Source organism: Pseudohaliea sp., from assembly GCF_040217025.1.
GTDB lineage: Bacteria > Pseudomonadota > Gammaproteobacteria > Pseudomonadales > Halieaceae > Pseudohaliea.
Genome location: NZ_JAVJOA010000010.1, coordinates 167,227 through 279,931, shown reverse-complemented (window position 1 = coordinate 279,931; position 112,705 = coordinate 167,227). Strand labels below are relative to the sequence as shown.

The 112,705-nt window shown below is 68.3% G+C and carries 108 protein-coding genes, 1 other RNA gene, 1 pseudogene and 1 riboswitch (2 of these 111 running past the window's edge); of the genes and pseudogenes, 66 read left to right on the top strand and 44 right to left on the bottom strand.

All coding sequences use genetic code 11. The annotated features are described in order from the left end of the window. Positions 1-163: the start of a tetratricopeptide repeat protein gene (locus RKE50_RS12690; RefSeq protein ID WP_350036832.1), read on the bottom strand. Its footprint begins 1,580 nt before the window's first position; the window shows 163 of its 1,743 coding nt (coding positions 1-163); the start codon lies at positions 161-163; the stop codon falls past the left edge of the window. Between the two features lie 171 nt (positions 164-334). On the opposite strand from RKE50_RS12690, the gene hemA reads away from it, so the two are divergent. From hemA to add, 7 genes are all read left to right on the top strand, one after another. Further along, positions 335-1,690, top strand: a complete 1,356-nt coding sequence (gene hemA, locus RKE50_RS12685; RefSeq protein ID WP_350036830.1) for a glutamyl-tRNA reductase — start codon at positions 335-337, stop codon at positions 1,688-1,690. Continuing rightward, entirely contained in the window at positions 1,687-2,772 is a 1,086-nt protein-coding gene (gene prfA / locus RKE50_RS12680) for a peptide chain release factor 1 (RefSeq protein WP_350036828.1), read from the top strand. The genes hemA and prfA overlap by 4 nt, the downstream gene beginning before the upstream one ends. Beyond that, positions 2,769-3,638 carry a peptide chain release factor N(5)-glutamine methyltransferase gene (gene prmC / locus RKE50_RS12675; RefSeq protein ID WP_350036826.1) on the top strand — a complete coding sequence of 290 codons (870 nt, stop codon included), beginning with the start codon at positions 2,769-2,771 and terminating at the stop codon, positions 3,636-3,638. Before prfA ends, prmC begins: the two co-directional genes overlap by 4 nt. Further along, positions 3,628-4,374: a HesA/MoeB/ThiF family protein gene (locus RKE50_RS12670; protein ID WP_350036824.1), complete on the top strand. Its 747-nt coding sequence runs from the start codon at positions 3,628-3,630 to the stop codon at positions 4,372-4,374. The genes prmC and RKE50_RS12670 overlap by 11 nt, the downstream gene beginning before the upstream one ends. 92 nt (positions 4,375-4,466) lie before the next feature. Continuing rightward, positions 4,467-5,057 (top strand): HvfX family Cu-binding RiPP maturation protein, encoded by a 591-nt coding sequence (locus RKE50_RS12665; RefSeq protein ID WP_350036822.1) that lies wholly within the window; start codon positions 4,467-4,469, stop codon positions 5,055-5,057. Between the two features lie 79 nt (positions 5,058-5,136). After that, complete coding sequence (gene rhlB / locus RKE50_RS12660; RefSeq protein ID WP_350036820.1) at positions 5,137-6,387, top strand: ATP-dependent RNA helicase RhlB; 1,251 nt, start codon at positions 5,137-5,139, stop codon at positions 6,385-6,387. 209 nt (positions 6,388-6,596) lie between these two features. Then, on the top strand, positions 6,597-7,736 hold the full coding sequence (gene add / locus RKE50_RS12655) for an adenosine deaminase (protein ID WP_350036818.1): 1,140 nt from the start codon (positions 6,597-6,599) through the stop codon (positions 7,734-7,736). A gap of 54 nt (positions 7,737-7,790) precedes the next feature. Here the strand turns inward: add and cysZ are convergent, their stop codons facing one another. Next, positions 7,791-8,567: a sulfate transporter CysZ gene (cysZ, locus tag RKE50_RS12650; protein ID WP_350036815.1), complete on the bottom strand. Its 777-nt coding sequence runs from the start codon at positions 8,565-8,567 to the stop codon at positions 7,791-7,793. A gap of 121 nt (positions 8,568-8,688) precedes the next feature. Between cysZ and smrA the strand changes: the two genes are divergently transcribed. Further along, the gene (smrA, locus tag RKE50_RS12645; RefSeq protein ID WP_350036813.1) at positions 8,689-9,300 is read left to right on the top strand and encodes a DNA endonuclease SmrA; all 612 of its coding nucleotides are present in this window, start codon (positions 8,689-8,691) and stop codon (positions 9,298-9,300) included. Positions 9,301-9,313: 13 nt separating this feature from the next. Here the strand turns inward: smrA and RKE50_RS12640 are convergent, their stop codons facing one another. The 4 genes from RKE50_RS12640 to gatC are packed head-to-tail and all read right to left on the bottom strand — an operon-like array spanning position 9,314 to position 12,872. Next, entirely contained in the window at positions 9,314-9,625 is a 312-nt protein-coding gene (locus RKE50_RS12640; RefSeq protein ID WP_350036811.1) for a PA4642 family protein, read from the bottom strand. A 35-nt stretch (positions 9,626-9,660) separates the two neighbouring features. Next, positions 9,661-11,112 (bottom strand): Asp-tRNA(Asn)/Glu-tRNA(Gln) amidotransferase subunit GatB, encoded by a 1,452-nt coding sequence (gatB, locus tag RKE50_RS12635; RefSeq protein WP_350036809.1) that lies wholly within the window; start codon positions 11,110-11,112, stop codon positions 9,661-9,663. Next, positions 11,109-12,581, bottom strand: a complete 1,473-nt coding sequence (gene gatA / locus RKE50_RS12630; protein ID WP_350036807.1) for an Asp-tRNA(Asn)/Glu-tRNA(Gln) amidotransferase subunit GatA — start codon at positions 12,579-12,581, stop codon at positions 11,109-11,111. The genes gatB and gatA overlap by 4 nt, the downstream gene beginning before the upstream one ends. A gap of 3 nt (positions 12,582-12,584) precedes the next feature. Continuing rightward, positions 12,585-12,872, bottom strand: a complete 288-nt coding sequence (gene gatC / locus RKE50_RS12625) for an Asp-tRNA(Asn)/Glu-tRNA(Gln) amidotransferase subunit GatC (RefSeq protein WP_350036806.1) — start codon at positions 12,870-12,872, stop codon at positions 12,585-12,587. A gap of 288 nt (positions 12,873-13,160) precedes the next feature. Between gatC and RKE50_RS12620 the strand changes: the two genes are divergently transcribed. Genes RKE50_RS12620 through RKE50_RS12595 form a run of 6 tightly spaced genes read left to right on the top strand, consistent with a single transcriptional unit; the run spans position 13,161 to position 21,491 of the window. Beyond that, positions 13,161-14,198: a rod shape-determining protein gene (locus tag RKE50_RS12620; protein WP_350036804.1), complete on the top strand. Its 1,038-nt coding sequence runs from the start codon at positions 13,161-13,163 to the stop codon at positions 14,196-14,198. A 41-nt stretch (positions 14,199-14,239) separates the two neighbouring features. Next, a complete protein-coding gene (gene mreC / locus RKE50_RS12615; protein ID WP_350037859.1) occupies positions 14,240-15,079 on the top strand; it encodes a rod shape-determining protein MreC in 840 nt (279 codons plus the stop codon). Continuing rightward, positions 15,079-15,570: a rod shape-determining protein MreD gene (gene mreD, locus RKE50_RS12610; RefSeq protein ID WP_350036802.1), complete on the top strand. Its 492-nt coding sequence runs from the start codon at positions 15,079-15,081 to the stop codon at positions 15,568-15,570. Before mreC ends, mreD begins: the two co-directional genes overlap by 1 nt. Before the next feature lie 15 nt (positions 15,571-15,585). Beyond that, positions 15,586-16,170, top strand: a complete 585-nt coding sequence (locus tag RKE50_RS12605; protein WP_350036799.1) for a Maf family protein — start codon at positions 15,586-15,588, stop codon at positions 16,168-16,170. Then, positions 16,167-17,621, top strand: coding sequence for a ribonuclease G (gene rng, locus RKE50_RS12600; protein WP_350036797.1), 1,455 nt, complete (start codon positions 16,167-16,169; stop codon positions 17,619-17,621). Before RKE50_RS12605 ends, rng begins: the two co-directional genes overlap by 4 nt. A gap of 21 nt (positions 17,622-17,642) precedes the next feature. Next, positions 17,643-21,491, top strand: coding sequence for a YhdP family phospholipid transporter (locus RKE50_RS12595; RefSeq protein WP_350036795.1), 3,849 nt, complete (start codon positions 17,643-17,645; stop codon positions 21,489-21,491). Here the strand turns inward: RKE50_RS12595 and yjgA are convergent. The 12 genes from yjgA to RKE50_RS12535 all read right to left on the bottom strand — a co-directional run bounded on the left by yjgA (position 21,477) and on the right by RKE50_RS12535 (position 30,956). Further along, entirely contained in the window at positions 21,477-21,986 is a 510-nt protein-coding gene (yjgA, locus tag RKE50_RS12590; RefSeq protein WP_350036793.1) for a ribosome biogenesis factor YjgA, read from the bottom strand. The genes RKE50_RS12595 and yjgA overlap by 15 nt on opposite strands. 7 nt (positions 21,987-21,993) lie before the next feature. Further along, positions 21,994-23,346 (bottom strand): magnesium transporter, encoded by a 1,353-nt coding sequence (gene mgtE / locus RKE50_RS12585; protein WP_350036791.1) that lies wholly within the window; start codon positions 23,344-23,346, stop codon positions 21,994-21,996. A 101-nt stretch (positions 23,347-23,447) separates the two neighbouring features. After that, on the bottom strand, positions 23,448-23,732 hold the full coding sequence (locus RKE50_RS12580; RefSeq protein ID WP_350036789.1) for an HPr family phosphocarrier protein: 285 nt from the start codon (positions 23,730-23,732) through the stop codon (positions 23,448-23,450). 4 nt (positions 23,733-23,736) lie between these two features. Continuing rightward, positions 23,737-24,588, bottom strand: a complete 852-nt coding sequence (gene rapZ / locus RKE50_RS12575; RefSeq protein WP_350036787.1) for an RNase adapter RapZ — start codon at positions 24,586-24,588, stop codon at positions 23,737-23,739. Between the two features lie 7 nt (positions 24,589-24,595). Further along, the gene (gene ptsN, locus RKE50_RS12570) at positions 24,596-25,054 is read right to left on the bottom strand and encodes a PTS IIA-like nitrogen regulatory protein PtsN (protein ID WP_350036785.1); all 459 of its coding nucleotides are present in this window, start codon (positions 25,052-25,054) and stop codon (positions 24,596-24,598) included. 1 nt (position 25,055) lies between these two features. After that, the gene (gene hpf / locus RKE50_RS12565; RefSeq protein ID WP_350036783.1) at positions 25,056-25,343 is read right to left on the bottom strand and encodes a ribosome hibernation-promoting factor, HPF/YfiA family; all 288 of its coding nucleotides are present in this window, start codon (positions 25,341-25,343) and stop codon (positions 25,056-25,058) included. A gap of 60 nt (positions 25,344-25,403) precedes the next feature. Further along, entirely contained in the window at positions 25,404-26,909 is a 1,506-nt protein-coding gene (locus RKE50_RS12560; RefSeq protein ID WP_350036781.1) for an RNA polymerase factor sigma-54, read from the bottom strand. A gap of 210 nt (positions 26,910-27,119) precedes the next feature. After that, positions 27,120-27,845: an LPS export ABC transporter ATP-binding protein gene (gene lptB, locus RKE50_RS12555; protein WP_350036779.1), complete on the bottom strand. Its 726-nt coding sequence runs from the start codon at positions 27,843-27,845 to the stop codon at positions 27,120-27,122. After that, positions 27,823-28,464 (bottom strand): lipopolysaccharide transport periplasmic protein LptA, encoded by a 642-nt coding sequence (lptA, locus tag RKE50_RS12550; RefSeq protein WP_350036777.1) that lies wholly within the window; start codon positions 28,462-28,464, stop codon positions 27,823-27,825. Before lptA ends, lptB begins: the two co-directional genes overlap by 23 nt. Continuing rightward, entirely contained in the window at positions 28,461-28,979 is a 519-nt protein-coding gene (locus tag RKE50_RS12545; RefSeq protein WP_350036775.1) for a KdsC family phosphatase, read from the bottom strand. Before RKE50_RS12545 ends, lptA begins: the two co-directional genes overlap by 4 nt. A gap of 8 nt (positions 28,980-28,987) precedes the next feature. Further along, a complete protein-coding gene (locus RKE50_RS12540; protein ID WP_350036773.1) occupies positions 28,988-29,965 on the bottom strand; it encodes a KpsF/GutQ family sugar-phosphate isomerase in 978 nt (325 codons plus the stop codon). Between the two features lie 16 nt (positions 29,966-29,981). After that, complete coding sequence (locus tag RKE50_RS12535; RefSeq protein ID WP_350036772.1) at positions 29,982-30,956, bottom strand: calcium/sodium antiporter; 975 nt, start codon at positions 30,954-30,956, stop codon at positions 29,982-29,984. 260 nt (positions 30,957-31,216) lie between these two features. On the opposite strand from RKE50_RS12535, the gene RKE50_RS12530 reads away from it, so the two are divergent. From RKE50_RS12530 to hisD, 4 genes are read left to right on the top strand one after another with little or no spacing between them, the layout of a single operon-like run. Next, a complete protein-coding gene (locus tag RKE50_RS12530) occupies positions 31,217-31,852 on the top strand; it encodes an MlaC/ttg2D family ABC transporter substrate-binding protein (protein WP_350036771.1) in 636 nt (211 codons plus the stop codon). A 57-nt stretch (positions 31,853-31,909) separates the two neighbouring features. Further along, positions 31,910-32,155: a BolA family protein gene (locus RKE50_RS12525; protein WP_350036770.1), complete on the top strand. Its 246-nt coding sequence runs from the start codon at positions 31,910-31,912 to the stop codon at positions 32,153-32,155. Positions 32,156-32,159: 4 nt separating this feature from the next. Then, complete coding sequence (gene hisG / locus RKE50_RS12520) at positions 32,160-32,807, top strand: ATP phosphoribosyltransferase (RefSeq protein WP_350036769.1); 648 nt, start codon at positions 32,160-32,162, stop codon at positions 32,805-32,807. Beyond that, complete coding sequence (gene hisD, locus RKE50_RS12515; protein WP_350036768.1) at positions 32,804-34,123, top strand: histidinol dehydrogenase; 1,320 nt, start codon at positions 32,804-32,806, stop codon at positions 34,121-34,123. Before hisG ends, hisD begins: the two co-directional genes overlap by 4 nt. Before the next feature lie 38 nt (positions 34,124-34,161). Here the strand turns inward: hisD and RKE50_RS12510 are convergent, their stop codons facing one another. Continuing rightward, a complete protein-coding gene (locus tag RKE50_RS12510; RefSeq protein WP_350036767.1) occupies positions 34,162-35,289 on the bottom strand; it encodes a S1C family serine protease in 1,128 nt (375 codons plus the stop codon). Between the two features lie 174 nt (positions 35,290-35,463). Between RKE50_RS12510 and RKE50_RS12505 the strand changes: the two genes are divergently transcribed. Further along, positions 35,464-36,225 (top strand): Nif3-like dinuclear metal center hexameric protein, encoded by a 762-nt coding sequence (locus tag RKE50_RS12505; RefSeq protein WP_350036766.1) that lies wholly within the window; start codon positions 35,464-35,466, stop codon positions 36,223-36,225. Positions 36,226-36,318: 93 nt separating this feature from the next. Here the strand turns inward: RKE50_RS12505 and RKE50_RS12500 are convergent, their stop codons facing one another. Further along, positions 36,319-36,915, bottom strand: a complete 597-nt coding sequence (locus tag RKE50_RS12500; protein WP_350036765.1) for a Z-ring associated ZapG family protein — start codon at positions 36,913-36,915, stop codon at positions 36,319-36,321. 184 nt (positions 36,916-37,099) lie between these two features. Here RKE50_RS12500 and zapE point away from each other — a divergent pair, with 184 nt between their 5' ends. From zapE to RKE50_RS12465, 7 genes are all read left to right on the top strand, one after another. Next, complete coding sequence (gene zapE, locus RKE50_RS12495) at positions 37,100-38,197, top strand: cell division protein ZapE (protein WP_350036764.1); 1,098 nt, start codon at positions 37,100-37,102, stop codon at positions 38,195-38,197. Between the two features lie 167 nt (positions 38,198-38,364). Then, the gene (rplM, locus tag RKE50_RS12490; RefSeq protein WP_350036763.1) at positions 38,365-38,793 is read left to right on the top strand and encodes a 50S ribosomal protein L13; all 429 of its coding nucleotides are present in this window, start codon (positions 38,365-38,367) and stop codon (positions 38,791-38,793) included. A gap of 9 nt (positions 38,794-38,802) precedes the next feature. Beyond that, complete coding sequence (gene rpsI / locus RKE50_RS12485; protein ID WP_350036762.1) at positions 38,803-39,195, top strand: 30S ribosomal protein S9; 393 nt, start codon at positions 38,803-38,805, stop codon at positions 39,193-39,195. Between the two features lie 244 nt (positions 39,196-39,439). Further along, a complete protein-coding gene (petA, locus tag RKE50_RS12480) occupies positions 39,440-40,033 on the top strand; it encodes a ubiquinol-cytochrome c reductase iron-sulfur subunit (RefSeq protein WP_350036761.1) in 594 nt (197 codons plus the stop codon). Then, positions 40,033-42,057, top strand: coding sequence for a ubiquinol-cytochrome c reductase (locus RKE50_RS12475; RefSeq protein WP_350036760.1), 2,025 nt, complete (start codon positions 40,033-40,035; stop codon positions 42,055-42,057). The genes petA and RKE50_RS12475 overlap by 1 nt, the downstream gene beginning before the upstream one ends. Positions 42,058-42,141: 84 nt before the next feature. Beyond that, complete coding sequence (locus tag RKE50_RS12470) at positions 42,142-42,774, top strand: glutathione S-transferase N-terminal domain-containing protein (protein ID WP_350036759.1); 633 nt, start codon at positions 42,142-42,144, stop codon at positions 42,772-42,774. 11 nt (positions 42,775-42,785) lie between these two features. Beyond that, positions 42,786-43,193 (top strand): ClpXP protease specificity-enhancing factor, encoded by a 408-nt coding sequence (locus RKE50_RS12465; RefSeq protein WP_350036758.1) that lies wholly within the window; start codon positions 42,786-42,788, stop codon positions 43,191-43,193. A 26-nt stretch (positions 43,194-43,219) separates the two neighbouring features. Here the strand turns inward: RKE50_RS12465 and RKE50_RS12460 are convergent, their stop codons facing one another. From RKE50_RS12460 to RKE50_RS12445, 4 genes are all read right to left on the bottom strand, one after another. Then, on the bottom strand, positions 43,220-43,822 hold the full coding sequence (locus RKE50_RS12460; protein ID WP_350036757.1) for a BON domain-containing protein: 603 nt from the start codon (positions 43,820-43,822) through the stop codon (positions 43,220-43,222). Next, complete coding sequence (locus tag RKE50_RS12455; RefSeq protein ID WP_350036756.1) at positions 43,819-44,304, bottom strand: SIS domain-containing protein; 486 nt, start codon at positions 44,302-44,304, stop codon at positions 43,819-43,821. Before RKE50_RS12455 ends, RKE50_RS12460 begins: the two co-directional genes overlap by 4 nt. 138 nt (positions 44,305-44,442) lie before the next feature. Beyond that, positions 44,443-44,793, bottom strand: coding sequence for a YraN family protein (locus RKE50_RS12450; RefSeq protein WP_350036755.1), 351 nt, complete (start codon positions 44,791-44,793; stop codon positions 44,443-44,445). Between the two features lie 35 nt (positions 44,794-44,828). Beyond that, a complete protein-coding gene (locus RKE50_RS12445) occupies positions 44,829-46,598 on the bottom strand; it encodes a penicillin-binding protein activator (RefSeq protein WP_350036754.1) in 1,770 nt (589 codons plus the stop codon). 94 nt (positions 46,599-46,692) lie between these two features. Between RKE50_RS12445 and rsmI the strand changes: the two genes are divergently transcribed. The 21 genes from rsmI to mutT all read left to right on the top strand — a co-directional run bounded on the left by rsmI (position 46,693) and on the right by mutT (position 70,400). Then, a complete protein-coding gene (gene rsmI, locus RKE50_RS12440; RefSeq protein WP_350036753.1) occupies positions 46,693-47,526 on the top strand; it encodes a 16S rRNA (cytidine(1402)-2'-O)-methyltransferase in 834 nt (277 codons plus the stop codon). 73 nt (positions 47,527-47,599) lie between these two features. Continuing rightward, an RNA gene (gene rnpB, locus RKE50_RS12435) (RNase P RNA component class A) lies at positions 47,600-47,962 on the top strand. Positions 47,963-48,309: 347 nt separating this feature from the next. Beyond that, positions 48,310-48,765: a division/cell wall cluster transcriptional repressor MraZ gene (mraZ, locus tag RKE50_RS12430; RefSeq protein ID WP_350036752.1), complete on the top strand. Its 456-nt coding sequence runs from the start codon at positions 48,310-48,312 to the stop codon at positions 48,763-48,765. A gap of 9 nt (positions 48,766-48,774) precedes the next feature. After that, complete coding sequence (gene rsmH, locus RKE50_RS12425) at positions 48,775-49,692, top strand: 16S rRNA (cytosine(1402)-N(4))-methyltransferase RsmH (RefSeq protein ID WP_350036751.1); 918 nt, start codon at positions 48,775-48,777, stop codon at positions 49,690-49,692. Continuing rightward, positions 49,692-50,012 carry a cell division protein FtsL gene (ftsL, locus tag RKE50_RS12420; protein ID WP_350036750.1) on the top strand — a complete coding sequence of 107 codons (321 nt, stop codon included), beginning with the start codon at positions 49,692-49,694 and terminating at the stop codon, positions 50,010-50,012. Before rsmH ends, ftsL begins: the two co-directional genes overlap by 1 nt. After that, a complete protein-coding gene (locus RKE50_RS12415) occupies positions 50,009-51,739 on the top strand; it encodes a peptidoglycan D,D-transpeptidase FtsI family protein (protein WP_350036749.1) in 1,731 nt (576 codons plus the stop codon). Before ftsL ends, RKE50_RS12415 begins: the two co-directional genes overlap by 4 nt. Further along, a complete protein-coding gene (locus RKE50_RS12410) occupies positions 51,736-53,208 on the top strand; it encodes a UDP-N-acetylmuramoyl-L-alanyl-D-glutamate--2,6-diaminopimelate ligase (RefSeq protein WP_350036748.1) in 1,473 nt (490 codons plus the stop codon). The genes RKE50_RS12415 and RKE50_RS12410 overlap by 4 nt, the downstream gene beginning before the upstream one ends. Beyond that, entirely contained in the window at positions 53,205-54,581 is a 1,377-nt protein-coding gene (locus tag RKE50_RS12405; protein WP_350036747.1) for a UDP-N-acetylmuramoyl-tripeptide--D-alanyl-D-alanine ligase, read from the top strand. Before RKE50_RS12410 ends, RKE50_RS12405 begins: the two co-directional genes overlap by 4 nt. Further along, positions 54,572-55,654 carry a phospho-N-acetylmuramoyl-pentapeptide-transferase gene (mraY, locus tag RKE50_RS12400; protein ID WP_350036746.1) on the top strand — a complete coding sequence of 361 codons (1,083 nt, stop codon included), beginning with the start codon at positions 54,572-54,574 and terminating at the stop codon, positions 55,652-55,654. The genes RKE50_RS12405 and mraY overlap by 10 nt, the downstream gene beginning before the upstream one ends. Positions 55,655-55,665: 11 nt before the next feature. After that, on the top strand, positions 55,666-57,033 hold the full coding sequence (gene murD, locus RKE50_RS12395; RefSeq protein ID WP_350036745.1) for a UDP-N-acetylmuramoyl-L-alanine--D-glutamate ligase: 1,368 nt from the start codon (positions 55,666-55,668) through the stop codon (positions 57,031-57,033). Then, on the top strand, positions 57,030-58,175 hold the full coding sequence (ftsW, locus tag RKE50_RS12390) for a putative lipid II flippase FtsW (protein WP_350036744.1): 1,146 nt from the start codon (positions 57,030-57,032) through the stop codon (positions 58,173-58,175). The genes murD and ftsW overlap by 4 nt, the downstream gene beginning before the upstream one ends. Beyond that, on the top strand, positions 58,172-59,257 hold the full coding sequence (gene murG / locus RKE50_RS12385; protein ID WP_350036743.1) for an undecaprenyldiphospho-muramoylpentapeptide beta-N-acetylglucosaminyltransferase: 1,086 nt from the start codon (positions 58,172-58,174) through the stop codon (positions 59,255-59,257). The genes ftsW and murG overlap by 4 nt, the downstream gene beginning before the upstream one ends. Positions 59,258-59,289: 32 nt before the next feature. Beyond that, positions 59,290-60,690: a UDP-N-acetylmuramate--L-alanine ligase gene (gene murC, locus RKE50_RS12380; RefSeq protein WP_350037857.1), complete on the top strand. Its 1,401-nt coding sequence runs from the start codon at positions 59,290-59,292 to the stop codon at positions 60,688-60,690. Continuing rightward, positions 60,687-61,616: a D-alanine--D-alanine ligase gene (locus RKE50_RS12375; RefSeq protein WP_350036742.1), complete on the top strand. Its 930-nt coding sequence runs from the start codon at positions 60,687-60,689 to the stop codon at positions 61,614-61,616. The genes murC and RKE50_RS12375 overlap by 4 nt, the downstream gene beginning before the upstream one ends. Continuing rightward, on the top strand, positions 61,616-62,425 hold the full coding sequence (locus RKE50_RS12370) for a cell division protein FtsQ/DivIB (RefSeq protein ID WP_350036741.1): 810 nt from the start codon (positions 61,616-61,618) through the stop codon (positions 62,423-62,425). Before RKE50_RS12375 ends, RKE50_RS12370 begins: the two co-directional genes overlap by 1 nt. 52 nt (positions 62,426-62,477) lie before the next feature. Continuing rightward, positions 62,478-63,692, top strand: a complete 1,215-nt coding sequence (gene ftsA / locus RKE50_RS12365; RefSeq protein ID WP_350036740.1) for a cell division protein FtsA — start codon at positions 62,478-62,480, stop codon at positions 63,690-63,692. A gap of 69 nt (positions 63,693-63,761) precedes the next feature. Continuing rightward, the gene (gene ftsZ, locus RKE50_RS12360) at positions 63,762-64,958 is read left to right on the top strand and encodes a cell division protein FtsZ (RefSeq protein ID WP_350036739.1); all 1,197 of its coding nucleotides are present in this window, start codon (positions 63,762-63,764) and stop codon (positions 64,956-64,958) included. Between the two features lie 293 nt (positions 64,959-65,251). Next, positions 65,252-68,011, top strand: coding sequence for a preprotein translocase subunit SecA (gene secA / locus RKE50_RS12355; RefSeq protein WP_350036738.1), 2,760 nt, complete (start codon positions 65,252-65,254; stop codon positions 68,009-68,011). 23 nt (positions 68,012-68,034) lie between these two features. Next, positions 68,035-68,754: a methyltransferase domain-containing protein gene (locus RKE50_RS12350; RefSeq protein ID WP_350036737.1), complete on the top strand. Its 720-nt coding sequence runs from the start codon at positions 68,035-68,037 to the stop codon at positions 68,752-68,754. Between the two features lie 37 nt (positions 68,755-68,791). Then, positions 68,792-70,003 carry a bifunctional glutamate N-acetyltransferase/amino-acid acetyltransferase ArgJ gene (gene argJ / locus RKE50_RS12345; RefSeq protein ID WP_350036736.1) on the top strand — a complete coding sequence of 404 codons (1,212 nt, stop codon included), beginning with the start codon at positions 68,792-68,794 and terminating at the stop codon, positions 70,001-70,003. A gap of 1 nt (position 70,004) precedes the next feature. Continuing rightward, positions 70,005-70,400, top strand: a complete 396-nt coding sequence (mutT, locus tag RKE50_RS12340; protein ID WP_350036735.1) for an 8-oxo-dGTP diphosphatase MutT — start codon at positions 70,005-70,007, stop codon at positions 70,398-70,400. On the opposite strand, the gene coaE is transcribed toward mutT, so the two are convergent. The 4 genes from coaE to pilB are packed head-to-tail and all read right to left on the bottom strand — an operon-like array spanning position 70,397 to position 74,880. Further along, positions 70,397-71,014 carry a dephospho-CoA kinase gene (coaE, locus tag RKE50_RS12335; protein ID WP_350036734.1) on the bottom strand — a complete coding sequence of 206 codons (618 nt, stop codon included), beginning with the start codon at positions 71,012-71,014 and terminating at the stop codon, positions 70,397-70,399. The two genes, mutT and coaE, sit on opposite strands and share 4 nt — an antisense overlap. Next, the gene (locus RKE50_RS12330) at positions 71,011-71,880 is read right to left on the bottom strand and encodes a prepilin peptidase (RefSeq protein ID WP_350037855.1); all 870 of its coding nucleotides are present in this window, start codon (positions 71,878-71,880) and stop codon (positions 71,011-71,013) included. The genes coaE and RKE50_RS12330 overlap by 4 nt, the downstream gene beginning before the upstream one ends. A 12-nt stretch (positions 71,881-71,892) precedes the next feature. Continuing rightward, a complete protein-coding gene (locus tag RKE50_RS12325) occupies positions 71,893-73,107 on the bottom strand; it encodes a type II secretion system F family protein (protein ID WP_350036733.1) in 1,215 nt (404 codons plus the stop codon). Between the two features lie 48 nt (positions 73,108-73,155). Then, positions 73,156-74,880 carry a type IV-A pilus assembly ATPase PilB gene (gene pilB / locus RKE50_RS12320; RefSeq protein WP_350036732.1) on the bottom strand — a complete coding sequence of 575 codons (1,725 nt, stop codon included), beginning with the start codon at positions 74,878-74,880 and terminating at the stop codon, positions 73,156-73,158. A gap of 500 nt (positions 74,881-75,380) precedes the next feature. Between pilB and RKE50_RS12315 the strand changes: the two genes are divergently transcribed. From RKE50_RS12315 to RKE50_RS12305, 3 genes are all read left to right on the top strand, one after another. Next, positions 75,381-75,863, top strand: a complete 483-nt coding sequence (locus RKE50_RS12315) for a pilin (protein ID WP_350036731.1) — start codon at positions 75,381-75,383, stop codon at positions 75,861-75,863. 115 nt (positions 75,864-75,978) lie between these two features. Then, positions 75,979-77,928, top strand: coding sequence for a hypothetical protein (locus RKE50_RS12310; RefSeq protein ID WP_350036730.1), 1,950 nt, complete (start codon positions 75,979-75,981; stop codon positions 77,926-77,928). 53 nt (positions 77,929-77,981) lie between these two features. Continuing rightward, a complete protein-coding gene (locus tag RKE50_RS12305; RefSeq protein WP_350036729.1) occupies positions 77,982-78,923 on the top strand; it encodes a glycosyltransferase family 2 protein in 942 nt (313 codons plus the stop codon). On the opposite strand, the gene RKE50_RS12300 is transcribed toward RKE50_RS12305, so the two are convergent. Next, positions 78,917-79,396, bottom strand: a complete 480-nt coding sequence (locus RKE50_RS12300; protein ID WP_350036728.1) for an Lrp/AsnC ligand binding domain-containing protein — start codon at positions 79,394-79,396, stop codon at positions 78,917-78,919. The genes RKE50_RS12305 and RKE50_RS12300 overlap by 7 nt on opposite strands. 200 nt (positions 79,397-79,596) lie before the next feature. Here RKE50_RS12300 and ald point away from each other — a divergent pair, with 200 nt between their 5' ends. Continuing rightward, on the top strand, positions 79,597-80,724 hold the full coding sequence (gene ald, locus RKE50_RS12295; protein ID WP_350036727.1) for an alanine dehydrogenase: 1,128 nt from the start codon (positions 79,597-79,599) through the stop codon (positions 80,722-80,724). Between the two features lie 52 nt (positions 80,725-80,776). Here the strand turns inward: ald and RKE50_RS12290 are convergent, their stop codons facing one another. Continuing rightward, complete coding sequence (locus RKE50_RS12290) at positions 80,777-82,105, bottom strand: MOP flippase family protein (protein WP_350036726.1); 1,329 nt, start codon at positions 82,103-82,105, stop codon at positions 80,777-80,779. A gap of 39 nt (positions 82,106-82,144) precedes the next feature. On the opposite strand from RKE50_RS12290, the gene RKE50_RS12285 reads away from it, so the two are divergent. Together RKE50_RS12285 and RKE50_RS12280 are read left to right on the top strand one after the other, a co-directional pair. Further along, complete coding sequence (locus RKE50_RS12285) at positions 82,145-82,873, top strand: class I SAM-dependent methyltransferase (RefSeq protein ID WP_350036725.1); 729 nt, start codon at positions 82,145-82,147, stop codon at positions 82,871-82,873. Positions 82,874-83,042: 169 nt separating this feature from the next. Further along, positions 83,043-83,747, top strand: a complete 705-nt coding sequence (locus RKE50_RS12280) for a class I SAM-dependent methyltransferase (protein WP_350036724.1) — start codon at positions 83,043-83,045, stop codon at positions 83,745-83,747. Here the strand turns inward: RKE50_RS12280 and RKE50_RS12275 are convergent. Next, positions 83,710-84,822 carry a TDP-N-acetylfucosamine:lipid II N-acetylfucosaminyltransferase family protein gene (locus RKE50_RS12275; protein WP_350036723.1) on the bottom strand — a complete coding sequence of 371 codons (1,113 nt, stop codon included), beginning with the start codon at positions 84,820-84,822 and terminating at the stop codon, positions 83,710-83,712. The two genes, RKE50_RS12280 and RKE50_RS12275, sit on opposite strands and share 38 nt — an antisense overlap. A 30-nt stretch (positions 84,823-84,852) precedes the next feature. After that, positions 84,853-86,052 (bottom strand): dTDP-4-amino-4,6-dideoxygalactose transaminase, encoded by a 1,200-nt coding sequence (rffA, locus tag RKE50_RS12270; RefSeq protein ID WP_350036722.1) that lies wholly within the window; start codon positions 86,050-86,052, stop codon positions 84,853-84,855. A 370-nt stretch (positions 86,053-86,422) separates the two neighbouring features. On the opposite strand from rffA, the gene RKE50_RS12265 reads away from it, so the two are divergent. The 4 genes from RKE50_RS12265 to RKE50_RS12250 are packed head-to-tail and all read left to right on the top strand — an operon-like array spanning position 86,423 to position 89,313. Next, positions 86,423-86,671: a hypothetical protein gene (locus tag RKE50_RS12265; RefSeq protein WP_350036721.1), complete on the top strand. Its 249-nt coding sequence runs from the start codon at positions 86,423-86,425 to the stop codon at positions 86,669-86,671. A 3-nt stretch (positions 86,672-86,674) separates the two neighbouring features. Further along, entirely contained in the window at positions 86,675-87,352 is a 678-nt protein-coding gene (locus RKE50_RS12260; RefSeq protein ID WP_350036720.1) for an SDR family NAD(P)-dependent oxidoreductase, read from the top strand. After that, complete coding sequence (locus RKE50_RS12255; protein ID WP_350036719.1) at positions 87,352-88,647, top strand: ANL family adenylate-forming protein; 1,296 nt, start codon at positions 87,352-87,354, stop codon at positions 88,645-88,647. The genes RKE50_RS12260 and RKE50_RS12255 overlap by 1 nt, the downstream gene beginning before the upstream one ends. 3 nt (positions 88,648-88,650) lie before the next feature. Next, positions 88,651-89,313, top strand: a complete 663-nt coding sequence (locus RKE50_RS12250) for a GNAT family N-acetyltransferase (RefSeq protein WP_350036718.1) — start codon at positions 88,651-88,653, stop codon at positions 89,311-89,313. Positions 89,314-89,333: 20 nt separating this feature from the next. On the opposite strand, the gene RKE50_RS12245 is transcribed toward RKE50_RS12250, so the two are convergent. The 5 genes from RKE50_RS12245 to RKE50_RS12225 all read right to left on the bottom strand — a co-directional run bounded on the left by RKE50_RS12245 (position 89,334) and on the right by RKE50_RS12225 (position 96,175). Beyond that, positions 89,334-90,194, bottom strand: a complete 861-nt coding sequence (locus RKE50_RS12245) for a glycosyltransferase family 2 protein (protein ID WP_350036717.1) — start codon at positions 90,192-90,194, stop codon at positions 89,334-89,336. A gap of 179 nt (positions 90,195-90,373) precedes the next feature. Next, positions 90,374-91,408, bottom strand: coding sequence for a glycosyltransferase family 2 protein (locus RKE50_RS12240; RefSeq protein ID WP_350036716.1), 1,035 nt, complete (start codon positions 91,406-91,408; stop codon positions 90,374-90,376). 5 nt (positions 91,409-91,413) lie between these two features. Further along, positions 91,414-92,589 (bottom strand): glycosyltransferase family 4 protein, encoded by a 1,176-nt coding sequence (locus RKE50_RS12235; RefSeq protein WP_350036715.1) that lies wholly within the window; start codon positions 92,587-92,589, stop codon positions 91,414-91,416. A gap of 308 nt (positions 92,590-92,897) precedes the next feature. After that, positions 92,898-95,084, bottom strand: coding sequence for a malate synthase G (locus tag RKE50_RS12230; protein WP_350036714.1), 2,187 nt, complete (start codon positions 95,082-95,084; stop codon positions 92,898-92,900). Between the two features lie 134 nt (positions 95,085-95,218). Then, a complete protein-coding gene (locus RKE50_RS12225) occupies positions 95,219-96,175 on the bottom strand; it encodes a LysR family transcriptional regulator (RefSeq protein WP_350036713.1) in 957 nt (318 codons plus the stop codon). Positions 96,176-96,337: 162 nt separating this feature from the next. Between RKE50_RS12225 and RKE50_RS12220 the strand changes: the two genes are divergently transcribed. Next, positions 96,338-98,104, top strand: coding sequence for an acyl-CoA dehydrogenase (locus tag RKE50_RS12220; RefSeq protein WP_350036712.1), 1,767 nt, complete (start codon positions 96,338-96,340; stop codon positions 98,102-98,104). Next, complete coding sequence (gene rraA / locus RKE50_RS12215) at positions 98,101-98,586, top strand: ribonuclease E activity regulator RraA (protein WP_350036711.1); 486 nt, start codon at positions 98,101-98,103, stop codon at positions 98,584-98,586. The genes RKE50_RS12220 and rraA overlap by 4 nt, the downstream gene beginning before the upstream one ends. 44 nt (positions 98,587-98,630) lie before the next feature. Here rraA and nadC read toward each other — a convergent pair whose 3' ends face one another. After that, positions 98,631-99,473 carry a carboxylating nicotinate-nucleotide diphosphorylase gene (gene nadC, locus RKE50_RS12210; RefSeq protein ID WP_350036710.1) on the bottom strand — a complete coding sequence of 281 codons (843 nt, stop codon included), beginning with the start codon at positions 99,471-99,473 and terminating at the stop codon, positions 98,631-98,633. 147 nt (positions 99,474-99,620) lie between these two features. On the opposite strand from nadC, the gene ampD reads away from it, so the two are divergent. From ampD to RKE50_RS12180, 6 genes and pseudogenes are all read left to right on the top strand, one after another. Beyond that, positions 99,621-100,181, top strand: a complete 561-nt coding sequence (gene ampD / locus RKE50_RS12205; RefSeq protein WP_350036709.1) for a 1,6-anhydro-N-acetylmuramyl-L-alanine amidase AmpD — start codon at positions 99,621-99,623, stop codon at positions 100,179-100,181. Continuing rightward, positions 100,178-100,996, top strand: a complete 819-nt coding sequence (ampE, locus tag RKE50_RS12200; RefSeq protein ID WP_350036708.1) for a regulatory signaling modulator protein AmpE — start codon at positions 100,178-100,180, stop codon at positions 100,994-100,996. The genes ampD and ampE overlap by 4 nt, the downstream gene beginning before the upstream one ends. 252 nt (positions 100,997-101,248) lie before the next feature. Then, the gene (locus tag RKE50_RS12195; protein ID WP_350036707.1) at positions 101,249-101,596 is read left to right on the top strand and encodes a hypothetical protein; all 348 of its coding nucleotides are present in this window, start codon (positions 101,249-101,251) and stop codon (positions 101,594-101,596) included. After that, positions 101,593-101,925: a helix-turn-helix domain-containing protein gene (locus tag RKE50_RS12190; protein WP_350036706.1), complete on the top strand. Its 333-nt coding sequence runs from the start codon at positions 101,593-101,595 to the stop codon at positions 101,923-101,925. Before RKE50_RS12195 ends, RKE50_RS12190 begins: the two co-directional genes overlap by 4 nt. A 291-nt stretch (positions 101,926-102,216) precedes the next feature. After that, positions 102,217-103,443: pseudogene (locus tag RKE50_RS12185) on the top strand (sigma-54-dependent transcriptional regulator); the annotation flags it as partial. A gap of 397 nt (positions 103,444-103,840) precedes the next feature. Further along, positions 103,841-105,127: a protein kinase domain-containing protein gene (locus tag RKE50_RS12180; protein ID WP_350036705.1), complete on the top strand. Its 1,287-nt coding sequence runs from the start codon at positions 103,841-103,843 to the stop codon at positions 105,125-105,127. 6 nt (positions 105,128-105,133) lie between these two features. Here the strand turns inward: RKE50_RS12180 and RKE50_RS12175 are convergent, their stop codons facing one another. The 6 genes from RKE50_RS12175 to RKE50_RS12145 all read right to left on the bottom strand — a co-directional run bounded on the left by RKE50_RS12175 (position 105,134) and on the right by RKE50_RS12145 (position 111,534). Next, the gene (locus RKE50_RS12175) at positions 105,134-106,000 is read right to left on the bottom strand and encodes a transglutaminase family protein (RefSeq protein ID WP_350036704.1); all 867 of its coding nucleotides are present in this window, start codon (positions 105,998-106,000) and stop codon (positions 105,134-105,136) included. Between the two features lie 56 nt (positions 106,001-106,056). Beyond that, a complete protein-coding gene (locus RKE50_RS12170; RefSeq protein ID WP_350036703.1) occupies positions 106,057-106,869 on the bottom strand; it encodes a hypothetical protein in 813 nt (270 codons plus the stop codon). Positions 106,870-106,875: 6 nt separating this feature from the next. Further along, positions 106,876-107,061: a hypothetical protein gene (locus RKE50_RS12165; protein WP_350036702.1), complete on the bottom strand. Its 186-nt coding sequence runs from the start codon at positions 107,059-107,061 to the stop codon at positions 106,876-106,878. Positions 107,062-107,401: 340 nt separating this feature from the next. Then, on the bottom strand, positions 107,402-108,343 hold the full coding sequence (locus tag RKE50_RS12155; protein WP_350036700.1) for a ketopantoate reductase family protein: 942 nt from the start codon (positions 108,341-108,343) through the stop codon (positions 107,402-107,404). Next, the gene (locus tag RKE50_RS12150) at positions 108,336-109,154 is read right to left on the bottom strand and encodes a phosphotransferase (protein WP_350036699.1); all 819 of its coding nucleotides are present in this window, start codon (positions 109,152-109,154) and stop codon (positions 108,336-108,338) included. The genes RKE50_RS12155 and RKE50_RS12150 overlap by 8 nt, the downstream gene beginning before the upstream one ends. Positions 109,155-109,419: 265 nt before the next feature. Continuing rightward, entirely contained in the window at positions 109,420-111,534 is a 2,115-nt protein-coding gene (locus RKE50_RS12145) for a TonB-dependent receptor (protein ID WP_350036698.1), read from the bottom strand. Positions 111,535-111,572: 38 nt separating this feature from the next. Then, positions 111,573-111,673: riboswitch (TPP riboswitch) on the bottom strand. A 62-nt stretch (positions 111,674-111,735) separates the two neighbouring features. On the opposite strand from RKE50_RS12145, the gene RKE50_RS12140 reads away from it, so the two are divergent. Then, on the top strand, positions 111,736-112,705 hold the 5' portion of the coding sequence (locus RKE50_RS12140; RefSeq protein ID WP_350036697.1) for a GGDEF domain-containing protein. 128 nt of this gene lie beyond the right edge of the window; only the first 970 of its 1,098 coding nucleotides appear in the window; the start codon lies at positions 111,736-111,738; the stop codon falls past the right edge of the window.

The window sequence follows — 112,705 nt, the reverse complement described above, 5'->3', positions numbered from 1 at the left end:
GGATCGGCCGCTCGGGCACCGGTGGCGCCGGCGCCTCTTCCTGCGGCGCGTCCGCGACCGCCGCGGTGTCCTCAGCGGGCGCTTCCGGGCGGGTGGCCACGGTGCTGGAACAGCCGCCCAGCAGCGACAGCAGGAGGGCGAGGGCGGTCAGGCGGATCGACATGAATATAGAGCAAGATCAATGTTTGGGGCGCCGCAATGATGACACACTCCCCCCCTGAAACCCACAGAGGGCCTGCAGCGCTGCGCTGCCCGCCCCAACTTGGTAGAATGTGGGCATTCGGAGCCCCGGGTGGGGCACCGGTCGGTGCGCAACGACAGGGAACGCGGGTTCATGAACCTCATCGCTCTGGGAATCAATCACAATTCGGCGACCGTCGAGGTGCGCGAGCGCGTGGCCTTCGCGCCGGAACAGGTCGGTGACGCCCTCGGCGATCTCTGCGCCGCGCTGGAGCTGGAGGAAGCGGTGATCCTGTCCACCTGCAACCGCACGGAGCTCTACGCCATGGTGCCGGCGGGCGACTGCCCGGTAATGAAGGCAGGCGCCGTGGTCGACTGGCTGGCCGGCTACCACCACCTCCAGCCCGAGGACCTGCGCGAGGCGGCTTACCACCACGTGGCCGAGCGCGCCCTGCAGCACCTGGTGCAGGTGGCGGCAGGTCTGGATTCCATGGTGCTCGGCGAGCCGCAGATCTTCGGCCAGCTCAAGTCCGCCTACGCCGTCGCCAGCGAGGCGGGCACCGTGGGCGGCGAGTTCGGCCGGCTGTTCCCGCGGGTGTTCTCCATCGCCAAGAAGGTGCGCACGGACACGGCCATCGGCGAGAATCCCGTTTCCGTGGCCTACGCGGCCGTGGACCTCGCCGGGCACATCTTCGCGGACCTGTCCGACTGCAATGCACTGCTTATCGGCGCCGGGGAAACCATCGAACTGGTCACGCGACACCTCATCGAGGCGGGCGTCAACAATATCATCATTGCCAACCGGACCCTGGACCGGGCCCGGGAACTGGCCCGCAAGTTCGGTGCCGAGGCCATCCTCCTGTCTGACATCCCGGCGCAGCTGCCGAAGGCCGATATCGTCATCTCCTCCACCGCGAGCCAGCTGCCGATCCTGGGCAAGGGCGCCGTCGAGGGCGCGATCCGTGCCCGCAAGCACCGGCCCGTGCTCATGGTCGATATCGCCGTGCCGAGGGACATCGAGCCGCAGGTCGGCGACCTGCGCGACATCTACCTCTACACGGTCGACGACCTCCGGCAGATCGTCGACGAGAACCTGCGCAATCGCCAGGACGAGGCGCGCAAGGCCGACGGCATCATCATGGAGGGCGTGCGCGCCTTCTACGAGGAGCGCCGTTCCCTCGCCGCCGTCGACCTGGTCAAGGAGTTCCGCAAGGCCGCCGAGCAGACCCGGCAGCAGGAACTCGACCGGGCCCTCGCCGCCCTCGAGCGCGGCGACGACGCCCAGGCGGTGCTCGCCCAGCTTGCGCGCGGTCTCACCAACAAGCTCATCCATGCCCCCACCGCCGGCCTCAAGCGGGCCAGCGCCGAGGGGCGCGAAGACGTGCTCGCCCACGCCCGCAAGCTGCTCGGCCTGCGCGGTGACGAGGTCCTGGAGGAGGCGCCGCGGCAGGCGGCCTCCGTCACCCCCATCGGCAAGGCGGCGGAATCGCGCGGACTCAAGCGGCAGTGAAACCCTCACTGCTGGCCAAGCTCGATGCGCTCACCGAGCGCCACGAGGAGGTCGCTGCGCTGCTCGGTGACCCGGAGACCATCGCCGACCAGGACCGCTTCCGCACCCTGTCCCGCGAGTACGCGGAACTCGAGGACGTCGTCAGGAGCTACGCTGCCTTCCGAACGGCCACCGCGGACCGCGACGAGGCGCAGGCCATGCTCGGCGACAGCGACCCGGAGATGCGCGCCCTGGCGGAAGAGGAGGCCGCCGATGCCGACGGCCGCCTCGAGGCCCTGGAGCGCGAACTGCAGGTGCTGCTCCTGCCGCGCGACCCGCGCGACGGCCGCAACGTGTTTCTCGAGATCCGCGCCGGCACCGGTGGTGACGAGGCGGCGATCTTCGCCGGCGACCTGTTCCGCATGTACGGCCGCTACGCCGAGCGCCGCGGATGGCGCGTCGAGGTGCTCTCCGAGCGCCCGGGGGAGCACGGCGGCTACAAGGAGCTGATCAGCCGGGTCGAGGGCAGCGACGTTTACGCCCACCTCAAGTTCGAGTCCGGTGCGCATCGTGTCCAGCGCGTCCCGGAGACGGAATCCCAGGGCCGCATCCATACCTCGGCCTGCACCGTTGCCATTCTCCCGGAGGCGGACGAGCTCGGCGAGGTCACCGTGAACAAGGCCGACCTGCGCGTCGATACCTTCCGCGCCTCCGGCGCCGGCGGCCAGCACGTGAACAAGACGGATTCGGCGGTGCGCCTGACCCACCTGCCCACGGGGATCGTGGTGGAATGCCAGGACGAGCGCTCGCAGCACAAGAACCGTGCCCGGGCCCTGTCGCTGCTGGAGGCAAAGCTGGCCAACGCCCAGGCCGACCAGCAGGCCGCCGAGCAGGCCGAGGAGCGGCGCAACCTCGTCGGCAGCGGTGACCGCTCGGATCGCATCCGCACCTACAACTTTCCCCAGGGCCGGCTCACGGACCACCGCATCAACCTCACGCTCTATCGCCTCGACGAGATCATGGCGGGGGATCTCGACGCGGTGATCGGGCCCCTGCGCCAGGAGCACCAGGCGGACCAGCTCGCCGCCCTCGCCGGGTCGTGACCACCACGGTACAGGCGCTCCTCGCCGAGGCCGCTGCCGGCGGCTGCAGCCGCGGAGAAGCGGATCGTGAAAGCAGGGGTGACGGCGAGGTCCGCCGCGACGCCGAGGTCCTTCTCGGCTACTGCCTGGGCCGCCCGCGGAGCTGGCTGTTCACCTGGCCCGAAGCTGAGGTGCCGGCGGAACCGGCGGCGCGCTACCGCGACCTCCTCGCCCGCCGCCGCGCCGGCGAACCCGTGGCCTACCTCGTCGGCGAACGCGACTTCTGGTCCCTCGCGCTGCGCGTCACCGGCGCCACCCTCGTACCCCGGCCGGATACCGAGACCCTCGTCAGCTGGGCGCTGGAGCTCGTGCTGCCCGAGGATGCGCGGGTCCTCGACGCCGGCACCGGCAGCGGTGCCATCGCCCTCGCCCTGGCGACGGAGCGTCCGCGCTGGCGGGTCACCGCCGTGGACCGGGACCCGGCGGCCCTCGCCGTCGCCACCGATAATGCACAGCGCCTCGGCCTCGGGCGGGTGCGCTTTCTCGTTTCGGACTGGTTCGCCGCCCTGGACGGCGAGCGCTTCGACCTCGTCGTCGCCAACCCCCCGTACCTGGCCGCGGACGACCCGCACCTCGCCGGGCCGGCACTGGCCCACGAGCCGCTGCAGGCGCTGGTCGCCGGACCGACCGGTCTCGAGGACCTGGCCGCCCTCGCTGCGACGGCGCCGGGGCACCTCGCCGACGGCGGCTGGCTGCTCCTGGAGCACGGCTGTGAGCAGGCCGCGGCCGTGCGCCGGATGCTTGCCGGCGCGGGCTTCGACACGGTTGCGACGCGCCGGGACCTGGCCGGCCTGGAACGCGCGAGCGGGGGGCGCCATGCTGGGTGACGACGACCTCGAGCGCTACAGCCGCCAGCTGCTGCTCCCGGCTTTCGATATTGCCGGCCAGGAAGCGCTGGGCCGCGCCCGGGTCCTCGTGCTGGGCCTCGGCGGCCTCGGCTCGCCGGCGGCGCTTTACCTCGCCGCCGCAGGGGTCGGCAGCCTGGTCCTCGTGGACGGTGACGACGTCGAGCCCAGCAACCTGCAGCGCCAGCTCGCCCACGGCGAGGCGGACCTCGGCCGCAACAAGGCCCGCTCGGCGGCCGACGCGGTGGCCGCCCTCAACGCGGGCACCCGGGTCGAGGTCGTCGCCGAGCGCGCCGACGGGGCCCGCCTCCGGCGTCTCGCCGGGCGGGTGGACCTCGCGCTGGACGGCAGCGACAACTACCCCGCGCGCTTCGCCCTCAACCGCGCCTGCATCGCCGCCGGTATTCCCCTGGTCTCCGCCGCCGCGGTGCGCACCGAGGGGCAGCTGGCCACCTTTCACCCGGCCTCCGGCGGCCCCTGCTACCGCTGCCTGGTCCCGGAAGAGGGCGCCACGGGCGCCCTGTCCTGCAGCGAGAGCGGCGTGCTCGGCCCGGTCGTCGGCGCGATCGGCAGCCTTGCCGCCCTCGAGGCCATCAAGGTACTCACCGGCTACGGCGGCGACCTCCGCGGCGCGGTGCTGACCCTGGACCTCTTCGATTACCAGGTCCGGCGCCTGGCGCTGGCGCCGCGGCCCGGCTGTCCGGACTGCCGTCGGTAGAACCCGCCCTCACCCCGGGTGTGGGCGAGGCGCCAAAACTTTTCGCCACGGGGACTGTCATAGCTGGCAACGCCAGGGACGGACGACTAGCCATGCAGCGCCTTGCCAACCGCTACTACCGGCTCCGGGACGCCCTCGCCGGCCCCCTGGGCTATCTCGACGGGCTGCCGCCGCTGGCCTTGCGCCTGTACCTGGCGCCGGTGCTGTGGATGGCCGGGACGCAGAAGCTGGCGGCCATGGACAGCACCATCGAGTGGTTCGGCAACAGCGAGTGGGGCCTGGGGCTGCCCTGGCCGGCGCTGCTGGCGCCGCTGGCCGCTTGGACCGAGGCCATCGGCGCGCTGCTCCTGCTGCTCGGCCTCGCCACCCGCTGGGTGGCGGTGCCGCTGTGCGTGACCATGATCGTCGCCGCGCTCACGGTGCACTGGGAGAATGGCTGGGCGGCGATTGCCGACAGCGGCGACCCGGCCATCGCCCAGCGCCTGGGCGTGGCGCGGGAACTGCTGGTGGAGCACGGCAATTACGCCTGGCTCAGCGAGCACGGCCCGCTGGTCATCCTCAACAACGGCATCGAGTTCGCGGTCACCTACGCGCTCATGCTGCTGGTGCTCATGGTGACCGGCGGCGGCCGCTTCACCAGCGTCGATTATTACCTCGCCCGGCTCTATCCCCGCGGGGCTTGAGCGGGCGCGCCGGCGGGGCAGCAGCGCGGGCGCCGAAGTGCTACACTTCGCGCCGATTTTTCAGCATTGCAGGTGAATCTTGAGCAAGCATTCCGCCGGCCGGCGCGAGACCAACACGGCGCCGGCCACCCACGAGTGGTCCATCGACGACTTCCCGGTACCGCCCGAGGACGGCAAGACCCGCTTCCATGACCTCGGCCTGCGTGAGGAAATCATGCACGGCATCGCGGACCTCGGCTTCCGCTACTGCTCGCCGATCCAGGCCCAGGTGCTGCCCTTCACGCTGCGCGGCCACGACGCCATCGGCAAGGCCCAGACCGGCACGGGCAAGACCGCCGCCTTCCTGATCACCATCTTCAACGACCTGCTCAACAACCCGGTGGAGGACGAGCGCTTCCTCGGCGAGCCTAGGGCCGTGGTGATTGCGCCGACCCGGGAGCTGGTCATGCAGATCGCCGCCGACGCCGAGGAACTCGGCCGGCACACGGGTCTCAACACCGTGACGCTGATCGGCGGCATGGACTACCAGAAGCAGCTCAACCAGGTGAACCGCCGTATCGTCGACCTCGTGGTTGCAACGCCCGGCCGCCTCATCGACTTCATGACCCGCCGCGACCTGTTCCTCGACCACGTCGAGGTGCTGGTGCTCGACGAGGCGGACCGGATGCTCGACATGGGCTTCATTCCGCAGGTGAAGCGCATCGTGCGCGCCACGCCACAGAAGGAGTACCGGCAGACGCTGCTGTTCTCCGCGACCTTCACCCAGGACATCATCAACCTCGCCGCCCAGTGGACGCGCGACCCGGTGAAGGTCGAGATCGAGCCCGAGAGCGTGGCCACGGACAGCGTCGACCAGAAGGTCTACCTCGCGAGCAGCGAGGAGCGCTTCCGCATCCTTCTCAACCTGCTGCGCGGCCCGGACGCCGACAGCGTCATCGTCTTTGCCAACCGCCGCGACCAGGTCCGGCGGCTGCACGAGCGACTGCGCAAGGCCGGCATCCGCGCCGGCATCCTCTCCGGGGAGATCTCGCAGGACAAGCGCACCAAGACCCTCGAGCGCTTCAAGAGCGGCGACCTGTCGGTCCTGGTGGCGACGGACGTTGCCGGCCGGGGTATCCACGTCGAGGGCGTGAGCCACGTGGTGAACTACAACCTGCCGGAGGATCCGGAGGACTACGTGCACCGCATCGGCCGCACCGGCCGCGCCGGCGCGACGGGCATCTCGATCAGCTTCGCCAGCGAGGACGATGCCTTCCTGCTGCCCGATCTCGAGGCTCTTCTCGGCGAGCCCCTGTCCTGCACCCACCCGCCGCAGGAACTGCTGGCCTGAGGCCCGACATCCGCTCGCTGGCTGCTCGCAGCTTCTCAAACGCCTCCAGTACCCCGGCAAGCCTGCCCGCAGGGACGCGCGCAGAGGTGTATGCTCCCAAGGGGCAATCGTGAGGTTCATCAATGAAAAAGCCTACCGTAGTGAAGCCGGGGGTCGGGCGCCGACGCTTCCTTGAAGGCATGCTCTGCAGCCTTGCGGGACTGGGGACAATGGCCCCGTTCTTTCCCCGGGCGGGCGCGGGGGACCTAGAGGCAGAGGGCGCTGCCGCGGGCTACCCGGCCGGGCCCGGCGACCCCGCGTTGGCCTCCTTCATCCTGGGCATGCCGAAGGCAGAACTGCACGTACACGTCGAAGGGATGGTCGATCCGACGCTGGCCTTCGAACTCGCGGAACGGAACAAGTTGCAGCTTCCCTTTGCAAGCCCGGAGCAGTTTGAAAGGTCGCTGCACTTCACGTCCCTGGAATCCTTTCTCGCGGGCTTTGACCAGATGCTCCGGGTGCTGGTGACGGCAGAGGACTTCCGGGATACCGCGCTGCACTACTTCGAGAAGGCGGCGGCACAGAACATCGTCTATGCGGAACTTCACTTCGAGACGCAGCCGCACCTTGCGCGGGGCCTTGCGCTCGAGTCGGTGCTGGAGGGCATTGTCGATGCTCAGCAGGAGGCGCTGGCGCGCTTCGGGATCCGGTCGCGGCTGATCATGGCGCTGCAGCGCGAGGCGACGCTCGAGCAGGCCGGCGCTGCCTGCGCGTTCGCCCTTCAGCACCGGGACGCGATTACCGGGATCGGGCTGGACTCCTTCGAGGTTCCCGGTTTTCCCGCGAAGTTTGCAGAGCTCTATGCACGGGCGGCAGACGCGGGCTTCCGGCTGACGTCCCACTGTGACCTGGAGGTGGAGGAGTCACTGGTCCATGTCCGCGACTGTATCGAGGACCTCGGGGTGGAACGGATCGATCACGGCTACAGTGTGCTCGAGGACGATACCCTCAGCGCGCTGTGCCGGGAGCGGGGCATCGGCTTTACGGCCTGTCCGACAACGGACTGGACTCTTCCCGACACGCGGGAGGACTTCTATGCCGCCGCGGTAACCGCCGCGATCGGAGCGATGCTCGACGCGGGTCTGCAGGTCAGCGTGAACTCCGACGACCCGGGGCTCATGGGCGGACGCTACGTCGGTGACCTGCTGATCGACGTGCAGCGGGATCTGGATCTGTCCCCGGAGCAGGTGGCGACGCTCGCCGGCAATGCTTTCCGCTCCAGCTGGGGCACTGCTGAGGAAAAGCGCGGCTACCTCGGGCAGCTGGGCGACTACATCGCCACGCACGGGGCAGGGGTAGCGCAGGCCTGAGCGGACCGGGCTCAGGTCCGTATCCCCCGGAGTCGCGTGCTCAGGGAGCGCCGGTCAGGGTAGCGGTTCCTGGTGCGTGTGGTCCCGTGAGGCCGCCGTGGCAGCCGCCACCTCCTCGACCCAGAACAGGGTGCCGCCGGCGACCGCCGCCGGCACCACCACGAAGTTCACCAGCGGAATCCCCGTGCACAGGGCGACCAGCCCGCCGAAGCCGAGGCTCGATAGGCGCCGCTCCCGGCACGCATCGCGGACGGCGGCGAAAGACAGGTTGTGGTTGTCCATGGGGTAGTCGAGGAACTCCAGGCTGAACATCCAGGCGCCAAAGACGAACCAGAGCACCGGCGAAAGGGCGTTCAGCCCGGGGATGAAGGTGAGCAGCAGCACCAGCGCGCCCATGGGCACGAAGTAGAGCAGCTTGGCGAGCTCGCGGAAGATGCCCCGCGGCACGCCGGCCAGCGCCGCGCCCAGGCCCTCGAGGCCGGCCACCTCGCGCCCGGTCAGCATTTCCTCGACCTTTTCGGCCAGCAGGTTGTTGAACGGCGAGGCGATCACGATCGCTACCGCGGTGAACAGGTAGCCCGTGGTGAGCGTCACCAGCAGCCCGACCAGCGGCCAGAGCAGCCACTCGAGGAACCCCAGCCAGTCGGGGATGCCGGCCATGATCGAGTCTAGCCACCCCGCGAGGAAGCTGACACCCCACCAGATGACCGCCGAGAAGATCAGGATGTTCACCGCCAGCGGCACGATCACGAACAGCCGCAGCGTTGGTTGGGTCAGCAGGCTGGCGCCGCGCACGAGGTACCCGGCGCCTGCCAGGGCATTGCCGCGCATGCGAATGCTCCGTTGCCAGGGAGGCGCCATGGTAGCAGAGGGGGCCCGCCGCCGGGCACCTTGGGCGGGTGTGTCCGCAGGTTATAATGGCCCCCTGTTCCCAGCAACGCCGGAGGCCGCTATGCACAACGATGACGTGCACGACGACGACGAGCTTTTCTGGCAGGAAATGGCAGACGTGGCGCCGCTGCGCCGGGAGCGGCGCGTGCGCCGCGGCGGCGCCGGCGCCGATGACGCGGCGCTTGCCGCGCGGCGCAATGCGGCGGTCACCCAGCCCGGGAAAGACCGGAACCCCCTGCGCGAGGACGGCATCGAACCCCTGGACCCCTGGCACGTGCTCGCCTTCAAGCGCCCGGGCATCCAGAACGGTGTCTACCGCAAGCTCAAGCAGGGGCGCTACCCGGCCGACGCGCGCCTCGACCTGCACCGCATGACCGTGCGCCAGGCCCGCGGGGAACTCTTCGGCTTCGTGGAGGACTGCCTGGAACTCGGCCTGCGCAGTGTCCTGCTGGTGCACGGCAAGGGCGAGCGAAAGCCGAAGGACGAGCGCCTGTCGGTGCTGAAGGGCGCCGTGGACCGGTGGCTGCGCGAGCTCGAGCCTGTGCAGGCCTTCCACAGCGCGCAGCCCCAGCACGGCGGCACCGGCGCGGTCTACGTGCTGCTGCGCAAGAGCGAGGCGAAGAAGCAGGAGAACCGGGAGCGCTTCCTGCGCGGTCGCGTTCCCGTCGATTGAGTGGGCTGAGGGTTCAGGCGGTGGCGGTGCCGCCGCTGCCGGCACCGGCGGCGCGCAGGGCCTCGGCGTAGGGGCCGCCGAGGCGGTGGCCCTCGACGATGTCCAGCACCGTTTCACCGGCCCCGTTGCGGGCATCCAGGTCGCGGCCCTCCGCGGCGAAGAAGGTGAGGAAGCGCGCGAAATCCCCGGCGCGCATGCCCTGGTAGGCGCGCAGCAGGATGTGGAAATCGTCGGGCGTGCCGTCGTGGGCGCGGTAGGCGAGGAAGCTCTTCACCCGCGCGTCGTCCCACTGCTCGTCGATGACCTTGCTCTTGTCCTTGCGCATGGTTTTCCCAGTCAGGTTGGCTAGCTCAGGCGGATTCAGTCGGGCAGTTTGTCGGCGAGCAGCTGGTTCACCAGGGCCGGGTTGGCCTGGCCCCGGGAGGCCTTCATCACCTGGCCGACGAAGTAGCCGATCAGCTTCTTGCGCTTCTTCTCGTCGGCGGCGGCGTACTGCGCCACCTGCTCCGGGCTGTCGGCGATCACCGCATCGACCATGGCGCCGATGGCGCCGCTGTCGGAGACCTGCTTCAGGCCCTTCGCCTCGATCACCGCGTCGGCATCGCCCTCGCCCTCGCCGTTCCACATGGCCTCGAAGACCTGCTTGGCGATCTTGCCGGAGATGGTGTCGTCGAGGATGCGGGCGAGGAGACCGCCGAGGGCCGCCGGGGCCACCGGGCAGGCGTCCAGGGCGAGCCCGTCGCGATTGAGCTGGCCGAGGAGTTCCACCTGCACCCAGTTCGCCGCCAGCTTGGCATCGCCGCAGGTGGCGGCCACCGCCTCGAAATAATCGGCCAGCGCCCGGCTGTCTGCCAGCACGCCGGCGTCGTAGGCCGAGAGGCCGTACTGGTCCCGGAAGCGCTGCCGCTTGGCCGCCGGCAGTTCCGGCAGGGCGGTGCGCAGTTCCTCGATGAAGGATTCCTCCAGCACCACGGGCAGCAGGTCCGGCTCCGGGAAGTAGCGGTAGTCGGTAGCGACCTCCTTGCTGCGCATGGGCCGCGTCTCGTCGCGCTCGGCGTCGTAGAGGCGGGTCTCCTGCACCACGCTGCCGCCGCTCTCGAGGACCTCGGCCTGGCGCTCGATCTCGTGCGCGATGGCTTTCTCCACGAAGCGGAAGGAGTTGACGTTCTTGATCTCCGCGCGGGTGCCGAGGGTGTCGCTGCCGGCGGGCCGCAGCGAGATGTTGATGTCGCAGCGCATGGAGCCCTCGGCCATGTTGCCATCGGAGATACCGAGGTAGACCACCAGGCTGTGCAGCGCTTTCAGGTAGGCCACGGCCTCCTCGGCGCTGGTGAGCTCCGGCTCGGTGACGATTTCCAGGAGCGGCGTGCCGGCGCGGTTCAGGTCGATGCCGGTCTGGCCGTGGTAGTCCTCGTGCAGGGACTTGCCGGCGTCCTCCTCGAGGTGCGCCCGGGTGATGCCAATGCGCTTGCTGGTACCGTCGCCGAGGACGATCTCGAATTCGCCGCGGCCGACGATGGGCTCGGCGAACTGGCTGATCTGGTAACCCTTGGGCAGGTCCGGGTAGAAGTAGTTCTTGCGATCGAAGACGGAGCGGCGGCCGATCTCGGCGTCGATGCCGAGGCCGAAGAGCACGGCGTAGCGCACCGCCTGTTCGTTCAGCACCGGCAGCATGCCGGGCATGGCGAGGTCCACGGCGCTGGCCTGGGTGTTCGGCTCGGCGCCGAAGGCGGTGGCGCTGCCGGAAAAGATCTTCGAGCGGGTCGCGAGCTGCAGGTGCACCTCCAGGCCGATGACCGGTTCCCAGCTCATGCCGCGCCCCCCGCTGCCGGTGGCTCACGCAGGTGCCAGTCCGTCAGCTGCTGGTAGCGGTGCGCGACGGCGAGCAGGCGCGCCTCCTCGAAGTGGCGGCCGATGAGCTGCAGCCCCACGGGGAGCCCGTCCAGGGGTTCCACGGGCACGCTCAGGGCCGGCAGGCCGGCGAGGTTCACGCCGAGGGTGTAGCTGTCTTCCTGGTACATGGTGACCGGATCGTCCACCTTCTCGCCGAGGCGGAAGGCGGTGCCGGGCGCGGTCGGGCCGGCGATGACATCGACGCTTTCGAAGGCATCGAGGTAGTCCTGCCGGATCAGGCGGCGGGTCTGCTGGGCCTTCTTGTAGTAGGCGTCGTAGTAGCCCGCGGAAAGGGCGTAGGTGCCGATCAGGATGCGCCGCTGCACCTCTGCGCCGAAGCCTTCCTCGCGGCTGCGCGTGTACAGGTCCTCGAGGTCCGCCGGGTCTGCGCAGCGGTGGCCGTAGCGCACGCCGTCGTAGCGGGCGAGGTTGGTCGAGGCCTCCGCCGGGGCGAGGATGTAGTAGGCGGGGATGCTCAGGTGGTTGTTGGGCAGGTCGACGTCGACCAGGCGGGCACCGCGGGCCTCGAGTTCGCCCAGGGCGGCGTGCAGCCGCTCGCCGATGGCGCTGTCGAGGGTCGCGTCGAACCAGTGCCGGGGCAGGCCGATGCGCAGGCCGCCTAAGTCCATGGCCAGGGCCGCGCGGTAGTCGGGCACCGGTTCGCGGGCGCAGGTGGAATCGGCCGGGTCGTGCCCGGCCATGGCGCCGAGGAGCAGGGCGCAGTCCTCGGCGGAGCGGGCCATGATGCCGCCCTGGTCGAGGCTGGAGGCAAAGGCGATCATGCCCAGCCGTGACACGCGGCCATAGGTCGGCTTGATCCCGGTAATGCCGCAGAGCGCCGCCGGCTGGCGGATGGAACCGCCCGTGTCCGTGCCGGTGGCGGCGGGGACCAGGCCCGCCGCGACGGCGGCGGCCGAGCCCCCGGAGGAGCCGCCCGGTACCCGCTCGAGGTCCCAGGGGTTGCGGCAGGGCCCGTAGTAGCTGGTCTCGTTCGACGAGCCCATGGCGAACTCGTCCATGTTGGTCTTGCCGACGGTGACGGCGCCCGCGGCGGCCAGGCGCTCGACGGCGGTGGCGCTGTAGGGCGGCACGAAGTTGTCGAGCATGCGCGAGGCGCAGCTCGTGCGCAGGCCGTCGGTGCAGAAGATATCCTTGTGCGCGATCGGCAGCCCCGCCAGGGGGCCGGCGCGGCCGGCGGCACGCTCGGCGTCGGCGGCGCGGGCCGCGGTCAGGGCGCCCACGGCATCGACGGTGATGAAGCTGTTGACGGCACCGTCCTCCGCCTCGATGCGCGCCAGGCAGTCACGGACCAGCTCTTCCGCCGAGCAGCGGCCCCGCTCTAGGGCCTCGAGCAGCTGGCTGACGGTGCTGGGGGTCTCGCCGGCCACCGCCTACTCCACCACCCGGGGTACCAGGTACAGCCCGTCCTCCACGGCCGGGGCGATGGCCTGAAACGCCTCGCGGCGGTTGCCCTCGGTGACCTCGTCCGCGCGCAGCGGCTGTACCGCGTCCAGGGGATTGGCCAGGGGCTCGACACCGGTCGTGTCCACCGCGGACAGCTCCTCGACCAGGGCAAGGATGCGGCCGAGGCTGTCCTCCAGCGCCGGCGCTTCCCCGGGTTCGATGCGCAGGCGGGCCAGGGCGGCCAGCCGCTCGAGTTGATCGGCGCCTAGGGTCATGGGCAGGGGATTCCGCGTTGCTTTTCAGTGGCTTTTCTGCTGCTTTTCAAAGGCTGCGCCCGGGGCTGCCCCCGGGGCCGCGAGCGCGAAAGCTACCACAGTTTCGCCTTGCCCAACATCCCCGCCGTTGGTAGAGTTGCTCGCAGTCCGGCGCCCCAAAACCGCACGAGAACGCGGCTATCCCAGCCCGTTTCCTATCGTCCGTGACCCGCGTCGTTTGCGCCCGCGCCCTCTGCGAAGGCGTCGTGCGCGATCGCGATGGCCAGGGCCCTTCAAGGTACACGCTGAATGCTGAAGAAACTCCGCGGTATGTTCTCCAACGATCTGTCGATCGACCTGGGGACCGCCAACACCCTTATCTACGTCCGCGGCCAGGGTATCATCCTCGACGAGCCCTCCGTGGTCGCCATCCGTATCCACAACGGCCAGAAGACCATCGAGGCCGTGGGTACGGAGGCCAAGCGCATGCTCGGCCGTACGCCGGGCAACATCACCGCCATCCGGCCGTTGAAGGACGGCGTAATCGCCGACTTCCAGGTCACCGAGAAAATGCTCCAGCACTTCATCGCCAAGGTGCACGAGACGCGTTACATCCGCCCGAGCCCGCGGGTCCTCATCTGCGTGCCCTGCATGTCGACGCAGGTCGAACGCCGGGCCATCCGCGAGTCCGCGCTCAGCGCCGGGGCCCGGGAAGTCCGCCTCATCGAGGAGCCCATGGCCGCCGCCATCGGCGCCGGCCTCGACGTCGACGAAGCCACCGGCTGCATGGTGGTGGACGTCGGTGGCGGCACCACGGAGATCGCCATCATCTCCCTGAACGGCGTCGTCTACCGCGACTCCGTACGCCTCGGCGGCGACCGCTTCGACGAGGCCATCGTCGCCTACGTGCGCCGCCGCTACGGCACGCTCATCGGCGATGCCACGGCGGAGAAGATCAAGGAGGAGATCGGCTGCGCCTACAAGGGCAGCGAGGTGCGCGAGATCGACGTGCGCGGCCGCAACCTGGCCGAGGGCGTGCCGCGGAGCTTCACCCTGAACAGCGACGAGATCCTCGAGGCACTGCAGGATCCCCTCACCTCCATCGTGCAATCCGTGAAGTCGGCGCTGGAGCAGTCGCCGCCGGAGCTGGCGGCCGACATCGCCGAGAGCGGCATCGTACTCACCGGCGGCGGCGCCCTGCTGCGCGACCTCGACCGCCTCATCGCCGAGGAAACGGGGCTGCCGGTGGTGGTTGCCGAGGACCCGCTGACCTGCGTCGCCCGTGGCGGCGGCATGGCTATGGAACGCATGGATCGGCATACGATAGACTTGCTCTCTACTGAGTAAGGCGCCGGCGCCCCGATGGCCGTCGGCCACCGGGAACTGACATCAGGCCGCTATTCGTCAAGGAGTCGCACCTCGGATTGAAGGTGACGCTGGTCGCCCTCGCCGTGGCTGCGCTACTGGTCGCCGACCTCCGCTACAACCGCCTCGACGGCAGCCGCGCCGTCCTCGACACGCTGCTCGCGCCGGTGTTCTGGGTCGCTGGTATCCCCGGCGCGATCGGCGCCTGGCAGGACACGCACATCCGCTCGCGGCAGACGCTCCTCGAAGACAACGCGCATCTGCGCCGGGAAAACCTCGTGCTCAAGGGCCGGCTGCAGCAGATGGCGTCGCTGCAGGCCGACAACGCCCGCCTGCGCTCGCTGCTCAATTCCACGGCACTGCTGCGCGACGACGTGCTCGTGGCCGAGGTGGTGGGCGTCGCGCCGGACCCGGTGCGCCACCAGCTCATCCTCGACAAGGGCGACGACGCCGACGTCTACCAGGGCCAGCCGCTCATCGACGCGGGCGGGCTCATGGGCCAGGTGGTGGAGGTGAGCCAGTTTCACGCCCGGGTGCTGCTGATCACCGACGCGACCCACTCCGTACCCGTGCAGGTGAACCGCAACGGCGTGCGCGCCGTCGCCGAGGGCACGGGCTCGCTGGATCGGCTGGAGATCCACCACGTGGCGGCGACCACCGACATCCGGGAGGGCGACCTGCTGGTGACCTCGGGCCTGGGTCAGCGCTTCCCCATCGGCTATCCGGTGGCCACCGTCACCGCCATCGAGCGCGACCCCGGGCAGGCCTTCGCCCGGATTACCGCGCGGCCCACGGCGGCCCTGGACCGGGTGCGCCACGTGCTGCTCGTCTTCGCCCGGGACGAGAGTGAGGCCAGTGACTGATGGCCGTCGAGGAGGGCGCCACAGGGTACTGGGTCATCCTGGCGACCCTGTTCACCGCCTACGTGCTGGCGGTGCTGCCCCTCGGTCCCTGGCTCGCCTGGCTGCGGCCGGAGTGGCTGCTGCTCGTGGTGACCTACTGGGTCATCGCCCTGCCGCACCGGGTGGGGCTGGTGACCGCGGCACTCGCCGGCCTGCTCATGGACGTCCTGGAGGGTGCCGTGCTGGGCCAGAACGTGCTCGCCCTGTCCGTTGTCGCGCTGGTCGCCCGGCTGCTGTACCAGCGCATGCGCGTCTTCTCCCTGGCGCAGCAGGCGCTCACCGTGTTCCTGCTCGCCGGCCTGCACCAGCTCGTGTGCCAGTGGATCCAGAACCTCGAGGGCGCGGGGTCGCGGTCGTTCCTGTTCCTGCTGCCGGCCCTCTCCAGCGCGCTGTTCTGGCCGCCCGTGCTGTTCCTGCTGCGCGGTGCCCGGCGCTACTACCGTGTGCAGTAGCTAACGGCAGTGGTCGTGGCGGTTGAACCCCTCGTGCTGGCCTCGCAGAGCCCGCGCCGGCGTGAACTGCTGGCGCTCCTCGGCCTGCCGTTCCGCGTGCAGCCGGCGGCGGTGGACGAGACGCCGCACCCGGGCGAGGCGCCCGACGTCTACGTCGCCCGCACCGCGGCAGAGAAGGCGCAGGCGGTCAGCGGGCCAGCGGTGCTCGCCGCCGACACGGCGGTGGTGCTCGACGGCAGCATCCTCGGCAAACCGGTGGACCGGGACGACGCCCGGGCCATGCTCGAGCGCCTCTCCGGCCGCGAGCACAGCGTGCTCACCGCCGTCGCCCTGTGCCGCGGCGACGCGGCCTGGGCGGTGACCGTGCGCACGGCGGTGGTCTTCGACCGGCTGGACCGGGCGCGCATCGATGCCTACCTCGCCAGCGACGAGCCCTGGGACAAGGCGGGAGCCTATGGCATCCAGGGCCTCGCCGGGGCCTTCGTGCGCAGCCTCGCCGGCAGCTACAGCAATGTGGTCGGTCTGCCGCTGGTGGAGACGCGAGAGCTGCTGCTCGCCGCGGGCCTCCTGGAAACGCCCGGGGAGGGAGCGAGGCCGTGAGCGAGGAGATCCTGGTCAACGTCACGCCCATGGAGACGCGGGTGGCCGTGGTGGAGAACGGTGCGACCCAGGACATCCACATCGAGCGCAGCGCCAGCCGCGGTATCGTCAGCAATATCTACGCGGGCCGGATCAGCCGGGTACTGCCTGGCATGCAGGCGGCCTTCGTGGACATCGGCGCGGCCCGCAACGCCTTTCTCCACGTGTCGGACATCATCGGCGGCGCCGATGCCAGCGAGCGCATCGCGGACCACCTGCGCGAGGGCCAGGCGGTGACCGTACAGGTCACCAAGGATCCGCTCGGCAGCAAGGGCGCGCGGGTTACCTCCCAGCTCTCCGTCGCTTCCCGCTACCTCGTGTACATGCCGCAGACGCAGCACGTGGGCGTGTCGCAGCGCATCGACGACGCCGAGGAGCGCGCCCGGCTCCAGGAGGTGCTGGCCAACGCCCTCGAGGCGGAGGAAATGGACGAGGCCGGCGGCTTCATCCTGCGCACCGCCGCGGAAGGGGCGGGGCCGGCGGAAGTCGCCCAGGACCTGCGCTTCCTCAAGCGGCTCTGGGCCGCGGTATCGCGCCGCGCCGCCGCGGCCCGGGAGCCGCAGCTGCTCTACGAAGACCTGCCGCTGCACCTGCGCACCGTGCGCGACCTGGCCCGGCCCGGCGTCGAGCGCATCCGCATCGACAGCCGCGAGAACTACGAAGCGCTGAAGCGGTTCTGCGGCGAGTACATGCCGGAGGTGGCCGACCTCCTCGAGTGCTACAGCGGCGAGCGGCCGCTGTTCGACATCCACGGCATCGAGGAGGACATCCAGCGCGCCCTGAGCCGCAAGGTGGCGCTCAAGTCCGGCGGCTACCTGGTCATGGACCAGACCGAGGCCATGACCACCATCGACGTCAACACCGGCTCCTTCGTCGGTCGTCGCAACCACGAGGAGACGGTCTTCAAGACCAACCTCGAGGCGGCCACCACCCTTGCGCGGCAGCTGCGCCTGCGCAACCTCGGCGGGATCATCATCGTCGACTTCATCGACATGCGCGATCCCGAGCACCGGCGCCAGGTGCACCGGACCCTCGAGAAGGCCATGGCCCGGGACCCGGCGCGGAACAAGATCACCGGCGTCTCCGAGCTCGGCCTGGTGGAGATGACCCGCAAGCGGACCCGTGAGTCGCTGGAGCAGCTGCTCTGCGAGGCCTGCCCGGTGTGCGACGGTCGCGGGGTGCTGAAGACGGCGGAAACCGTGTGCTACGAGATCTTCCGGGAGATCATGCGCGACGCCCGCGCCTACGAGAACGACAACCTGCTCGTGCTCGCCGGGCAGAGCGTGGTGGACCGGCTCCTGGACGAGGAGTCGGCGAACGTCGCCGATCTCGAGGCGTTCATCGGCAAGACCATCAGCTTCCGTGTCGAACCGGAGTACAGCCAGGAACAGTTTGATATCGTGCTGCTCTAACGCAGTGTGAATGCGGCAGCCGTGACCCTATCCTCGCCCTTCCATGTCCTCGCCGGTGCCCTCTGGCGGCTGCTGGTGGCCGGCGTGGTGATCCTCGCCCTCTACGTGGCCGCGGGGCGCGCGCTCATGGGCAACGTGAGCGCGCTGCAGCCGCAGCTGCTGGCGGCGCTCAACGAGCGCCTGCCGTTCACCCTGAGTGCGTCCTCGGTCAGTGGCCGCATGGAGGCCTTCTCGCCGGAGCTCGTGTTCACGGACCTGCGCCTGGCCTTTCCCGGCGAGGCCATCGAGCCGGTGCAGCTGGCGCGCGGCAGCCTGCGCCTGGCACCGCTGCGCAGCCTGCTCACGCAGAGTCCCCAGGCCAGCTTCGTGACGCTCAGCGGCCTCTCCGTGGAGCTGGACCAGGACGCGGCCGGGCACCTGCGCCTGCGCGGCTTCGGCGTTCCCGGCGACGACGGCGGCCTGCGCGACTGGCTGGCGAGCTTCCTGCCCCGGGTGCGGGCCCTGGTGCTCGAGGACAACCGGGTGCTCCTGCATCGCCCCGATGGCGAGGACCGGCGCGCCGAACTGGACCTGACCCTGAAGCGCAGCGGCAGCGCGCGGACCCTCGATGCGCGCATCGAGACGGCGGTGGGGAACGCGGCATCGCTGCACGCGGAGGGGATCGGCAACCCGCTGTCCCCGGCGACCTGGCGCGGCGATGTGTTCCTGGCGGTGGAAGCGGAGCGCCTGGAGCGGCTCTACGACTGGCTGCCGGACACCGTGCCGGTGCGCGCCGCCGGGCGGGCCGGCGTGCAGCTGTGGCTGCAGCAGGCCGGTGGGCGCTCGGACCTGCGCCTGTCCCTCGCGGGCGACAACCTGCTGCTCGAGGGCGGGGACGGGGGCTGGCGCGTGCCGCTGGCCTCGCTGGCCATGGACGCCGCCCTGGTCGAGGGCAAGGACGGCTGGACGCTGCATGCCTCGGACCTGTCCCTCGCCCAGGGCGGGCGCCACTGGCTGCTGCCGCGGGCCCAGTTCGACCTGCGCGGCGATTCGCTGCGGGTGCGCAGCGGCGAATTCCGCCTCGACGGGATCGACAGTTTCCTCGCCAGCCTGCCGAGCATACCGGCGCGCCTCGCGGACGCCCTCGGCGTGCTGGCTCCCCGCGGCGACGTGCGCGCCCTGGAGCTGACCCTCGACGACCTGCGCGCGCCCGGCGGCGCCTGGGAGCTGACCGCGCGCGTGGACGACCTGGCGGTGGAGTCCTGGCGCGGCGCGCCCGGTGCGGCCGGCGCCGATGCCTTTGTCCGGCTCTACCCCGGCGGCGGCGACGTGCGCATCGACAGCGAGGGGCTGGTGCTTGCCTTCCCCAAGGTCTACCGGGAGCCGCTCGCCTACGACGCCGTACACGGCGACCTGCGCCTGCGCTGGGACCGGGAGCAGCTGTGGATCCGCTCGGGGCTCCTCGAGGCGAGCGGGGAGGAGGGCACGGCGCGCGCGCTCCTGGGCCTGCATATCCCGTTCACGGGCACGACCGTCGGACCCGCCATGGAACTGCTCGTCGGCCTCGGCGACAGCCGCGCCCGCTATCGCGACAAGTACCTGCCCTACCGGCTGCCCGGTACGCTGCGGCGCTGGCTCGCCGATGCCATCGGCCCGGGCCGGGTCGTTACCGGGGGCTTTGCCTGGCGGGGCAGCCTGCTTTCCCGCAACTACGACCACCTCACCGTGCAGCTGCACTTCGACGTGGAGGACGCCACGGTCACCTTCGATCCCGCCTGGCCGCCGCTGGAGGGCTTTGCCGGGCGCCTGGTCATCGACGACTCCCGCGTCAGCGCCTGGGGCGAGCGCGGCGAGCTCGCGGGCAACCGGCTCGAGCGCCTGTCCGCGGAGGCCTGGCGGGGTGCGGCCGGGGAGCGCGTCCTCGCCGTCGCCGCGACCCTGGCCGGCGATGCCGCCGACGGGCTGGCAGTGGTCAAGGCCTCGCCGCTGGCGGCGATGACCCGCGGCGTCTTCGATGGCTGGTCCGCCGCCGGCCCGGTGCGCACGGCGCTGGACCTGCGCATTCCCCTGGACGACCGCAGTGAACCGGTGGTGGCCGTCGACGCGAGTGCCGACGGGGCGCTGCTGCGCGTGCAACCGGGTGGGTTGGTGTTCGAGAACCTCGGCGGCCGCGTGGGCTACGCGAGCGGCCGCGGTTTCTCCAGCGATGACCTCGCGGGCAGCCTCTGGGGCAGCCCGGTCAGCGCGAGCCTCACCCAGGCCGACGCCGAGGCCCCGCTGGCGCTGCGCTTCGCCGCCAGGGGCCTGCCCATGGCCGCGCTCTTCGACTGGCTCCAGCTCGAACTCCCGGCCCTCGCCAGCGGTGAGGCCGATGCCTTCGGTAACCTCCTGCTGCGCCGCGACCAGCCGGCGCGGCTCACCCTCGCCAGCGACCTCACCGGCGTCGTCCTGGCACTCCCGGCACCCTGGGGCAAGGCCGCGGACGAGCCGTGTTCCCTCGCCGTGGACCTGCGCCTGGCGCGGGAGCGCATCGCGTTGGACCTCGCCCTCGGCAACCGGGTTGCGGGGCGCCTCGAGCTCGCCGACGGTGCCCTGCGCGGCGGCAACGTCCGGCTGGAGGCAGACTGGCTGCAGGGGGCGCTGGACCTCGGTGGGCCGGTCCCGCGCCTGCTCCTCGACTACCTCGACCTCGCCGGGCTGCCCGAGCAGGAGGGGGAGGCGGACTTCGACGCGGCCTACCGGGCGCTGCGCCCGGTAGGTGTCGATATCCTGGAACTGCGCCGGGGCGGGGAACGGGTCGGCCACCTGGCCTTCGAGCTTGACCGCGACGCGGGTGCGATCGTGGCCCGGGGTATCCGCGGCGAGCTGTTCGGCCTGCGCAGCCGCAGCGAGGAGGGCGGTGTGCTGCGCTGGACCGGCGGCCGGGACGACGCCGGGCAGGTCGCCGCCGGCAAAGCAGTCCAGGGCGAAGGGGCCACCGGCGACAGTGCGCCCGGCGAGGCGGTCTACGGTGAAGATGACGTTGTCGAGGCCGCCCCTGCCGGCAGCGCCGCCGGCGAAGGCGCCCCCGGTACAACGCAATTCGCCATCGACGTCGCCTTTGACGACCTGGGCCGGGTGCTGGTGGCCCTGGGCTACGCGCCGACGCTGGTCACCGACAACGGCAGCGCCAGCGCGGACCTGCGCTGGACCGGCTCGCCCCGGGCACTGGCGCTCGCGACGCTTGCTGGCACGGTCGCCGTGGAGGGGCGGGACGGCCGCCTCCTCGAGGCCAAGGGTTCTGCCGGCGCACTCAAGGTGCTTACCCTGCTGAACCTCGCCGAGATCCTTCGCGGCCTCAGCCTGTCGCACATGTTCGAGTCCGGCATTCCCTTCGAGCGCGCGGCCAGCGAGTTCCGCTTCCGTCGCGGCACCGTGGAAATCCCGGCGCTGACGCTGCGCGGCGCGGCCAGCGCCTTCGAGTTCAGCGGCGTGACCCGGCTCGCGGCCAGCAAGCCGTCCGTCGAGGGCGAACTGGTGGTGACGCTGCCGGTGGCAAACAACCTGCCCTGGGTCGCGGCGCTGGCCGGCGGGCTGCCCGTCGCCGCCGGCGTCTACGTGGTGAGCAAGGTGTTCGAGAAGCAGGTCAAGCGCATGTCCAGCGGTGTCTACGCCGTATCGGGACCGCTGGGCAGCCCCGAGGTGCGGCTGCGGCGGATCTTCGACGACAGCGCAACGCTCCCCGCGGACCCGAACGGCGAGCGCATCGTCGATCCGAATGCCTCGCCCGGCCCATCGACGGCGCCGGACCCGAACGCGGCGCGCCCCGACGCCATCCCGGTACCGGCCCCGGGTACCCCGCCGGAGCCGAACACTGCCCCGGTGGGTGCAGCGGCTTCAGGCCCCCGCTGACTGGAGCTCGCGCAGGTAGCGGAAGAGCTTGCGCGCGGCGGCCGGCGGACGCGCCCCGGCCCTTTCGCGCTGCGCCTGGCGCAGCAGCTGGCGCAGGTGCTGCCGGTCCGCGCCCGGGAAACGCTCGAGCACGGCCGGCAGCCCGTCGTCGCCGCGGTCAACCAGCTGGTCGCGCAGCGCCTCCAGCTCGTGGTGCTGCGCGGCGCTGGCGGCCCGCTGCTGGTGCAGGCCGTCTAGGGCCGCCTGCAGCGGCGCCGGGTCCACGCCGCGCATGAGCTTGCCGATGAACTGCAGGTGGCGCCGCCGGGCACTGCGGCTGGTGATGCCGCGGGCCTGCACGATGGCAGCCTCGAGCGCCGGGTCGTCGATGGGAATGGCGGCGAGCTCCTTCGGGCTCAGGGCGCAGAGCGCCTCGCCCAGCGCCTGCCGCGCGGTCATCTCCCGCTTCAGGGCGCTCTTGCTGGGTGCCTCGTCCCGGTAGTCGTCCTCGACCATAGCGGCTTCAGCCGTAGAAAGTCGCTGCCAGGCCCAGGAAGGCCACGAAGCCGACCACGTCGGTGACCGTGGTCAGCACCACGCCACCGGCGAGGGCCGGATCGATCTTCAGCCGCTGCAGCACCAGTGGCAGCACCGCGCCAGAGAGACCCGCGGTGATCAGGTTGATGACCATGGCCGCGGCGATGATGGCACCGAGGACCGGGCTGTCGAACCACAGCGCCGCGGCCGTGGCGACGATGGTGGCCCAGATCAGGCCGTTGATGATGCCGACATAGGCCTCGCGGAGGATCAGCCAGGTCCGGTTGCCGGCGTTGATCTGTCCCATGGCCATCGCGCGCACCAGGACTGTCACGGTCTGGGTGCCCGCGATGCCTCCCATGGACGCGACGATGGGCATGAGCACGGCGAGGGCCACCACCTTCTCGATCGTGTCCTGGAACTGGTTGATCACCCCGGAGGCGATGAAGGCGGTGAGGAGGTTGATGGCCAGCCACACGGTGCGCCGCTTCGCCGTGCGCAGCACCGGGGCGAAGGTGTCCTCGTCCTCGTCGAGACCGGCGAGGGCCATGAAGGAGTGGTCGGCGTCCTCGCGGATGACGTCGACCACGTCGTCGATGGTGATGCGCCCGAGAAGCCGGCCGTCGGCGTCTATCACGGGGGCGCTCACCCAGTCGTTGCGCTCGAAGAGCCGCGCCACCTCGTCGTCGGGCATGTCCACGGGGAGCGCCTGCTGGCTCGTGACCATGAGCTCGCGCACCGAGTGCGACGGGTCCGATACCAGCAGCGTGCGCAGGGGGAGGAGGCCGACGTAGCGGTCGTCGCGGTTGACGACGATGAGATTGTCAGTGGCCGCGGGGATGCTCTCGTGGCGGCGGAGGTAGCGCAGCACCACGTCCAGGGTCAGGTCGGCCCGGATCGTGATGGCGTCGGTGTTCATGAGGCCGCCGGCGGTGTCGTCGGCGTAGAAGATCACCTGTTCCAGGCGCGCCCGGTCCTGGTGGTCCATGGCCTCGAGGACCTCGAAGGTGACCTCGTCCGGCAGCTGCTGCAGGATGTCGGCGACGTCGTCGTCGTCGAGACCCTCGGTGAGCTGGGCGACCTGGGCCGGCTCAAGCTCGCTCAGGAACTCGAGCTGCAGCTCGTAGCCGAGCTCGTTGAGCACCTCGCCCTGCAGGTCGTCGTCGATGAGCTGCCAGAGCACCTGCCGCGAGCGCGGCGGCGAGGACTCGAGGAGGTGCGCCGCCTCGGCGGGCTCCATCTTGCGGAGCATCCGGCTGACGTCGCCCAGGGTGCCCTTTTCCAGGGCCTCCGTAACCCGGGCAAGCGGCTTCTGGCTGTGCGGTTCAGCGCTGGTCATTGCGTCGCTCGGTCCGGGTTGGGTGGGCGGGGAACGCTGAAATTATCCGGTAAACACCGGGCGACAACAACAGAACCCGCGCGGTCGCACTTGGGAGGCGCCTACTCTTCCTCGTCGAAGCGGTTGTCGATGAGGGCGCAGAGGGCGGCGAGCGCCGCCTCGGCGTCCTCGCCCTCGGCCTCGAGCACCAGCGCCGTTCCCTTGCCCGCGGCGAGCATCATCACCGCCATGATGCTCTTGCCGTCGACGAGGTCACCGCCGCCGTCGGCGCGACCCGCCCGGATACGCGCCGAGTAGGCGGCCGCGCAGCTGACGAACTTCGCCGCGGCCCGGGCGTGCAGCCCGAGCTTGTTGATGATCATGACTTCGCGCCGCGCTGTCGCCATGGCCCTAGCTTAACTCCCGGTGCCGCAGGTGTACCGGGCCGTGGTGGGCCGCCAGGTGTGCGAAGAGCCGCTCGGCCATGTACACGGAGCGGTGCTGTCCGCCGGTGCAGCCGAGGGCGATGGTCAGGTAGCTGCGCGCGCCACTGGCGTAGTGCGGCAGCCAGCGGTCGAGGAACCCCGCCAGTTCGAGGAACAGCTCGCCGGTCAGGGGCTGCGCCTCGAGGAAGTCCTTCACCGGCTCGTCGCGCCCGGTGAGCAGGCGCAGTTCCTTGCTCCAGTGCGGGTTGGGCAGCATGCGCACGTCGAACACGAGGTCGGCGTCGGCGGGCACACCGCGCTTGAAGCCGAAGGACTGCACCAGCAGCGACAGCACCCCGGCCCCGGCGCCGACGAGGCGCTGGCGCACGGCGTCGCGCAACTCGTGGATGGTCATCTCGCTCGTGTCGAGGGTGAGCCCGGCCTCGGAGGCCAGGGGCTCAAGCAGGGCCTGCTCCCGGCGGATCGCCTCGGCGAGGGGCAGCTCGCGGCTCGCCAGCGGGTGCCGGCGGCGCGTCTCGCTGAAGCGCTTGAGCAGCGTGTCCTCGTCGGCGTCGAGGTAGAGCGTGCGCAGGCGCACCGTGTCCGGCAGCGCGGCGAGGATGTCGTCGATCCGCGACAGGTCGGCGGCGGCGTTGCGGGCATCGATGCACACGGCGACGCCGGCCCCGTCGCGGCCGAGGGCCGGTGCGTGGCCGACCAGTGCCGGCAGCAGCGACGCAGGCAGGTTGTCGATGGCGTAGTAGCCCTCGTCCTCGAGCTGGTGCAGGGCGGTACTCTTGCCCGAGCCGGAGCGGCCGCTGATGATGACGAGGTCCACGGCGGGTTCAGCCTTCCCAGCCGACCACGGTGTCGTACAGCGCGCGGTCGCTGTCGCAGGCGCGCAGGGCAGAGCGCAGCGCCGACTGGCTGAACAGGCGTGCGATGGCGGCGAGGATATCGAGGTGTTCCTGGTGCGCCTCCTCGGGCACGAGGAGGACGAAGAGAAGGTCCACCGGCGCGTCGTCCGGGGCATCGAAGTCGGCGGGCTCGCGCAGGCTGACCAGCGCCCCCAGGGGCTGGCCGCAGCTTGCCAGCCGGCAGTGCGGAATGGCGACGCCGCCGCCAAGGCCGGTGCTGCCGAGCTTCTCCCGGGCGAGCAGCTTGCCGATGACGTCACCGGGGTCGAGGTCCGGGTGGTCCGCCGCGACGAGCGCGGCGACCTCCTCGAAGATGGCTTTCTTGCTGGTCCCGGGCAGGTCCCGTCGGGTGCGCGCCGGTGACAGCAGTTCTCCCAAGGCTTCCATGCTAGTGCGGCCGCGCCTTCTCCTTGTGCTTGATGAGCTGCCGGTCGAGCTTGTCGGCAAGCGCGTCGATGGCGGCGTACATGTCGTCCGACTCCGCCGCGGCAAAGATGTCGGCGCCGGAGATGTGCACGTTGGCCTCGGCTTTCTGTATCTGCTTCTCGACGACGAGGGTCACTTCCATGTTGGTGATGTGGCTGTGATGGCGCTGGAGCCGCTCGAACTTGCTTTCCACGTACTCGCGGAGGGGGTCGGTGACGTCGACGTGATGGCCGCTGATGTTGAGTTGCATACTGGACTCCTTGTGCGTTGCAACGCAGGTATGCCCGGGCCTCTGCCGGGCGCTTCTGTCTCAGACCAGGCGCTTGCGCTCGCTTGAAGGCGGGATGTACAGGCTGTCCCGGTACTTCGCGATCGTCCGCCTGGCCACCTTGATCCCCTGTTCCTCCAGCAGCTGCGCGAGCCGGCTGTCGCTGAGCGGTTTGCGCGGGTTCTCCGCCGCGATGAGCTTGCGGATCAGCGCGCGGATGGCGGTGGAGGAGCAGGCGCCGCCCGTGGTCGTGGCGACGTGGCTGGAGAAGAAATACTTCAGCTCGAAAATGCCCCGGGGCGTGTGCATGTACTTGCGCGTGGTCACCCGGGAGATGGTCGATTCGTGCATCGACACGGCCTCGGCAATGTCGTGGAGGACCAGCGGTTTCATGGCCTCCTCGCCGTACTCAAGGAAGTTGCGCTGGTGGGAGACGATCTCCGAGGCCACCTTCAGCAGGGTTTCGTTGCGGCTCTGCAGGCTCTTCAGGAACCAGCGCGCCTCCTGCAGGTTGTCGCGCAGGTAGGTGTTGTCGGCGCTGTTGTCCGCGCGCCGGATCATGCCCGCGTAGGTGTCGTTGATGCGCAGCCGCGGTGCGATGTCCGGGTTCAGCTCCACCACCCAGCGCCCGTCGCGCTTGCGCACGAACACGTCGGGGACGACGTACTCGGTGTCGTCGCTGCCGATGCGCTTGCCGGGGAACGGGTCGAGGGTCTGCAGCAGCTGGAGGACGCCGCGCAGCGCGTCCTCGTCGAGACGCATGCGGCGCAGGATCTGCGCGTAGTCGCCGTTGCCGAGCTGCGCCAGGTGGCGGCTGACCAGGGTGCGCGCCTGCTCCAGCCAGGGGGTTTCCGGCGGCAGCTGTTTCAGCTGCAGCAGCAGGCATTCCTGCAGGTCGGCGGCGAAAACCCCGGTGGGCTCGAACTGTTGCAGGGCGTGGAGCACGGCGAGCACTTCCTCGCGCTCGATCTCGTCCTCGAAGTCCGCGGCGCAGAGCGTGTGCAGCTCGTCCACGGTGCTGGTGAGGCGGCCGCTGTCATCGGTGGCATCGATGATGGTCATCGCGATGGCGCGGTCGAGGTCTGACAGGCGGGTGAGGTTGAGCTGCCAGAGCAGGTGATCGTGGAGGCTCTGGACGCTGGCGTTGCGGCTGTCCACGTCGTAGTCGGCGCCTTCCGCGGCCGGGCCCGGTGCCGAGGGCGCGGAGGAGGGCACGAGGTCCTCCCACTGCGTATCCACGGGCAGGTCCTCGGGCATGGTCGGCTCGTAGTCGCCGCTCTCGCCGTCACCGGCCGCCGTGCGCTCGAGGCTCTCCAGGGGCCCCTCGCCCGTGCTCGCGGTCAGCTGCTCCTCGCGTTCGGCGCCGTCGACGGGACCGTCGTCGTCGCCCTCGCCCTCATCGAGCTCGAGCATCGGGTTGCTCTGCAGCACCTGCTGGATCTCCAGCTGCAGGTCCAGCGTCGACAGCTGCAGCAGCTTGATCGCCTGCTGCAGCTGCGGCGTCATGGTCAGCTGCTGACCCAGCTTGAGTTGCAGTGCTTGCTTCATGATGGTGACGGAGAGGCGTTCCCTTGCCCTTTACCGGTGCAGTGTAGCGCCGGCCCGCCGACGCTGGCAACGGACTGGCGCGGAAATTGCAGTGACGAACTTGTTGACTTTTGACGTCCGTCACGAACTGCGTCGGAAAGGACCCGGGCGGTGCCTGAAATCGCCCCACAGAGCGGCGCTCCGGGGGTTCCAGGGGCTTCCCCGAACCGGTCAGAGACGGAAGGTATCGCCGAGATAGACCTTGCGCACTTCCGGGTTGTCGAGCACCGCCTGGGGAGAGCCTGCGGCGATGATGCGACCCTCGCCGACGATGTAGGCGGTCTCGCAGATATCGAGGGTCTCGCGCACGTTGTGGTCGGTGATGAGGACGCCGATGCCGCGGTGCTGGAGGTGGCGGATGATCTCCTTGATGTCCGAGACGGAGATCGGGTCGACGCCGGCAAAGGGCTCGTCGAGGAGGATGAACGCCGGTTCCGTGGCCAGCGCCCGGGCGATCTCCACGCGCCGCCGTTCGCCGCCGGAGAGCGCCTGGCCGAGACTGTCGCGCAGGTGGGCGACGTGGAACTCCTCGAGCAGCTCGTCCCGGCGCTCGCGGCGCTGGGCGCGGGTGAGGTCCCGCCGCGTCTCCAGGATGGCCATGAGGTTGTCGCCCACGGACAGCTTGCGGAACACGGAGGCTTCCTGCGGCAGGTAGCCGATGCCCCGGCGCGCCCGCGCATGCATGGGCAGGCCGATGATGTCCTCGCCATCGATGGTGATCTGCCCGGCATCGGCGCGGATGATGCCGACGATCATGTAGAAACAGGTGGTCTTGCCGGCGCCGTTCGGCCCCAGCAGGCCGACCACCTGGGCGCTTTCCACGGCGAGGGAGACGTCCCGGACCACGGGGCGCCCGCCGTAGGCCTTGGCCAGCTTAGTCGCCTTCAGTTCCGCCATCGGGCGGCGCTCCTGTGTCGGTGGCGGCGCCGGCTGGCGTCGCGGGCGTCGGGGTCGCCGCGTCCTCCCGGGCGCCGCTTTCGCCGTTGTCTTCGCCGGCGGTATCCACCGGGTTCTCGGCCTCCTCGGCGAGACGCGGCGGGATCACTACCTGCACCCGCTCACCGCCGCTGTCCGCCGCATCGGCGCGCACCAGCTGCTCGCGGATCAGGTAGTCGATGCGCTCGCCGCGCACCGTGGCGCCGTCCTGCTCGACCTCGGCGTCTCGTTCGAGGAGGACGCGCTCCGCGGCGGTGAAATAGGTGATGCGCCGGGCGGCGGCGTGGATCACGGCCTCGTCGACCTCGGGCTGCTGCTGCATGCGGGCCGGTTCGCCGACCGCGACCACGCGTTCGGCGAGGTCGCGGCTGTGGTAGATGGTGAGCTCGTCGGCCTCGATCACCAGGCTGCCCTGCACCAGGCGCACGGCCCCGGTATAGATCGTCTCGCCGGCTTTTTCATCGCGCACGGCGCGGTCGGCCTCGACGGCAATGGGCTGCTCCCGGTCCCCTGGCAATGCCTGCGCCGCCGGTGCGAGCAGCGCGGCACCGGCCAGCAGCAGGGCGGTGAGGTGCTTCACCGGTAGGCCGCCTCGATGGCCTCGCGGCGGTCCATGGCGTGCAGGAGCTGCTCGCAGGCCTCGCGCACGCAGCCGCCGCCGCCGGGATAGCGGCTCTGCCAGTCGGCCGCCTCGGCCACCGCATCCACCGCGTCGGCGGGCGCCAGGCCGATGGCCGCCGCGCGCAGGGCGCCGAGGTCGGGCAGGTCGTCGCCCATGTAGGCACACTGCGCGAGCGTAAGGCCCAGGCCCGCGCAGAGTTCCTCGAGGGCCACGCGCTTGTCCTCGCGCCCCTGCACCACGTGCGCGATGCCGAGCTCCGTGGCGCGGCGCTGGACGATCTGCGAGCGGCGCCCGGTGATGATGGCCACGGCGATGCCGGCCTGCTGCAGCAGCTTGAGGCCCAGGCCGTCCTTGATGTTGAACGCCTTCAGTTCCTCGCCGTCGTTGCCGTAGTAGAGCCGGCCGTCCGTGAGGACGCCGTCGACATCGAGGGCCAGGAGGCGCAGGGCGCTGGCGCGGGTGCGGTCGATCACCGGCGGCCTCAGGCGATGCCGGCCTGGAGCAGGCCGAGCAGGCTGACCACGCCGACCGGCTCGCCGTGGTCGCCGACCACCACGAGCGCGCTGATGCGGTTCTCTTCCATGATGCGCAGCGCCTCGGCGGCCAGCATGCCCTCGGTGATGGTGCGCGCCTTGCGCGTCATGAGATCGCCGATGGGCGTCTCGTTAATGTCGATGCGGGCGTCGATGGCGCGCCGGAGGTCGCCGTCCGTGAACACGCCCTCGAGGTGGTCGCCGTCGACGACCGTGGTCATGCCCAGGCCCTTGGCGGAGATTTCCAGCAGCGCTTCACCGAGCGGCGTTTCCGGGGTGACCCGGGGAATCTCCGGGCCGCTGCGCATCACGTCTTCCACCATGAGCAGGAGCTTGCGGCCGAGGGCGCCGCCGGGGTGGGAGAAGGCGAAGTCCTCGGCGGTGAAGCCGCGGGCCTCGAGCAGCGCGATGGCGAGCGCGTCGCCCATGACCAGGGCCGTGGTCGTGCTCGAGGTGGGGGCGAGGTCCAGCGGGCAGGCCTCGGTCTCGACCCCGGTGTCGAGGTGGGCGTCCGCCGCCTGCGCCAGCGTCGAGGACGGGTTGCCGGTCATGCTCACCAGGGGGGTTCCCAGCCGCTTGAGCAGCGGCAGCAGCATCACCACCTCGTTGGTGCTGCCGCTGTTCGACAGGGCCAGCACGCAGTCGTCGCCGGTGATCATGCCCATGTCGCCGTGGCTCGCCTCGCCCGGGTGGACGAAGAAGGCGGGCGTGCCGGTGCTGGCGAGCGTCGCTGCGATCTTCGTGCCGATGTGCCCGGACTTGCCCATGCCCGTAACGACGACCCGGCCGCGGGTAGCGAGCAGCAGCTCGCAGGCGTGGGCAAACTCGCTGCCGATGCGCGCTTCGAGGGCGGCGACGGCCTCGGCTTCCATGCGCACGGTGCGGCGGGCGGAGTCGACGTAGCTGGGCGGGGCGGCGTGGGTCATGGAGAAGCTGACACCCCTAGAGGCTCTGGGAAAGCGCGTAATAATACAGCGCGTAGAAGGCCGTCAACAACAGCCCTACCGCACGGCCCAGGTAGCTGTAGCCGCCCTCCGCGCGCCGGCGGTAGTGCCCCGTGTAGATGGCGATGGCGAGGAGGAACGTGCCCGCGGCCATGGCCGGGTAGTCGCGGGCGAGCACGTCGCCGGACAGCGCCAGCGGCGCGATGACGCCGGGCACTGACATCACCGCCAGCAGGTTGAACAGGTTCGAGCCGATGACATTGCCGATGGCGATCTCCGTGTGTCCCTTGAGGGCGCTCGCTAGCGTCGCGGCAAGCTCCGGCAGGCTGGTGCCCACGGCGACGATGGTCAGGCCGATGACCAGTTCGGAGACGCCGAGCTGGGCGGCGATGGTCGTGGCGCCCCAGACCAGCAGGCGGGAACTGCCGACGAGGAGGGCGAGGCCGGCGAAGAACGCGAGCCAGGCGCGCAGGGGCGACAGGTGCGGCAGTTCCTCCTCTTCGCTCTCTTCCTGCACGACCTGGTCCCCGGCCTGCGCGCGGACCATCTGCACGAGGATCAGGACCAGGCCGCCCATCATCAGCAGGCCGTCGAAGCGCGACAGCACGCCGTCGAGCAGGAGCACCCAGGTGCCCAGGGTGACGAGGAGCAGGGTCGGCAGCTCAACGCGCACGCAGCCCTGGCGGATGAGCATGGGCGCGATGAGTACCGTGAGCCCGAGCACGAGGCCGATGTTGGCGATGTTCGAGCCGAGGGCGTTGCCCACGGCGAGCTCGCCGGCCCCGGCGAGGGCGGCGGTGACGGACACCAGGATCTCCGGCGCCGAGGTGCCGAGGGAAACGATGGTCAGGCCGATGATGACCGGCGACAGCCCGAGGTTCTCGGCGATGGAGGCGGCACCGGCGACGAAGAGGTCCGCGCTCCAGACCAGGAGCACGAGGCCGATGATGACCGCTGCGGCCGCGAGAATCATGCGGCGGTGTTTTTCCCGCCCGCGCCGCGGCCGGGAAACCCGGCGGCAGCGCTGTGGTCATACGGAACGCGGGTCGAAACGTAGTACACTGGCGGGCCCGCGACGGTGGCGTGAGTTGGCATGGAGCGGATTCTAACCGCTCGCCGGGGCCGCCGCAGCAAACAGGACGAATCGGGAAGCCCATGAACAGACAAGCGGATCGGATGGCAGGCCTCCGCAGCGGCGCACTGCGCCGCCTGGCAGCGCTTGCCGGAGTATTGGTGACAGCAACTGCCCTGGCGTTCGGTGACGTCGCCCGGGCGGTCGAGCAGGAGCCGCGCAGCGCGGCGCAGACGCTACGGGAGACCACGGAGGACGTTCTCGAGGTGATCGAGAACGCCCAGGGTTACGTGGACGAGGACCCGGAGCGCTACTACCAGGCCGTGCACGAGGTGCTCGACCCGGTGGTCGATTTCCGCGGCTTCGCCCGCGGCGTGATGGGCGACTATGCCACCAGCGAGCGCTACCGCTCCCTCGACGAGGCGGGGCGGGAGAAGCTCCGCGACCAGCTCGAGCGCTTCACGGAGACCATGCGCAAGGGCCTGGTGCGAACCTACAGCAAGGGCCTGCTCGCCTTCAACGGTTCGCGGGTCGAGCTGGACGAGGACGACAGCCGGGAAGAGGGCAGCCGGGCGACGCTCAAGCAGCTGATCTACAGCGACGAGGCGCAGCCCTACGTCGTCACCTACACCATGGGCCGCGAGCGCGACGGCAGCTGGCTGATCCGCAACCTGATCGTCGAGGACGTGAACCTCGGCCAGATCTACCGCAGCCAGTTCGAGGCCTCGGCCCGGAAGTACGACGGTGACCTGGATACGGTTATCGCCAACTGGACCGCCGAGGGCCTGGACAGCTGAGGCGGCAGTTGGTCAGGGCGGGCAGGAAGCACAGGCAGAAACAGACAGCAGGCAGGAATGGAGGCAAGGGTGGACGCAGCGACGGTCAAGGCGCTCGTAGAGCAGGAACTCGAGGGCTGCGAGGTGCAGGTCGAGGGCGCGGGCAGCAACTACGACATCACGGTGATCGGCGAGCTATTTACCGGCCTGCGCCCGGTAAAGAAGCAGCAGCTGGTGTACGGCGCGCTGCGCGAGAGCATCGCCGCGGGCTCGATCCACGCGGTGAACATCCGCACCTTCACCCCGGACGAGTGGCAGGGCTGAAGCCGTGGCCGGCACGCTCACCCTGGCGCTGACCAAGGGCCGGATCCTCGCCGAGACGCTGCCGTTGCTGGCCCGGGCCGGCATCGAGCCGGCGGAGGACATCGACAGCAGCCGCAAGCTGGTCTTCGACAGCAACCGCCCCGGCCTGCGCCTGCTGGTGCTGCGCGGCACGGACGTGCCGACCTACGTCCGCCACGGCGCCGCCGACCTCGGCGTCGTCGGCAAGGACATGCTCCTCGAGCAGGGCGCCGAGGGGCTCTACGAGCCGCTGGACCTCGGCATCGCGCGCTGCCGGCTCATGACCGCCGCCCCGACGGGCTGGCGGCCCACCGGCTCCCGCGTGCGCGTGGCCACCAAGTTCGTCAACGTCGCCCGCCGGCACTTCGCTGCCCGCGGCGTGCAGGCCGACATCATCAAGCTTTACGGCGCCATGGAACTGGCCCCAACCATGGGGCTGTCCGATCTCATCGTCGACATCGTCGACAGCGGCAACACGCTGCGCGCCAACGGCCTCGAACCCCTCGAGGAGATCGCCACGGTGAGCTCCCGGCTGGTGGTCAACAAGGCGTCCCTGCGCGCGGCGCACGAGCCGATCACCCGGCTCCTGGCGGACATCGAGGCCGCGCTGCCCGCCGACGGACTCGCGGCGTGATTGCCCGCCTCGACACCCGCGCCGCGGACTTCGACGCGGCGCTCGCCGCCCTGGCGCCGGCCGGTGAGGCCGACTCGGCCACGGTGCAGGCGCGGGTTGCGGCGATCCTGGCCGACGTCGAGGTCCGCGGCGACGCCGCCGTCCTCGACTACACGGCGCGCTTCGACAGTCTCACGGCAGACAGCATCGCCGGGCTCACGGTGCCGGCCGGGCGGCTGCAGGCGGCGCTGGACGGGCTGCCGGCGACGCAGCGGGCGGCCCTGGCCGTGGCCGCGGCGCGCATCCGCACGTACCACGAGCGCCAGCTCGGCACCAGCTGGCAGTACACGGACGAGCACGGCAACGTGCTGGGCCAGCAGGTCACGCCGCTTGGCAGCGTCGGTGTCTACGTACCCGGCGGCAAGGCGAGCTACCCGTCCTCGGTGCTCATGAACGCCCTGCCCGCGCACGTCGCGGGCGTCGATGAAATCACCATGGTGGTGCCGGCGCCGGGCGGCGAGCTCAACGAGCTGGTGCTGGCGGCGGCAGCGCTGGCCGGGGTCAGCCGGGTCTACACCATCGGCGGGGCCCAGGCCGTCGCAGCCCTGGCCTACGGCACCGCGAGCATCGCCGCAGTGGACAAGATCGTCGGCCCCGGCAACGCCTACGTCGCCGAGGCCAAGCGCCAGGTGTTCGGCCGGGTCGGCATCGACATGGTCGCCGGCCCCTCGGAGATTCTCATCATCTGTGACGGCGCTACGGACCCGGCGTGGATCGCCATGGACCTGTTCTCCCAGGCCGAGCACGACGAGAACGCGCAGGCCCTGCTGCTGTCCCCGGACGCCGCGTTCCTCGATGCCGTGGCTGCGGCGATCGAAGAACTGCTGCCGCAGCAGGAGCGCCGCGACATCATCGCCGCCTCGCTGGCGCGGCGCGGCGCGCTGGTGCTGACCGCGGACCTCGACGATGCCGTGCGCCTCTCCAACCGTGTCGCCCCGGAGCACCTCGAACTGTCCGTGGCGGACCCGGAGGCGCTGCTGCCCGCGATCCGTGCCGCGGGGGCGATCTTCCTCGGCCGCTACAGCGCCGAGGCCCTCGGCGACTACTGCGCCGGCCCCAACCACGTGCTGCCCACCGCCGGCAGCGCGCGCTTCTTCTCGCCCCTCGGCGTCTACGACTTCCAGAAGCGCAGCTCCATCATCAACGTGAGCCCGGCCGGGGCACGGGTGCTCGGCGATGTCGCCTCGACGCTCGCCCGCGGCGAGTCCCTCACCGCCCACGCGCGCAGTGCGGAATACCGCCGGGACGCGGTCCTCGAGGGCGAGGGTTCCCCCTAGACCTTCCACGGGCAATAGCGCACTTGCAGTGCCGCGGGCTACTGGGGGGAGGGGCCGACGGCTCCCGGTGACTGGGTCTGGGCGCCGACCACGGCGCGCAGGTCGACGGTCTGGCTGCCGCGGAGGGCGGTGATGCGGAGGCTGTCGCCGGGGCGGAGCAGGGCGATGTCGTACATGCTCCGGCGCACATCCTCCACGGGCTCCCCGTTGAAGTGGGTGATGACGTCGCCGGGCTGCAGCCCGGCCTTCTGCGCGGGCCCCCCCTCAGCCACCGCGGTGACGATCAGGGCCTGACCCGTCGGGCCGTCACCCTCGCGCAGGAGCCGCGGCTCCACCTGCACGCCCAGCCAGCCGCGGATGACCCGGCCGTACTCGATGAGGTCGCCGACGACGAAGCGGGCGAGGTCCACGGGTATCGCCAGGCCGATGCCGATGCCCGTGGCACCGCTCACGGCCTGCTGGTCCGAGGTATAGATGAGGGTGTTGATGCCGAGGAGCCGTCCCCGCGAGTCCACGAGCGCGCCCCCGGAGTTGCCCTGGTGGATGATCGCATCGGTCTGGATGTAGCTCTCGTAGACACCCTCGAGGCCGTAGCGCTCGAGGCCGGAAATGATCCCCTGGGTCACCGACTGCCCGAAGCCCAGCGGATTGCCGATCGCCAGCACCACGTCGCCCACGCGCGCATCGGCGGAATTGCCCAGCGCGATCGGCGTAAGGTCCGGCAGGTCGATCTTGAGCAGGGCGAGGTCCGTCGCCGGGTCCGTGCCGATGATGCGCGCGGCCGCGGTGCGGCCATCACCGAGGAGTACCTGGATGGCGTCGGCACCGTCGATGACGTGATTGTTGGTGAGGACGTGGCCTTCGGCGGAGAAGATCACCCCGGAGCCGAGGCTCTGCTCGATACGCTGCCGGGGCTGGTTGCGGGGAACGAACTGGCGCCAGAAGGGGTCGTTCAGCAGGCGCCCGGCCCGCGTGGGGACCACCTTGCGGGTATAGATGTTGACCACCGCGGGGGTAGCGGCCTGCACCGCGGCGGCGTAGCTCTGCGCCTCACCGGGGCCGCCGCCGGCCTCCCGGGGCGCCAGCACCCAGTGCTCCAGCACGAGCAGCGCCGCAAGGATGCCGGCGGCCACCGGCCAGGCCGCAACGCGTAGCCAGCTGAGCATGCCCCTCTCCCCCGTGATCGTCCCGACAGGCTGAAATTGCGCTCTGAAAAACGCATTCTATATGATGGCAGCCCCTGGCACAGAAGGCGGCCTTCGCCCGCTTCCGCCCGTTCGCCGACCCGGCCCGCGCGACGCGGGGCGGAGCCGCATTCACGACACCCCTAAGGAGATCCCATGACCGTCGCCCTGGACGAACTCGTCGCCGCCATGGACGCGCTGCTCGAGCCCGCGCGCTTCCGCGACTACTGCCCGAACGGCCTGCAGGTGGCCGGCCGTCCATCGGTGGCGAAGCTCGCCTGTGCCGTGACCGCCAACCAGTCGGTCCTCGATGCGGCGGTGGCCTGGGGCGCGGATGCGTTGCTGGTGCACCACGGTTACTTCTGGCGCGGGGAGGATCAGCGGGTGGTCGGCATGAAGCGCCGCCGCCTGGCGACCCTGCTCGGCAACGAGCTCTCCCTGATCGCTTACCACCTGCCGCTGGATGCACACCCGGCGGTGGGCAACAACGCCGAGCTCGGCCGGCACCTCGGCATCGTCGACATCGAGCCGCTGCATCGCGATGCGAGCGATGGCGTGGGATCGATCGGCAACCTGGCCGAGCCGCTGACCGCCGGCGCGCTGGCCGAGCGGCTGGCGCTGCTGACGCACCGGGAGCCGCTGCACATCGGCGAGGCCGCGGCCACGCTGCGTCGCGTGGCCTGGTGCACCGGGGCGGCGCAGGGCTACATCGATGCCGCCGCGGCCGCGGGGGCGGACGCCTACATCACCGGCGAGGTCTCGGAACCCACGGTGCACAGCGCCCGCGAGCAGGGGGTGCAGTTCTTCGCGGCGGGACACCACGCCACGGAGCGCTACGGGGTGCAGGCGCTGGGGCAGCTCATGGCGGAACGCTTCGGCCTCGCATTCACCTTCCTGGATTGTGACAACCCGGCCTGAGCGGCCGGGTATGCGCCGGCAAGGGCCGGGCGGGGGCCGGTGGTGTGCTGCCCGGCTCGACGGATGCCGGCAAGCCGGGCAGGGCGCCAGCGGTCAGGCGGTTTCCTTGCGCTCGCTGTCTTTCTCGCCCGCCGTCTCGCTGCCGCTGTCAGTGTCTTCGGCATCGGCTCTGGCTTCGGCTTCGGCTTCGGCGGTCGTTTCCTCGACCACGTCCTCGGCCTCTTCGCCTGCCGCGGGGCCCTGACGGGTCCCCGGGGTCTGCTCCCGCTCGATGCCGAAGCTCTCGTTCAGCATGCCCGTCTCACCCTCGGCCTTGGGCGCATAATCCCGCGGCGGTTCGATGTTCATGGATTCCTGGGGCACTTCGCTGTCGTCCGCCGTGCCGGCGAGGCGCTTCACGGAGACGTCGTTCTTGCCCACGCAGAGGGTGCTGGCGCCCTCGGCGAGGTGCTCGTGGATGCCGCGGTACATGTCGGTCAGGGCGTTGAGCCGGTCGGCGGTTTCCACGAAATGCTCGGTGACGCGGTTCTCGTAGGCCTGCTTGTCCCGCGTGAGCTGGTCGATGCGCTTCTCGAGCTCCCGGGCCTGCTGGCTGCCGGCGGTGGAGTTGCGGCCGAAGAGCATGCCGAGCAGTCCCCCGACGATGAGGGCGCAGAGTCCGGTGCCGATCAGTATGTCGATGCTGTACATGAGAATCACTCCCTAAAAAGGCTGGAATAGAGGCGTTGCAGGGTCATTGGGGGACTCACGGAGTATAGCGCGCCGCCCGGGCCGGCGGCGAGGATTCCGGCAACATTCGTTGCCACCCCGTCATTGCCAACCCTGCACGCCGCGGCTAGAGTAGCGCGCCCATCCGCCCGGGGGAGGCAGGGCCTTGGCCACGCCGCTGGAACGCTACGAACAGGATATCGAGGAGCACGGCTTCGCCCGCGACCCGGCGCAGGCCGAGGCCGTGGCTGCCCTCGACGACCTGTTCACCCGGCTGGCGGAGCGCCGGGCCCGCGGCCGCGGTCTCGGCGCTGCCCTGGCGCGGCTGCGGCGGCGACAGCGGCTTCCCGAGACCGGGCTCTACCTCTGGGGCGGCGTCGGCCGCGGCAAGACCTGGCTCATGGATACCTTCTATGACTGCCTGCCCGCGGAGGGGCGGCAGCGGGTGCACTTTCACCGCTTCATGCAGCGCGTCCACCGCGAGCTCAAGGCCCTGGCCGGCGAAAAGAACCCGCTGGAGAAGGTCGCGGACCGGCTGGCGGGCGAAACCGACGTGCTCTGCTTCGACGAGTTCTTCGTCAGCGACATCGCCGACGCGATGATCCTCGGCAAGCTCATGGAGGCGCTCTTCGCCCGCGGCATCACCCTGGTCGCGACCTCGAACATCCCGCCGCAGCGTCTGTACGAGAACGGCCTGCAGCGGCAGCGCTTCCTGCCCGCCATCGCCCTGATCGAGGCCCACACCCGGGTGCTGAACGTGGACGGCGGCATCGACTACCGGCTGCGCACCCTCGAGCGCGCCCCGCTGTACCACCACCCCCTGGGCGACACCGCCACCGCGGCCCTCGAGGACTTCTTCACCCGCCTGGCCCCGGAGGCCGGGCAGCCCTGGCAGCGGCTGGAGGTGAACGGCCGCTACCTCACCGCCCGCTGCCTGGCCGATGACGTGGCCTGGTTCGAGTTCGAGGAGCTCTGCGGCGGCCCGCGTTCCCAGAACGACTACATCGAGCTGGCGCGGGTATTCCACGCCGTCCTTCTCTCCGGCGTCCGGCCCATGGGCCGGGCCACGGACGACAGCGCGCGGCGCTTCATCAACCTCGTGGACGAATTCTACGACCGCAACGTGAAGCTGGTGATCGCCGCCGACTGCCCCCTGCTGTCGCTCTACGAGGGCGGGGGCCTGGGCTTCGAGTTCGAGCGCACCCTGTCGCGGCTGCAGGAGATGCAGTCCCGCGACTACCTGGCCCGGGAGCACCGTCCCTGAGCCCGGAATCGTGCGACTGCCCCGGGGTACCCGGGACCCGGGGAAGACCCGCGGGAAGCACCGGAAAAGGGCGGCGCCGAAGGGCGCTGACGGGGCTTGCGGCGCCCCCGTCGTTCCAGTAGTATTCGCGCTCTTTTATTTCTGCCCCAAAAGGCGAGACAGATTCCATGAAAACTTACAGCGCGAAAGCCGGGGACGTGCACCAGGACTGGTATGTCGTGGACGCCACGGACAAGACCCTGGGCCGGCTGGCGGCGGAGATCGCCCACCGCCTGCGCGGCAAGCACAAGCCCGAATACACCCCGCATGTCGATACCGGTGACTACATTGTCGTGGTCAACTGCGAGAAGGTCCGCGTGACCGGCGCCAAGGCGACCGACAAGATGTACTACCACCACACGGGGTACCCGGGCGGCATCCGCTCCGCGTCGTTCGAGAAGCTGATCGACAAGGCACCCGAGCGGGTGCTGCAGCGCGCCGTCAAGGGCATGCTGCCGCGCAACCCCCTCGGCCGGGCCATGTTCCGCAAACTGAAGGTGTATGCCGGCAGCGAGCATCCGCACGCCGCGCAGCAGCCGCAACCCCTCAACATCTAAAGGTCTACCATGGCAGCAACCCAATACTACGGCACGGGCCGCCGCAAGACCTCCACGGCCCGCGTGTTCCTGCAGAGCGGCGGCGGCAGCATCACCGTCAACAAGCGCCCGCTGGACCAGTATTTCGGCCGTGAAGTCGCCCGCATGATCGTCCGCCAGCCCCTCGAGCTGGTGGACCTGGTCGAGAAGTTCGACATCAACGTGACCGTCGAGGGCGGCGGCAGCTTCGGCCAGGCCGGCGCCATCCGCCACGGCATCACCCGCGCCCTGATGGATTACGACGAGTCGCTGCGCGGCACGCTGCGCGGCGCCGGCTTCGTCACCCGCGACGCGCGCGCGGTAGAGCGCAAGAAGGTGGGCCTGCGCAAGGCGCGCAAGCGTCCGCAGTTCTCCAAGCGCTGATCGCTGCGCGGGTTTCGCGCAGGCATTGTTTCGAGAGGCGCCCGCACTGGATTCCAGGCGGGCGTTTTTTTTGGCCGCATTTCCTGGCCGATAGCTGGACAGCGCAGCGTGGTAAGCCCTGTATATACAGGCCTTTTCCTTGTACGGCGCTGGCAAAGTCTTTACCATTTAGCGGCTTTTTGAATCCCCTTTCCACGCCGTCAGCATCCGTGCGTCCCCAGGGGAGCAATTCGGGAGACAAGCAATGACCACTGAAGACGTTAACAACGGCCGGCGCCGCTTCCTCACGGTTGCGACCAGTGCCGTCGGTGCGGCCGGCGTTGTCGGCATCGCGGTACCTTTCGTCGGCTCCTGGAACCCGTCGGCGAAAGCCGAGGCGGCGGGCGCGCCGGTGAAGGCGGACCTGACCAAGCTCGAGCCCGGTGCGATGGTCGTCGTCGAGTGGCGCGGCAAGCCGGTCTACGTGGTCCACCGCACGCAGGAGATGCTCGACCTGCTGCCGACGGTGGACGGCTACCTGAAGGATCCGGAATCCGAGATCTCCAAGCAGCCGGCTTACGTCACCGGCATCCAGCGCTCCCTGCGCCCCGAGTACCTCGTGATCGAGGGCCTGTGCACGCACCTGGGCTGTGCGCCGAAATACCGCCCGGAAGTGGGTGCCGCGGACCTCGGCGGCGACAAGTGGGCGGGCGGCTTCTTCTGCCCCTGCCACGGCTCCAAGTTCGATCTCGCCGGCCGCGTCTACAGCGGCGTGCCGGCCTCGACGAATCTCGTTATCCCGCCGCACAACTTTGCGGGCAACATCCTTGAAATCGGCGTTGATGCGGAGGCTGCCTGATGGTCAACATGCTCATAGGACTGCGCGACTGGGTAGATGACCGCCTGCCCATCATGCGGGCGTGGAACACCCACATGGGCCAGTACTACGCGCCGAAGAACTTCAACGTCTGGTACTACTTCGGTGTTCTGTCCCTGGTCGTCCTCGTGAACCAGCTGCTCACGGGCATCTGGCTCACCATGAACTACACCCCGAGTGCGGAAGAGGCCTTCGCGTCCGTCGAGTACATCATGCGCGACGTCGACTACGGCTGGATCCTGCGCTACATGCACTCCACCGGCGCCTCGGCCTTCTTCGTGGTGGTCTACCTGCACATGTTCCGGGCGCTGCTCTACGGCTCCTACAAGAAGCCGCGGGAGCTCATCTGGATCTTCGGCATGCTGATCTTCATCGTGCTCATGGCGGAGGCCTTCGTGGGCTACGTGCTGCCCTGGGGACAGATGTCCTACTGGGGCGCGCAGGTGATCATCTCGCTGTTCGGCGCCATCCCGGTGGTCGGCGAGGACCTAGTCACCTGGATCCGCGGTGACTACCTGATCTCCGGCATCACGCTGAACCGCTTCTTCGCCCTGCACGTGGTGGCGCTGCCCATTGTCCTGCTCGCGCTGGTGGTGCTCCACCTGCTGGCGCTGCACGAGGTCGGCTCCAACAACCCCGACGGGGTCGAGATCAAGAAGAACAAGGGCCCGGACGGCATCCCGCTCGACGGCATCCCCTTCCACCCGTACTACACGGTGCACGACATCCCGGCGATCGGCGTGTTCCTGTTCATCTTCTGCGCGGTGATGTTCTTCATGCCGGAGATGGGCGGTTTCTTCCTCGAGTACGCCAACTTCGAGGAGGCCAACCCGCTGAAGACCCCGGAGCACATCGCCCCGGTGTGGTACTTCACCCCGTTCTACTCGGTGCTGCGGGCCATCCCGGACAAGTTCTGGGGCTTCGTGGCCTTCGCCATCTCCGTGGCGATCCCGTTCCTGCTGCCCTGGCTCGACCGCAGCCCGGTGAAGAGCTGGCGCTACCGCGGCCCGATCAACAAGGCGGCCCTGGTGCTGTTCGTGGCGTCCTTCCTTATTCTCGGTGTGCTCGGTGTGAAGGCGCCGTCGGAGTCGCGCACGGTGCTGACGCAGATCTGCACGGTCATCTACTTCGCCTTCTTCCTGCTCATGCCGGTGTGGTCCAGCATGGACAAGACCAAGCCGGTTCCCGAGCGGGTCACCATGGACGGCGGCATGAACAAGCTCGGTGTGCTCGGCGCCGCCGCGCTCATCGCCGTCCTCACGGTGGTACCGCTCAAGGTCGTCGGCGCGGAGAGCGCCTACGACTGCGGCGCGATCCCCTGCGACGAGTTCGAGGCGGACATGGGCGACAAGGGCTCCCTGCAGCACGGCGCCAAGCTATACATGAACTACTGCATGGGCTGCCACTCGCTGGAGTACGCCCGCTACAACCGCACGGCGAAGGACCTGGGGATCCCCGAGGATATCTTCCTGGATAACCTGGTCTTCGACCCGGAAGTGAAGATCGGCTCGCTCATGGGTAACGCCATGGACAAGGAGCGGGCGAAGACGTGGTTCGGCGCCGCGCCGCCGGACCTCACCCTGGTCTCCCGCGCGCGCCAGCCGGAGTGGCTCTACACCTACCTGAAGAGCTTCTACAAGGACGACTCCCGCCCCTACGGCGTGAACAACCTCGTCTTCGCCAACGTCGGCATGCCGCACGTGCTGCTCGGCCTGCAGGGCATGCAGGAGTGCGCCGCTACCGGCGAAGGCCACGACGTGGACCCGCTCTCCGGCGAGGCCACCCATTCCAACCCCTGCGGCACCCTCGAGGTAACCGAACCCGGTACCATGAGCGAGGAAGAGTTCGACACCGCCATGTACGATCTCACCAATTTCCTCGCCTACACCGCCGAGCCGATGCAGGCCGACCGCAAGCGAATCGGGGTCTACACACTCCTCTTCATTGCGGTATTCTTTGTCTTCGCCTGGTTGCTGAACCGGGAGTACTGGAAGGACGTCCACTGACGCGAAAGCGCCGAAGGTCGTCTCGCCGGTGTCTTCGACACCGGCCAGCGCCCGGGGTACAGTGGCCTCACTAGGGAAAGTGACATGGGCGTAGTAACCAAACGGTCTTCAATGGTTTTTTTCTCCGATCCGACAGACCATTACAGCCACCGGGTTCGCATCGTGCTCGCCGAGAAGGGCGTCACGGTGGACCTCGTCGAGGGCGACGCGGCACACCTGCCGGCGGAACTCGGTGACCTGAACCCCTACAACTCCATGCCCACGCTGGTGGACCGCGACCTCGTCCTGTACGAAAGCCACGTGATGATGGAGTACCTCGACGAGCGTTTCCCGCACCCGCCGCTGCTGCCGGTCTACCCCGTCGCCCGGGCCGAGAGCCGGCTGTTCATGTGGCGCATCGAGAAGGACTGGTGCACGCTCATCGAGTCGATCCAGAACTCCCGCAGCGACAACGTGGTCAAGAAGGCCACAAAGGAGCTGCGCGAGAGCATCCTGGCCATCGCGCCGATCTTTGCCGAGAAGCCCTTCTTCATGAACGACGAGTTCACCCTCGTCGACTGCTGCATCGCGCCGATTCTCTGGCGCCTGCCTTCCCTGGGCGTGGATATCCGCCCGAGCAAGCAGTCCAAGCCCCTGCTGGCCTACATGGATGCGCTGTTCAACCGGGAATCCTTCCAGCAGAGCCTGTCCGAGCAGGAGCGGGAGCTGCGCCTCTGAGCGCCCCGCGCGTGAACTCCAGCCGTCCCTACATCCTCCGCGCCCTCTACGACTGGATCGTCGACAACGACTGCACGCCCCACATCCTCGTGGATGCCATGCAGCCGGGCGTCGAGGTGCCCTCGGAGTACGTGAAGGACGGGCAGATCGTGCTCAACGTGTCGCCGACCGCCGTCATCGACCTGCACCTGTCCAACCACCTCGTCACCTTCAACGGCCGTTTCGGCGGCCGGCCCATGGACGTGGCCTTCCCGGTGACGGCGGTCCTCGGCATCTACGCGCGGGAGAACGGGCAGGGCATGGTGTTCGAGCCGGACGAGCCCCCGGAACCCCCGGAGGGTGGCCCGCCGCCGGCGGACGGCCCGGGCGGCGACGAGCGGCGCTCGGCCGGACGCCCCTCCCTCAAGGTCGTGAAATAAGCCGCATTTCCGCCCCGCGCCGCCGTTCAGCTCGCGTCGATCAGTTCGAAGAGCCGCACCACACGCTGTACGCCCGAGATATCCGCCGCCTTCGCGGCAATGCGGTCGGCCTCCTCGGCGGTGACCATCCCCATGAGATAGACCACCCCGTTCTCCGTCACCACCTTGGTGCGCAGCCCCGGCGTATCGGGCTTGCCGATCAGCCAGCTCTTCACCTTGGTCGTGATCCAGGTGTCGGAGGTACGGGTCATGGCGGAACTGGGGGCCGCCACCTCGAGCTCGTTGTAGATCCGCCGCACCTCGCGCAGTTCGCGTACCACCTCCGTGGCGGTGACCTTCTGTTTCTCGCCGGGCACCTGCCCCGCGACGAGCACGTAGCCGTTGTAGCTCACCACCACGAGGTGGGCGTCGTCGAAGGCCTCGTCGGCCGCGTGCATGTTCACCACGGCTTTGATCTCGATGCTCTCGTCCGCCACCCGCCGGGCGAAGGTTCGCTCGCCGGGTTCCTCCTCGATCGTGTTGGTCTCGGAGGCGACGAGAATCTGGGTACAGCCGGCGACACCGCCGAGGGCGAGGACCAGGGGCAGGCAGAGGACGAGCAGGGTACGACGGTTCCGGTATGCAATCATGAGCCGAACAGGTTCACTTCTATCAGGTGGCAGAGGCACCCCAGGGCCATGGCCTCCAGGGTCAGGAGCTGATCGCGGGGCGCGGCCGGCAGGGCGATGACGATGGGGTCGTCGCCCGCCGGGGGCAGGCCCGGACAGCCCTCATAGGACAGGAGCACGAGCGCCGGGTTCCCGGCAGCGGCCACGCCAAGTGCCCCGGCGAGGGCGCTGCCGTCGCCGCTGTCGAGGGCGAGGAGCAGGTCCCCGGGCCGGGCCAGGGCCCGCGCCTCCCGCCAGGGTGCCGCCGGGTCGCCGGGATCCGACAGCGCGACGGCGGGTAGCGCCGGCCGTTCCGGGCCGGCACCGAGCATCAGGCGGTCTGCGGCGTAGCGGGCGAGGGCGCGATCGGAGCCGGTGCCGGCGCAGAAAACGGTGCCGCCATCGACCAGGCAGTGCGTGGCTGCCTCCGCCGCGGCCTCCAGGGGCCGGGCGATCGTGTCCACGGACAGGGCGGTGTTTTCCAGCAGGGCCTGGAAGTGGCTGGCGATCTCCGTGTACTGGTCCAGGGGCTGTCTCCGCGGTTGGCCGGGCCGGTGCCCTCGCCCGGGCCTCTGCCGTCCGATACGCAGAGGGGCCGGTGCTCAGAAGGCGTTCTCGATCAGGCGGGGCAGAAGCTTACCGGAGCGGGGCCCCGGTTCCCAGACTACCACGTCGAAACGGCAGGGCGGTGTTGCACCGCGCCAGCGGCAGGCGATGAAGTGGGCGGCGGCGCGGCGCAGTTTCGCCTGTTTGCGGGCATCCACGCTGGCCGCCGCGCTGGCGTAGCGCGGGTTGCTGCGCGCCCGTACCTCGACGAAGCGCAGCTGGCCGCCGTCGAGGGCGACGATGTCCAGTTCGCCCGCGCGGCAGCGGTAGTTGCGGGCGAGGATGCGGCTGCCGCGGGCGGTCAGCCAGCGGGCCGTGGCGGCCTCGTAGTCAGCACCGGTGGCCATGGCGGGTCTCCCGGGAAACACCCGCCCGAGTCTAGCTAGTCGGCGCGCAGGCCGCCGCTATCAAATATCGCCAGGGGCAGGCTGCGCTCGATCTCACCGCGCAGGTTGACCGTGAGCCTGCCCGTGGCACCGTGGACCACGAGGGCGCCGCCGGGCTCCAGGGCGCCGTGGCTGAGGGCCAGGCGGTGGGCATCGACCCCGAGGGCCTGCAGGCGACTGAGGCTGGCGCCGCGCAGTTCCGAGGCGGCGACGGCCTCGCGCAGGGTCGGCTGTGCGCCGAGCAGCCAGGGCAGCTCCACGAGCCGGAGGCCGGCGAGGTCCCGGTCTTCATGGCTGACCTCCGCGCTGTTGGCTGCGGAGGTCGCATACACGGGCAGGTCGCCCGCGTAGTGGTAGGCGAGGAGCGGCTTGAGCGACTTCGCGGCGTCCGTCCCCGGGGCGAGCATGAAGACGACATCGATGTCCTCGCGGCGGCGCCCGGCGAGCACCGTGCCCCGGTCGAGGAGCCCGCGCAGGGCGGCGCCCCGGGCGGCGCTGCGGTCGAGGTGCAGGGCCTGCTCAATGGCGTCCGAGTGGGTTTCCCGGCTGGCGAAGGTGGCGGTCGCCGCCAGCGTGCCGCCGCCCCCGGTCCAGGCGGCGCGGAGGGCCGCGGCCACCTTGTCGCCCCAGTCGCCCGCGGGGCGCAGGAGCAGTGCGCGGCGATGGCCGGCGCCGAGCGCGCGCCGGGCGATTTCCCGGGCCTCGTCCTCCGGCGCCAGCGCAAACTGCAGGCCCGCGGCGGGAGCCGGCCCCTCGGCGCGGTTTAGCGCGAGCACGGGGACCGGCAGGGCCGCCTGCCCGAGCACGTCGGCCACCGCGGTCTTGGTCAGCGGGCCCACCACCAGCTCGGCGCCGCCCTCCACCGCGGCCCGGTAGGCGGCCGCGGCGCTGTCGTGGCGTACCGTGTCGATGATGACCAGGTCCGGGCGGTCGGTGCCGCCCGCGTAGTGAGCGGCGAGAAAACCGTCCCGCACCGCGGAGGCGGCCGCTGCCAGGCGCCCGCCCAGGGGCAGGAGCAGGGCGATGCGTCGCGGCGAGGCCCGGTCCGCAGCCGGCAGGGGGATCGCCGCGGCGGGGTGGTCGGGGTAGCGCCGGAGCCAGTCCGCCTCCGCGCGCTCGCCGCGGGCGACCTCGAGCCGCGCCAGCCAGCCGCGCAGCGTGGAGGTGGCGCTGCCGCGCGCCGCGGCGAGCTCGCGCGCGTCGAGGTACTGGAGATCCTGCCACAGAGACCGCGCCAGGAGGTCACGGGCCGGGTCCCCGGCGGGGTAGAGGGGCAGGGCCCGGTCCGCCAGCCGGGCGCTCTCGAGGTGGTCGCCGCGCAGCAGGGCCCCGCGACGCTCGAGGGCGAGGCGCTGCCGGCGCAGGTCCGTCGATGCCGCTGTCCAGGGCGCGGCCGCAAGGGCTTCCTCGAGCCCCGCCAGGTCCCCGCGCAGCTCCGCAATGCGTGCCGCGACCAGCGCCGCGTAGGCCCGGAATTCCGCCGAGGGCTCGGTGTCGGCGGCCGGGGTCGGCAGGGCCAGCTGCGCGTCCATCCAGTCGCCCCGGTCGAGCGCCGCCACGGCGGGCGCGAACAGGTCGGCGAGGGGGCTTTCGTCGCTGGCGGGCAGGGGTGTCAGCGGGGTTTCGACGCCGGGCTGCGGCAGCGGCGCGGCGCTGTCCGGGGGCACGGCCGGCGGCTGGGTTCCGCACGCGGCCAGCGCGAGAACGGGGACCAGGCAGGCGGCGCGGGCGAGCCGTCGGGCTGCGGGGGGGATGTCTGGCCTCATGCTATGCTTCGCTCCGCCGGCGCTGCGGGAAACCGCCCCGGAAAACTACTATTAACCACTGGTATGCCGGGCATTATAAGGAACACGGTGGCACATGGAATCGGGCCTGTACATCGTCGCCACGCCCATCGGCAATCTCGGCGACCTGAGCCCCCGGGCCCTGGCCGTGCTCGGCGGGGCGGACCTGGTCGCGGCGGAGGATACCCGCCATACGCGTCGCCTGTTCGCCCACCACGGCATCGACAGCCGCCTGACCGCCTACCACGAGCACAGTGACGCCGCGGCCGCGGAGCGGCTCTGCGATCGCGTCGCCGCCGGCGAGGCCGTCGCCCTCGTCTCCGATGCGGGCACGCCCCTGGTCTCGGACCCGGGCTACCGCCTGGTGCGCCTCGCCCAGGACCGCGGCCTGCCGGTGGTCCCGGTCCCCGGACCCTGCGCGGCGGTCACCGCCCTCAGCGCCGCCGGCCTGCCCAGCGATCGCTTTCGCTTCGAGGGCTTCCTGCCGGCGAAGGCCGGCCCCCGGGCCGCGCGCCTCGCGGCGCTCGCGGACGAGCGCGCGACGCTGGTGTTCTACGAGGCGCCGCACCGCGTGCTCGAAACCCTGGAGGCGCTCGTCGATGCCTTCGGCGCCGGGCGCGAGGCGGTCCTGGCGCGGGAACTCAGCAAGGCCTTCGAGACTATCCGGCGGGCGCCGCTCGGCGCCCTGCGCGATTTCGTGGCGGGCGACGCGGACCAGCGCCGCGGCGAGATCGTGCTTCTCATCGCCGGCAGCGACGCGGCCGAACCGCAGATCGACGCGGCCCTGGGCCAGCTCGCTCTCGAGCTCGCCCGGGACCTGCCGGCGAAGCGGGTGGCGGCGCTCCTGTCCGGGTACAGCGGCGTGCGCAAGAACCAGCTCTACCGCTGGCTGCTCGAGCAGGGGGACTGACCGGGCAGGGCGGTGATTCCACCGGTGTCCAACAGTGCTTGCGCGGCCCCGGGGCGAGGCGTAGGCTTGCCGCCGAGTCGGTCGGGCGATCGCTGCCCGGGTGCCGGTCATGGCATCCGGGGGGAGGAAAGTCCGGGCTCCACAGGGCAGGGTGCCAGGTAACGCCTGGGGGGCGTGAGCCCACGGAAAGTGCAACAGAAAGGACACCGCCTCGCACCTCGTGTGCGCGGTAAGGGTGAAAAGGTGCGGTAAGAGCGCACCGCGCGCCTGGCAACAGGCGTGGCGATGGTAAACCCCACCTGGAGCAAGACCAAATAGGAATCCGTACGCTGCGGCCCGCAGTGGATTCGGGTAGGTCGCTAGAGGCAGGCGGCGACGCCTGTCATAGATGAATGATCGTCCTCGACAGAACCCGGCTTACAGACCGACTCTTTTTTCTCCTTCCCACTGTTTTCCAGCCACGCCCATCGCCCGCCGTGACGCAGATAGACTTTGTTGCACTAAAAAAGCCCTCACTTAAGCGAAAACAGCCTCAAAGTTAAAGTAGATACTCAGGAACGTGATTTAGCGGGCTGTTTTTCCGTTTTATTTCCCTTCCTCCGCTTGCCAGAAAAGCCACCTTGCACTGCCGTTTCCGGCGCTAATTTACTGAAATTCAAGCAGTTTTCGCGGCGCGAATGCCTTGACAGGGCGATTTCGCGGCACCTATAGTGTCGAGAAGTGGTGATAAGTGGGTAATGTTGGTGTTTTGTGGGAAAAACACCAGCTTGGTGGGAGACCGCGGTGTTCCGAGGGGTACAGCACATCAGCATGGATGCGAAGGGTCGGCTTGCCGTCCCGGCGCGCCAGCGCGAGTCGCTGCACGAGACCTGTGAAGGCCGCGTCGTCGTCACCATCGATACCCAGGCTACCTGCCTCGTCATCTATCCGCTGCCGGAGTGGGAGCGCTTCGAGCGGGAAGTCCAGGCCCTGCCCGCCATGAAACCCGCCATCCGCCGCTTCCAGCGCCTCACCCTCGGTTATGCCTCCGACCTGGAGCTCGATGCCAATGGTCGCATGCTGCTGCCGCAGTCGCTTCGCGAGTACGCGCAGATGGACAAGAAGCTGGTGGTGGTGGGGCAGGGCAACAAGCTCGAGCTCTGGGCCGAGGACCTGTGGCTGGCGGAGCGCGACAAGGCCCTGATGGAATCCGGCGGCGACGGCGAGCTGCCGGAAGAACTCATGTCACTGACGCTGTAGGTGGCGCCCATGCACGAAACGGTCCTGTTGCGGGAGGCGGTGGAAGCACTGGTGACCGCGCGCGACGGCGTCTACGTGGACGGCACCTTCGGTCGCGGCGGACACAGCCGGGCGATCCTCGAGCGGCTGGACCCGGCGGGCCGACTGCTCGCCGTGGACAAGGACCCGGCCGCCGCCGCGGCGGCCGACGAGCTCGCGGCCGCCGACCGCCGCTTCAGCTTCTTCCAGGGTTCCTTCGCCGCGCTGCCCGCGGTGCTCGCCGCCCGCGGGGAGGACGGTGTCGACGGCATTCTGCTCGATCTCGGCGTTTCCAGCCCGCAGCTCGACGAGCCGGGCCGCGGCTTCAGCTTCCGCGAGGACGGGCCGCTGGACATGCGCATGGATACCACCCGCGGCGCCACCGCCGCCGACTGGCTCGCCGAGGCGCCCGAGGCGGAGATCGCCAGGGTGCTCAAGGAGCTCGGCGAGGAGCGCTTCGCCCGCCGCATCGCGGGCGCCCTCGTTCGCGCCCGCGCCGAGGCGCCGATCGACACCACGGGTCGCCTGGCGAAGATCGTCAGCGAGGCCAACCCGCGCTGGGAAAAGCACAAGCACCCGGCGACGCGCTCCTTCCAGGCCATCCGTATCTGGATCAACGGTGAGCTCGAGGACCTGCGCGCCCTCCTGGGCAGCGCCCTCGAGCTGCTGCGGGTCGGGGGCCGGCTGGTGATCATCAGCTTCCACTCCCTCGAGGACCGCATGGTCAAGCGCTTCATGCGCGACCTCGCCCGGGGCGAGAGCCTGCCGCGGGGCGTGCCGGTGCGCGACAGCGATCAGGTGCGTCCGCTGCGCATCGTCGGCAAGGCGGTGCGGGCCAGCGAGGCGGAGGTGGCCGCCAACCCCCGGGCGCGCAGCGCCATTATGCGGACCGCGGAGCGACTCGCCTGATGACTGCAACGCGCCGACAGGCCAGCCGGGCAGCGTCCGCGGCGGCCGCGCCCCCCCGTGGCTGGCGGCTCGCGCTGGCGCTGCTGGTCCTCGCCCTGGGCTCCAGCTTCAGCGTGGTCTACGCCACCCACGAGTGCCGCCAGCTCTACGCCCGGCTGCAGGACCTCGAGGCCACGCGCTGGTTCCTCGACGAGGAGTACAGCCGGCTGCTGCTGGAGCAGAGCACCTGGGCGTCGCCCCACCGCGTCGAGCAGGTGGCCGAGCGCGACATGGCCATGGCGCCGCCGGCGCTCGACCGGCTGCGGGTGCTGGAACGATGAGCCGCCGGCCCGTCCCTGCCCCCGCCGTGACGCCCTGGCGCCTGTATCTCCTGTCCGGGTTGCTGCTGGCGATGTTTGCGGCGCTCCTCGGCCGTGTCATCTACCTGCAGGTGCTGGAGGTCGATGGCGGCCGCGCCTTCCTGCAGAGCCAGGGCGCTGCGCGCGCCGTGCGCACGGCGGAGATTCCCGCCTACCGCGGCCTCATCACCGACCGCCGCGGCGAGCCGCTGGCGGTGAGCACGCCGGTCATCTCCCTGTTCGCCGACCCGGCGGTGCTGGCCGGGGTCGAGGACCTCGGCCCCCTCGCCGCAGCCCTGGACATGCCGCGGGAAGAGCTGGCAGAGCGGCTGGCGCGCTACGCCGGCAAGCGCTTCATGTACCTGCGCCGGCACGAGGTGCCCGCCGAGGCGCGGCGCATTCTCGCGCTGCGTTTCCCGGGGGTGCGCGGTGCGCGGGAGTACCGGCGCTTCTACCCGGCGGGGGAAGTCGCGGCGCAGCTGCTGGGCTTCACCAATACCGACGGCAAGGGCATCGCCGGCCTCGAACTGGCCTATGACGACTGGCTGCGCGGTGCCCCCGGCAAGAAGCAGTACATCAAGGACATGAAGGGCGAGGCGATCCGCGACATCGGCGTGATCGAGGAGGCCCGCCCGGGACGCAACCTGCAGCTGGCCATCGACCTCCGCCTGCAGTACCTGCAGCACGCCGAGCTGCAGCGCGCCATCGCCCTGACCGGTGCCCGGGCCGGCAGCATCGTCACGCTCGATGCGCACACGGGCGAGGTGCTGGCCATGGTCAACCACCCCGTCTACAACCCGAACAACCGCGAGGGGCTCGTGCCCGGCAGCACCCGCAACCGCGCCATGACCGACGTGTTCGAGCCCGGCTCCACCATGAAGCCGCTGACCCTCGTGGCGGCCCTCGAGAGCGGACTTTACTCCGTCGACACCGTGGTCGATACCTCGCCGGGACGCATCCGCGTCGGTCGCAAGGTACTGCCGGACCCGCGCGATTACGGCGAGCTGACTCTCGCGCGCATCATCGCCAAGTCCAGCCAGGTGGGCATCACCAAGGTCGCCCTCGAGCTCGGCCGCGAGCCGATCTGGGACGTCTTCCAGCGTTTCGGCCTCGGTCAGCCGCTGGGCACCGGCTTCCCCGGCGAGAGCGCGGGGCTGCTGCCCAACCGTTCGCGCTGGCGGCAGATCGAGGAGGTGACCCTGGCCTTCGGCTATGGCCTCACCGCCTCGCCGCTGCAGCTGGCCCGGGCCTACAGCGTGTTCGCGAGCGGCGGCATCCTGCCGCAGGTCTCCCTGCTGCGCCGGGACCCCGGCGAGTTCACTGGCGAGCGCGTACTGCAGCCGAGCATCGCCGCCGAAGTGCGCGAGGTCCTGCACGGGGTCACCGCGGACGATGCGACCGGCCACCTCGCCCGCGTCGACGGCTACGCCGTCGGCGGCAAGACGGGCACGGTGCACAAGGTCGGCGCCAGCGGCTACCTCGACAGCCAGTACGTGGCCCTGTTCGCGGGCATGGCCCCGGTCGAGGATCCGCGCTTCGTGACCGTGGTCGTCCTCGACCGGCCGCAGGGCGACCGCTACGGCGGCGGCGCGGCGGCGGCCCCGGTTTTCGCCCGCGTCGCCCGCGGTGCCCTGCGCCTGCTGAACGTGCCACCGGGCGACATCGTGCCCGCCGGAGAAGCGCTGGCGATGTCGGGAGGCGGCGAGTGAACGCGGCCGTGCAACGCGCCAGGGCCCTGGGTGAACTGCTGCCCTGGCCCGCTGCGCCGGCGCTGACGGTCACCGGCGTGAGCTGCGACAGCCGCACGGTGCGCCCCGGTGACCTGTTCCTGGCCTGCCGCGGCCGCGAGCACGACGGCCGCGCTTTCATTCCTGCCGCAGTCCGTGCGGGCGCGGTGGCGGTGGTGGCCGACGCGGGCGTGGCCGAGGCCGACCGCCCGGCCGCTGTGCCGCTGCTCGAGGTGGAGGGCCTGGCCGCTCAGCTGGGCCCCATCGCCAGCCGCTTCTTCGACGATCCGAGCAGCGACCTGGCGGTGGTGGGCGTGACCGGCACGAACGGCAAGACCACGGTCAGCCAGCTCGTGGGCCAGCTGCTGCGCGCGCTCGACCGCCCCTGCGGCGTCATCGGCACCCTCGGCGCCTCGCTCGACGGCGACGCCCGCGCCGCCACTCACACCACGCCCGACGCCGTGGCCCTGCAGGCGCAGCTCGCCGCCTGGCGGGACCAGGGCGTGGGCCACGCCGCGCTGGAGGTCTCCTCCCACGCCCTCGACCAGGGCCGGGTGAACGGCCTGCACGTGGCCACGGCCATCTTCACCAACCTGTCGCGAGATCACCTCGATTACCACGGCACCATGCGGGCCTACGGCGAGGCCAAGCTCCGGCTGTTCCGCCAGCCGGGCCTGCGCCACGCGGTCATCAACCTCGACGATCCCTTCGGCGCCCGCGTCCGCGAGGCGCTCGCCGACGGTGCGGCGGCCGTCACCGTCAGCACCCGCCGCGGCCGTGGCGCGGACGTGACCGTCGACGGGGCGACGCTGGGCCCGGATGGTGTGGGCGGCACGCTGCTCACCCCCTGGGGCCGGGGCGCCTTCCGGGCGCCGCTCGTGGGCGACTACAACCTCGCCAACGTGGTCGCCGCGGCGGCCGCCGCGCTCACCCTCGGCTTCGAGCTCGAGCCGGTGCTGGCGGCCCTGGCCAGCCTGCGGACCGTGCCCGGCCGCCTCGAGGCCGTGCCCAACGACCGCAGCCTGCAGGTGGTGGTGGACTACGCGCATACGCCGGACGCGCTCGAGAAAGTCCTGCTCGCGCTGAAGGAACAGACCGCCGGCCGCCTGCTGGTGGTCTTCGGCTGCGGCGGCGACCGGGACGCGGGCAAGCGCGCACCGATGGGTGCGGTGGCCTGCGCCTTTGCCGATGCCGTTTTCCTGACCAGCGACAACCCGCGCACCGAGAACCCGCAGCACATCCTCGACGACATCGCCGCCGGCTGCAGCGGTGCTTGCCACCTCGAGGTGGACCGGGCCGTGGCCATCGCGGCCGCCATCGAGGCCGCCCGCCCCGGCGACTGCGTGCTCATCGCTGGCAAGGGTCACGAGGACTACCAGGTCATCGGCCGCGAGCGGGTGCCGTTCTCGGACATCGACGCGGCCCGCCGGGCCCTGGAGGGAACGCCATGATGCGCCCCTTCACCCTGGCCGAACTAGCCACGCTGCTGGACGGGCGCCTGCCCGGGGCCGATGCGACGGTCACCGGCGCTGCCATCGACAGCCGCGCGGTGGCGGCCGGCGATCTCTTCGCCGCGCTGCCGGGCAGCCGCGTCGACGGCCACGGCTTCCTCGCCGCGGCCCGGGAGGCCGGTGCCGCCGCGGCGCTGGTCAGCCGGCCCGTGGACGACCCGCTGCCTCAGCTGCTGGTGGACGACGTGGCCCGGGCGCTGGGGCGCTTCGCGCGCGCCAACCGCGACCTGTACCCGGGGCCGCTGGTCGGCATCACCGGCAGCTGCGGCAAGACCACGGTCAAGGGCATGCTCGCGGCGGTGCTCGGTGAGCACGGGCCCACGCTGGCCACGGAAGGCAACCTCAACAACGAGCTCGGCGTGCCGCTGTCACTGCTGCGCCTGGCGCCTGCGCACGCGTTCGCCGTGATCGAGCTCGGTGCCCGCGGCATCGGCCATATCGCCTATCTCTGCGAGCTCGCGCGGCCGAAGGTGAGCGTGCTGCTGAACGCCATGGAGGCGCACCTCGAGTTCTTCGGCAGCGTCGACGGCGTGGCCGAGGGCAAGGGCGAGATCTTCGACGGGCTGCCGGCCGACGGTTTCGCGGTGGTGAACGCCGACCAGCCCTGGCGGGAGGCCTGGGTCGCCCGCGCCGCGCGTACCGCCGCCACGGTGCTGACCTTCGGTATGGCGGACGATGCGCAGTTCCGCGCCAGCGCCGTCGCCCTCCGCGGCGAGGCCGGCAGTGCCTTTACCCTGCACACGCCGGCCGGGGAGGCCGCCGTGGAGCTGGCCCTGCCCGGTGGCCACAATGTCGCCAACGCCCTGGCCGCCGCGGCCGTGGCCCATGCCTGTGGTCTCGAGCCCGCGGCGATCGCCGCGGGCCTGTCCCGGGCCGCTGCCGTCGAGGGCCGCCTCCGGCGCTACGAGGGGCGCGGCGGCCTGACCGTCATCGACGATTGCTACAACGCGAGCCCCGGTTCCGTGCGCGCCGCCATCGACCTGCTCGCCGGCTGCAGCGGGCCCACGGTGATCGCCCTCGGCGCCATGCTCGAACTCGGCGACGCCGCCGACGGCTTCCATGCCGAGATGGGCCGGCGGGCGCGGGAGCGGGGCATCGACGTCTTCGTCGGTGTCGGCGACGCGGTGCGGCCGGCCTTGGAGGCCTTCGGCCCCGGCGGCCACTGGTATGCAACCCGGGAGCAGGCGGCGGCCGCGGCCGACGACTGGTCCGCGGCGGCGGCCACGGTACTGGTCAAGGGTTCCCGCGGTGCGGGCATGGAGCGGGTCCTGCAGGCGCTCCTGCCGGACGCCGGGGAGGCCGCATGCTCCTGATCCTCGCCGACTACCTGAGCCGCTTCGAGTCCGCCTTCTCGGTGTTCCAGTACCTGACGCTGCGCGGCATTCTCGCCGCGGGCACGGCGCTGGTCATTTCCCTGCTGGTGGGGCCGGCGATGATCCGGCGCCTGAACCAGTACCAGATCGGCCAGTCCGTGCGCACGGACGGCCCGGAAACGCACCTCGGCAAGTCCGGCACGCCGACCATGGGCGGGGCCCTGATCCTGGTCGCCATCGCCATCAGCACGCTGCTCTGGGCGGACCTCACCAACCCCTACGTCTGGATCGCCCTCCTGGTCACCGGTGCCTTCGGCGCCGTGGGCTGGGTCGACGACTACCGCAAGGTGGTCGAGCGCGATTCCCGCGGACTGCCCGCGCGCTGGAAATACCTGTGGCAATCCCTCGCGGGCCTCGCCGCGGCCGTCTACCTCTACACCGCCTTCGACACGCCGGTGACCACGCAGTTGTACGTGCCCTTCCTCAAGGACGTGGTGCTCGAACTCGGGCCCGTGTTCCTGGTGCTCACCTATTTCGTGATCGTCGGCGCCTCGAACGCGGTCAACCTCACCGATGGCCTGGACGGCCTGGCCATCCTGCCCACCGTGCTCGTGGGCACGGCCCTGGGCCTCATCGCCTACCTCACCGGTCACGTCGACTTCGCCGACTACCTGCACATTCCCTACGTCGCCGGCAGCGGCGAACTGTCGGTGTTCTGCGGGGCCATTGCCGGCGCCGGGCTCGGCTTCCTCTGGTTCAACACCTACCCGGCGCAGGTCTTCATGGGCGACGTGGGTGCCCTGGCCCTGGGCGCGGCCCTCGGCGTGGTGGCCGTAGTCACCCGCCACGAGATCGTGTTTTTCATCATGGGCGGGATCTTCGTTCTCGAGACCGTGTCCGTGATCCTGCAGGTGGCCTCCTTCAAGCTCACCGGCAAACGCCTGTTCCGCATGGCGCCGATCCACCACCACTACGAGCTGAAGGGCTGGCCGGAACCGCGGGTCATCGTGCGCTTCTGGATCATCACGGTGATGCTGGTGCTGTTCGGCCTGGCAACGCTGAAGCTGCGGTGATGGGGGCGCTTATGGCCAGTGAACTCATCGCCAGCAACCGCTACCGCGCCGTGGTCGGCCTCGGCGCCAGCGGGTTGTCCGTGGCCCGCTTCCTGCACCGCCGCGGCGAGCCCTTCGTGGTGCTCGACACGCGGCCCGAGCCCCCGGGCCTGGAAGCGCTGCGCGCGGAGATGCCCGAGGTGAGCGTGTTCACCGGCGAGCTGCCGCAGGGCGTGCTCGACGGCGCCAGCGAGCTCGTCGTCAGCCCGGGGCTCGCGCCGGACCTCGAGCCGCTCGCCCGCGCCACCGCAGAGGGCGTCGCCCTCTGCGGCGATATCGACCTCTTCGTCGACGCCGCCACCGCGCCCGTGGTCGGCATCACGGGCACCAACGCCAAGTCCACGGTAACGGAACTGGTGGGCGCCATGGCGCGGGCCGCCGGTCGCCGCACCGGCGTGGGCGGCAACCTGGGCACCCCGGCGCTGGATCTCCTCGACGACGCGACCGAGCTCTACGTGCTCGAACTCTCCAGCTTCCAGCTCGAGCGCAGCCACTCCCTCGGCCTCGCCGTGGCGGCGGTGCTCAACCTGACGCCCGATCACCTGGACCGGCACGGCAGCATGCCGCGCTACCACCAGGCCAAGCACCGGATTTTCCACGGCTGCCAGCATGCGGTGATCCACGGCGACGACCCGCTGACCATCCCGCCCCAGCGCCCGGACCTCGCCATTACCAGCTGGCGCCTCCGCGAGCCGGAGCTGCACGGCTTCGGCCTGCGCCGGGAAAACGGCGAGGAGTACCTCGCCCACGGCTTCGACAACCTGCTGCCGGTCGCGGCGCTGCCCATGCCCGGGCGGCACAACGTGGCCAATGCGCTGGCGGCCCTTGCCCTCGGCCACGCCGCGGGCCTGCCGCGGGAAGCCATGATCGAGGCGCTGCGCGGCTTCCGCGGTCTGCCGCATCGCTGTGAGGTGGTGGCCGACGCACGTGGCGTGCGCTGGATCAACGACTCCAAGGCGACCAATGTCTCCGCCACCGCCGCTGCCCTCGAGGGCCTGGGCGGCGAAGGCAGGGGTGACGGGCTGCTGCTCATCGCCGGCGGCCGCGGCAAGGGCGATGACTTCCGGGGCCTGGTGAAGCCGGTGGCGGCGCACTGCCGGGCCGTGTTCGCCATCGGCGAGACCCGCGACGCCCTCGCCGCGGCGCTGGGCGACGCGGTGCCGGTCACCTGCTGCGAGGATCTCGCCGCCGCCGTCGCCGCCGCGGCCGCCGAGGCCCGGCCCGGCGACACGGTGCTGCTCTCGCCGGCGTGCGCTAGCTTCGACCAGTTCCCCAACTACCAGGTCCGCGGCGAATGCTTCGCCGCGCTGGCCCGCGAGAGCGCCGGGGGTGCGCGGTGAACCGGGCGGGGCTCTACGTCGGCGCCGACCCGGTGCTCGCGGGCCTGGGCCTCGCGCTGGTGCTGGTCGGGCTGGTCGCCATCACCTCCGCGTCCATCGGTTACGCCGAGGCGCAGTTCGGCAACCCCTGGCACCACGCCGAGCGCCACGGCATCTACATCGTCGCCGCGCTCGTGCTGGCCCTGGTGGTGTATCGCGTGCCGCCCCGGTTCTGGTACGACAGCGCCTGGCTCTGGCTGCTGCTCAGCCTGGCGCTGCTGGCCCTGGTGCTGGTGCCGGGCGTCGGCAAGTCCGTGAACGGCAGCCAGCGCTGGCTGCCGCTGGGGCCGCTGACGTTGCAGCCCTCCGAGCTGGTAAAAGGGGCGAGCGTGCTGTTCCTCGCCGGCTACCTCGTGCGCCAGCAGGCGGCGGTGCGCAGCACCTGGCAGGGCTTCCTGCGGCCGATGCTGGTGCTCGGCGTGATCGCGCTGCTGCTGCTCTTCGAGCCGGATTTCGGGGCGACGGTCATCGTCATGGGCACTGCCTTCGGCATGCTCTTTCTCGCCGGCATGAAGCTGCTCCACTTCTTCATCGTCATCGGCCTGTCGCTGTTCGGCCTCGCGGCGCTGATTCTCTCCGCACCCTACCGCCTGCAGCGGCTGACGGCCTACACGGACCCCTGGGCGGACCCCTACGACACCGGCTTCCAGCTCATCCAGTCGCTGATCGCCTTCGGCCGCGGCGAATGGCTCGGGGTAGGCCTCGGCAACAGCGTGCAGAAGCTGTTCTACCTGCCCGAGGCCCACACCGACTTCGTGTTCTCCATCTGGGCCGAGGAGACCGGCTTCGTCGGAGCGGCGCTGCTCATCGGCCTGGTACTGGCGCTCATCCTGCGCATCGGCTTCGTGGGCCGCGCGGCGGCCCGCGCCGGCGAGGACTTTGCCGCCTATGTCTGCTTCGGCGTGGCGCTGATTTTCGCCGGGCAGGCCTTCATCAACATGGGGGCGAGCTCAGGGCTGTTGCCCACCAAGGGCCTGACCCTGCCCTTCGTGAGTTACGGCGGCACGGCGCTGGTGGCCAGCTGCTGCCTGCTGGCGATCGTGTTGCGTATCGAGCACGACCTGCGCTCCGGCGCCGGCGCGCGTGCGGGAGGTGCGCGATGAGCGCGGCACCGCTGGTCATGATGCTCGCGGGCGGCACCGGCGGCCACGTGTACCCGGCGCTCGCCGTTGCCGAGGAACTGCGCGAGCGCGGTTACCGGGTGGAGTGGGTCGGGACCCGCCGCGGTCTCGAGGCGCGGGTGGTCCCCGCGGCCGGCATCGCGCTGCACTGCCTCGCCGTGCGCGGCCTGCGCGGCAAGAGCCCCCTGGACACGCTGCGCGGCGTGTTAGCCCTTTTCGTCGCCTGCGGGCAGGCGCTGGCGCTGCTGGTCCGGCGCTGGCCGCGCTGCCTGGTGGGCATGGGCGGCTATGCCTCCGGGCCGGCGGCGGTGGTCGGCTGGCTCCTGCGCCGGCCGCTGGTACTGCACGAGCAGAACGCCGTGGCGGGTACCACGAACCGGCTGCTCGCGCCGCTGGCGAAAGCGCGGGTCTGCGGCTTTCCGGGCGCTTTCCCGGGGCGCAGCGACTGCGAGGTCACGGGCAACCCGGTGCGCGCCGAGCTCGTCGCCCGCGCCGCGCAGGCGCCCTGGGACTACCGCGGCGACCGTCCGCTGCGCCTGCTCGTGCTCGGCGGCAGCCTCGGCGCGCAGGCGCTGAATGAACTCTTCCCGGCGACCCTCGAGCGGCTCGCCGAGGCCGGCGTCGCCGTGACGCTCTGGCACCAGTGCGGCCCGGCCCACGAGCAGACCATGGCCGCTCGCTACGCGCCCCTGGGCGAGGCCGCGCCGCGCTGCGCGCCCTATATCGAGGACATGGCCGGCGCCTACGCCTGGGCCGACCTGGTGCTCTGCCGCGCGGGCGCGCTCACGGTGGCCGAACTCGCCGTCATGGGCCGGCCGGCGCTGCTGGTGCCGCTGCCGGGCGCCATCGACAACCACCAGTACCACAACGCGCGCTTCCTGGCGGACCAGGGTGCGGCGCGCCTCTGCCCCCAGGACACCCTGACCCCCGGGGCCATCGCCCGCAGCATCGGCGAGCTGGCCGGGGATGCGCCGCGGCTGGCGGCCATGGCCGCGGCCGCCCGCGGCTGCGCCCGGCCCGACGCGGCGGCCGCGGTGGCCGACCGCTGCGAGCCCCTGCTGTGATCGCCGCGCAGGAAGCCTACGCCGTGCCGGAGATGCGCCGGGTGCGCCACATCCACATGATCGGGGTCGGCGGCACGGGCATGTGCGGCATCGCCGAAGTACTGGTCAACCTCGGCTATGAGGTCAGCGGCTCGGACCTGCGTGCGAGCAGCGTCACCGACCACCTGCGCGCCATCGGCGTCTCGATCTGCCTCGGTCATCGCGGCGAGCACATCGAGGGCGCCGACGTGGTCGTCACCTCCAGCGCCGTTCCCGCGGACAACCCGGAGCTCATGGCGGCCCGGGCTGCGCGTATCCCGGTGGTGCCGCGGGCCGAGATGCTGGCGGAGCTCATGCGCTACCGCTACGGCGTTGCCGTGGCCGGTACCCACGGCAAGACCACGACCACCAGCCTCATTGCCGCGGTGTTCGCCGCCGGTGGCCTCGACCCGACCTTCGTCATCGGCGGCCGCGTGAACAGCACCGGCAGCAACGCGCAGCTGGGCGCCAGCCGCTTCCTCGTCGCAGAGGCCGACGAGAGTGATGCCTCCTTCCTGCACCTGCAGCCCATGGTGACGGTGGTGACCAACATCGAGGCCGACCACATGGAGACCTACGGCGGTGACTTCAGCCGCCTGGAGGAGACCTTCGTCGGCTTCCTGCACAATCTGCCCTTCTACGGCCTGGCGGTGCTCTGCCTGGACGACCCGGTACTGCGCCGGCTGCTGCCCCGGGTGGGCCGGCCGACGCTCACCTACGGTTTTGCCGAGGACGCCGACTACCGCATCACGGACCTCGAGGAGCAGGGGCTGCGCACCCGCTTCACGGTGCGGCGGCCGGTACCGGCGGCGCCGCTGCCGGTGGACCTCGCCATGCCCGGCCGGCACAACGTGCTCAACGCCACCGCGGCCATCGCCGTGGCCACGGACCAGGGCGTGGCCGATGCGGCGATCGCGGAGAGCCTGGCGCAGTTCGCCGGCGTGGGCCGCCGCTTCTCGCTCCTCGGCGAGCTGGCGCTCCCCGGGGGCAGCGCGCTGCTGATAGACGACTACGGCCACCACCCGACAGAGGTGCGGGCGACGCTGGCCTCCGCGCGCCAGGCCTGGCCGGAGCGGCGCCTGGTCATGATCTACCAGCCGCACCGCTACAGCCGCACCCGCGACCTGTACGAGGACTTCGTCGCGGTGCTCTCCGAGAGCGATGTGCTGCTGCTCCTCGAGGTCTACCCGGCCGGCGAGAGCGCCGTGCCCGGTGCCGACAGCCGCTCCCTCGCGCGGAGCATCCGCCAGCGCGGGCAGCTCGAGCCCGTGTACGTGAAGGATGCCGCCGACGTGCCGGCGACGCTGGCAGCGCTGCTCGAGGACGGCGACGTGGTGGTGACCCAGGGCGCCGGGGATATCGCCGGCCTGGCGCGGCAGCTCGCGGCCGACGGGCTGCCGGGGGTGCGCGCATGAACATCGAGACCATCCGCCACGGCCTGGTCGCCGTGCTCCTCGGCGGCGAGTCGGCGGAGCGCGAGGTGTCCCTGAAGAGCGGCGACACCGTGGCGCGGGCGCTCGAGAGCGCCGGCTTCCGCGTGCGCCGGATAGATACCGCGAGCCGCGACTGGCTGGAGCGCCTCGAGGACGTCGGCTTCGTCTTCAACGTGCTGCACGGCCCGGGCGGCGAGGACGGCACGGTACAGGGCGCGCTGGAAACGCTGCACCTGCCCTACAGCGGCAGCGGCGTGCTCGGCTCCGCGCTCGCCATGGACAAGCGCCGCAGCAAGCAGCTCTGGCTCGGCCAGGGGCTGCCCACCGCGCCCTTCGAGGAACTCACCGAGGAGAGCGACTGGGACGCCGTTCTCGAGCGCTTCGGCAAGGTCTTCGTGAAGCCCGCGGGCGAGGGCTCGAGCATCGGCATGGCGCCGGCGGCGACGCCGGCGGAGCTCGCCGAGGCCTACCTGGCCGCCCGCGCCCACGGCACCGGCGTGATCGCCGAGCGCTTCATCGACGGCCCCGAGTACACCGTGGCCATCCTCGGCGATGAAGCGCTGCCGAGCATCCGCCTGGAAGCCGCCGAGGGCTTCTACGACTACCACGCCAAGTACATCGCGAACGACACCCGCTACGAGATTCCGAGCGGCCTCGACGCCATCGACGAGGCCGCCCTCGGCGAGCTGGCGCTGGCGGCCTTCCGCAGTCTCGACTGCCACGGCTGGGGGCGCGTCGACGTGATGCGCGACCTGCTGCACGGCTTCCAGCTGCTCGAGGTGAACACGGTGCCGGGCATGACCGACCACAGCCTCGTGCCCATGGCGGCGCTGGCGGCCGGCATCAGCCTGGAAGAGCTGGTGACCCGCATCATCGCCGAGAGCCTGCGGGCCTGGGGGGTGCGCTGATGGCGACCCGGCGCAGGCAGCGGCCGGCGGCGAGCCGGCGCAGGACCTTCAGCTGGCGCGGGCACCTGCCGGCGCGGGCCAGCGTGGGCCGCTGGTTCAACGGCCTGCTGCTGTGCTGTGCGCTGGCGCTGGTCGCGGTGCTCGCGCAGCGCGCCTGGGAGGGCCTCGAGGCCATGCCCGTGGGGCGCATCGCCGTCACCGGCAAGCTCGAGAACGTGCAGCGTGACGAGGTCCGGCAGGTGGTGGCCGGGGCGCTGGAGGGCGGCTTCGTCGGCGCCGACCTCGAAGCGCTGCGCGGCCACCTCGAAGACCTGCCCTGGGTCTACGAGGCGGCGGTGCGCCGGCGCTGGCCGGACACGCTGGAGATCACCGTGCAGGAGCAGCTGCCCATTGCCCGCTGGGGCGAGGAGGGCTTCCTGAACCACGAGGCGGCCGTGTTCCGCACCCGCGCCGCAGAGCGCTGGCAGGGCCTGCCCACCCTCGATGGCCCGCCCGGGAGCGAGCAGCGCCTGATGGACTACTACCAGCGCCTGCGCGACATGCTGGCGCCGCTGGACCTGGCCGTGACCACGCTGCGCCAGGACGAGCGCAGCCAGCTCGATGCCCGGCTGGCGGGCGGCCTGCAGCTGCGCCTTGGCAGCGAGGACTTCCTGCTGCGGGTGCAGCGCTTCATCGACTTGTACCGCAACGACCTCGTGGCCCGCGGGCCGGAGGTCGCCAGCGTGGACATGCGCTACGCGAGCGGTGCTGCAGTGACCTTCCACGAACCGGCGCAGGTCGCCGCCGTGGAAGCGGACCGGGGACAGTGAGGGGACTGGCGACGCCATGGCTGTGGGAAAGGCAAGCGGAAGGGACAGGAACATGATCGTCGGGCTCGACATCGGTACGTCCAAGGTCGTCGCCATCGTCGGCGAGGTGGACCCGTCCGGCCAGATCGAGATCGTCGGCATCGGCTCGCACCCGTCCAAGGGCATGAAGAAGGGCGTGGTGGTGAACATCGAGTCCACGGTGCAGTCGATCCAGCGCGCCGTGGAGGAGGCCGAGCTCATGGCCGGCTGCCAGATCCACTCGGTATACGTGGGCATCGCCGGCAGCCACGTGCGCAGCCTGAACTCCCACGGCATCGTCGCCATCCGCGACCAGGAGGTCGGGCCCGTGGACGTGGAGCAGGTGCTCGATGCGGCCAAGGCCGTGGCCATCCCCGCGGATCAGAAGGTGCTGCACATCCTGCCGCAGGAGTACGTCATCGATAACCAGGAGGGCATCCGCGAGCCCCTGGGCATGTCCGGCGTGCGCCTGGAGGCAAAGGTGCATCTGGTGACCTGCGCCGTGAACGCGGCGCAGAACATCGAGAAGTGCATCCGCCGCTGCGGCCTCGAGGTGGAGGAGGTGATCCTCGAGCAGCTCGCCAGCAGCCACGCGGTGCTCACCGACGACGAGCGCGAACTCGGCGTGTGCATCGTCGACATCGGCGGCGGCACCAGCGACATCGCGGTGTTCACGGAAGGGGCGATCCGCCACACCGGCGTCATTCCCATCGCCGGCGACCAGGTCACCAACGACATCGCCATGGCGCTGCGCACGCCGTCGCAGTACGCCGAGGAAATCAAGATCAAGTACGCCTGCGCGCTGACCCAGCTCGCCGGCGCGGACCAGACCATCAAGGTACCCAGCGTCGGCGACCGGCCGCCGCGGGACCTGTCCCGGCAGTCGCTCGCCGAGGTGGTGGAGCCGCGCTACGACGAGCTGTTCACCCTTGTCCAGGGGGAACTCCGGCGCAGCGGCTACGAGGACATGGTGCCCGCGGGCATCGTGCTCACCGGCGGCACCTCGAAGATGGAAGGCGTCGTGGAGCTCGCCGAGGAGATCTTCCACATGCCCGTGCGGGTGGGTTACCCGCAGGCGGTGCAGGGCATGGCGGACATCGTGCGCAACCCGGTCTACGCCACCGCCTGCGGGCTGCTGCACTACGCCGCGCAGCACCCGGGGGAGGCGTCCCGCGGGCTGCTCGTGAGCGGGGAGGCGGGGCCGGGCTGGTGGGCCCGGCTGCGCCAGTGGTTCGGCAGCAATTTCTAGCTTTGTGGAACAACAGTTTTTCAACGCCGCGCAGCGCGCGGTTCCTGTGCAAAAAAGGGGAGTAAGACCATGTTTGAACTGATCGATAACGTACCGCAGAACGCGGTTATCAAGGTGATCGGCGTCGGTGGTGGCGGCGGCAATGCCGTCAAGCACATGATCGAGAACAGCGTCGAGGGCGTGGATTTCATCTGCGCCAACACCGACTCGCAGGCCCTGTCCGACATCGATGCGCGCACGGTGCTGCAGCTCGGTGGCGACATCACCAAGGGCCTCGGCGCGGGGGCCAACCCGGACATCGGCCGGGCGGCGGCCATGGAGGACCGCGACCGCATCGCCGACGCGCTGCGCGGTGCCGACATGGTGTTCATCACCGCCGGCATGGGCGGCGGCACCGGCACCGGCGGCGCGCCGGTGGTGGCCGAGGTCGCCCGGGAGCTGGGCATCCTCACGGTTGCCGTGGTCACCCGGCCCTTCCCCTTCGAGGGCAAGAAGCGCCTGGGCATCGCCCACAACGGCATCGCCGAGCTGCAGCAGCACGTGGACTCGCTGATCACCATCCCGAACGAGAAGCTCCTGGACGTGCTCGGCAAGAACACCAGCCTGCTCGACGCCTTCAAGGAGGCGAACAACGTCCTCCTCGGCGCGGTGCAGGGGATTGCCGACCTGATCATCCGCCCGGGCATGATCAACGTCGACTTCGCCGACGTGCGCACGGTGATGTCGGAGATGGGCATGGCCATGATGGGCACGGGCAGCTCCCGCGGCGAGAACCGGGCCCGGGAGGCCGCCGAGCGCGCCATCAACAGCCCGCTGCTGGACGACATCGATCTCGAGGGGGCGCGCGGCATCCTGGTCAACATCACCGCCGGCCTCGACCTGTCCCTGGGCGAGTTCTCCGAGGTGGGTGACACCATCGAGGAGTTCGCGTCCGAGGAGGCCACGGTGGTGGTCGGTACGGTGATCGATCCCGAGCTCGCCGACGAGCTGCGCGTGACCGTGGTGGCCACGGGCCTCGGCGCCGAGGCGGCGCGGGTACCGCTGCAGGTGGTGGATTCCGCGCCCCGGCGCGCCGCGCCGCAGCCGCAGCAGGCCACCCCGGAGGAAGCGCCGGCAGAGCAGGCAGCGCAGCCGGATTACCGCGACTACGACACGCCCCCGGCGCGTCGTCGCGCGGCTGCCGGCGGTGCGGCCGCGGCCACCGCGGAGGCGGTCGGTGGGGAGTACTTCGACATCCCGACCTTCCTGCGCCGCCAGGCCGACTGACCCGGCCTGACCCCGCCAGGCCAGGCCCCGGGCGCCGGTTGCACAGCGGCGCCCGGGGTGTCTTCCTACCGGTCTTTTCCGGCCACCGCGATGGCAAAAGCGGGGCTGATATGCGACACTCCTGGGCTTTATCGCGGCGCCATCGGTCGCCGCGCCCGGCCTGAGCCGGTGCTCCCCGGCCCAACGGGTCGGCCGCACCCTTGCATCCCGATGATTTCGTCCCGGCGTTCCGCCGCGCGATGCACCAGGCGCAGGCGCAGCGCGCCGCCTTCGCTACGGAAACTGCTTAGACGATGATTAACAAGGCCCTGAAGAAAGTCTTCGGCACCCGCAACGAGCGGGAGCTGAAGCGCCTGCGCAAGATCGTGCGCAAGATCAACGCCCTCGAGGAGCCGCTGCAGGCCCTCGACGACACCGCCCTCGCCGCGAAGAGCGACGAGTTCCGCGAGCGCCTCGCCGGCGGCGAGAGTATCGATGCCGTACTGCCCGATGCCTTCGCGGTCTGCCGCGAGGCCAGCCGCCGGGTGCTCGGCATGCGCCACTTCGACGTGCAGCTCATCGGCGGCATGGCCCTGCACGAGGGCAAGATCGCCGAGATGCGCACCGGTGAGGGCAAGACCCTCGTCGCCACGCTGCCGGCCTACCTGAACTCCCTCACCGGCAGCCCCGTGCACCTGGTCACCGTGAACGATTACCTCGCCGGCCGGGACGCCGGCTGGATGGGGCCGCTGTACGAATTCCTCGGCCTCAGGGTGGGGGTCATCCGCTCCGGCCAGCTCCCCGAGCAGAAGCGCGCGGCCTACCGCTGCGACGTCATCTACGGCACCAACAACGAGTTCGGCTTCGACTACCTGCGCGACAACATGGCCTTCACCCTCGAGGACAAGCTGCAGGGCGAGCTGGCCTTCGCCATCGTCGACGAGGTGGACTCGATCCTCATCGACGAGGCGCGCACGCCGCTGATCATCTCCGGCGCCTCCGAGGACAGCTCCGAGCTGTACAAGCGCATCAACACGCTCGTCCCCCGGCTGCGGGCGGCGACCGAGGAAGACGCGGGCCACTACAGCGTCGACGAGAAAGCGCGGCAGGTCGAGCTCACCGAGGAGGGCCACGAGTTCGTCGAGGGCCTGCTCACCGAGGCGGGGCTGCTCGAGGAGGGCGACAGCCTGTACGCGGCGACCAACCTGCAGCTGCTGCACCACGTGCACTCCGGGCTGCGCGCCCACGTGCTCTACAACCGCGACGTCGAGTACATCGTGCAGGGCGGCCAGGTGGTGCTCATCGACGAGCACACCGGGCGCACGATGCCCGGCCGGCGCCTCTCCGAGGGTCTGCACCAGGCCATCGAGGCCAAGGAGGGCGTCGCCATCCAGGCCGAGAGCCAGACGCTGGCCTCCACGACCTTCCAGAACTACTTCCGCCTGTACGAGAAGCTGTCCGGCATGACCGGCACGGCCGATACGGAGGCCTTCGAGTTCCGGCAGATCTACGGCCTCGAGGTGCTGGTCATCCCCACTAACAAGCCGATGGTGCGCAAGGACCTCAACGACCTCGTCTATCTCACCCGCGAGGAGAAGTTCGACGCCATCGTCGAGGACGTGAAGGCCTGCATCGAAGAGGACGCCCCGGTGCTGGTGGGCACGGCCTCCGTCGAGAACTCCGAGGAGCTGTCCAAGCGCTTCCGCAAGGCCGGGATCGAGCACAAGGTCCTGAACGCCAAGTACCACGAGCAGGAAGCCGAGATCATCGCCCAGGCCGGCCGCCCCGGCGTGGTAACCATCGCCACCAACATGGCCGGCCGCGGCACCGACATCGTCCTCGGCGGCAACCTCGACGCCGAGCTCGCCGCGGCCGGGGACATCGACCCCGCGAAGCGCGAGGAGATCCGCGCCGCCTGGAAGGAACGCCAGGACCGGGTGCTCGAGGCCGGCGGCCTGCACATCCTGGGCACGGAGCGCCACGAGTCCCGGCGCATCGACAACCAGCTCCGCGGCCGCGCCGGCCGCCAGGGCGACCCGGGGGTCACGCGTTTCTACCTGTCCCTCGAGGACAACCTCATGCGCATCTTCGCCTCCGACCGGGTGAAGGGCTTCATGCAGGCCCTCGGCATGGAAAAGGGCGAGGCCATCGAGCACCGCATGGTCACCAACGCCATCGAGAAGGCGCAGCGCAAGGTCGAGGGCCGCAACTTCGACATCCGCAAGCAGCTCCTCGAGTACGACGACGTCGCCAACGACCAGCGCCAGATCATCTACCAGCAGCGCAACGAGCTGCTGGACGAGGCGGACATCTACGACACGATCACCGCGATCCGCGCGGACGTGGTGAACGAGGCCATCGACAGCTATGTGCCGCCCATGAGCGTGGAGGAGCAGTGGGACATCCCCGGCCTTGAGCGCCAGCTGGAGGCGGAGTTCGCCATCGATCTACCGCTGCAGCAGTGGCTCGACGAGGACGACAAGCTCGACGAGCAGGGCCTGCGCGAGCGCATCCTCGAGGCCATCCAGGCCGCCTACGACGCCAAGAGCGAGCAGGTGGGGCCCGACATGCGCAAGATCGAGAAGCAGATCATGCTGCAGGTGCTCGACACGCTGTGGAAGGAACACCTGGCGACCATGGACCACCTGCGCCAGGGCATCCACCTGCGCGCCTACGCGCAGAAGAACCCGAAGCAGGAGTACAAGCGCGAGTCCTTCGCGCTGTTCCAGTCCCTGCTCTCGAGCCTCAAGTACGAGGTGGTCAAGTTCCTTTCCCACGTGCGCGTGCGCAGCGAGGACGAGTCCGAGCTCATCGAGCAGCGGCGCCGGGAAGCGGCGGAGCGCGAGAAGCTGGCCTTCCAGCACGCCGCGGCCTCGGCGCTGGCCGAAGAGGCCGCCGCCGCGCCCGCGGGCGGCGGTGCCGGTGGCGCCGGCGCTGCGCAGGGCGCCGGACAGGCAGCCGCGCAGGCCGCCCCGCAGCAGCCCTTCACCCGCGAGCAGCCCAAGGTGGGCCGCAACGAGCCCTGCCCCTGCGGCAGCGGCAAGAAGTACAAGCAGTGCCACGGGGCGCTATAGGATAGGAGCGCGAAACTACTGCCATGGTGCTCGCGCGGTTTGTCCCGAGACGGCTTAAAGAACTGCGCAGGGTGCTCCGCGGCTCGCGTTCTCTCGGGCCAAGGCTCTGCCCCCTGTGCGGCTTTGAGGGACCCTTCGAGGCGGGCGGCGCGACGCCACGGCCCGATGCGCTCTGCCCGGGTTGCGGTTCCCTCGAACGGCACCGCCTTTTCTGGCTGAGCCTCGAGCGAGGCCTGCTAACCGAGAGCGGGCAACTCGCGGGTCCCGTCCTCCACTTCGCGCCCGAGCCCGTGCTGGAGGCGCGCCTCCGGGGTCATTGCGAGGGCTACCGAACCGCTGACCTGCTGCAACCCGCTGACCTTCGCCTTGATCTCGAGCGTATCGCCCTCGATGGCGGATCCCAGGCTACCGTCATCGCCAATCACGTGCTGGAACATGTGGATGATCGTCGGGCGCTGTCGGAGCTTCGCAGAATCCTGGTCGCTAGAGGAACGCTTTTGGTTTCGGTGCCCCTGGTACACGGCTGGGCAACGACCTACGAGAATGCTGAAGTTTCTACACCGGCTGATCGCGCGCTGCACTTCGGGCAGTCTGACCATGTCCGGTACTATGGCCGCGACTTCGTGGAGCGTGTCGAAGCGGCGGGATTCCGCCTTTATCGTGAGTGTGTCGCTGCTGGCGACGATGCAGTCCGCTACGCACTGCATCGCGGCGAATCCCTGTTCAGCTTCGTTGCCAGCTGAATGGGTACCCCAAGAATCAATCGATGCGTGAAGTCTGATGAGTGAAGCAAGTGGGTTAACTGTGCGCCCGGTGCCTGGCGTGCGCCTCGCCACCGTTGCAGCTGGCATACGTAAAGCAGGCAGGCCAGATCTGGTAGTGATAGAGGTGTCGGGCGGTAACGCTGCCGCGGTGTTCACGCGCAACGCCTTCTGCGCGGCGCCTGTTCAGGTGGCCCGTGAGCACCTGACGCGGGCCGCACCTCGCTACCTGCTAGTCAATACGGGGAACGCCAACGCGGGCACCGGCATACAGGGTCTTGCGGACGCAAACAGCTGCACGCTGGCGGTGGCCGAGGCGGCGGGGGTGACTGAAGCCGAGGTGCTGCCTTTCTCCACGGGCGTGATCGGCGAGCCGCTTCCCGTGGCGCCAATCACCGCCGCTATACCGGAACTTCTTTCCAGCTTGTCTGCCGATGGCTGGGCGGACGCCGCGCGAGGCATCATGACCACGGATACGCGGCCTAAGCTTTGTAGCGCCCAGGCCGATCTGGATGATGTTGTCGTAACCGTCACGGGCATGGCGAAGGGCGCGGGCATGCTGCGCCCGGACATGGCAACCATGCTGGCGTTCATCGCCACCGATGCAGCGGTAGCACAGCCAGTGCTTGACGCCATCCTGCGCGGCGCCGTGGACCGCTCCTTCCACCGCATCAGCGTCGACGGTGACACCTCCACCAACGATGCCTGCGTGCTCCTCGCCACGGGTGCCGCCGGCAACGACGAGATCGGCGACGGCGACAGCGAGGCCGCCCGCGCGCTGGCCGAGGCCGTGGGCGATGTCTGCATGCAGCTGGCCCAGGGGCTGGTGCGCGACGGCGAGGGGGCGAGCAAGTTCGTTGCCGTCTCCGTGAGCGGCGGGCGCCACAGCGACGAGTGCCTGGCGGTCGCCTTCACCATCGCCCATTCGCCGCTGGTTAAGACCGCCCTGTTCGCGTCGGACCCGAACTGGGGCCGGCTCCTCGCGGCCATCGGCCGCGCGGGCATCGCCGACCTCGAGGTCGAGACCGTGAGCGTGCGCCTCAACGACGTGCTGATCGCCGAGGGCGGTTGCCGCGCAGGGAGCTACACCGAGGAAGCCGGTGCTGCGGCCATGGCCGAAGCCGACATCCGCATCGACGTGGACCTCGGCCGTGGTGACGCCAGCGAGACAGTCTGGACCTCGGACTTTTCCTACGACTACGTGCGCATCAACGCCGAGTACCGCACCTGACGTGAACACCCTGCACGTGGCGGTCGGCGTGGTCCTGGATAACGAGGGGCGGGTGCTCGTGGCCCTGCGCCCGGAAGACAAGCACCAGGGCGGGCGCTGGGAGTTCCCCGGCGGCAAGGTGGAGGACGGCGAGAGCGTGCTTGATGCGCTGGCGCGAGAGCTGGCCGAGGAAGTCGCGCTCGAAGTCGCCGCCACCGATCCGCTGCTGGTCATCGAGCACGACTACGGCGACCGCCACGTCTGCCTCGACGTGCACCTGGTCACGGTGTACCGCGGTGAGGCCGCGGGTCAGGAAGGGCAGCCGCTGCGCTGGCTGGCGCCTGTCGAGCTGGATGCCGCTGAATTCCCCGCTGCGAACGCGGCCATCATCGCCGCGATCCGCGAGCGCCTGGGCTAGCCCTCGCGCGCCAGCTCCGCCCGGGCCAGGAATTCCGCGTGCAGCTCGGCAACGCGCTCGTCGAGGTCCTCGAGCGTGCCGCTGTTGTCGATCACGATATCCGCGCCGTCAAGGCGCTCCGCCCGGGGCATCTGCGCCGCCATGATCTTCCGCACCAGCTCGGCGTCGTTGTCGTCTCGCGCCATGGTGCGCGCGACCTGGACTTCCTCGGGCACATCCACCACCACGATCACGTCCGCCACGTCTTTCTGGCCGGTCTCCAGCAGCAACGGGGAACTGAGGATGCAGTAGGGCGAAGTGGCTGCCGCGAGTTCGCGGGCGATCTGCTCACCGATGAGCGGGTGCGTGAGCTGCTCCAACCAGGCACGCTCGGCCGGGTTCTCGAAAACCAGGCGGCGCAGGGCTGCGCGGTCGAGCCAGCCGGCCTCGTTGAGGATACCTGGCCCGAAGTGCTGAGCGATCGCGGCGAGCCCCGGCGTACCGGGCTCGACAACCAGGCGCGCCGCCCGGTCCGCATCGACCACGGCCACCCCGGCGGCGGCGAAGCGGTCCGTCACCGCAGACTTGCCGCTGCCGATGCCACCGGTGACGCCGACCACGAGGCGCGTATTCATGGCTGCAGCATCCCGAACCACCAGGCCCCGATCGCATCGCCCCAGATGAGCGCGATCCAGCCTGCCGCGGCCAGGTAGGGCCCGAAGGGTATGGGGACGTCACGGCCGCGGCCGAGGAGCAGCATGCCGGCGACGCCAACGACGGCCCCGACCAGGGACGACACCAGGATCACCAGCGGCAGGGCCTGCCAGCCCAGCCAGGCACCGATGGCGGCGAGGAGCTTGAAGTCGCCATAGCCCATGCCTTCCTTGCCCGTCAGGAGCTTGAACAGCCAGTAGACGCTCCAGAGCAACAGGTACCCGGCCGCGGCACCTGCCACCGCATCGGCCAGGGGCACCGCGCCGCTAACCAGGTTGAATAGTAAGCCGGCCCAGAGCAGCGGCAGCGTGATGTCGTCCGGCAGCAGCTGGTGGTCGATGTCGATGCCGGTGAGGGCAATGAGCGCCCAGGTGAAGACCAGCGCCGCGCCTGCCGCGAGCCCCGGCGCGAAGTAGAGCGCCACGGCCACCGACGCAGCCCCGGTGGCCGCTTCCACCACCGGATAACGCGGGGAAATGGGCGCGCCGCAGTCGGCGCAGCGCCCGCGCAGGAACAGGTAGCTCAGGACGGGCACGTTGTGCCAGGGCCGGATGCGGGCATCGCAGGCCGGGCAGTGGGAGGGCGGGTAGGCGAGGGAGAAGGAGGGCGGCTGTTCGCCCGGTGGCTCACCCTCCGCAAGAAGCTCACGGCAGTCCCTCTGCCATTGCGCCTCGAGCATGCGCGGCAGTCGCAGGATTACGACGTTGAGGAAACTGCCGACGACGAGGCCAAGCAGCCCCACGATCCCCACCCACCAGGCCGGGTGCTGGGCCAACCAGTCGAGGATCACGCCGGTGGCTTAGATCACCGAGCCGAGCATGAAGATCGGCAGGTACATGGCCACCATGAGGCCGCCCACGAGCACGCCGAGGATCGACATGATCATGGGCTCCATGAGCGCACTCAGGTTGTCCACGGCATTGTCGACGGCTTCCTCGTAGTGATTGGCAACCTTGTCCAGCATCTCGTCGAGCTGGCCGGACTCCTCGCCGATGGAGACCATCTGCAGCAGCATGTTCGGGAACAGGCCGGTCGACTTGATGGACTGGTAGAGCGTGGCCCCGGTGGTCACGTCGTCGCGGATCCGCAGGATGGCCTTGGCGTAGACCGAGTTGCCGGCCGCGCCGGCCGTGGACTCCAGGGCCTCTACCAAAGGCACACCGGCATTGAAAGTAGTGGCCAGGGTTCGGGAGAAGCGCGCGATGACGGCGTCATGGGTGATGCCGCCGATGATCGGCGCCTTCAGGGCCAGCTTGTCGATGGCTTCTGCGAAACGCACTGACCGAAGCTTTGCCTCGCGGATACCCCAGGCCGCAGCGAGCATCGCTAGGAGAATGATGAACCACCATGCCTGTACGAACTCCGAGACGCGCAGCACGAAAAGCGTGAACGCTGGCAGATCCGAGCCGAAGCTGCGGAACGTCTCGGCGAACTGCGGCACCACCTTTATGAGCAGGATGCCGGTGACCACTATGGCAACGACGACGACGGCGGTGGGGTAGGTAAGCGCCTTCTTGATCTTGCGCTTGAGAGCTTCGGTCTTCTCCTTGTAGGTCGCCACCCGGTCGAGCATGGTCTCCAGCCGGCCCGAGGACTCGCCTGCACCGACTAGGCTGCAGAACAGGTCGTCGAAATAGCGCGGATGCTTTTCCAGGGACACGGCCAGGCTGGAGCCGCCGGCAACGTCATTCTTGATCATCGTCACGAGGTTGCGCATGGACGGGTTCTCAAGCCCGTCCGCGACGATGTCGAAGCTCTGCACCAGCGGCACGCCGGCTTTCATCATGGTCGCCATCTGGCGGGTGAAAATGGCGATGTCCGCCGGCTTGATGGGCTTCTTGCGCGCGCTGAACAAGGGCTTCGGCTTGCGGCGTACGGTTCTCGGGTTGATGCCCTTCTGGCGAAGCTGCGCACGCGCCAGCGCCGAGGATGGCGCGTTGATCTCGCCCTTGGCCTGGCGGCCGTTCTTGTCGGTGCCGCTCCAGATGAATGGATTACTGGTTGCCGTTGCCATGTGTCATCCCGCCCTCTAAATCGCGCCGCAGTCCGGCGCGCCTTAAGCTTAGTCGATAGTAATGCGGTTCACTTCTTCAAGGCTGATAAGACCGGCCGCGCACTTCATCAGCGCCGCCGTGCGCACCGAATGGAAGCCGTGGGCCCGCGCCTGCTTGGCGATCTTCGTGGCATCTGCCTGCGACATGATCAGTTCGCTGATTTCCGGCGTGATGCGCACGACCTCGTATACCCCTACTCGTCCCTTGTGGCCGTCGTTGCACACCTTGCAGCCTACGGCTTTCATGAGGGTCGCGCCATCTAACATCTCGTCCGAAAAGCCCTCCTGCTTGAGAACATCCTCGGGAATATGGTCTGCCGGTGCCTTACACTCGCTGCACAGGCGCCGCGCCAGGCGCTGGGCGATGATCAGGCTCACGGAGGTGGCGAGGTTGAAGGTCGGCACACCCATGTTGAGCAGGCGGGTGATCGTCTCAGCCGCGCTGTTGGTGTGAAGCGTCGACAGCACTAGGTGGCCCGTCTGCGCCGCCTTGATGGCGATCTCCGCCGTTTCCAGGTCGCGGATCTCCCCGACCATGATCACGTCCGGGTCCTGGCGCAGAAATGAGCGCAGGGCCTCGGCGAAATTGAGGCCCACCCTCGGATTCACGTGAACCTGGTTGACGCCGGAGAGGTTGATCTCCACCGGGTCTTCCGCCGTCGAGATGTTACGCTGCGGTTCGTTGAGGATGTTCAGGCCGGTATAGAGCGAGACCGTCTTGCCCGAACCGGTCGGCCCGGTCACCAGGATCATGCCCTGCGGCTGGCTGAGCGCGCGCAGGTACATCTGCTTCTGGTCCGGTTCGTAACCGAGGGCATCGATACCCATCTGGGCGCTTGTTGGATCGAGGATCCGCAGCACGATCTTCTCACCGAAGAGCGTGGGCAGGGTGTTGACGCGGAAGTCGACGGCACGGTTCTTAGAGAGGCGCATCTGAATACGACCGTCCTGCGGGATACGCCGCTCGGAGATATCCATTTGCGACATGACTTTCAGCCGCGCGGCCAGGCGAGGCGCAAGGTTGCGCGGCGGCCGTACCATTTCCTGGAGCATGCCATCGGTGCGGAAGCGCACCCGGTAGTCCTTCTCGTAGGGCTCGAAGTGGATATCCGAGGCGCCCTGCTTGATTGCATCGACGAGCACCTTGTTGACGAAGCGGACGATGGGCGTCTCGTCCAGCCCGCTGTCGTCGGAGCCCTCGCCGCGGTCCTCTTCATCGACGGCGCTGATGTCGATGTCTTCGAGTTCGCCGGCCTCGAGGTCCTCGAGACCGCCGGCCAGGCTGTTCTGGGCGTCGGACCACTCGGCTATTGCCCTTGAAAGACTCCTCTCGTCGACGAGGATCGGCTCGGTGCTGATACCGGTGTTGAACTTGATTTCGTCCAGGGCGGCGAGGTTGGTCGGGTCCGAGACGGCGATGAAGAGACGCTTGCCGCGGTGAAACAGTGGAAGCGCGTGATGCTTGGTAATGAGGTCCGGCTCGACGAGGCCGTCCGGCAGGCTCTCCCGGTCGAAGGCATCTAGTTCGAAACGCGGAGCACCGAATTCCTGAGAGGCGATGCGCGCCAGCTGCCGGCCATCGACATTGACCGTTTCCACGAGGTAACTGACAAAGGGCACCCGCTGCTCGATGGATGCGCGCTGAGCTTCGCGAGCCTGGTCGGCGTCGATCAGGCCCTCGATGACCAGGCGTCCGGCCAAGCCAGAGGGGGGCGTTTTCGCCTGTTCGTTCATCGTGACACCTCTAGCGCGTTAGCACGCGACCCATGCACGCTGTCGAGTATACCTACACCCTACCTGAAGATGTAGTCGTTAAGTGGTTGGAAATTCAGCCTATTTTTTACCGCGAGAATGTCTGTCCGAATGGCGGTACTGCAACGAGCATGACACCATCGGTGAGACGTCGCCACAAAGTGCCCCTACGATGACAAATATTGTCAGTCCTGGCGCAATCTTCGACTATATGAAGAAGCCGGTAGTGTTGCGTGCTAGGCTTCCTGGAGGTGGTCCCAAAATTCTCGAGGCGCTCTTTGGAAGGCTTAACGCACTGAAAAATATGGACTAATTTTCCGCGCTGGTGCTATGACTGCTAAAATCTCTGGTTGCTGGCCCATATTTTGCAAAACCGCTGATGGAGTGGTGCTGACGCGCTATCTTGCTCGCCGCCACCATAATTCTGTCAGGTGCTGATACCTGCAGGCTATGAAGGAAGATTGGACTCAAGGGAGACCATCATGAAGAAGCATCAATTAGTACGCCAAGGGGGCTTCACACTGATCGAACTGATGATCGTGATCGCGATCGTCGGGATTCTGGCTGCGATCGCGCTGCCGGCATATCAGGATTACACAATACGAGCCAAGATGTCGGAGGCACTGGCCATCGCCGCCGAGGCGAAGACCACGATCGCTGAGTTTGCTGCGGCCCGTCTGATTATGCCTTCTGATGCAGCTGCAGCAGGCATAACGCTGTCTGGATTCGGCTTTGACTCGTACGTCAGCACCGCTGCTTATGTTCGGGACAACGACAACCAAGGAACGTACACCATCACTGTATCTAATACCGCGCAAGACCTTCCGGCTGCTGTACAGGGCGATACGTTTACCCTGGTGGGTACTCTGAACCCGGTTAATGGGCGCGTTGGCTGGGTGTGCGGTCCCGGCGGCGGCTCAGCGATCGAGGCCAAGTACCTGCCGTCTTCTTGCCGGGGTAATTAGTAGAGCATCCGTTTCATCGAAGCTCTACTACTACTCAAGATTTGCAAGCCCCGATCTTTCGGGGCTTTTTTTTGCGTCTTCAACTGCGCTAGTGTTTCATCCACTGAAAACAGTAATGCTCAACTCTTTGTGTTTGGTCGTGTCTCATATCCCAAATAGAATATTTAGCAGAATGCTTATCCCAGCATGCTGCATTGGGTCGGTAATTCTCTTCGCTGTTCTTTTTTTGATCTTCTCTCAGGGCATAGGCACAGGATATGTATTCGACGACATAACGTCTGTGGTGCCGTTGCATAGGTTGAGAGAACAGCCTGAGCACTTTCTACCATTAGTTTTCAGCGATGTGTCCGGTCCCCTAGGCCGCCCGATATCGATAGCCAGCTTTGCCGCAGAACAGGTCTTTCTTGGTGGCGGGCCCGATCAGAGCCAAGCTATTTCAATCTGTTTGCATGGGATAAACGCTGCACTTGTTTTTTTTGTAGTTTGGCAGATGCTTCGTTTTGCTGATGTCTCGAAAGCGTTAATACTCGCGTTTTTCGTGGCAGTTGTTTGGGCGGCTAATCCTCAGAAGGTTAGCTCAGTGCTCTACATCGTTCAGCGGATGACTCTTTTGGCTACGACCTTCATGCTGCTCGCGGTCAGCATGTATTTATCAGCCCGAGGCTCGGTCACATCAGCCGCCAAAGTGATTAGGTTTGCCTTCAGCGCACTATTTGCATTCCTCGCGCCTTTCGCTAAGGAAAATGGTGTTCTCGTTTTTCCGGTCATTGCTGCTGTCGAGCTATTTTTGATTTCGGGCCGAGGTGGTCCAAAGGCTGAAGATGGGCAACTACGGGCGCTGTCTCAACTGGTCCTGATTTTAGGGCTAGGCGTTTTCTTTGTGTTGGGCTTGCGAACTTTCATCCACGCGGAGAGTGCATATGCGATCAGATCTTTCGACTTCTGGGATCGTATTCTTTTTACTCCGGTAGCGTTGATGGACTACGCGAAGCAATTCCTGTTGCCGAATACCGCAGTCATGGGCTTATTGCACGATGATGTTTCAGTCAGCGTTTCAGCGATTAGGTTCTGGCCGGCTGCGATTCTTATGATCGGTGCCACCCTACTGTTCTTGCACTGCATGCTACGAGGCACGGCAAGTTTTTTTGCCCTTGGGCTATCTATCTTCTTGATTGGGCATTGCCTAGAAACCACCTTTTTGCCATTGGAACTTTATTTTGAGCACAGGAATTATTTTCCAAGTCTAGGTTTGGCGGTCTGCCTTGCTGCGGCACTGCATTATTTGGCTTCGAACATCTGGCGTGACTACTCAAGATTGCTTCTCGGTGGCGCAGTCGCCTATTCTGCAGCGCTTGTTCTATCAACGAGCATTTATGCTCAACACTGGAGCTCCTATGCAGCGCTGCTTGCCCACGAGCTCAATGGGCATCCTGACTCGGCCCGAGCCAACACGGAGTATGCTCTTGCGGTAGCAGAGAGTGGACACTACGACCTGGCTGTTGACCACATTGATAAGGCCATCATTCTAAGTCGAAGCTATAAAGCGGCGAGAATCCTGGGTGAGGTTGATGGGATCGCATTGAAAGTCGCTGCGGCATGTCTATCCGGGCAGCCGCTCGCCGCGGAACTGCCTGATGATCTACTGCGTCATGATCACGATCGGGTTCACTCCCGAGTGTTTGCTATGCTGGCCAATATGGTACGCGATCAGGCCTGCCCCGACGGCGACTGGTCCGCTATATCGGATTGGGCTTTTTCACACGTCTCGGCAGTGTCGAACGCTGGTGGCCGGGTGCATTGGAGTGCGCTTCGAGACTTAGCATTCTTTGAGCGCGAGGTTGGGAACTTCACTCGGGCCTATGTGTATGCGAGCATGGCATCTGAGTCCAATCCTAACGATGGAACCCTGATGCGGCTCAAGTTGGAGGCAGCGCTGGCTGCCAACGATGCCGCCTTGATACGCCAGTTGGTAGAAGAGTTCGAGCGTATGCAGCGGGATGGAAAGCTTCGACCAGTCGATACTATCTTTCTCGAAAAGCTCAGAAGCATTGCTGAATTTCCGTAGTGCGTGCCGCTGGGCTATTCCTTGAGGGTACAGGCTTTGGTGATGTCGGTTTGATGGGAGTAAAGGTCAACGGGGGCCAACGTCAGCGCTTTTCGGCGCAGGTGGTTCTTCCCGCAAAAAACGAGTCTCGCTCTCTTCCTAGCTTGATTGAAGCACTACTTGCAAGCCCTTCGGTAGAGAGTGTTATCGTCGTGGATGATGGTTCGGTGGACAATACCATTGAGTTGGTGAGGCAGAGTGCAGTAGCCGTAGTATCCAATCCCTACAGTAAAGGTAACGGCGCTGCCATAAAGCGAGGTGCCCTTGCTGCGACTAGCGACTACATTGTTTTTATGGACGCTGATGGCCAACATGACCCGGCTGACATTGCACAACTGCTCGCCAAACTCGCAGAAGGCTACGACATGGTCGTCGGTGCTCGCAGTGGTCTCTCCTCTCAGGCCAGCATCTTTCGTTGGGGTGCGAACGGTTTCTACAATCGCTTGGCGAGTTGGATGGTGGGTCAGAGAATCGATGACCTGACCTCCGGTTTTCGTGTCGTTCACCGCAAAAGGTTCTTGAGCTTTCTTTACCTTCTTCCGAACGGGTTCAGCTATCCGACCACGTCTACCATGGCGTTCTTTCGAGCCGGCTATTCCGTCGGGTTTGTTCCCGTCAATGTCCGTAAGCGGGAAGGCGAGAGTCACATTAATCTCTGGCGGGATGGTTTGCGGTTTTTCCTGATCATCTTCAAGATCGGCACGCTTTATTCGCCGCTCAAGGTTTACTTTCCGGTGTCGGTGTTGATGGCAGGCCTTGGCATGCTCAATTACGTGATGTCTGCCCTTACTACCGGTTCGGTGCGGTTTACGAACATGAGTACGCTGCTGGTACTCGCTGGCGTGATCGTATTCCTGATGGGACTGCTTTCGGAGCAGTTGACGAACCTACAGTATAAAAACACCGAGTTCGAACCCGAGGAGGTCGACAACGAGCCGTCCGCGCCTGATCAATAGGGCACCGTCAACTCCAGCGTCTCTTTCACCTGCTCCATGGCCACGTAGCTGGTCGACTCCTGCACCCCCGGGAGGGTAAGCAGGGTTTCCCCGAGGAACTTCCGGTAGGCGTCCATGTCGGCGACCCGGGCCTTTATGAGGTAGTCGAAATTGCCCGACACGAGGTAGCACTCCTGTACCTCGGGTAGCGCCGCGGCGCTGTGGGAGAACTCCTCGAAAACATCCTGCGAGGATCGGTTCAGGCGTATCTGCACGAACACGACGAGCGCCGCATCAAGCCAACCCTGCTCTAGGACCGCGTGATAGCCCCGAATGGCGCCCTCGCGCTCTAGGCGACGGACGCGTTCCTTGCAGGGCGTTGTGGTCAGGCCGACCTCGCGGGCGAGAGCGGCGATGCTCAGGCGCCCGTTCCGCTGCAGGGCGCGCAGGATGTTGCGGTCGATGCGACCCAGTTGGTTGAGCTTTCTCTCCATTGCGACTCCAGTTATTGTTTGCGATTAATTTATTTCCTTTGGTTATATATAGGCGGAAATATTTGTAAAGTGGTGCGTTTAAAGCTAAATTAACCAGATTTTATGAGAAAATATAGCTCAATACACCATCAGCTTGTGGATAGGCTTGTACGGACCGGGGCAGTTACCCGGACTCAACCCAAAACTGGGAGGAAGCCTGCGTGCTCATCGGCGTACCGAAGGAAATCAAGAACCACGAATACCGCATCGGCCTGACGCCGGCCGGCGTCACGGAGCTGGTTGATCACGGTCACCAAGTCATGATCGAAGCCGGTGGCGGCGCGGCCATTGGCTTCTACGACGAGCAGTACCGGGTGGCCGGCGCCGAACTGGTCGCTACGGCGGAAGAGGTGTTCCGGCGCGCCGAACTGGTCGTGAAGGTGAAGGAGCCCCAGCTCGACGAATGCCGCCAGCTGAGCCAGGGCCAGGCGCTGTTCACTTATCTGCACCTCGCCCCCGACCCGGAACAGGCGCGGCTGCTGGTTGCCAGTGGCGCCACCTGCATCGCCTACGAAACGGTGACCGGCCCTCACAGCAGCCTGCCGCTGTTGGCCCCCATGAGTGAAGTTGCAGGTCGCATGGCCGTACAGGCGGGCTGTCACAGCTTAGAGAAGGCCCAGGGCGGTAACGGCACGCTCCTCGGCGGGGTACCGGGCGTGGAGCCGGCGAGGGTACTGGTGATCGGCGGCGGAGTCGTCGGCACGAACGCGGCGCGCATGGCGATGGGGCTGGGTGCCGATGTGACCCTCCTCGACCGCAGCGTGGAGCGGCTGAAGTTCCTGGACGAGCTCTACGGGGGCCGCCTGAAGACCGTCTACTCGACGCGCGAGGCGGTAGAACGCCTCGCGGTCGAGGCGGACCTTGTGATCGGTGCCGTACTCATCCCGGGCGCCGCCGCGCCCAAGCTGGTCAGCCGAGAGCTAGTGTCGCGCATGAAGCCGGGCGCAGTTCTGGTGGATGTGGCCATCGACCAGGGCGGCTGCTTCGAGACCTCCAGGCCGACAACGCACGATGCGCCGACCTATGTCGTCGATGACGTCGTCCACTACTGCGTGGCGAATATGCCCGGCGCCGTGGCGCGAACCGCGACCCAGGCGTTGACCAACGCGACGTTGCCCTACGTGGCGCAGCTGGCCAACCGGGGTGCGGTTGACGCAATGCTGGGCAACGAGCACCTGCGCCACGGGCTCAATGTCCATGGGGGTATGGTGACCCACAGTGCCGTGGCGGACGCACTGGGTTACGACTACGTGGCTGCGGAGGTCGCGTTGGGGCGGACTGCCACCTAGCGCTTCGGGAGCGTCTCGGCCACCGGCGTTGCGCTGTCAGAATCCCGGTGGGTCAACCCGGCCCCCGAAAAGTCTGCGCGATGATTACCGCTGCGTGGGTTAGCGCGAAGGCAACTGCGAACTGCCCCAAGAAGCGGACGAAGCTCATCGATACTGCACCTCGAAGCAATAGTGGGTAGGCAGCGACGTACAGCGTCATTTGTGCGGCCAGCATCACGAACAGGACAGCGTCGAGGCCCTCCAGAGCAGCCAGGTAGATGGCTGGCGTCGTTATCGCGACTACCAGCAGGTTCCAGGCCAGGTCCAGGTGAACACGGCCCGTGGCGACGATGAGGACGCCGTGCACGCTGCCGAGAGACCGGAGGCAGGCTATGACGGAGAGAAGGGAGAACACCAGCGTCACCTCTTCATAACTTTCTCCGTAAAGTTGGGGAATCAGCCATGGCGAAAGCAGAATGAGCGCCGCGAAGAGCGTTGCGGCGCTTGCACTGACGACATCGAGTAGCCGCGTAAAATCGCGGGTCAGCGCGTCGGCGTCTGCCTGCAGCGCCGCCAGCATGGGTATACCCACCCTCGAGGTAACGGTCGTCAGGAGTCGCAGGATGCCGAAGGCAAGTTCCTTTGCCAGGGAATAGATACCCAGTGAACCGACATCGAGCAGTCTGCCGATCAGCAAGACATCGATATCTGCGGCCAGTCGGTTGATCAACTGTCCAGACGTATTGAACCCCGCGAAGCGCAGTGCCGGTTTCAGCGCGCGAGGGTCGAACTCTGGCCGGGGCCGCCAGTAACCGCGGCAGACCATGAACATCGCCAGCGATCGGACCGCGGCGCCCGCCAGCTGGCCCAGCACGAAACTGCTGGCGCCAAAACCCGTGGAGGCGAGCAGCACGGCGGAGGAAAAGGCCACGCAGCGGCTGAGCATTTCGATCCGCGCCACGCGACCCAGCAGCAGCCGCTTCGAGAGTTGTGCCTGGAACTGCGCCCCTGCGGTGAATACCGGGAAGATCGCCGCGGCCAGGTAAAGCAGCAGGTCGAGCTCGGGTGCGGCATAAAAGCGTGCAAGCAGGGGTGCCACCAGTGCCACGATGATTCCTGCGAACAGGCCAAGGCAGAGGCTGAACCAGTAAAGGCTGCTCTGCTGCAGTGTGCTGAGGGTCCGCGCGTAGATCACGAAGTTGCTGATGCCGCAGTCGCTCATCAAGAGCGCGAAAGCAATGACAACGTTGGCTATCGCGATGAGGCCGAGCTCCGCCGGGGTCAGGACTCGCGCCAGGAACGCAAGCAGCAACAACTGCAACGCGCCGCTGAGAAGCGTTGCCGCTACGGTCCAGGCTACATCAGATGACTGCGGTGAAGTGGCATCGAGGCGGGCACGCATCAGGGTCGAGGCAACCGGTCTTCTGGCGGGAGTGATGCTATGATCTTGCAATTGCCTTCCGTTGGCCACTGCGCATCGATGCCTCTCATGAATCGCCACCCAAACTGTGGCCTGCACAACTGGCTCATCTACAGGAAGCTGGAAGCCCGCCTCGACCGGCACCTGCGGCGTGTCGAGGGCACCATCTACGACCTCGGCTGCGGCGAGTCGCCCTACCGGGCGCGGATGCTCGAGCGGGGCGTCCGCTATGTGGGCATCGACTGGGAGCGCTCGCTGCACTCGCCGGAAGCCGACTTGCTTGCGGACCTGAACCGGCCCCTCGCTTTGCCGGATGCCAGTGCTGATGCGATTCTTTGCATCTCGGTCCTTGAGCATCTGCGGCGCCCCGAGCTCTGCCTGGCAGAAGCCGCGCGACTGCTCAAGCCGGGAGGGGTTCTGCTGCTGCAAGTGCCCTGGCAATGGTCACTGCACGAGTTGCCGCACGACTGGTTCCGCTACTCCCCCGTGGCATTGGAAGGCATGCTGTCCGCGAGCGGCTTCCGGGAAATCGACGTCGCGACCCTGGGTGGCTTTTTTACCATGATGACCCTCAAGCTCAATTACTTCAGCCGGCGTTTTGTCAAAGGGCCGGCGCTGCTGCGCTTTCTTTCCCTGCTCCTGCTGCTGCCATTCTGGTCTCTCGGCCAGCTTCTTGCGCCGCTGCTCGATCAGCTCGACCGGAGCCAGGCCATGGAAACCAGCGGCTACTTTGTTGTGGCGGTTCGCTGACAGTGGCTAACGCCTTCACAAAGCTGTGCTCCGGTTTTCTGGCGCCCCGCCTGCCACAGAAGAACTGCGAGCGATGAGCCGCGTTGTGTCGCTGATCACCGCGTCTGCCACGGGCATGGCTCGCTGGCTGCGCGCGCTGCCCTAGCAAGGTAAAGGCCGGCTCTGCCCGGTGTGTGGTGCAGCCGCAAGTTCATTTCTGCCGTTTGGAAGCCCGCAGCGGCCCGATGCACTCTGCTGGAAGTGCCACAGCCTGGAGCGGCACAGATTCCTCTGGTACTTCCTGGCCCATCGGCCACAACAGGAAGACGGGCGCTTTCTGCACCTGGCACCGGAACGCTGCCTGGGAAATCGACTCAGGCGCCGCTATTCCGGTCGCTATGTCTCTGCGGACCTGCTTCGCGCGGATGTCGATATCAAGCTGGACATCACCGCTTCCCACCTGCCGGATTCCGGCTTCGACACGATCTGCTGCAGCCATGTGCTCAAGCATGTCGAGGATGATCGTGCGGCGCTGAAAGAGATCTACCGTATGCTCAAGCCTGGTGGTGTCGCCATGATCATGGTGCCCGTCACCGAAGCGACGACCCTGGAAGACCCGAACGTGAGCAGCCCGGAAGAGCGCACGAGAAGGTATGGGCAGGCTGACCACGTCCGCGCCTACGGGGAGCACTTCGTTGATCGCCTCCGGGAAGTGCCCGGGGCCAGGGTGAGCGTGGTGAGTCCCGACGATCTTCTGGATCGCCAGTCGATGCAGCAAATGGGTATCAATGAGCTGGCCGGTGACATCTTCCTGCTGATGAAGCCGCGAGTGCGCCAGCGACAGGCACGCGACGCGCCTAGCCGATTGCCGGCGCGTCGTTATCGATGGCGCTGAACAGGCTGAAATACTGCTCTGCAACCGCTTCCTGCCCGCAGGCTGCATAGACAGCCTTCTGATTCTCAAGCACCCGCTTTCTGTCCCAGCGGGCAAACTCCGCGAAGCTGGCGTCGTTGATAGTGGCGGTATCATGGACCTCGACGCCGAGGTTGATCAGGTGGGCGTAGGTCGACACATCCGAGTGAAGGTACACCTTCTTGCCCAGCATCAGCGCGGAATTGATCGTGCCGACGCCCTCCTGGCGCTTGTGATTGAAAACGAGGATGTCGATGTGAGCCAGCAGCCTCAGGTACTCGTCGCTGGGCATGACCTGGTCCAGGACAGTGAGCCTGTCGCCGAACAGGCGGCGGGCCTCGGCGATGACCGCTTCGACGTACTGCGTCGTCCCGGCATAGCTCAGCGGCATTACCAACTCGATAGCCTCTCCGCTGAACCGCGACAGCATCTTCAGCGCACTGCCATGTCGATTGGTGGCCGAGGCCGAGTTCCCCAGCATGATCCGCAGGGAATTGTCACTCCTTTGTCGAGACCGCCTGAAGAGCTCTCTGTATCGCTCGTACCCCAGGCGCAGTGGAAAATTCAGCGGGCTGTGCTTCCACTGTCCGGGCAGGTCATTGGCGAGAATGGCATAGTCGCCCGGGATGCCTGCAATCCGGTCCATGCGCCGGAAGACCGACCTGCGCAGCCACATGTTGACGAACTGATGTGGCAGCGGTGGATAGGGTCGAAGAAAGGGATACATGTCCGAGCCCCAGATGACCCAGGTCGCGCCATGCCGTTTCCGCAGGAGAAGAAACAGCGCTAGCGCCAGCGTACGGTCGTAGAGCCCGTGAATAACCAGCCGGTGCCCCGCTGTCAGGTGTCTGCGCAACAGGCCGTAAATCGGCGCGAAGCCACGGGCCGTGCGCATGGGAGCAGTCGTCGGCCAGGCCGTAGTTACTTCGGAGCCCTGCCCGCAGCAGATAAACTCATGTTCCCGGGGGCCGTATCGCGGCAGCACGTTTTCCTGCAGGAAGGCGAGTAGCGGCTCGATGTGATGCCGGGTAGACAGCGAGAAAATATGAACGTGCATGTTACTGTCGCCATTGGGAGCTAGTGCGGATTAGCTCTTCCAGAACGTCTCGATGAGTTCGCAGACGGTATCCTGCTGTTCTCTAGTTATTCCGAACCAGAGCGGAAGCCTCAGCAGACGCTCGCTGAGACAACTGGTGTAACGGTCCTCGCCGTGAAAGCGCCCGAACCGTTTGCCGGCTGAGCTGCTGTGGAGCGGTACGTAATGCCGGATTGCCAGTACCCCCTCGCCACGCAGATAATCCCCAAGGGCTGCGCTGCTATCCGCATCGGGGAGAACAAGATAAAAGATATGCGCATTGTGGCGGACATTCCCGGGGATCTGCGGCAGGGTGAAGTACGCCGGAGTGAGAGCGAAAAGCCTTTCATGGTAGTAGTGCCACGCGGCCAGGCGGACTTCATTGATGTGCTGCGCCTGCGTAAACTGCGCGTGCAAATAAGCCGCTTGTAGCTCGGACATCAGGTAGCTGGACCCCAGGTCCCTCCAGGAGTACTTGTCGACCTCACCTCGAAAGAACTGGCTCCGGTCAGTGCCCTTGTCGCGAATGATCTCTGCGCGCCTGATCATCGACTCGTTGTTCAGCAGCAGTGCTCCGCCTTCGCCTCCCGCCGTCAGGTTCTTGGTTTCGTGAAAGCTTACACAACCGAGGTCTCCGATCGCTCCCAGCGGCTGGCTGTCCACGCTCGCTAATAGGCCTTGCGCCGCATCTTCCAGTACCGGAACACCCGTCTCATCGGCTATCTCCTGTATCTCCCGCATCGCGCAGCCGACACCTGCGTAATGCACGGGCACAATGGCCCGGGTCCGCTCCGTGAAGGCCGGCTGTATAAGCGTTTCGTCAATGTTGAGGGTGTCCGGCCGGATGTCGACAAACACGATAGTCGCGCCGCGCAGCGCAAAGGCGTTGGCGGTTGAGACGAAGGTGAAACTGGGCATGATCACCTCGTCGCCCGGACCTATATCGACAAGGAGAGCGGCCATCTCCAGAGCTGCGGTGCACGATGGCACCATCATGGCCTTGCAGGCGCCGGTTTGCTGCTCCAGCCAGCGTTCGCATTCCCTGGAGAAGTAACCATCGCCGCTCATCCTGCCGGATGCAAGCGCCCGCTGGATAAATTCACCCTCGGTCCCGAGGATCGTCGGGGCGTTGTACGGGATCATCTTTGTCGAAGCCTGCTGCTGTCCACCCCGTGGCCCGCTCCAGCCGGAGCGTCCTTCGCCATGGCCCATAGCTGGTATCCTGCCAGACAGGCGCCGCTTGCGCCACGAGGAAATTACGGGGCATCGCACCGGGCGCGCGCTGCGGCCACCGGGAGGGGGAGGCACCTCCGGGTGTAACTGATGCTCATAGCCAGGAGCAACGGTCCTACCGGTAGCGTCCGCAAGCGCCGCCCGACCCGGTCATCGAGACCCGCGTAGCATTCGGGTGCACGGCTAGCGAGCGCTGTGCGGCGGGTTCAACGACCGTAGAAGTTGATGAGATAATGCTTGCGGCGGTTCTGACACTATCCTCGGAACTTCGGGGAGCTTGGTAGGCGGTTTGTTGATGGAGTGGCGAGGACGGGACAACAGGATGAACCTCTCGGAAGCGAAAGAGCTAGTGCGTAAGCTGATCTACGACGCCCTCCAGGAAAAGCGGGAAGTGCATGACGACATGAAGCTCATCGGCGCGGAATCAGTGCTTGATTCGATGACCCTCGTCGAAGTCTGCCTCGCCCTGGAAGACGATGCGGAAGAGCGCGGCTTCGACTTCGACTGGACATCGGATGAAGCCATGTCGAGAGCCAGGAGCATGTTCCGAACAGTGGAAAGCCTGGCCGCCGAGTTCGCCAGGCAGTCGAACCAGTAGAAGATGATCGTCGTTACAGGTGCCACTCGAGGTCTGGGGCAGGCAATTGCCGAAAGGTTTGCTGGAAACGGGCATCGGGTAGTCGCTCTCGCAAGAACCGCTGGCGGTGCTGGACTCGAGAGTGTTCAGTGCGACGTCAGTGATTACCAGTCCGTGAAGCGGGCCGCCAGGCTCATTAAACAGATGCCCGAAGCTGTTGATGCGGTAATCAATGCGGCAGGCATCGCTTCGATGAATCTCGCCCTGACGACCAGTGAAGGCGCGGTGCAGCGTATCGTGCAAACCAACCTGGTGGGCACTATTTATTGCTGCCAGATGTTTGCGCCGCTACTGATCAGGGAGCGGCGTGGACTGATCGTCAACTTTTCCACCATAGCTGTTGCCCTCGCGCTCAAGGGGGAATCGGTCTATGCCGCGTCCAAAGCCGGCGTAGAGAGTTTTTCCCGTGTTTTTGCGCGAGAGGTGGCGGACTTCAATATCAGAGTGAACTGTATCGCCCCCGGCCCGATTCGGACGGATATGCTCCGTGGAATCTCCGATGAGCAGATCGAAGCGATTGTCGCCCAGCAGGTTATCTCCCGAGCCTTCGAAAAGGCCGATGTTTGCGATCTGGTCGAGCTGTTGATGGATGAGAAATCCGCAAGCATCAGCGGCCAGATCTTGAGGGTTGGAGGCGCCTAATGGGGCTGTTGAGCACCTTGGCGCGTCGCTGGGAGCGGGTAGAGCATCCTTTCCTTATCCACGTGGACAGGGAACTCCGATTCTCCGACCTGCAGGATAGCCCCATTATCGACCTGAACCAGCTTCACACTGGCAGTGTGGTCGCACTCATCGGGGACTTCGACCCGCAAACAATCGGCACCTTCCTGCGGCTGATCGAGCTTGGAATGATCATTGTGCCGCTCACGGAGGCCACCAGCGCTCAACACGATTATTTCCTCGAGGCCGCCCTGGTCGACGTGGTCATCGGTGGAAACTCCATCCGGCGGCGAACACATGGTCGGCGCCACGCTCTCATCGACAAGCTGCGAGAGAGCGGGCATGCCGGGCTGATCCTGTTTTCCACGGGGACCACCGGTCGACCCAAGGCTATCCTGCACGACCTCACGCTCTTCCTCCGACGGTTCGAGACCCCGCGCCCGACGCTACGGACGCTGAGTTTCCTGGTGTTCGACCACGTGGGTGGTCTAAATACGCTTCTCCACACCCTTTTCAACCAGGGTGTCGTAATTGCGCCAGCCTCACGCAGCGTTGAGGAGGTTCTTGAACTTTGCGAACGTCATGCTGTGGAAGCTTTGCCGACGACACCCACGTTTCTCCGCTTGATGCTGATGAGCGGCATGGTACCGGACCGGGTGCCGAAGTCGCTGAAGGTGGTCACTTACGGGACCGAGCGGATGGACCAGCCTACCCTCGATCGGCTTTGTGCACTGCTACCCGACGTCGATTTTCGGCAGACCTTCGGTATGTCTGAGTTGGGCATACTGCGGGTAAAAAGCAGGGCTCGGGACAGCTTGTTCATGAAGATTGGTGGGGAAGGGGTGAGAACGCGCGTTGTCGACGATGTGCTCGAGATTCATTCGGAAGCCAGGATGCTGGGTTACCTGAACGCGCCATCACCCTTCGACGCTGAAGGTTGGTATAACACCGGTGACCTCGTCAAAGAAGACGAGGGCTACTACAGGATCGTGGGCAGAAGAACGGAAGTCATTAATGTGGGTGGGCTCAAGTTTATGGCGTCAGATGTGGAGCGAGTTGCCCTCCAGTTCGACGGCGTCCAGTTTGCGAAGGCTTTTGCCAGGCAGAACCCGGTGACCGGCGAGCACGTGGAACTGTTCATCCAGGCAGCCAACGGTTGCCGGGTTGACGTGGCCGAACTCAGCAACTTTCTCAAAGGGAAGCTGCCCCGGCACCAGGTACCAAGGCGTGTGAGAGTGGCGGGGTTCGCTATCGGGCACAGATTCAAACGGCACTAGCCAATGAGGGATGAGTATCTGGCTTCCCTGAAGTGTGATTCCTGCGAGGACGCGTTTTCGCATGCCCTGCCAGTCGAGGACGACAGGAATGAAGTCATCGCTAGGCTCGTGCCTGTGGGTCGATGGGCCCTGCAGGACGGCGCGCTGCTTCGAGCCTTCTGTTTGTGGCGAAAGACTTTCATGCGTTGCTATCGGGTGCAGTTCAATGCCAGCGAAGACAGTACCCGGGAGTATCTGCAAAACTGTTCGATTGCCAGCCCGGACAGGATTTTTTTCGCCATCTATCTGCCCGACGACAGTCTGGTGGGTCACCTGGGCCTGAGTAATGTATCCAGTAGAAAAGCCGAACTGGACAACATTATCAGAGGCGCAGCAGGTGGGGGCCCGCAGCTAATGTACTTTGCCGAGAAATCCCTACTCGAATGGGGATTCGGGACCTTGGGGCTTGACCTCCTGGAGGCGCAGGTCCTTTCCAGGAATTTCATGGCCAAGGCTCTGCACGAGAGAGTCGGGTTCAGGACAAAGCAAAGTCACTTTCTCAGGAAAACCACGATGGCAGGAATCACCCGCTATGAAATATGCGATGAGGCCGAGGCAACCGAAAGTTTCATGCTTGACATCATTGAACTGAGGAAGTCCGAGTTCCTGTTACAGGACGGCACCTGACCCGGTGTGTGTCGGCGCGGCTATCGACGCAGGTAAAGGGCCCGCAGCGCAGCGGGATAGTGGACCCCGCCATAAGCCAGTGCTCTAGCTAGCAATCGCAGCGAACTTGGCAGCCTGCGATGCTTCAACGCCTCGATAGCGACGTTGGTGCACAGCATGGCGGCGGCCCGCGGGTGGCGATGGAAGTCTTCAGCGTGTTTCTCGAGAATTATGTAAGCGGCCTTGATGAGCCTTGATACTTCCCTTGTGATGCTGTCGTTGCTGATGTCGACTTGAACCAGCGCATCTTCTAGATAAACCATGGGGTGCCGCTTTGCCAGGCGAAGGCACAGTTCCCAGTCCTGCAGTCTCGGTAAGGCCTCATCGAAAAGCCCGGCCTCTAGCAGCAGCGCTTTGCGAACAATCAACGACTGGCAGCTTATGAAGCTGCCTTCCAGCAGTCTCCCGAAACGATCCTCGCATCCTGGCCTGATTTGATAGCCCGGTTTGGGAATACGCACCCGTTTCCCGTCGATGATGCGATCAAAGGCACAGAATGCCACATGCCCGCCGTGAGCCTGCAACGCGCGGATTTGCAGGGACAGCTTCCTGCTATCCCAGGTGTCGTCGCTGTCCTGGAAGGCGATGAACTCGCCGTTCGCTGCGGCAATGCCAGTGTTCCGGGCCGCATTCGCACCGCGGTTTTTCTCGTGTCTGAGGTACCGAAGCTCGGGAATGGCAAGCTGTGCGACCTTTTCTCCGGTGTCATCCGATGAGCCATCGTCAACGAGAATAATCTCGAGGTTGCCGTAGTCTTGCTCAGCGATACTGCGCAGGGCATTGGGGAGACTGTCTGCCCGGTTGTAGCTGGGCAGGACAACGCTGACAAGAGGTAGCCTCATTCGCTAGAGCTGGAGTTCCCAAGAGTCATTCGAAAGCCCGATGAATGCCGCGGTCCCTGTTTCAGTAGCGCGGCCACTTACGGCGCTACCGTAGAGTACTTGAGCCTGGCTCGGGCTGTACAGCACTGGACCTCACGCGAGGTTATTCTGTCCCGCTCTGGCCGATCCCGTCGGTTCGACTACTCCGCGCGAACTTCCGGGAAGCCATGCGCCAGGAGCAGTACCAGCTTCTGGTGCCTCAGGCGAAAGGGGCGAAAAAAGGGTCCTAGGCCGATCTGCCGCTGCCGCTGGATGCACCTGCGCATGCTGCCCAGGCGGCGCCAGTCCACCACGATTCCCAGAATGGCCGGCAGGTAGACTCTTGTCAGGAGTGCAGGTTGGCGCCGCGCCGCCCCGAGGGCGATTCCCTCGAGCAGCAGCAATATGCTATTTGGAAGCAGCGAGAGTACCGACAGGCTTGGGTAGCAGGTGGCGATGACCCGGTTCTTGTTCAACTCGCTCAGGGCCCGCCGGCGCAGTGAGCTCCTGAGACCGCTAGCTTCCACTTTCCCCCCGCCGAAGGAATGCCCCACCTTGTGGTCGTAACCGCTCTCGTCGACGGCGACAACCCGTTTCCCATACAGCCTCGCCAAACAACACAGGTACAGGTCTTCCGCAATAGAGCCGAACCACTCTGGAAAGCCGCCGATCGCCTGCCACAACTCGCGGGAAATCCACAGGCAACTGCCCATAACCATTGCTACGTCGCGCGTACCCTCGCGGGTGTTAGGGATAGAGTTACCAAAGAGATCAAGAAACATGCCGCGGTCTAGTAATTCGCCGGTCGTCATATTGTACTGTGGCACCGTGAGAATGCCCGCGTCCGGATTCACCCTCTGGAAAAAAAGTAGGGCGTTTAGTGCGCCATGGTGTAGGCGCGTATCATTGTTTAACAAGAGAAGGTAATCGCCCTTGGCGACTGCAGCCATGCGGTTGTTGCTCATGCAGAAGCCGACATTCTGCTCTGATGTGAGTAGCCGAACTTCGGGGAAACGCTCCCTGATCAGTGCTACCGAGCAGTCGCTTGAGCAATCGTCATGGACGATGATCTCAACGGAAGATTCTGTGCCTTGTGCCATGACCGAAGACAGACAGAGGTCCAGCACTTTTTCGCCGTTGAAGTTCGCCACACACACACTCACCAGCGGCTTCAGGGGTGGCTCTTCATGGTCCATGGCTTTTATCTCTGCTCAAATGAGGTGGATGAGTCATTACGAATCATCGACCGCACCGCTCTGCGGAGTTGCTCGCCGTAGGCTTGCCAGCTATGTCTCTCCGCGTGTTGTAGACAGCCTTGTTGGTAAAGTGTCTGATCGATTCGATCAAGGTGCTTGCAGATTGCATCTGCCATCAGATCGTAATCGCCCGGGGTGAACAACTCCCCGGTAGAGGTATGCAAGACAGAGTCTCGCAATCCATCAACACTGAAGCCAAAAGTTGGCAGACCAAAGGCTGCAGCCTCTAAAGCAACCATGCCGAAGCCTTCGACATCACCGGGAGTTTCCACAACAGGGAAGATCAGTAGGTTGGCGTCGCTATACGCAGCGCTGAGCATTGCTTCACTGATTCGTCCGCAAAAGAGGATGTGCGAGTTCAAGCCAACCCTTCTTGCGATCGCTTCGATCTTGCTGCGCTCATTTCTGCCGTGCAGTAAAGCTTGATCTGGAACTTGTCCGACAATCGTGAGTACAGCATTTGGATGGTGTTGAAGGACTTTGGGGAGCGCATGCTCTACAAAGGGCACCAGTCCTTTTCTGGGGACGAGTCGGCCAACAGATAGTAGCACTGGGCGGTCTTTTAGGCCGAACTCCCTTCGAAATCTACCTTCTGTCACCTCAAGTGGTGGATACTCTACGCCCGGTGCTATGGTGAGTAAGCGATTTGCTTGAACACCGGCTTCTCTCGCAAGTGCCGCGGTACTACGGCTGTTCGCCACTACATACGAGGCTGAACGGATGGCGGGTAGTGCGATGGCGCGATAGGCGCGTCTTTCTGCAACTAGGTCGAGGCCATGCACGAATACCATGAGCGGGCATCTTGCTATTACGCTCGCCAGTTGTGCAAGCGGCGCGGTGACGCCGCTGCCGGCTATGACTGCCGTGGGCCTTGACCGCAGTAGACTCAATATCATTAGTGGTACGGCCGCGAGCAGGTAACCCACGAGGCCAGATCCGGGTGTGGCGTAGCAGCGAGCGTGCTCATCAACAAAACGGCTACTGCCGCGAGGTCCGATCACCGTTACTTCGTACTCACTGCCCAGCTGTTGAACAACCCGGCTCATCAGTTTTTCCATCCCGCCGGTCAAAGGCGGGAGATTGCGAGTAATGATGAGCATTTGGCCTTCAGGTTTAGGCATGGCTTCGGGCCCTTTACATTGAGGCTGTTACGCGCGGCTGGCCGATCTAATTATATGTTGCTGATGGCTGAAGGGTTTTGTGGTGTACGTTACAAGTGCGCGACTAGCGTCGCGACGCTTTGTCGCGCCTACCAATGTGCGGCTTGGTTAGGCGCGACTCGTGTCGGCAAAGTTATTGAGGGCTCCGGCCTTGTCGCGGCTAGGCGCCGATTCCAAAGTGTCTTCTACCTAAGCACCTCTGCCCACATTCCCCGTTCTCAAACTCCCGGCACCCACGGCGCTGGAGCCCTGGGGGGTGCTTTGACTGCTCAGCGGCCGAACTTTGCCTTCGCCTCCCGCCGCCGCGCATGCAGCACCGGTTCGGTGTAGCCAGAGGGCTGTTCCCGCCCCAGGAACACCAGGTCGCGGGCCGCCTGGAAAGCGACGCTGTCGTCGAAGGCCGGGGCCATGGGCCGGTAGGCCGGGTCGCCGGCGTTCTGCTGGTCGACGACCGCAGCCATGCGCTCGAGGGTTTCGCGCACCTGTTCCTCGCTGACCACGCCGTGGTGTAGCCAGTTGGCGATGTGCTGGCTGGAGATGCGCAGCGTGGCGCGGTCTTCCATCAGGCCCACGTCGTTGATGTCCGGCACCTTGGAACAGCCCACGCCCTGGTCCACCCAGCGCACCACGTAGCCGAGGATGCCCTGGCAGTTGTTGTCCAGCTCGCGCTGGATGGCGGTGGCGTCCAGCCCCTCGGCGCCGCGCAGGGGGATTTCCAGCACGTCGTCGAGGGAGGCGGGCGTGCGGCTGGCGAGCTCCTGCTGCCGCTCGGCCACGTTTACGGCGTGGTAGTGGATGGCGTGCAGCGTCGCCGCGGTGGGGGAGGGCACCCACGCGGTGGTCGCGCCGGCTTTCGGGTGGCCGATTTTCTGCTCGAGCATCGCCGCCATCAGGTCCGGCATGGCCCACATGCCCTTGCCGATCTGCGCGTGGCCGGGCAGGCCGCAGGCCAGGCCCACGTCGACGTTGCGGTCCTCGTAGGCGTTGATCCAGCGCTCGCTCTTCATGTCGCCCTTGGGCGTCATGGCACCGGCTTCCATGCTGGTGTGAATCTCGTCGCCGGTGCGGTCGAGGAAGCCGGTATTGATGAACACCACGCGCGCCCGGGCGCGGCGGATGCACTCGGCGAGGTTGATGGTGGTGCGCCGCTCCTCGTCCATGATGCCGAGCTTGAGCGTGTTGCGGGCAAGGCCCAGGGCGTCCTCGATGCGGTCGAAGAGGTCCACGGTGAAGGTGACCTCGTCCGGGCCGTGCATCTTCGGCTTCACGATGTAGACACTGCCGTGGCGGCTGTTGCCGAGGCCCGCGCTGCGCTTCAGGTCGTGCACGGCGATGAGGGCCGTGAACGCGCCGTCCATGATGCCCTCGGGAATCTCGTTGCCGTCGCCGTCGAGGATGGCGTTGTTGGTCATCAGGTGGCCGACGTTGCGCACGAACATGAGGCTGCGCCCGGGCAGGACCAGGGGCTCGCCGTCGGCGCCGGTGTATTCACGGTCGGCGTCGAGGCGGCGGGTGACGGTTTTGCCGCCCTTGTCGAAGCTGTCGGCGAGGTCGCCCTTCATCAGGCCCAGCCAGTTGCCGTAGACCACGCACTTGTCCTCGGCGTCGACGGCGGCGACGGAGTCCTCGCAGTCCTGGATGGTGGTCAGCGCCGCTTCCAGTACCACGTCTTTCACGCCGGCGGCATCGTCGCGGCCGATGGGGTGTTCGCGGTCCACCTGGATCTCGATGTGCAGGCCGTTGTGGGCGAGGAGCACGGCGCCCGGTGCCGCCGCATCGCCCTGGTAGCCGCGGAACTGCGCCGGGTCGGCGAGGCCGCTCTCGCTGCTGCCCTCTTCACCGCCAAGGCTGACGGCCAGCGCGCCGTCGACCACGCGATAGGCGGTGGCGTCGGCGTGGCTGCCGCTGGCGAGCGGGCAGTAGCGGTCGAGGAAGTCGCGGGCGAAGGCGATGACCTTCGCACCGCGCACCGGGTTGTAGCCGCCGGCGCGCTCGGCGCCGTCGTCTTCCGGGATCACGTCGGTGCCGTAGAGCGCGTCGTAGAGGCTGCCCCAGCGCGCGTTGGCGGCGTTCAGGGCGTAGCGTGCGTTCATCACCGGCACGACCAGCTGCGGGCCGGCGAGGGTGGCGACCTCCGCGTCCACGTTTTCCGTAGTGACCGCGAAGGGCTCGGGGTCGGGGAGCAGGTAGCCGATTTCCTCGAGGAAGGCGCGGTAGGCGGCGCGGTCGTAGTCCCGGCCCGGGTTCGCCCGGTGCCAGTCGTCGATCTGCTGCTGCATCGTCTCGCGGATGGCCAGCAGCTCGCGGTTGCGGGGGCCGAAGTCCGCGACCAGCTGCGCCAGGGCCTGCCAGAAGTCCGCCGGCTCCACCCCGGTGCCGGGGGCGATGGCGTTCTCGAGGAGTTCGGCGAGGGGCTTGGCGACCTGCAGGCCGCTGCGGGTGACGCGCTCGGTCATGGCATGGATCCCTGTGATGGTCTGAGCGGGAAGTCTAGGGAATACGCCGGGATTCCCCAAGGCTATGGCTTTTATCGTGGGCATAAGCCCGCTGAATGTCGGTGCGGCGCCCGGTCACGGCGGCACGGGGTCGTTCAGGCCGGCGCCGGTTCCCCCGCGAGTTCACGCGCCGTGTCCACGATCACCTTGCGCAGCCAGCGGTTGGCCGGGTTGTGCTGCAGCAGCGGGCTCCAGGCCATTTTCAGTTCCAGCGGAGGGATTTCCAGCGGCGGCTCGCGGAGCACCACCCGCGGGTTGTCGCGCTTGAGCAGGGCGGCGCGGGTGGGCAGGGTCACCACCAGGTCGTTCTGCTCGGCCAGGGTCATGGCGGCCTGGTAGTGGCGCGTGAACACGCGGATCTGCCGCTTCTTGCCCAGGCGGTTGAGGGCGGCGTCGACCCAGCCCAGGCGCTGCACGTCGTCCGGGTCCACGCCCACGCCCACGCCCATGCCGGTCTTGCTCACCCACACGTGGTCGGCCTTCAGGTAGTTCTCCAGCGTGAAGTCCTTGAGCAGCTCGTTCTCCGGGCTCAGCAGGCAGGAGAAGCTGTCGCTCCACAGGTGTATCTGGTGGAAGGACTGGGGCATGGCGTCGAAGCGGTTGATCACCATGTCGACCTTGCCGCGCTCCACGTCGAGGAAGCTCACGTCGCTGGGCGTCATGATGTCCAGCGTGAGCCCCGGTGCCTCCGTGCGCAGCCGGCCGAGCACGCCGGGCAGCAGCGTCGACTCGGCGTAGTCGCTGGCCATGATGCGGAACACGCGGCTGGCCGAGGCCGGGTCGAAGGCCGTGCGCGGCTGCACCGCGCGCTCGATGTTGGTGAGCACCTCGCGCACCAGCGGCTCCAGCTCCAGGGCCCGCTCCGTGGGCGTCATGCCGTCGGAGGTGCGCACCAGCAGCGGGTCGTCGAACAGCTCCCGCAGCCGGCGCAGGCCGTTGCTCATGGCCGGCTGCGACAGGTTCAGCTGGTGCGCGGCCTGGGTGACGTTGCGCTCGCGCAGCAGGGCGTCGAGGTAGACGAGCAGGTTGAGGTCGATGCGGTTGAGCTGCATGGTCTTGTATTCACGGAATGAATGGCCATCATAGCAACCCCGCGATGGGATGAATATGATCCCGGCGCTACCCTGCGCCGTGGCCCGCGGCCCCTTATACTTGGCGGCGCCGCGGTGAACGCCTTTGACCCGCGCGCACCGACGACAGCTGGAGAACTCCCCATGACCACCTACCGTGCCCCCCTCGACGACATGCGCTTCCTCATCGACGAGGTGCTGGACGTGGCCTCTGCGCTCGGTGAGCGCGGGCCCTTCGCCGAACTGGGCGTCGGGCCGGACCTGACCGGCGCGCTGCTGGAGGAGGGCGCCCGCTTCGCCGGCGACGTGCTCGCGCCGCTGCGCCGCGAGGGCGATGCGCACCCGGCCACCTGCGCGGACGGCAGGGTGACGCTGACGCCGGGCTACGCCGAGGCCCTCACGCAGCTCGCTGCGGGCGGCTGGTTCGGCATCGCGGCGAGCGCGGAGCACGGCGGCCAGGGGCTGCCGGAAATCTACGGCACCGCCGCCTGCGAGATGTGGAACAGCGCGGACATGGCCTTCGCGCTGGCGCCCTTCCTCTCCAGCGGCGCGGCGCTGGCCATCGAGACCCACGGCACGGAGGAACAGAAAGCCCTGTACCTGCCCAAGCTGCACAGCGGCGAGTGGACCGGCACCATGAACCTCACGGAGGCGAGCGCCGGTTCGGACCTCGGCCCCCTCAAGACCCGCGCGGTGCCCGAGGGTGACCACTACCTGATCAGCGGGCAGAAGATCTACATCACCTGGGGCGACCACGATGCCGTGGACAACATCGTGCACCTGGTGCTCGCGCGCCTGCCCGATGCGCCCGAGGGCAGCCGGGGCATCTCGCTGTTCATCGTGCCCAAGTTCCTGCCCGACGCCGACGGCAACCCCGGCGAGCGCAACGACGTCTACCCCGTGTCCACGGAGCACAAGCTCGGCATCCACGGCAGCCCCACCTGCGTGATGGCCTACGGCGACAACGGCGGCGCCGTGGGTTATCTCCTCGGCGAGGAGAACCGCGGCCTCGCCTGCATGTTCACCATGATGAACGAGGCCCGCCTGAAGGTCGGCCTGCAGGGGCTGGGTGCCGCCGAGGGCGCCTACCAGAAAGCCCTGGCCTACGCCCACGAGCGCGTACAGGGCGGCGTGCCGATCATCCGCCACGCGGACGTGAAGCGCATGCTGCTGACCATGCGCGCCTTCAACGAGGCGATGCGCGCGCTGGCCTACAGCGAGGCCGTGACCATGGACCTCGCCCGCCACGGCGAGGAGAGCGAGCGCGCGCAGCAGCAGGCACGCATCGACCTGATGATCCCCGTCATCAAGGGCTGGATGACGGAGCTCGGCGAGGAGATCGCCTCCCTCGGCGTGCAGGTGCACGGTGGCATGGGCTACGTCGAGGAGACGGGGGCCGCGCAGTACCTGCGCGACGTGCGCATCACCTCGATCTACGAGGGCACCAACGGCATCCAGGCCGCCGACCTGGTCGGCCGCAAGCTGGCCCGCGACGGCGGCGACACCATGCGCGCGCTGACCGAGTCCGTGCGCGAGACGGCCCGGGCGCTCTCCGGCGACCCGGCGCTGCGGCTCCTCGGGGGCGCGCTGTCCGCCGCGGCGGCCCACCAGGAGACCGCCACGGAGCGGCTGCTCGGCCTGCTCGCCGAGCGGCCGGACGCGGCCCGCGGCCTCGCCTTCGACTACATGATGCAGACCGGCTACCTGTTCGGCGCCTGGCACCTGTTCCGCGCCGCGGCGGTCGCGCAGGACCGGCTCGCCGCCGGCAGCGACAACCCGTTCTACGCGCAGAAGGTGGCGACCGCGAACTTCTACGCCGAGGCGCTGCTGCCGCGCACCCGCGCCCACGGCGCGATCATCGCCGGCGAGGCCAGCGCGCTGGAAGCCTACGCAGAGGAGTGGCTGGCATGAGCGAGACCCCCATCAGCACCCCGGACCTCACCGACGCTCACGCCGGCGCCCGCGCGCTGGAGCTGCAGTGGCGCAATTTCGGCGGCATCGCCGCCTTCGGCGGTCAGGCGGTGACCATCAAGTGCTTCGAGGACAACTCGCTGGTGAAGTCCCTGGTGCAGGAGCCCGGCGAGGGCCGGGTGATCGTCGTCGACGGCGGCGGCTCCCTGCGCCGGGCGCTGCTCGGCGACATGCTCGCCGCGGACGCGGCGAAGAACGGCTGGGCGGGGCTGGTGATCTGCGGCGCCGTGCGCGACGTCGACGAGCTGGCGGCCACACCGCTCGGGGTGAAGGCCCTGGGCTGCTGCCCGCGCAAGACGGACAAGCGCGGCGAGGGGCAAATGGACGTGCCGGTGAGCATCGGCGGCGTCACCATCAGCCCCGGGGACTACGTCTACGCCGACAACAACGGCGTCATCGCGAGCCCCGATCCCCTGGCGTAGACGCGCCCGCGCGGCCCGCCCCGGTCGATCGCTGCGGGGGCAGGTCAGCCGAGGCGCAGCGACAGGTCCAGGGCCTTGAAATCCTTGGTCAGCGCGCCGATCGACACGTAGTCGACGCCGGTGGCCGCGATGGCGGGCAGCGTCTCCCCGGTGACGTTGCCGGAGGCCTCGAGCTCGGCGCGACCGGCGGTGGCAACGACGGCTTCGCGCAGGGCCGCGAGGCTGAAGTTGTCGAGCATGATGCGGTCCGCCTTCGCCGCGAGGGCCTGGCCGAGTTCCTCCGCGTTCTCCACTTCCACCTCGACCGGCTTGCCGGGCGCCAGCGCCCGGGCCGCGTCCACGGCCGCGGCGATGCTGCCGCAGGCGGCGATGTGGTTCTCCTTGATCAGGAAGGCGTCGAACAGGCCGATGCGGTGATTGTGGCAGCCGCCGCAGGCCACGGCGTACTTCTGCGCGAGGCGCAGGCCGGGGATGGTCTTGCGCGTATCGAGAAGTTTCAGGTCCGTACCGGCAACGAGGTCCGCGTAGTGCCGGGCCCGGGTGGCCGTGCCGGAGAGCGTCTGCAGGAAATTGAGCGCCGTGCGCTCGGCGGTGAGCAGGGCGCGCGCCGGCCCGGTGACGGTAAACAGCCGCTGGCCGGCGCGGATGCGGTCGCCGTCGTCGGCATCCCAGCGCAGCTCGCAGCGCGCGTCCACGGCCCGGAACACGGCCTCGGCCCAGGGCCGGCCGCAGAGCACGCCGTCTTCCCGGGTGACCAGCCGGCCGCTCGCCGTGGCGTCTTCGCCGACCAGCGCCGCGGTGATGTCACCGTCGCCCACGTCCTCCGCGAGGGCGCGGGCGACATCGGCGTCGATGGTGTCTTTAAGTACGCGGGTGACGGTGTGCATGGCTCGCCCTCGGTTGCGGGGCGCGTAGCATAGCAGCCGGACCCGGCTCGCGGGGAGGCGCGCCGACCAGCGCGGATTCCGGTATCCGCGTGGCGCGTTTACCCGCGCCGCGGCCGGGCCTATGATGGACAAAAGAGGACCGTGGCCATGGCTTTCACCGTGACCCGGGGTCGCGTCGCGGAGGCGGTCTGGTGTCCGTCGCCGAACTGCAACGAGCGCCCGGCGGGCGCGAGCCCCGAGCTGATCGTGCTGCACAACATCTCCCTGCCGCCCGGGCAGTTCGGCGGCGGCCACGTTCACGCGTTTTTCTGTAATCGCCTCGATCCGTCCGTGCATCCCTTCTTTGCCGAGGTCGCCGAGCTCTGCGTCTCGGCGCATTTCCTTGTCGACCGGCGCGGGCGCCTCACGCAGTACGTGAGCTGTGACCGGCGCGCCTGGCACGCCGGTGTGTCCGAGTGGTGCGGCCGCGACAACTGCAACGATTTCAGCATCGGCATCGAGCTCGAAGGCACGGACCACACTCCTTACAGCGACGCCCAGTACACGGCGCTGGGCGCGCTGGTGCCGGCGCTCTGCGCGGCCTATCCCACCCTCGACCCCGCGCGCATCACCGGCCACAGCGATATCGCCCCGGGCCGCAAGACGGACCCGGGGCCGGCCTTCGACTGGGCGCGCCTCGAGGGGCTCCTCGGCAGGGTCTGCGCGTGAACTTCCTCGCGCTCATCGTCGCCCTGGCCCTGCAGCAGTTCGCCGGCCCGCACGCCCCCTGGCACCGCGACGGCTGGTTCGCGGACTGGTGGCAGTGGCTGCAGGCGCGGGGCGCGTCCCCGGCGCTTGCCGCAGCGGCGGCCGTGCTGGTTCCCGCGCTGGCGGCCGTCTGGCTGCTCGCCGTGGTCAGCGGCTGGCTGTTCGGCCTCGTCGGCCTGGCAGCGGCGGTGCTGTTGCTCCTCTACGCGCTCGGGCGCGGGGATTTCAACGGCCTGGTCGCGGATTTGCGGGCCCACTGCGCGGCCGGCGATGGCGAGGCGGCCTGGCTCACGGCGGTGGCCACGCTGCCCCGGCTCGAGGCCGAAGGCGACGGCGGCGGTCGCTCGCCCGACGAGGAACTGCGCGCGGCGCTGCTCTACGAGGCCTGCCAGCGCTGGTATGCCCCGGTGTTCTTCTTCGTGCTCGCCGGGCCGGCGGCGGCCTTCGCCTACCGGCTCCTGCAGCTGGCGGCCGAGCGCAACCTACCGGCGCAGCGCGCGCTGTTCTTCGCAGACTGGGCTCCCGCCCGGCTGCTCGCGCTCACCTTCGCCGTCACCGGGGACTTCGCTGCGGCGTCGCGCGCCATGGGCAGCAGCGAGGAGCCGGCGGCGGCCGTGCTCGCGGCCACGGCCCGGCGCGCGCTCGGCACCGCCGCCGCCTCGCCCGGCGCGGCGGCGACGCAGCTCGCGGTGGAACTGGGCGCGCTCGAGCGCCTGCTGGCGCGCAGCGCCGGTGCCTGGCTCATCGTCCTCTCGCTGGGTTACCTGTTGCTCTAATCGGGTTCTGTTTCGGCAAATGCGACCGCCGTGGCAGTGCGGCAGGGCGCCCTTTGCTAAGTTCGATCAGACGTGCTTGCCAATGGGCGACGCCCATGACCACAACCGATGACGAAGACGCGCTCCCCCCGCCGCCCGCGCCCGCGCGTGGTGGCATCGAAGCGTGAATGCCGGCGCGGCTAGAGCGCGATGGGCTACCACAGCGCGGAACCCTCGACTTGAAAATGTACGCAACCTGCGTACACTCTTTGAATGAAACTGGTGTTCCTGGAGACTCCCTTGTTCACGCGCCTCCTCCGGGGGTATCTGACCGACGAGAGCTACCGGGAATTGCAGCACGCGTTGATGGAGAATCCGGAACTGGGTGATCTGATGTCCGGCACCGGCGGGTTTCGCAAGGTCCGTTGGGAAGACACTCGTCGCGGCAAAGGCAAGCGAGGCGGACTGAGGGTGATCTACTACTACCTGTCGACCGATCACCAGCTTTGGTTCTTCACGCTCTATGGCAAGGATGAAGCCGCCGACCTGACAGCAGACGAGAAGAAGCTATTGAGGAAGGCTATCCAAGCCGAGTTGGAGGCCAGGAGACGAAGATCATGAAGCAAGAGCGCAAGTTGTTCGATGAATTGATAGACGGCGTCGACGCCATGCAGCAACAACGCGAGGGAAAAATCACCCTGCGTTCGCATGAGATCGAGGATCTACCCCCACTCGAAGTCGACGCGGATCTCATCCGCGACACGCGCGAACGTATGCACGTCTCCCGGGCCGTGTTTGCCCGCCGCCTCCGCGTATCGATGCGTACCCTCGAAAACTGGGAGCAAGGACGGGCGCGGCCCAACGCCCAGGCAGCGGCATTGATTCTGATGGTGAGGAAGTTTCCCGATACGCTGGAGAAACTCAGCGAGTTGGGCAACCGGGCTGCATGAAGTTACGGGATTGAGCGAAGGGCCACAGCCAGCAACAACGGCAAGCCAGACTGGCTGTCTCCAGCTCCGCGTTCGTATAAGGGGTTGCCCAGGGGGGGTTCCGGGGTATGTCGACGATTCCCTGGCTTAGGGGATTGGCGTACCGGCCAGATTTACAGTCGGCGCCATCGCACCGGCAAGTCGACGTCGAGTTGTACCCCAGCCGGTTTCGCCAAATGTGACCGCCGTCACAGCGCGGCCACGCTCCCTTTGCTAACTTTTGGCAGACGTGCTTGCCAGTGGGCACCGCCCATGACCACAACCGGTGACGAGGACACGCTCCCCCTGCCGCCCGCGGCCGCGCCCGCACGGGGTGGCAGCGACGCGTGCCTGCTGCTCACCGTCATTTTCCACCCTGACATCGAGCGCATCGGTGCGCGGGCCTGTCAGCCCGTGCGCGAGAGCGGTGTGTGCCTGCAGCTGGGGCGCAGCGAGCCCGGCTTCGAGGGCACCGGCGGCGGCCCGGTCCTCGGTCTCGAGGACCGTTACACCAGTCGGCACGCGCTGACGGTGCGCGGCAGTGGTGACCGCTGGCTGCTGGAGCGGCCGCGGGGCAGCAGCCGCTGCCGCGTCCACGGGGAAGAGCTCTTCGCCAGCCTGCAGGTCGACGGCGCCGCGATGCGCCGCGGTCTGCGCGTGCTCCTCGGCAGCGGTGTGCTGCTTCTCCTGCGCCTGGTCCCGAAGGCCGAGGCGGAGGAGCCGCCGGCGCCCGCCGTGGACGGGCTCCTCGGCGACAGCGGTTACCTGCGCGCCCTGCGGCGCCAGGTGCTGCGCGTGGCGCAGAGCGAGGGTGACGTGCTGCTCTCGGGTCCGACCGGCACCGGCAAGGAACTGCTCGCCCGGGCGCTGCATGAGGCCGGCCCGCGGCGGGCGGGTCCGCTGGTCAGCGTAAACGTGGCGGCCATCCCCGCCGAGCTTGCCGCCGCCCAGCTTTTCGGTGCGGCCCGCGGCGCTTTCACCGGGGCGGAGCGGGACCGGCGCGGCTATTTCGAGCGGGCCGCCGGCGGCACGCTGTTCCTCGACGAGATCGGCGATGCGCCGGCTTCCCTGCAACCGCAGCTCCTGCGCGCCCTCGAGCAGCGCGAGATCCAGGTGGTCGGCGGGCCGATCCGCGAGATCGATCTGCGCGTGGTGTCGGCGACCGATGCGCCGATCGACGGAGAGGGGGCGAGCTTCAGCCGGGCGCTGCGCCACCGCCTTGCCGCGCTGGAGATCCGCCTGCGCCCGCTGGCGTCACACCGGGAGGATATCGGCCTCCTCGCCCGCCATTACCTTGCCCTGGCCTTCGAGACCGCCGGCCGACCGGCGCCCTGGGAGCGCTGCTCGCGGGATCCTTGTCACTGCATCCGCTGCGCGGAGCTCTTCGATGCGCTGCTCGCCTGTCACTGGCCGGGGAACATCCGTGAACTCGCGAACGTGTGCCGGGAACTGGCGGTCGCCTGCCCCGATGACCTCTCCCTGCCGGCAGCATTGGCCCGGCGCCTCGTTGCGCCGCCGCCGGCGGGTGAGGTCGTCGAGGAACCGCGCGACGCCGTCTCCGAGGCGGACTTCGTCGAGGCCTGGGCGGCCAACGATTACGAGGTGGCCCGGGTAGCCCGGGTCCTGAACATGTCCCGGGGCGCCGTGTACCGACGGGTGCGCGAGATGCCCGGCTGCCGCCTCGCCGGCGACATCCCCCGCGACGAACTCAAGGCGGCGCTCGAAGAAGCCGGCGGCGACGTCGCTGCCGCGGCGCGGACGCTCTGTTCTCCCACGCGGGCCTCCGCGCCCGGCTGCGCGTTGCCGGGGAGCGGGTCGCGGAAGACGCCTGAGGCCCGTGGCCCGCGTCGGTCCCTACCGGGTTATCCGGGCGCTCGGCAGGGGCGGCGAGGGCACCGTGCTCCTCGCCTTCGACCCCCGGCTCCGGCGCCACGTCGCCCTGAAGCATCACCGGCTGCCAGCGGCGCGGCTCGTCCGGCGCCGGGCGCTGCAGGAGGCGCGCCGCTGCGCGGCCATTGACCATCCGCGGGTGCCGCGGGTCTTCGACCTGCTCGCCGCGGGCCGGGAGCTGTTGCTGGTCCTGCAGTACGTGCCGGGCTGCGACCTCGAGGCTGCGCTCAGCGGGCGCCGCCTGTCGCCCGCGACCGCGCTCTCGCTCGCGGCGGACGTGGCGGCTGCGCTGGCTGCCGCGCACCGGCAGGGCATCGTTCACGGCGACCTGAAGGCGGGAAACGTACTCATCGGCGGGGATGGCCGCGCGCTGCTCACCGACTTCGGCGTGGCCGTGGCCGTGGCGGAAAAACCGGCGGCGGTGAGCCCCGCCGCGTGGACGCCCGAGCACCTGCGCGGCGAGGGCCTGGATGCCCGCTCCGATCTCTTCGCCCTCGGGCGCCTGCTCTACCGGCTGCTGAGCGGGTTCGACCCGTTCGCGGGCGAGGGGGCGGAGGCGCGCATCCTGCGCAGTGAATTCCCGCCCCTGGGGCCGCCGCTACCGCCGGCGCTCAGCGGCCTGATCGCTGCGCTGCTGGCAGCGGATCCGGCGGCAAGACCGGCGGCCGCCGGCGCCGTGCGGCGACAGCTCCGGGCGCTGGCGCGGGAACTGGGGGTGGCGGGTCACTCGGTGGCGCGGGAGCTGGCCGATGCCTTTCAACAGCCCGCGCCGGCGGAACCGCCGCCCCTGCCCGCGGCCCTCGGCGCCGCCTCCCGGCGGCGGGCGCGGCGCGAGGCGGTCGCCCGCTGGCTGCAGCGTCCGGCGATCCGGGTCGCCTCGGTTGCGGTCGTGGCAGTCCTCCTTGCCGGCCTGGGCTGGCGGCTGGCTGAGGGGCCGCCGTGCCTCGCCCTCGCGCCGCCGCGGGTCAGCATCCAGCCCGGTACAGACCTCGAGGCCGTTATCAGCCGCGACTGGCTGCAGGCCGAGTTCGCGGCGGCGCTGCGGGCACGGGGCGCCCTGGAGCTCACCGGCGAGCAGGTGCCCGGCGGTCGCTGGCTGCTCACGGGCGACGGCCGCCAGCTGCACTGCCGCCCGCAGGCGCGCCTGCGCCTGTCCCTCGAGTGCCGGCAAACGCTCTGCCTGCTCGGCCTGGACGGCGCCGCGAGTCACGAGGCCCTGTTCCCGGATGCGGGCATCGGCCACTGGCGCCTGGCGGTGCAGCGTCTCGCCGCACACCCGCTGCTACCGGACTAGCGAGGGCTACTTGCAGCTGACGCTCACGTCCACCTGCATGTGCGAGAAAGCGCGTTCGTCACCGACGTAACTGCCGGTCACCGGCATGGTCTGGCCGATATTACGCGCGATCGCGACCGGGATGAGATTGTGGCCGCCGACGGTCTGGTTGGTGGGGTCGAAAGTGATCCAGCCGGCACCGGGCACGTAGACGTCGGCCCAGGCATGGGTCGAGCCTGCCCCCGACGAACCCGTCGCCGCTTCGTGCGGGTCATAGAGGTAGCCGGAGACGACACGGGCACCGAAGCCCAGGCTCCGGACCGCATCGACGAAGAGCACCGCGAAATCGCGACAGGACCCGCTGCGACACGAGAGTGTCTGCACCGGCGTCTGGGTATGTTCGTCGTCGCGAACCCCGTAGGTCATCCCGGCGGCCGCAGCGGCGGCAATGTTCTTCAGCAGGGTGAGCGTGTCGCAGCCACTTCCGTCGACAAAGCTCCTGGCCCAGGCGAGGAGCTGGCCCGACGAATCGAGATAGCTCTGCAGCCGCAGCGCGCCAAGGTCAGTCATTTCCTCCTGGGTCAGCAGAAACGGATAGCTTGCCGCTGAGGCGGCGATGTCGAACACCGGCCACTGATCGACGTCCAGCGTGAGTTCGGCCGTGCTCTCTATCGTCAGGGTGTCCGACGCGTCGGGAAAGGCAGCGGTGGCGACCGTATTGTCCTGTACATCGTGCGCCCAGGTCAGCTGCGCCGCAGGTGTGCAGCTGACGTCGTGCGCGAGCAGTCGCAGCTTGCGGTTCTCGCGCGGGCGCAGCATCAAGCGGTGCGGTCCGAAGCGTACCCTGTCGTGGTAGTGGTAGCTCGTTCGATGATGAATGGACAGCTGTTCCATGTAGCTACCTGCCGGGAACCGGCACCGTTGCCGGTCTCCTCACCGGGAGGGGGTGCTCATCGCTTGCCGGCAACGACGCAGCGGTCATGCAACCGCGCGTAATTGCGGGCGCACAGCCAGTCATCACCGGAATCCTTCAGGTAGGCATGGGCGGGTAGATCGATGGAAGCACAGGCGCCGGCGACGGCCGTGTAGCCGCGCTCACACTTCCAGCCTGTGCCGTACACGCTGTTGGTCAGATAGGCATGGGCGGGAACGTCGATGGCAACGCAATGATCGTCATCTGCCCGGTAACCGCGGTCGCACTCCCAGCCATCGCCGTATTCGCTGTCGGTGAGGTAACCGTTTTCCGGCACGTTGATCGCGACGCACCTGGACGCCGAGGCCCGGTACCCTCGCTCACACGCCCATCCCGGCTTGAAGGCGCGCTCGGTGAGGTAGCCATGTGGTGGGACTTCGACGGCAAGGCATTCACCACCCGACTCCAGGTAACCCCGTTCACATCGCCAGCCCGTGCCGTAGGCCGCGTCGGTCAGGTACGCGTTGGCCGGCATTTCAATACTTTCGCAGCGGTCCTCTGCTTTCCGATAGCCGGTGCTGCACGTCCACCCCCTGCCATAGCGGTCAGGTTCTGCGTGTTCGGGTAGCTCCCGCCCGGTATCCTGGGCGAACAGCGGTGCGGAAAGCAGGGCGAGTGTGGTGCACAGACCAATCCGTATCGACCGGTCGTGCGAAAGGCTCATAGCAAACATGGGAAACTCCTGGCTCGACAAGCGAGCACTGTGGTGAAGCGCCGAACTGGTGACCCAGGAATCTGGCACTTCGTTGCTGTTGCTGAACGTCACCCGCGAACAGCCCTGCCGGCTCATGGGCTTTCATGAATGACCGGAAGCGTCCCCGTCCGGCTGATCTTCTTCACCGGTCCGGGATTCGTCCTGCTGCGACTTCTCCCGGCGTTGTTCCGATCGCTGCTGAAGCTTGTCTTCCCGCTTCTTTTTCTTGGCGAGCTCTCTTTGACGTTTTTCGAACGAGTAGTTTGTCCTGGCCATCGGCAGCCCCATCTGTGTCACTGAACACGCGGACGCTGTCTGCCCGCGCGCTGTCAGGGGGCTCCGGGACCCGACCGGGATCCCGAAGCCCTCAGGATATTGTTGACGTACGGTGTGAACTTCCGTGGTCGGTGGAAGCGCGCGCCAGGGGACGCGCTGCGAAGTGCGCGAGGCAGGTCGATCGTTACTCTTTACCTGGAGACTTCAGCCGGAGGCTTCAAGACTGCGTGCCGGATCGATTGGCAGCAAAGGGAGCAAGTACACAAAGAGCCTGCGCTCATGGATTCAAGCTACAGTGAATCGGTACGCCAGTCCAGCTGAATCTTCCCGACCCGGCCGTCGCGCCGGTCCCTCAGGCCGGGTGACTGCCGCCGGCCGCGCCGCTCGCGAGCGTGGGCTGCAGGGCGCGGACCCGCTCGAGGAGTGCGGTGTGGTGCGGCAGCCGGCCGCCCTGGGCCGCGCAGCGGGCGACGAGAAAGCCGTTGATGTAGTCGATTTCCGTTTCCCGGCCGGCGAGCCGGTCGGCGAGCATGGAAGAGCGGTTGGCGGCAGTGGCGCGGAGCACGGCGGCCACGGTGCCCGGCAGCGCGGCGGCCAGCTGCGGCCGGCCCAGGGCGCGCAGCGCGGCGACGGTCTCCAGCAACAGCGCCTCGCAGTCCCGGCGCGCGGCCGGGTCCGTCAGCAGGGCCCCGTTGCGACAGCCGTGCAGCGCCGTGATGCCGTTGATGACGCAGTTCACGGCCAGCTTTTCCCACAGCGCCTGCTCGATGGCGGCGTCCCAGCCGACCCGTGGCAGGCGGCCCGGACCGGCGGTGAACCAGCGCGGGGGCAGGGGTTCGCCGGCCGGGTTGCCGATGCTTGTCCGGCCCTCGCCGGCATGCACAGTGACGCTCGCGCTCTCCCGCCAGGCGCCCTCGCTGGTCACCCCGCGGTACAGGGGCCGGCCGCCCAGGCAGGGCGCCAGCGCCTCGCGGTAGCCGCGACCGTTGGCCAGCACCACCACGACCGCATCGGCCGCGAGCCGCGGGCCCAGGGCCGCGACCGCTGCGGTAACCGACGGCGCCTTCACCGTGACCAGCAGCCGGCGCACGGTGCCCGGCGAGGCCGGGCCCTCCACGGCGAATTCCCGCTCGCTGTCCCCGTTCGCGCTGCGCAGCGTGTGCACGAGCATGGTGCCTGCCTCCCGGGCGACGAGCACCACCGGTACGCCCGCGGCCTCGAGCCGGTGGGCGAAGAGCGTGCCCATGGCCCCGGCGCCCAGGATGTGCCAGGGCGTAGCGGTGTCGTCAGTCATCGGCGGTCTCCAGGGCGCGGGTCACGGCCGGCCAGTCTACCGTTCCGGCGCGGCCGTGCAGTGCATACCAGAGGGCGTCGAGGTAGGGCAGCAGCGCGCGCGCGGCCGCCAGTGCACTCCGCTCCGCGCGCGTCGGGGTACGCTGCAGGTAGGCCGCGACCGCGGCGGCGCTGTCCCCGGCCGCGCGGGCCAGGTCGAGCCAGCGGCTGCCGAGCGCCGCGTACTCCCAGTCGATGGCCAGCAGCCGGCCGCGGTGGCGCAGGCAGTTCGCGGCCGTGAGGTCGTTGTGGCAGAGCACCGGTGCGTCACCCGGGGCCGCGAGCGCGGCGCAGTGTACCCGGGCCAGGGCCGGCAGCGCCGGGGGAACGGCGCCGGCACGCGCCTCGCAGGCCGCGAGGTAGGCGGCCGGCGCCAGGCGCCGCGCCGGCACCTGCAGCGCGTGGATGGCGCGCAGGAGCCGGGCACGGGCGACGGCATCTGCCGGGTCCGGGCCCGCGCCGTCTTCGGCGGGATCGTCGCCGACATAGTCGCTGACCAGGAAGTCCGCACCGCCGAAGCGCGGCTGCGGTGCAAGTCCCACCGCCGCCGCCGCCCCCTGCAGCGTCACTTCCTCGGCCCGGTCCAGCCCCGGTGTGGCCGGGTCGAGGCCGTCGAGGCGCAGCACCAGCCGCGTGTCACCCCAGGCCAGGAGCCAGCTTTCGTTGCTCTCGCCGCCGGGGAGCGGCCGCAGCACCCGGGGCTCCCCGGCGGGCCGCGGATCGATTGCCCAGGCCCCGCAGGTCGCAAGCGCCGCGGCGAGGCGCGGTGACACTAGTGTCCTGTCCCGCTAATTCGTTGAATTTCAGAGCCTACAGAAATCACTGCAGCAAGGCGCGATCCGCAGGGAATACCGAGTGTATTGCCAAGGATCGCAACGCAGCTGCAGTGATTTCTGTAGGCTCCCTTCGGGCTTGCCAGCCCGGCCCCCTGGCCGCGTTGCGCCTTTTGCCAAGGGCGACGGCCCTTGGCGGCAAGACGCGCCTTGCCAGGAGACCGGGCTGGCAAGCTGAAATGCAACGAATTAGCGGGACAGGACACTAGAAGCGGTAGGCGAGGCTCGCGCCGAGGAGGCGCGGTTCGCCGTACTGGTAGTAGGGCTCGACGGCGTAGCCCTTGCGCGGGTCGTTGCCGAAACTGCCGAAGCCGCGGATCGCGTAGTCCTCGTCGCCGAGGTTGCGCACCCACAGTGACGCGTCCCAGTGTGCCGTGCGCAGGCCGCCGCGCAGGTGGAACAGGTCGTAGGCACCGGCCCGGGCCGCGTGCCGGTCCGAGAAGTAGAAGCCGTCTTTGCCCTCGGCCTCGGCGCGCAGGTACCAGCCGCCGGGGGAGGTCCAGGTAATGCCGGCGGCGTACTGGTAGTTCGGCGCGTGGGCCTGGTCGCGGCCGTCCAGGTCATCGCCGGCGGCATTCACGTAGTCGTCGAAGGTCGCGTCGAGCAGGCCGATGCTGGCGAAGAGGGCGATGCTGTCCGTCGGCCGCCAGTCGAGCTCCCACTCGAGGCCGAGGTTGGTGCCGGAGGCGGCGTTGTCCGTGTAGTCGATGAAGGCCGTGCTGCCGTCCGGCCGCGGCAGCACCAGCGAGCCGCGCACCTGCTGGTCGCGCCGGTCCATCCAGAACAGCGCGAGGCGGCTCGAGAGGCGGCCCTCCGCGAGCAGCGCCTTGTGGCCCAGCTCGTAGTTCCAGAGCAGTTCCTGGTCGAAGCTCGTGTTCGCCGCGAGCACGGCTGCGCCGTCACCCACGGAGTCCGGGTCCGTCGCCAGCACGCCGGCGTTGACGCCGCCGGCGCGATAGCCGCGGGAAACGCTGGCGTAGACGAGGCCGCGGGCAGCGAGGTCCCAGGCCAGCACGACCTTGCCGCCCCAGAGGTCGTCCGAGGGACTCGTGTCCACGCCGTTGCTGTCGCCGTAGTCCATGGCGCGGTGGGCCAGCCGCAGCCCGGTGCTCAGGGTCAGTGCCTCGCCGAGGGCGATGTCGAGCTGGCCGTAGGCCGCGGCGGTGCGCGCCTCGAAGCGGCTGTGGAAGTCGCTGGCGAGGTAGGTGTAGCGGCGGCGCAGGGTCTCGTCGTCGCGCAGGCCGTAGACGCCCGCGACCCAGTCCGTGGAGCGGCCGAACAGCGCCAGCGGCTGCCGCGAGGACAGGCGCAGCTCGGCGCTCACGCTGTCGCGGTCGCGCCGGTACTCGTCGAAGGAGCTGTACTCGAGCTCCGGGGCGATGCCGACGTAGGCCCAGTCCTCGTCGTAAGCGTAGGCCGTGTCCGTGTCGGCGGCGCTCAGGAAGGTCTCGAGGTCGACCGCGTCGCCTTCCCGGTGCCACTGCAGGCTGCCCGCGACGGCTTCGAGGGTGTCGCGGCCGGGCTGGTCCGAGAGCGTGGTCCGCGTGTTGTCGAGGGAGAAGGCATCGTAGCCGTTGTCCACGTCGACGGCGAAGAGGTGCAGGTCCACGCTGTTGCGGGCGTCCGGCAGCCAGCGCAGCTTGGCGCTGCCGCTCAGCTCGTCGCGGTCGTTGGTGTCGTCGCGGCCGAGCCAGGCATTGTCCATGTAGCCGTCGCTCACGTTGTGGCCGAGGCTCAGTCTGTAGCGCAGCGTGTCCGTCAGGGGCCCGGTAAGGGCGGCGCCGAGGGTGCGCGTGTCGTACTCGGCGGCGCTCACTTCCACGCGGCCGCCGGTTTCCGCCGCGGGGGCCGCCGTGCGCAGGTTGATCAGGCCGGCCAGGGCATTGGCGCCGTGCAGCGTGCCCTGGGGACCGCGCAGTACCTCCACCTGTTCCACGTCGAAGAGCAGCGCGGCGGTCCCCAGGCCGGAAAAGTCGACGCCGTCGATGCGCAGGCCCACGGAGGGGTTCAGCGGCTCGACGAACTGGGAGCGTTCGCCGATGCCGCGCACCTGGTAGAAGCGGGCGCGGGAACTGCCGCCGGCGAAATTGACGTTGGGCGCGAGGTTGAGCACGTCCTCGAGGTGCCGGGCCGCGCGCTGGCGGATGGCGGTGCGGTCGACCACGCTGGTACTGGCGCTCTGGTCGAGGAGCGGCGTCTCGCGAAGCTCCGCGGTGACCACGATCTCTTCGATCGGCGCCGCAGCTGCGGTCATGGGGGCGAGGGCGAAGCAGGCCAGGGCCCACAGGCCGGGACGGGTGGCGGTGACGGGGTGCCTCATGGGTCTCCTCCCTCGGGCGGCGGGGGAGGGCGGCCACGGCGGGCCAACGACACCATCCCTACGCCGGTATTGTCCGGTTCAGGTTCGAAGGGTTCGCTCGCGGGAGCGTCTCAGGCCGGGGCCACCCCTTGGCAGGCGCCGAGTATACGGCCCTGCGAACGGCGGTGTAAACTCGCGGCAACGGACAGCGAGGGTAACGGCGTGGGAGATGCGAAGGCGGGGGAAGGCGAGCAGCCTGTCGCGCAGAGCGGCACAGAGCGGGTGTCCGTCGAGCGCGATCTCCTGGAGCAGGTGCTCTATGCCCACCACAGGTTGCAGGGCAAGCTCGACCTTGGCCTCCTGGTCGATTTTCTGACCGTGGACCTGCCGCAGCGCCTCGGCCTGCCCGCGGCGGAACTCCAGCTCGCAGACCCGGACGGCGACATCGCCGCGCTGCTTCCGGACCGCCTCGTCGGCCAGCGCTGCCTCCGGCTCGGCGTCGACCCCTTCGACCTCGAGAGCCTCTACGTCGCCCTGCCGCAGGTCGAGGTGGTGCAGTTCGGTGACGAGCGCATGTTCCGGCTCCTGGCCTGGGACGACAAGTCCGGCGGCGCGGTGCTGATGCCGCTGATCGAGTCCGGGCACCTCGTGGGCAGCTACCACTGGGGCCTGAGCTCGCCGCGCTGGGAGGCGGAGCGCGCCGACTACGAGCTCCTGCGCAGCCTCACCCAGTCCGTCTCCTCCGCCTTCTTGCGCGTGCGCCAGCACCAGCAGGCGGACCAGTTCACGCTGCTGGACCCGGTCACCGGCGTCAGCAACCACCGCGGCTTCCGCCGTGCCCTGGGCCGCGAGCTCGCCCGCGCCGGGCGTTTCGCCCAGCCGATCAGCCTCCTGTTTCTCAGCCTCGACGAGCAGGCCGACCTTTGCAGCCACTACGGCGACGCGGCCTGCCGCTTCGCCCTGAAGCGCGTGATGCAGCGGCTGAGCTCGGACCTGCGCGAGAGCGACTCCATCTCCCGGATCGCCGAAGACAAGTTCGCGGTGCTGCTGCCGTCCTGCAGCGAGCACCACGGCCACGACATCGCCGAGCGCATGTGTCGCGATGTGGAGGATTTCGCCATCGACGACGGCCGCGGCGGCGCGCTCTATTCCACGCTCAGCATCGGGGTGGTGACCTGGACGCCGGACGCGC

Bases quoted from the DNA above. Each gene is read 5' to 3' on its own strand.
- hemA (WP_350036830.1), top strand. From the start codon at position 335: ATGAACCTCATCGCTCTGGGAATCAATCACAATTCGGCGACCGTCGAG.
- RKE50_RS12670 (WP_350036824.1), top strand. From the start codon at position 3,628: ATGCTGGGTGACGACGACCTCGAGCGCTACAGCCGCCAGCTGCTGCTC.
- RKE50_RS12665 (WP_350036822.1), top strand. From the start codon at position 4,467: ATGCAGCGCCTTGCCAACCGCTACTACCGGCTCCGGGACGCCCTCGCC.
- add (WP_350036818.1), top strand. From the start codon at position 6,597: ATGGCCCCGTTCTTTCCCCGGGCGGGCGCGGGGGACCTAGAGGCAGAG.
- cysZ (WP_350036815.1), bottom strand. From the start codon at position 8,567: ATGCGCGGCAATGCCCTGGCAGGCGCCGGGTACCTCGTGCGCGGCGCC.
- smrA (WP_350036813.1), top strand. From the start codon at position 8,689: ATGCACAACGATGACGTGCACGACGACGACGAGCTTTTCTGGCAGGAA.
- RKE50_RS12640 (WP_350036811.1), bottom strand. From the start codon at position 9,625: ATGCGCAAGGACAAGAGCAAGGTCATCGACGAGCAGTGGGACGACGCG.
- gatB (WP_350036809.1), bottom strand. From the start codon at position 11,112: ATGAGCTGGGAACCGGTCATCGGCCTGGAGGTGCACCTGCAGCTCGCG.
- gatC (WP_350036806.1), bottom strand. From the start codon at position 12,872: ATGACCCTAGGCGCCGATCAACTCGAGCGGCTGGCCGCCCTGGCCCGC.
- RKE50_RS12620 (WP_350036804.1), top strand. From the start codon at position 13,161: ATGCTGAAGAAACTCCGCGGTATGTTCTCCAACGATCTGTCGATCGAC.
- mreD (WP_350036802.1), top strand. From the start codon at position 15,079: ATGGCCGTCGAGGAGGGCGCCACAGGGTACTGGGTCATCCTGGCGACC.
- yjgA (WP_350036793.1), bottom strand. From the start codon at position 21,986: ATGGTCGAGGACGACTACCGGGACGAGGCACCCAGCAAGAGCGCCCTG.
- mgtE (WP_350036791.1), bottom strand. From the start codon at position 23,346: ATGACCAGCGCTGAACCGCACAGCCAGAAGCCGCTTGCCCGGGTTACG.
- RKE50_RS12580 (WP_350036789.1), bottom strand. From the start codon at position 23,732: ATGGCGACAGCGCGGCGCGAAGTCATGATCATCAACAAGCTCGGGCTG.
- ptsN (WP_350036785.1), bottom strand. From the start codon at position 25,054: ATGGAAGCCTTGGGAGAACTGCTGTCACCGGCGCGCACCCGACGGGAC.
- hpf (WP_350036783.1), bottom strand. From the start codon at position 25,343: ATGCAACTCAACATCAGCGGCCATCACGTCGACGTCACCGACCCCCTC.
- RKE50_RS12560 (WP_350036781.1), bottom strand. From the start codon at position 26,909: ATGAAGCAAGCACTGCAACTCAAGCTGGGTCAGCAGCTGACCATGACG.
- lptB (WP_350036779.1), bottom strand. From the start codon at position 27,845: ATGGCGGAACTGAAGGCGACTAAGCTGGCCAAGGCCTACGGCGGGCGC.
- RKE50_RS12540 (WP_350036773.1), bottom strand. From the start codon at position 29,965: ATGACCCACGCCGCCCCGCCCAGCTACGTCGACTCCGCCCGCCGCACC.
- RKE50_RS12535 (WP_350036772.1), bottom strand. From the start codon at position 30,956: ATGATTCTCGCGGCCGCAGCGGTCATCATCGGCCTCGTGCTCCTGGTC.
- RKE50_RS12525 (WP_350036770.1), top strand. From the start codon at position 31,910: ATGGAGGCAAGGGTGGACGCAGCGACGGTCAAGGCGCTCGTAGAGCAG.
- RKE50_RS12510 (WP_350036767.1), bottom strand. From the start codon at position 35,289: ATGCTCAGCTGGCTACGCGTTGCGGCCTGGCCGGTGGCCGCCGGCATC.
- RKE50_RS12505 (WP_350036766.1), top strand. From the start codon at position 35,464: ATGACCGTCGCCCTGGACGAACTCGTCGCCGCCATGGACGCGCTGCTC.
- RKE50_RS12500 (WP_350036765.1), bottom strand. From the start codon at position 36,915: ATGTACAGCATCGACATACTGATCGGCACCGGACTCTGCGCCCTCATC.
- rplM (WP_350036763.1), top strand. From the start codon at position 38,365: ATGAAAACTTACAGCGCGAAAGCCGGGGACGTGCACCAGGACTGGTAT.
- rpsI (WP_350036762.1), top strand. From the start codon at position 38,803: ATGGCAGCAACCCAATACTACGGCACGGGCCGCCGCAAGACCTCCACG.
- petA (WP_350036761.1), top strand. From the start codon at position 39,440: ATGACCACTGAAGACGTTAACAACGGCCGGCGCCGCTTCCTCACGGTT.
- RKE50_RS12475 (WP_350036760.1), top strand. From the start codon at position 40,033: ATGGTCAACATGCTCATAGGACTGCGCGACTGGGTAGATGACCGCCTG.
- RKE50_RS12470 (WP_350036759.1), top strand. From the start codon at position 42,142: ATGGGCGTAGTAACCAAACGGTCTTCAATGGTTTTTTTCTCCGATCCG.
- RKE50_RS12460 (WP_350036757.1), bottom strand. From the start codon at position 43,822: ATGATTGCATACCGGAACCGTCGTACCCTGCTCGTCCTCTGCCTGCCC.
- RKE50_RS12450 (WP_350036755.1), bottom strand. From the start codon at position 44,793: ATGGCCACCGGTGCTGACTACGAGGCCGCCACGGCCCGCTGGCTGACC.
- RKE50_RS12445 (WP_350036754.1), bottom strand. From the start codon at position 46,598: ATGAGGCCAGACATCCCCCCCGCAGCCCGACGGCTCGCCCGCGCCGCC.
- rsmI (WP_350036753.1), top strand. From the start codon at position 46,693: ATGGAATCGGGCCTGTACATCGTCGCCACGCCCATCGGCAATCTCGGC.
- rsmH (WP_350036751.1), top strand. From the start codon at position 48,775: ATGCACGAAACGGTCCTGTTGCGGGAGGCGGTGGAAGCACTGGTGACC.
- ftsL (WP_350036750.1), top strand. From the start codon at position 49,692: ATGACTGCAACGCGCCGACAGGCCAGCCGGGCAGCGTCCGCGGCGGCC.
- RKE50_RS12415 (WP_350036749.1), top strand. From the start codon at position 50,009: ATGAGCCGCCGGCCCGTCCCTGCCCCCGCCGTGACGCCCTGGCGCCTG.
- RKE50_RS12405 (WP_350036747.1), top strand. From the start codon at position 53,205: ATGATGCGCCCCTTCACCCTGGCCGAACTAGCCACGCTGCTGGACGGG.
- mraY (WP_350036746.1), top strand. From the start codon at position 54,572: ATGCTCCTGATCCTCGCCGACTACCTGAGCCGCTTCGAGTCCGCCTTC.
- murD (WP_350036745.1), top strand. From the start codon at position 55,666: ATGGCCAGTGAACTCATCGCCAGCAACCGCTACCGCGCCGTGGTCGGC.
- murG (WP_350036743.1), top strand. From the start codon at position 58,172: ATGAGCGCGGCACCGCTGGTCATGATGCTCGCGGGCGGCACCGGCGGC.
- murC (WP_350037857.1), top strand. From the start codon at position 59,290: ATGCGCCGGGTGCGCCACATCCACATGATCGGGGTCGGCGGCACGGGC.
- RKE50_RS12375 (WP_350036742.1), top strand. From the start codon at position 60,687: ATGAACATCGAGACCATCCGCCACGGCCTGGTCGCCGTGCTCCTCGGC.
- RKE50_RS12370 (WP_350036741.1), top strand. From the start codon at position 61,616: ATGGCGACCCGGCGCAGGCAGCGGCCGGCGGCGAGCCGGCGCAGGACC.
- ftsA (WP_350036740.1), top strand. From the start codon at position 62,478: ATGATCGTCGGGCTCGACATCGGTACGTCCAAGGTCGTCGCCATCGTC.
- ftsZ (WP_350036739.1), top strand. From the start codon at position 63,762: ATGTTTGAACTGATCGATAACGTACCGCAGAACGCGGTTATCAAGGTG.
- secA (WP_350036738.1), top strand. From the start codon at position 65,252: ATGATTAACAAGGCCCTGAAGAAAGTCTTCGGCACCCGCAACGAGCGG.
- RKE50_RS12350 (WP_350036737.1), top strand. From the start codon at position 68,035: ATGGTGCTCGCGCGGTTTGTCCCGAGACGGCTTAAAGAACTGCGCAGG.
- argJ (WP_350036736.1), top strand. From the start codon at position 68,792: ATGAGTGAAGCAAGTGGGTTAACTGTGCGCCCGGTGCCTGGCGTGCGC.
- coaE (WP_350036734.1), bottom strand. From the start codon at position 71,014: ATGAATACGCGCCTCGTGGTCGGCGTCACCGGTGGCATCGGCAGCGGC.
- RKE50_RS12325 (WP_350036733.1), bottom strand. From the start codon at position 73,107: ATGGCAACGGCAACCAGTAATCCATTCATCTGGAGCGGCACCGACAAG.
- pilB (WP_350036732.1), bottom strand. From the start codon at position 74,880: ATGAACGAACAGGCGAAAACGCCCCCCTCTGGCTTGGCCGGACGCCTG.
- RKE50_RS12315 (WP_350036731.1), top strand. From the start codon at position 75,381: ATGAAGAAGCATCAATTAGTACGCCAAGGGGGCTTCACACTGATCGAA.
- RKE50_RS12310 (WP_350036730.1), top strand. From the start codon at position 75,979: ATGCTCAACTCTTTGTGTTTGGTCGTGTCTCATATCCCAAATAGAATA.
- RKE50_RS12305 (WP_350036729.1), top strand. From the start codon at position 77,982: ATGGGAGTAAAGGTCAACGGGGGCCAACGTCAGCGCTTTTCGGCGCAG.
- RKE50_RS12300 (WP_350036728.1), bottom strand. From the start codon at position 79,396: ATGGAGAGAAAGCTCAACCAACTGGGTCGCATCGACCGCAACATCCTG.
- RKE50_RS12290 (WP_350036726.1), bottom strand. From the start codon at position 82,105: ATGCGTGCCCGCCTCGATGCCACTTCACCGCAGTCATCTGATGTAGCC.
- RKE50_RS12285 (WP_350036725.1), top strand. From the start codon at position 82,145: ATGATCTTGCAATTGCCTTCCGTTGGCCACTGCGCATCGATGCCTCTC.
- RKE50_RS12275 (WP_350036723.1), bottom strand. From the start codon at position 84,822: ATGCACGTTCATATTTTCTCGCTGTCTACCCGGCATCACATCGAGCCG.
- rffA (WP_350036722.1), bottom strand. From the start codon at position 86,052: ATGGGCCATGGCGAAGGACGCTCCGGCTGGAGCGGGCCACGGGGTGGA.
- RKE50_RS12260 (WP_350036720.1), top strand. From the start codon at position 86,675: ATGATCGTCGTTACAGGTGCCACTCGAGGTCTGGGGCAGGCAATTGCC.
- RKE50_RS12255 (WP_350036719.1), top strand. From the start codon at position 87,352: ATGGGGCTGTTGAGCACCTTGGCGCGTCGCTGGGAGCGGGTAGAGCAT.
- RKE50_RS12250 (WP_350036718.1), top strand. From the start codon at position 88,651: ATGAGGGATGAGTATCTGGCTTCCCTGAAGTGTGATTCCTGCGAGGAC.
- RKE50_RS12245 (WP_350036717.1), bottom strand. From the start codon at position 90,194: ATGAGGCTACCTCTTGTCAGCGTTGTCCTGCCCAGCTACAACCGGGCA.
- RKE50_RS12240 (WP_350036716.1), bottom strand. From the start codon at position 91,408: ATGGACCATGAAGAGCCACCCCTGAAGCCGCTGGTGAGTGTGTGTGTG.
- RKE50_RS12235 (WP_350036715.1), bottom strand. From the start codon at position 92,589: ATGCCTAAACCTGAAGGCCAAATGCTCATCATTACTCGCAATCTCCCG.
- RKE50_RS12230 (WP_350036714.1), bottom strand. From the start codon at position 95,084: ATGACCGAGCGCGTCACCCGCAGCGGCCTGCAGGTCGCCAAGCCCCTC.
- RKE50_RS12225 (WP_350036713.1), bottom strand. From the start codon at position 96,175: ATGCAGCTCAACCGCATCGACCTCAACCTGCTCGTCTACCTCGACGCC.
- RKE50_RS12220 (WP_350036712.1), top strand. From the start codon at position 96,338: ATGACCACCTACCGTGCCCCCCTCGACGACATGCGCTTCCTCATCGAC.
- rraA (WP_350036711.1), top strand. From the start codon at position 98,101: ATGAGCGAGACCCCCATCAGCACCCCGGACCTCACCGACGCTCACGCC.
- nadC (WP_350036710.1), bottom strand. From the start codon at position 99,473: ATGCACACCGTCACCCGCGTACTTAAAGACACCATCGACGCCGATGTC.
- ampD (WP_350036709.1), top strand. From the start codon at position 99,621: ATGGCTTTCACCGTGACCCGGGGTCGCGTCGCGGAGGCGGTCTGGTGT.
- RKE50_RS12195 (WP_350036707.1), top strand. From the start codon at position 101,249: ATGAAACTGGTGTTCCTGGAGACTCCCTTGTTCACGCGCCTCCTCCGG.
- RKE50_RS12190 (WP_350036706.1), top strand. From the start codon at position 101,593: ATGAAGCAAGAGCGCAAGTTGTTCGATGAATTGATAGACGGCGTCGAC.
- RKE50_RS12175 (WP_350036704.1), bottom strand. From the start codon at position 106,000: ATGGAACAGCTGTCCATTCATCATCGAACGAGCTACCACTACCACGAC.
- RKE50_RS12170 (WP_350036703.1), bottom strand. From the start codon at position 106,869: ATGAGCCGGCAGGGCTGTTCGCGGGTGACGTTCAGCAACAGCAACGAA.
- RKE50_RS12165 (WP_350036702.1), bottom strand. From the start codon at position 107,061: ATGGGGCTGCCGATGGCCAGGACAAACTACTCGTTCGAAAAACGTCAA.
- RKE50_RS12155 (WP_350036700.1), bottom strand. From the start codon at position 108,343: ATGACTGACGACACCGCTACGCCCTGGCACATCCTGGGCGCCGGGGCC.
- RKE50_RS12145 (WP_350036698.1), bottom strand. From the start codon at position 111,534: ATGAGGCACCCCGTCACCGCCACCCGTCCCGGCCTGTGGGCCCTGGCC.